The organism is Ruminococcus sp. AM26-12LB, assembly GCF_003480785.1.
GTDB classification, from domain to species: Bacteria; Bacillota; Clostridia; order Lachnospirales; family Lachnospiraceae; genus Blautia_A; species Blautia_A fusiformis.
In genome coordinates, this window is the sequence record NZ_QUJX01000014.1 from 1 (window position 1) to 115,343 (window position 115,343).

Annotated in this window: 101 protein-coding genes and 1 tRNA gene (1 of these 102 running past the window's edge); 89 read left to right on the top strand and 13 right to left on the bottom strand. The window is 44.0% G+C overall.

Annotation, left to right across the window (positions count from 1 at the left end; genetic code table 11):
• Nucleotides 1-150: 150 nt before the first annotated feature.
• The gene (locus DW694_RS11375; protein ID WP_022426165.1) at nt 151-1,173 is read left to right on the top strand and encodes an aminotransferase class I/II-fold pyridoxal phosphate-dependent enzyme; all 1,023 of its coding nucleotides are present in this window, start codon (nt 151-153) and stop codon (nt 1,171-1,173) included.
• A 90-nt stretch (nt 1,174-1,263) separates the two neighbouring features.
• Here the strand turns inward: DW694_RS11375 and proC are convergent, their stop codons facing one another.
• From proC to DW694_RS11390, 3 genes are all read right to left on the bottom strand, one after another.
• Nucleotides 1,264-2,058, bottom strand: a complete 795-nt coding sequence (proC, locus tag DW694_RS11380; protein WP_114002234.1) for a pyrroline-5-carboxylate reductase — start codon at nt 2,056-2,058, stop codon at nt 1,264-1,266.
• Nucleotides 2,059-2,126: 68 nt separating this feature from the next.
• Nucleotides 2,127-2,197 (bottom strand) — tRNA-Gly (locus DW694_RS11385).
• 58 nt (nt 2,198-2,255) lie between these two features.
• On the bottom strand, nt 2,256-2,720 hold the full coding sequence (locus tag DW694_RS11390) for a CYTH domain-containing protein (protein WP_118753033.1): 465 nt from the start codon (nt 2,718-2,720) through the stop codon (nt 2,256-2,258).
• Between the two features lie 185 nt (nt 2,721-2,905).
• Here DW694_RS11390 and DW694_RS11395 point away from each other — a divergent pair, with 185 nt between their 5' ends.
• From DW694_RS11395 to galE, 40 genes are all read left to right on the top strand, one after another.
• Nucleotides 2,906-3,460, top strand: a complete 555-nt coding sequence (locus tag DW694_RS11395; protein WP_330697409.1) for a DJ-1 family glyoxalase III — start codon at nt 2,906-2,908, stop codon at nt 3,458-3,460.
• A complete protein-coding gene (locus DW694_RS11400) occupies nt 3,457-4,737 on the top strand; it encodes an InlB B-repeat-containing protein (RefSeq protein WP_118753034.1) in 1,281 nt (426 codons plus the stop codon). Before DW694_RS11395 ends, DW694_RS11400 begins: the two co-directional genes overlap by 4 nt.
• Before the next feature lie 156 nt (nt 4,738-4,893).
• Complete coding sequence (gene tig / locus DW694_RS11405; RefSeq protein WP_021650587.1) at nt 4,894-6,180, top strand: trigger factor; 1,287 nt, start codon at nt 4,894-4,896, stop codon at nt 6,178-6,180.
• A 24-nt stretch (nt 6,181-6,204) separates the two neighbouring features.
• Nucleotides 6,205-6,786, top strand: a complete 582-nt coding sequence (clpP, locus tag DW694_RS11410) for an ATP-dependent Clp endopeptidase proteolytic subunit ClpP (protein ID WP_015527365.1) — start codon at nt 6,205-6,207, stop codon at nt 6,784-6,786.
• Between the two features lie 111 nt (nt 6,787-6,897).
• Nucleotides 6,898-8,211: an ATP-dependent Clp protease ATP-binding subunit ClpX gene (gene clpX, locus DW694_RS11415; RefSeq protein WP_022426169.1), complete on the top strand. Its 1,314-nt coding sequence runs from the start codon at nt 6,898-6,900 to the stop codon at nt 8,209-8,211.
• A gap of 17 nt (nt 8,212-8,228) precedes the next feature.
• A complete protein-coding gene (gene lon / locus DW694_RS11420) occupies nt 8,229-10,541 on the top strand; it encodes an endopeptidase La (RefSeq protein ID WP_092068692.1) in 2,313 nt (770 codons plus the stop codon).
• A gap of 69 nt (nt 10,542-10,610) precedes the next feature.
• Nucleotides 10,611-11,222, top strand: a complete 612-nt coding sequence (gene yihA / locus DW694_RS11425) for a ribosome biogenesis GTP-binding protein YihA/YsxC (RefSeq protein ID WP_015527362.1) — start codon at nt 10,611-10,613, stop codon at nt 11,220-11,222.
• Nucleotides 11,223-11,236: 14 nt separating this feature from the next.
• Nucleotides 11,237-12,088: an energy-coupling factor transporter ATPase gene (locus DW694_RS11430; RefSeq protein WP_015527361.1), complete on the top strand. Its 852-nt coding sequence runs from the start codon at nt 11,237-11,239 to the stop codon at nt 12,086-12,088.
• Nucleotides 12,073-12,960, top strand: coding sequence for an energy-coupling factor transporter ATPase (locus tag DW694_RS11435; protein ID WP_110104047.1), 888 nt, complete (start codon nt 12,073-12,075; stop codon nt 12,958-12,960). Before DW694_RS11430 ends, DW694_RS11435 begins: the two co-directional genes overlap by 16 nt.
• Complete coding sequence (locus tag DW694_RS11440; protein ID WP_015527359.1) at nt 12,957-13,760, top strand: energy-coupling factor transporter transmembrane component T; 804 nt, start codon at nt 12,957-12,959, stop codon at nt 13,758-13,760. Before DW694_RS11435 ends, DW694_RS11440 begins: the two co-directional genes overlap by 4 nt.
• Nucleotides 13,761-13,917: 157 nt before the next feature.
• Nucleotides 13,918-14,655, top strand: coding sequence for a tRNA pseudouridine(38-40) synthase TruA (gene truA, locus DW694_RS11445; protein WP_021650594.1), 738 nt, complete (start codon nt 13,918-13,920; stop codon nt 14,653-14,655).
• 243 nt (nt 14,656-14,898) lie between these two features.
• Nucleotides 14,899-15,327, top strand: a complete 429-nt coding sequence (gene rplM, locus DW694_RS11450) for a 50S ribosomal protein L13 (RefSeq protein WP_021650595.1) — start codon at nt 14,899-14,901, stop codon at nt 15,325-15,327.
• Nucleotides 15,328-15,343: 16 nt separating this feature from the next.
• On the top strand, nt 15,344-15,736 hold the full coding sequence (gene rpsI / locus DW694_RS11455) for a 30S ribosomal protein S9 (RefSeq protein WP_110104046.1): 393 nt from the start codon (nt 15,344-15,346) through the stop codon (nt 15,734-15,736).
• 615 nt (nt 15,737-16,351) lie between these two features.
• Nucleotides 16,352-17,368 carry an O-acetyl-ADP-ribose deacetylase gene (locus tag DW694_RS11460; RefSeq protein WP_110104171.1) on the top strand — a complete coding sequence of 339 codons (1,017 nt, stop codon included), beginning with the start codon at nt 16,352-16,354 and terminating at the stop codon, nt 17,366-17,368.
• A gap of 109 nt (nt 17,369-17,477) precedes the next feature.
• Nucleotides 17,478-18,137, top strand: a complete 660-nt coding sequence (locus DW694_RS11465) for a hypothetical protein (protein ID WP_110104170.1) — start codon at nt 17,478-17,480, stop codon at nt 18,135-18,137.
• Nucleotides 18,138-18,612: 475 nt separating this feature from the next.
• Nucleotides 18,613-18,984 carry a reverse transcriptase domain-containing protein gene (locus DW694_RS11470; protein ID WP_270406463.1) on the top strand — a complete coding sequence of 124 codons (372 nt, stop codon included), beginning with the start codon at nt 18,613-18,615 and terminating at the stop codon, nt 18,982-18,984.
• A complete protein-coding gene (locus tag DW694_RS11475; RefSeq protein ID WP_227574366.1) occupies nt 18,974-19,387 on the top strand; it encodes a Zn-binding domain-containing protein in 414 nt (137 codons plus the stop codon). The genes DW694_RS11470 and DW694_RS11475 overlap by 11 nt, the downstream gene beginning before the upstream one ends.
• The gene (locus DW694_RS11480) at nt 19,369-20,025 is read left to right on the top strand and encodes a phospholipase D-like domain-containing protein (protein WP_181968255.1); all 657 of its coding nucleotides are present in this window, start codon (nt 19,369-19,371) and stop codon (nt 20,023-20,025) included. Before DW694_RS11475 ends, DW694_RS11480 begins: the two co-directional genes overlap by 19 nt.
• Before the next feature lie 19 nt (nt 20,026-20,044).
• Nucleotides 20,045-20,644: a hypothetical protein gene (locus DW694_RS11485; RefSeq protein ID WP_110104169.1), complete on the top strand. Its 600-nt coding sequence runs from the start codon at nt 20,045-20,047 to the stop codon at nt 20,642-20,644.
• Complete coding sequence (locus DW694_RS11490; protein WP_110104168.1) at nt 20,641-21,588, top strand: DUF4868 domain-containing protein; 948 nt, start codon at nt 20,641-20,643, stop codon at nt 21,586-21,588. Before DW694_RS11485 ends, DW694_RS11490 begins: the two co-directional genes overlap by 4 nt.
• A 379-nt stretch (nt 21,589-21,967) precedes the next feature.
• The gene (locus DW694_RS11500; RefSeq protein WP_110104167.1) at nt 21,968-22,267 is read left to right on the top strand and encodes a hypothetical protein; all 300 of its coding nucleotides are present in this window, start codon (nt 21,968-21,970) and stop codon (nt 22,265-22,267) included.
• A gap of 576 nt (nt 22,268-22,843) precedes the next feature.
• Nucleotides 22,844-23,230, top strand: a complete 387-nt coding sequence (locus DW694_RS11505; protein WP_059085448.1) for a hypothetical protein — start codon at nt 22,844-22,846, stop codon at nt 23,228-23,230.
• Entirely contained in the window at nt 23,220-23,579 is a 360-nt protein-coding gene (tnpB, locus tag DW694_RS11510; protein WP_118368676.1) for an IS66 family insertion sequence element accessory protein TnpB, read from the top strand. Before DW694_RS11505 ends, tnpB begins: the two co-directional genes overlap by 11 nt.
• A 292-nt stretch (nt 23,580-23,871) precedes the next feature.
• Nucleotides 23,872-25,491 (top strand): IS66 family transposase, encoded by a 1,620-nt coding sequence (locus DW694_RS11515; protein ID WP_118753035.1) that lies wholly within the window; start codon nt 23,872-23,874, stop codon nt 25,489-25,491.
• Between the two features lie 437 nt (nt 25,492-25,928).
• Complete coding sequence (locus DW694_RS11520; RefSeq protein WP_015527351.1) at nt 25,929-26,306, top strand: helix-turn-helix transcriptional regulator; 378 nt, start codon at nt 25,929-25,931, stop codon at nt 26,304-26,306.
• Nucleotides 26,306-27,124 carry an ImmA/IrrE family metallo-endopeptidase gene (locus DW694_RS11525; RefSeq protein WP_021652250.1) on the top strand — a complete coding sequence of 273 codons (819 nt, stop codon included), beginning with the start codon at nt 26,306-26,308 and terminating at the stop codon, nt 27,122-27,124. Before DW694_RS11520 ends, DW694_RS11525 begins: the two co-directional genes overlap by 1 nt.
• Before the next feature lie 16 nt (nt 27,125-27,140).
• A complete protein-coding gene (locus DW694_RS11530; protein WP_021652251.1) occupies nt 27,141-27,944 on the top strand; it encodes a hypothetical protein in 804 nt (267 codons plus the stop codon).
• A 398-nt stretch (nt 27,945-28,342) separates the two neighbouring features.
• Complete coding sequence (cls, locus tag DW694_RS11540) at nt 28,343-29,899, top strand: cardiolipin synthase (RefSeq protein WP_118753036.1); 1,557 nt, start codon at nt 28,343-28,345, stop codon at nt 29,897-29,899.
• 17 nt (nt 29,900-29,916) lie between these two features.
• On the top strand, nt 29,917-30,906 hold the full coding sequence (bsh, locus tag DW694_RS11545) for a choloylglycine hydrolase (protein ID WP_118368677.1): 990 nt from the start codon (nt 29,917-29,919) through the stop codon (nt 30,904-30,906).
• A gap of 222 nt (nt 30,907-31,128) precedes the next feature.
• Nucleotides 31,129-32,685, top strand: a complete 1,557-nt coding sequence (locus DW694_RS11550; protein ID WP_021652255.1) for an ABC-F family ATP-binding cassette domain-containing protein — start codon at nt 31,129-31,131, stop codon at nt 32,683-32,685.
• A gap of 122 nt (nt 32,686-32,807) precedes the next feature.
• Nucleotides 32,808-33,677, top strand: a complete 870-nt coding sequence (locus DW694_RS11555; RefSeq protein ID WP_092068663.1) for a patatin family protein — start codon at nt 32,808-32,810, stop codon at nt 33,675-33,677.
• Nucleotides 33,678-33,761: 84 nt separating this feature from the next.
• Nucleotides 33,762-36,749: a TetM/TetW/TetO/TetS family tetracycline resistance ribosomal protection protein gene (locus DW694_RS11560; protein ID WP_118753037.1), complete on the top strand. Its 2,988-nt coding sequence runs from the start codon at nt 33,762-33,764 to the stop codon at nt 36,747-36,749.
• Nucleotides 36,750-36,965: 216 nt separating this feature from the next.
• Nucleotides 36,966-37,499: a CarD family transcriptional regulator gene (locus DW694_RS11565; RefSeq protein ID WP_022427065.1), complete on the top strand. Its 534-nt coding sequence runs from the start codon at nt 36,966-36,968 to the stop codon at nt 37,497-37,499.
• A complete protein-coding gene (locus DW694_RS16965; RefSeq protein ID WP_015527341.1) occupies nt 37,487-37,639 on the top strand; it encodes a hypothetical protein in 153 nt (50 codons plus the stop codon). Before DW694_RS11565 ends, DW694_RS16965 begins: the two co-directional genes overlap by 13 nt.
• Nucleotides 37,636-38,136 (top strand): transcription elongation factor GreA, encoded by a 501-nt coding sequence (gene greA, locus DW694_RS11570; protein ID WP_015527340.1) that lies wholly within the window; start codon nt 37,636-37,638, stop codon nt 38,134-38,136. The genes DW694_RS16965 and greA overlap by 4 nt, the downstream gene beginning before the upstream one ends.
• A gap of 286 nt (nt 38,137-38,422) precedes the next feature.
• Nucleotides 38,423-40,243 carry a Na/Pi cotransporter family protein gene (locus DW694_RS11575; RefSeq protein WP_118753038.1) on the top strand — a complete coding sequence of 607 codons (1,821 nt, stop codon included), beginning with the start codon at nt 38,423-38,425 and terminating at the stop codon, nt 40,241-40,243.
• Between the two features lie 158 nt (nt 40,244-40,401).
• Nucleotides 40,402-41,076, top strand: coding sequence for a response regulator transcription factor (locus DW694_RS11580; protein ID WP_118368681.1), 675 nt, complete (start codon nt 40,402-40,404; stop codon nt 41,074-41,076).
• Complete coding sequence (locus DW694_RS11585; protein WP_092068654.1) at nt 41,073-42,428, top strand: ATP-binding protein; 1,356 nt, start codon at nt 41,073-41,075, stop codon at nt 42,426-42,428. The genes DW694_RS11580 and DW694_RS11585 overlap by 4 nt, the downstream gene beginning before the upstream one ends.
• A 143-nt stretch (nt 42,429-42,571) precedes the next feature.
• Nucleotides 42,572-43,495: a sugar phosphate nucleotidyltransferase gene (locus DW694_RS11590; protein ID WP_118753039.1), complete on the top strand. Its 924-nt coding sequence runs from the start codon at nt 42,572-42,574 to the stop codon at nt 43,493-43,495.
• A 92-nt stretch (nt 43,496-43,587) separates the two neighbouring features.
• Entirely contained in the window at nt 43,588-44,604 is a 1,017-nt protein-coding gene (gene galE / locus DW694_RS11595) for a UDP-glucose 4-epimerase GalE (RefSeq protein ID WP_015527335.1), read from the top strand.
• A 188-nt stretch (nt 44,605-44,792) separates the two neighbouring features.
• Here the strand turns inward: galE and DW694_RS11600 are convergent, their stop codons facing one another.
• On the bottom strand, nt 44,793-45,815 hold the full coding sequence (locus DW694_RS11600) for a tyrosine-type recombinase/integrase (protein WP_353615815.1): 1,023 nt from the start codon (nt 45,813-45,815) through the stop codon (nt 44,793-44,795).
• Between the two features lie 398 nt (nt 45,816-46,213).
• Between DW694_RS11600 and DW694_RS11610 the strand changes: the two genes are divergently transcribed.
• The 15 genes from DW694_RS11610 to DW694_RS11675 all read left to right on the top strand — a co-directional run bounded on the left by DW694_RS11610 (nt 46,214) and on the right by DW694_RS11675 (nt 62,105).
• A complete protein-coding gene (locus DW694_RS11610) occupies nt 46,214-47,449 on the top strand; it encodes a zinc ribbon domain-containing protein (RefSeq protein WP_161206345.1) in 1,236 nt (411 codons plus the stop codon).
• Between the two features lie 334 nt (nt 47,450-47,783).
• Complete coding sequence (locus tag DW694_RS11615; protein ID WP_059086096.1) at nt 47,784-48,608, top strand: DUF4422 domain-containing protein; 825 nt, start codon at nt 47,784-47,786, stop codon at nt 48,606-48,608.
• Between the two features lie 11 nt (nt 48,609-48,619).
• Nucleotides 48,620-49,654, top strand: coding sequence for a glycosyltransferase family 2 protein (locus DW694_RS11620; RefSeq protein ID WP_118368685.1), 1,035 nt, complete (start codon nt 48,620-48,622; stop codon nt 49,652-49,654).
• 31 nt (nt 49,655-49,685) lie between these two features.
• Complete coding sequence (locus tag DW694_RS11625; RefSeq protein WP_118368686.1) at nt 49,686-50,810, top strand: glycosyltransferase family 1 protein; 1,125 nt, start codon at nt 49,686-49,688, stop codon at nt 50,808-50,810.
• Nucleotides 50,811-51,025: 215 nt separating this feature from the next.
• Nucleotides 51,026-51,826: a LicD family protein gene (locus DW694_RS11630; RefSeq protein ID WP_092068638.1), complete on the top strand. Its 801-nt coding sequence runs from the start codon at nt 51,026-51,028 to the stop codon at nt 51,824-51,826.
• Nucleotides 51,827-51,850: 24 nt separating this feature from the next.
• A complete protein-coding gene (locus DW694_RS11635; RefSeq protein WP_118368687.1) occupies nt 51,851-52,933 on the top strand; it encodes a galactofuranosyltransferase in 1,083 nt (360 codons plus the stop codon).
• A 48-nt stretch (nt 52,934-52,981) separates the two neighbouring features.
• Nucleotides 52,982-54,361: an O-antigen polymerase gene (locus tag DW694_RS11640; protein WP_118368688.1), complete on the top strand. Its 1,380-nt coding sequence runs from the start codon at nt 52,982-52,984 to the stop codon at nt 54,359-54,361.
• 74 nt (nt 54,362-54,435) lie between these two features.
• Nucleotides 54,436-55,164, top strand: coding sequence for an IspD/TarI family cytidylyltransferase (locus DW694_RS11645; RefSeq protein WP_092068630.1), 729 nt, complete (start codon nt 54,436-54,438; stop codon nt 55,162-55,164).
• Between the two features lie 50 nt (nt 55,165-55,214).
• Complete coding sequence (locus DW694_RS11650; RefSeq protein WP_118368689.1) at nt 55,215-56,252, top strand: NAD-dependent epimerase/dehydratase family protein; 1,038 nt, start codon at nt 55,215-55,217, stop codon at nt 56,250-56,252.
• 43 nt (nt 56,253-56,295) lie between these two features.
• Nucleotides 56,296-57,738 carry a flippase gene (locus DW694_RS11655; RefSeq protein WP_118368690.1) on the top strand — a complete coding sequence of 481 codons (1,443 nt, stop codon included), beginning with the start codon at nt 56,296-56,298 and terminating at the stop codon, nt 57,736-57,738.
• A gap of 45 nt (nt 57,739-57,783) precedes the next feature.
• Entirely contained in the window at nt 57,784-58,845 is a 1,062-nt protein-coding gene (locus DW694_RS11660; protein ID WP_118368691.1) for an acyltransferase, read from the top strand.
• Nucleotides 58,846-58,907: 62 nt separating this feature from the next.
• A complete protein-coding gene (gene glf, locus DW694_RS11665) occupies nt 58,908-60,023 on the top strand; it encodes a UDP-galactopyranose mutase (RefSeq protein ID WP_334297696.1) in 1,116 nt (371 codons plus the stop codon).
• A 24-nt stretch (nt 60,024-60,047) separates the two neighbouring features.
• Nucleotides 60,048-60,392, top strand: a complete 345-nt coding sequence (locus tag DW694_RS17470; RefSeq protein ID WP_330547770.1) for a hypothetical protein — start codon at nt 60,048-60,050, stop codon at nt 60,390-60,392.
• Nucleotides 60,389-60,949 (top strand): hypothetical protein, encoded by a 561-nt coding sequence (locus DW694_RS17475; protein ID WP_330547769.1) that lies wholly within the window; start codon nt 60,389-60,391, stop codon nt 60,947-60,949. The genes DW694_RS17470 and DW694_RS17475 overlap by 4 nt, the downstream gene beginning before the upstream one ends.
• 133 nt (nt 60,950-61,082) lie before the next feature.
• Nucleotides 61,083-62,105 carry an acyltransferase gene (locus tag DW694_RS11675; protein WP_118368694.1) on the top strand — a complete coding sequence of 341 codons (1,023 nt, stop codon included), beginning with the start codon at nt 61,083-61,085 and terminating at the stop codon, nt 62,103-62,105.
• 91 nt (nt 62,106-62,196) lie between these two features.
• Here the strand turns inward: DW694_RS11675 and DW694_RS17245 are convergent, their stop codons facing one another.
• Together DW694_RS17245 and DW694_RS17250 are read right to left on the bottom strand one after the other, a co-directional pair.
• On the bottom strand, nt 62,197-62,841 hold the full coding sequence (locus DW694_RS17245) for an Rpn family recombination-promoting nuclease/putative transposase (RefSeq protein ID WP_286187064.1): 645 nt from the start codon (nt 62,839-62,841) through the stop codon (nt 62,197-62,199).
• Nucleotides 62,831-63,199, bottom strand: coding sequence for a hypothetical protein (locus DW694_RS17250; protein WP_286187066.1), 369 nt, complete (start codon nt 63,197-63,199; stop codon nt 62,831-62,833). The genes DW694_RS17245 and DW694_RS17250 overlap by 11 nt, the downstream gene beginning before the upstream one ends.
• Nucleotides 63,200-63,395: 196 nt before the next feature.
• Here DW694_RS17250 and glf (DW694_RS11685) point away from each other — a divergent pair, with 196 nt between their 5' ends.
• The 3 genes from glf (DW694_RS11685) (at nt 63,396) to DW694_RS11695 (ending at nt 68,494) form a co-directional block, all read left to right on the top strand.
• Nucleotides 63,396-64,511, top strand: a complete 1,116-nt coding sequence (glf, locus tag DW694_RS11685; RefSeq protein WP_110102878.1) for a UDP-galactopyranose mutase — start codon at nt 63,396-63,398, stop codon at nt 64,509-64,511.
• A 122-nt stretch (nt 64,512-64,633) separates the two neighbouring features.
• Complete coding sequence (locus DW694_RS11690) at nt 64,634-65,506, top strand: hypothetical protein (protein WP_118753042.1); 873 nt, start codon at nt 64,634-64,636, stop codon at nt 65,504-65,506.
• A gap of 39 nt (nt 65,507-65,545) precedes the next feature.
• Complete coding sequence (locus DW694_RS11695) at nt 65,546-68,494, top strand: C1 family peptidase (protein WP_118753043.1); 2,949 nt, start codon at nt 65,546-65,548, stop codon at nt 68,492-68,494.
• Between the two features lie 117 nt (nt 68,495-68,611).
• On the opposite strand, the gene DW694_RS11700 is transcribed toward DW694_RS11695, so the two are convergent.
• On the bottom strand, nt 68,612-69,058 hold the full coding sequence (locus DW694_RS11700; protein WP_015527311.1) for an RbsD/FucU domain-containing protein: 447 nt from the start codon (nt 69,056-69,058) through the stop codon (nt 68,612-68,614).
• Between the two features lie 342 nt (nt 69,059-69,400).
• On the opposite strand from DW694_RS11700, the gene DW694_RS11705 reads away from it, so the two are divergent.
• From DW694_RS11705 to DW694_RS11775, 15 genes are all read left to right on the top strand, one after another.
• Nucleotides 69,401-70,252: a class II fructose-bisphosphate aldolase gene (locus DW694_RS11705; protein ID WP_118753044.1), complete on the top strand. Its 852-nt coding sequence runs from the start codon at nt 69,401-69,403 to the stop codon at nt 70,250-70,252.
• A 34-nt stretch (nt 70,253-70,286) separates the two neighbouring features.
• On the top strand, nt 70,287-71,312 hold the full coding sequence (locus DW694_RS11710) for a LacI family DNA-binding transcriptional regulator (RefSeq protein ID WP_092068598.1): 1,026 nt from the start codon (nt 70,287-70,289) through the stop codon (nt 71,310-71,312).
• On the top strand, nt 71,312-72,829 hold the full coding sequence (gene xylB, locus DW694_RS11715; protein ID WP_118753045.1) for a xylulokinase: 1,518 nt from the start codon (nt 71,312-71,314) through the stop codon (nt 72,827-72,829). The genes DW694_RS11710 and xylB overlap by 1 nt, the downstream gene beginning before the upstream one ends.
• A gap of 2 nt (nt 72,830-72,831) precedes the next feature.
• Complete coding sequence (locus DW694_RS11720; RefSeq protein WP_118753046.1) at nt 72,832-73,884, top strand: galactitol-1-phosphate 5-dehydrogenase; 1,053 nt, start codon at nt 72,832-72,834, stop codon at nt 73,882-73,884.
• Nucleotide 73,885: 1 nt separating this feature from the next.
• Entirely contained in the window at nt 73,886-74,815 is a 930-nt protein-coding gene (gene pfkB, locus DW694_RS11725; RefSeq protein WP_118753047.1) for a 1-phosphofructokinase, read from the top strand.
• Nucleotides 74,816-74,861: 46 nt separating this feature from the next.
• On the top strand, nt 74,862-75,863 hold the full coding sequence (locus DW694_RS11730; RefSeq protein WP_015527305.1) for an aldo/keto reductase: 1,002 nt from the start codon (nt 74,862-74,864) through the stop codon (nt 75,861-75,863).
• A 247-nt stretch (nt 75,864-76,110) separates the two neighbouring features.
• On the top strand, nt 76,111-77,727 hold the full coding sequence (locus DW694_RS11735) for a response regulator (RefSeq protein WP_118753048.1): 1,617 nt from the start codon (nt 76,111-76,113) through the stop codon (nt 77,725-77,727).
• The gene (locus DW694_RS11740; protein ID WP_118753049.1) at nt 77,724-79,511 is read left to right on the top strand and encodes a sensor histidine kinase; all 1,788 of its coding nucleotides are present in this window, start codon (nt 77,724-77,726) and stop codon (nt 79,509-79,511) included. Before DW694_RS11735 ends, DW694_RS11740 begins: the two co-directional genes overlap by 4 nt.
• A complete protein-coding gene (locus tag DW694_RS11745) occupies nt 79,508-80,515 on the top strand; it encodes a substrate-binding domain-containing protein (protein ID WP_118753050.1) in 1,008 nt (335 codons plus the stop codon). Before DW694_RS11740 ends, DW694_RS11745 begins: the two co-directional genes overlap by 4 nt.
• 157 nt (nt 80,516-80,672) lie before the next feature.
• On the top strand, nt 80,673-81,647 hold the full coding sequence (locus DW694_RS11750) for an ABC transporter permease (protein WP_118512853.1): 975 nt from the start codon (nt 80,673-80,675) through the stop codon (nt 81,645-81,647).
• A 21-nt stretch (nt 81,648-81,668) separates the two neighbouring features.
• A complete protein-coding gene (locus DW694_RS11755) occupies nt 81,669-83,180 on the top strand; it encodes a sugar ABC transporter ATP-binding protein (RefSeq protein ID WP_118512852.1) in 1,512 nt (503 codons plus the stop codon).
• Between the two features lie 11 nt (nt 83,181-83,191).
• Nucleotides 83,192-84,169 (top strand): ABC transporter permease, encoded by a 978-nt coding sequence (locus DW694_RS11760; RefSeq protein ID WP_118753051.1) that lies wholly within the window; start codon nt 83,192-83,194, stop codon nt 84,167-84,169.
• 149 nt (nt 84,170-84,318) lie between these two features.
• The gene (locus DW694_RS11765) at nt 84,319-85,488 is read left to right on the top strand and encodes a substrate-binding domain-containing protein (RefSeq protein WP_118753052.1); all 1,170 of its coding nucleotides are present in this window, start codon (nt 84,319-84,321) and stop codon (nt 85,486-85,488) included.
• Nucleotides 85,489-85,757: 269 nt separating this feature from the next.
• Complete coding sequence (gene rhaB, locus DW694_RS11770) at nt 85,758-87,161, top strand: rhamnulokinase (protein WP_021977852.1); 1,404 nt, start codon at nt 85,758-85,760, stop codon at nt 87,159-87,161.
• Between the two features lie 24 nt (nt 87,162-87,185).
• Nucleotides 87,186-88,604: an arabinose isomerase gene (locus DW694_RS11775; protein WP_118753053.1), complete on the top strand. Its 1,419-nt coding sequence runs from the start codon at nt 87,186-87,188 to the stop codon at nt 88,602-88,604.
• 141 nt (nt 88,605-88,745) lie between these two features.
• On the opposite strand, the gene DW694_RS11780 is transcribed toward DW694_RS11775, so the two are convergent.
• From DW694_RS11780 to DW694_RS11790, 3 genes are read right to left on the bottom strand one after another with little or no spacing between them, the layout of a single operon-like run.
• A complete protein-coding gene (locus DW694_RS11780) occupies nt 88,746-89,129 on the bottom strand; it encodes a DUF3783 domain-containing protein (RefSeq protein WP_118753054.1) in 384 nt (127 codons plus the stop codon).
• Nucleotides 89,130-89,176: 47 nt separating this feature from the next.
• A complete protein-coding gene (locus DW694_RS11785; RefSeq protein ID WP_118753055.1) occupies nt 89,177-91,000 on the bottom strand; it encodes a histidine kinase in 1,824 nt (607 codons plus the stop codon).
• The gene (locus tag DW694_RS11790) at nt 90,997-92,562 is read right to left on the bottom strand and encodes a response regulator (RefSeq protein ID WP_118753056.1); all 1,566 of its coding nucleotides are present in this window, start codon (nt 92,560-92,562) and stop codon (nt 90,997-90,999) included. Before DW694_RS11790 ends, DW694_RS11785 begins: the two co-directional genes overlap by 4 nt.
• 265 nt (nt 92,563-92,827) lie before the next feature.
• Between DW694_RS11790 and DW694_RS11795 the strand changes: the two genes are divergently transcribed.
• From DW694_RS11795 to DW694_RS11815, 5 genes are all read left to right on the top strand, one after another.
• Entirely contained in the window at nt 92,828-94,333 is a 1,506-nt protein-coding gene (locus DW694_RS11795; protein WP_118753075.1) for a sugar ABC transporter ATP-binding protein, read from the top strand.
• A complete protein-coding gene (locus tag DW694_RS11800) occupies nt 94,333-95,325 on the top strand; it encodes an ABC transporter permease (protein ID WP_110102893.1) in 993 nt (330 codons plus the stop codon). The genes DW694_RS11795 and DW694_RS11800 overlap by 1 nt, the downstream gene beginning before the upstream one ends.
• Nucleotides 95,326-95,328: 3 nt before the next feature.
• The gene (locus DW694_RS11805; protein WP_092068559.1) at nt 95,329-96,336 is read left to right on the top strand and encodes an ABC transporter permease; all 1,008 of its coding nucleotides are present in this window, start codon (nt 95,329-95,331) and stop codon (nt 96,334-96,336) included.
• A 99-nt stretch (nt 96,337-96,435) separates the two neighbouring features.
• Nucleotides 96,436-97,503: a substrate-binding domain-containing protein gene (locus DW694_RS11810; RefSeq protein ID WP_022427045.1), complete on the top strand. Its 1,068-nt coding sequence runs from the start codon at nt 96,436-96,438 to the stop codon at nt 97,501-97,503.
• Nucleotides 97,504-97,717: 214 nt separating this feature from the next.
• A complete protein-coding gene (locus DW694_RS11815) occupies nt 97,718-98,701 on the top strand; it encodes an AraC family transcriptional regulator (RefSeq protein ID WP_092068556.1) in 984 nt (327 codons plus the stop codon).
• A 17-nt stretch (nt 98,702-98,718) separates the two neighbouring features.
• Here the strand turns inward: DW694_RS11815 and DW694_RS11820 are convergent, their stop codons facing one another.
• Nucleotides 98,719-99,396 (bottom strand): GTP pyrophosphokinase family protein, encoded by a 678-nt coding sequence (locus DW694_RS11820; RefSeq protein WP_118753057.1) that lies wholly within the window; start codon nt 99,394-99,396, stop codon nt 98,719-98,721.
• A 522-nt stretch (nt 99,397-99,918) separates the two neighbouring features.
• Here DW694_RS11820 and trpE point away from each other — a divergent pair.
• The 8 genes from trpE (at nt 99,919) to DW694_RS11865 (ending at nt 108,964) form a co-directional block, all read left to right on the top strand.
• On the top strand, nt 99,919-101,406 hold the full coding sequence (gene trpE / locus DW694_RS11830; protein ID WP_118753058.1) for an anthranilate synthase component I: 1,488 nt from the start codon (nt 99,919-99,921) through the stop codon (nt 101,404-101,406).
• A complete protein-coding gene (locus tag DW694_RS11835; RefSeq protein ID WP_110102896.1) occupies nt 101,403-101,981 on the top strand; it encodes an aminodeoxychorismate/anthranilate synthase component II in 579 nt (192 codons plus the stop codon). The genes trpE and DW694_RS11835 overlap by 4 nt, the downstream gene beginning before the upstream one ends.
• Before the next feature lie 57 nt (nt 101,982-102,038).
• On the top strand, nt 102,039-103,052 hold the full coding sequence (trpD, locus tag DW694_RS11840; protein ID WP_118753059.1) for an anthranilate phosphoribosyltransferase: 1,014 nt from the start codon (nt 102,039-102,041) through the stop codon (nt 103,050-103,052).
• A 129-nt stretch (nt 103,053-103,181) separates the two neighbouring features.
• A complete protein-coding gene (gene trpC / locus DW694_RS11845) occupies nt 103,182-103,976 on the top strand; it encodes an indole-3-glycerol phosphate synthase TrpC (protein ID WP_118753060.1) in 795 nt (264 codons plus the stop codon).
• Between the two features lie 125 nt (nt 103,977-104,101).
• On the top strand, nt 104,102-104,734 hold the full coding sequence (locus DW694_RS11850; RefSeq protein ID WP_330627205.1) for a phosphoribosylanthranilate isomerase: 633 nt from the start codon (nt 104,102-104,104) through the stop codon (nt 104,732-104,734).
• A gap of 1 nt (nt 104,735) precedes the next feature.
• Entirely contained in the window at nt 104,736-105,920 is a 1,185-nt protein-coding gene (gene trpB / locus DW694_RS11855; RefSeq protein ID WP_118753062.1) for a tryptophan synthase subunit beta, read from the top strand.
• Complete coding sequence (gene trpA / locus DW694_RS11860) at nt 105,913-106,686, top strand: tryptophan synthase subunit alpha (RefSeq protein ID WP_118753063.1); 774 nt, start codon at nt 105,913-105,915, stop codon at nt 106,684-106,686. The genes trpB and trpA overlap by 8 nt, the downstream gene beginning before the upstream one ends.
• Nucleotides 106,687-106,870: 184 nt before the next feature.
• A complete protein-coding gene (locus DW694_RS11865) occupies nt 106,871-108,964 on the top strand; it encodes a glycoside hydrolase family 3 C-terminal domain-containing protein (protein WP_118753064.1) in 2,094 nt (697 codons plus the stop codon).
• Between the two features lie 57 nt (nt 108,965-109,021).
• Here DW694_RS11865 and DW694_RS11870 read toward each other — a convergent pair whose 3' ends face one another.
• Nucleotides 109,022-110,401 (bottom strand): aldehyde dehydrogenase, encoded by a 1,380-nt coding sequence (locus DW694_RS11870; RefSeq protein WP_118753065.1) that lies wholly within the window; start codon nt 110,399-110,401, stop codon nt 109,022-109,024.
• Between the two features lie 69 nt (nt 110,402-110,470).
• Nucleotides 110,471-111,685 carry an iron-containing alcohol dehydrogenase gene (locus DW694_RS11875; RefSeq protein WP_118753066.1) on the bottom strand — a complete coding sequence of 405 codons (1,215 nt, stop codon included), beginning with the start codon at nt 111,683-111,685 and terminating at the stop codon, nt 110,471-110,473.
• A gap of 284 nt (nt 111,686-111,969) precedes the next feature.
• Here DW694_RS11875 and DW694_RS11880 point away from each other — a divergent pair, with 284 nt between their 5' ends.
• Nucleotides 111,970-112,887 (top strand): AraC family transcriptional regulator, encoded by a 918-nt coding sequence (locus DW694_RS11880; RefSeq protein ID WP_015527280.1) that lies wholly within the window; start codon nt 111,970-111,972, stop codon nt 112,885-112,887.
• A 209-nt stretch (nt 112,888-113,096) separates the two neighbouring features.
• Nucleotides 113,097-115,343, top strand: the 5' portion of a protein-coding gene (gene glgP / locus DW694_RS11885; protein WP_353615816.1) for a glycogen/starch/alpha-glucan family phosphorylase. The gene runs 27 nt beyond the window's last position; 2,247 of the gene's 2,274 nt are visible here — the first part of the coding sequence; its start codon is at nt 113,097-113,099; its stop codon lies off the right edge, out of view.

A 115,343-nucleotide genomic window follows, 5' to 3' on the forward strand; every position in this document is an offset into this window, starting at 1 on the left:
ATCTCGACCGGGGATTTGTGAATTTCTTTCAGAAACGGGCTTCCTATTGAAGGGGGCGATTTCCTGTAAATTCAAATCGTTTTCCACCTGTAAGATCATTCCGGGGAAGACGGTCAAATAAAATGAAAATACAGATGAGGAGAAAATAAAATGTTATTTTTTGTAAACGATTACTGCGAGGGAGCGCATCCGGCGATCCTCCAGAAACTTCTGGAAACCAATATGGAGAAGCTTTCCGGCTATGGCACAGACAAATACTGTGATTCTGCAAAGGAGAAGATCCGTAAAGCCTGTGGTTGCCCGGATGCAGATGTGTTTTTCCTGGTGGGAGGAACTCAGACCAATGCCACGATCATAGGTTCTGTCCTGAACCGTTATGAAGGTGTTCTTGCGGCGCAGACCGGACACGTAAGTTGTCATGAGGCCGGAGCAATCGAGTATACAGGACATAAGGTACTGACACTTCCGGCAGAAAACGGAAAGATCAAAGCAGAAAGTATCACAGATTATGTGGAAACTTTTTATGGGGATGAAAGTCACGACCATATGGTATTTCCGGGAATGGTTTATATTTCCCATCCGACAGAGTACGGAACACTTTATACGAAGAAAGAGCTGGAGGAAATTTCCGAGGTATGCCATAAATACGAGCTTCCTCTGTTTTTGGACGGAGCAAGACTTGGCTACGGTCTGGTAAGTCCGGAAGCAGATGTGACACTTGAGGATATCGCCAGATGTACAGATGTGTTCTACATCGGCGGAACCAAGGTAGGAGCACTCTGCGGTGAGGCAGTGGTCTTTACGAAAAAAGCTCCGAAGCACTTTATGACTATGGTGAAGCAGCAGGGAGCCCTTCTGGCAAAAGGCCGTCTTCTGGGAATCCAGTTTGACACACTGTTTACCGATGATCTGTATACAAGAATCAGCAAAAATGCTATTGAAACAGCTATGAAGCTGAAAAGAGCCCTTCAGGAAAAAGGATATCAGCTTTTTCTGGATTCTCCCACGAACCAGCAGTTTGTAGTTTTGGAAAATAAAAAGAAAGAAGAACTGGGCAAAGAAGTTCAGTTTGATTTCTGGGAAAAATATGATGAAGATCATACAGTGATCCGTTTTGCCACAAGCTGGGGAACAAAAATGGAAGATATTGACGCGCTGATCGAGTTGCTGTAGGGCGGTCGGCAGACGATAAAAGAGATGAGATGGAAAAACTCCGTGAGGTCCGGGTGAATGCAGACCTCACGGAGTTTTTGTTTTCGAAAATTATAACTTCTTACCCTTCTCAGCAGCTGCGGTAAGCGCTTCGAATACGGCACTGCGGAAGCCGCTCTTTTCCAGGGTGCGGACACCTTCAATGGTAGTTCCTGCCGGTGAGCAGACCATGTCTTTCAGGTCTCCCGGGTGTCTGCCGGTTTCCAGAACCATTTTTGCGCTGCCGAGAACAGTCTGGGAAGCAAATTTATAAGCCTGCTTACGAGGCATTCCCTGGCTGACAGCGGCATCTGCCATGGCTTCGATAAACATAAACACATAAGCCGGTGAACAGCCGCCTACAGCGCCTGCGGCGTCCATCAGACGCTCCGGTATCACTTCGGTACAGCCAAAGCTGTCTGTGATCTTAAGGATTTCTGCCAGTTCGTCTTCCGAAACCCGGTCATTGGTACATACAGCAGTCATTCCGGCCCCAACCTGTGCAGGAGTATTAGGCATAAAACGGACAACTTTCAGAGGAAGACCGGCTTTTTCTTCCAGCCATGCAAGAGTCTTGCCGGGAGCGATTCCGATGATGGTGTGCTCTGTCGTGAGACTGTCGTGGACCTCTGTGAGAACTTCCTCATAAAACTGCGGCTTTACTGCAAGAACGACAGTTTTTGCAGATCGGACGATTTCATTGTTATCCAGAGTGGTGACAACACCAAGAGTTTTTTCACTGCGCGCTCTGCCTTCTTCTGTAAGGTTGGAAACAATGATCTCGTCCTTTGAAAAGATCCCCTGACGGAGAATACCGCCGATCATGGCAGAGGCCATATTTCCACATCCGATAAATCCAATCTTCATAAACAAAAATCCTCCTTGAAATTTATAAAAAAGGACACGCCTGACTGCGTGCCCTCTTTGGCAATGAAAGCAGATAACGGGAATCGAACCCGCCTCCTCAGCTTGGGAAGCTGATGTTCTACCGATGAACTATATCTGCCTGCATTACTAATTATAGCACCTGAAATAAGAAATACAAGTGCGATTTACGATACCAGTCAGTGATCGCTCTGCCAGCCCTGGCTCATGGTACTGTTATGATATCTGGTGGAATAAGTTACATCTTCTCCGAACCAGTCCGGCGCAGTGTAGGCATTGGCGGCTTCCTCTGTAGGAAATTCCACCTCAGCCAGAAGAACTCCCTCGTATTCTCCGTGGAACACATCCAGTTCAATAAAAAGTCCGTCTTTTTCCGGGATCACATAGCGGTCCTTGGTAATGAGGATACCGTCTGCTTTAGGCTTCAGATGCTCATAGGCTTCAGCGGTGAGCGGAAGATTATATTCTTCACGGCTCATGAGACCCTTGGATTTGTAAGTAAGAAAATAGTCATCATCCTGCCGGCGGATGCGGACGACAGGGGAAGTGCAAAGATACCCCTGCTCGATTCTGTGGCAAGGATAAGAAACCAGATCCTGCGGAAGGTCATCCTTCCGGATCAGAAATTTACGTTCGATCTCCATATAAAAAACCTCCGGGTTTGTGAAATGAAAAGATATTATGTTCAGTCTACAGGAAAAAAACAGGATTTGCAATGGCATATCTGTTGAAATTTCTTGACATTTTCAGATGGAAAAAGCATTATGGAAGGGAATGGGGAATACAGAAAATATTTATGGATTTTATAAAAGAAAGGATGAACAGGATCATGAGTAAAGTATATATTTTTTTCGCAGATGGTTTTGAAGATATTGAAGGACTGACCGTGGTAGATCTGATGAGAAGAGCCGGGATCGACATCCAGACAGTATCTATCAAAGAGACAAAAGAGATCAGAACCTCTCATGGAATCGATCTTCTTACAGACCGTACCTTTGGAGAATGTGATTTTTCCGATGCGGATATGCTTGTAATTCCGGGAGGAATGCCGGGAACAAAATATCTGGAGGAATATAAACCGCTGACTGAGCTTCTGACAGATTTCTATCAGAATGGCGGCAAGGTAGCAGCTATCTGTGCGGCACCAGGTGTATTCGAGAGACTTGGATTCCTGAAAGGCAGAAATGCTACATCGTACCCATCTGTTATGGAACAGCTTAAAAGTGCCAGAACATCTCTGGAGCCTGTAGTGGTAGATGGAAATGTAACTACCAGCAGAGGCCTTGGAACAGCCATCGATTTCAGCCTTTCCCTGATCGGACAGCTGGAGGGAAGCGCAAAGGCAGAAGAGATCGCTGAATCGGTGGTGTATGTAAGAGCATGAAAAAAGAGATGAAACAGGTCCTGTGGGTAGTGGCGCTTCTTGTTATACTGATGACAGCCACAGGAAATTTGGTGTCAGCTGCCGGCTTTGACTGGTCGGATGATACATTCGGGAATGCTTGCAAAAAAGTGTATTCCGTATCTTTCAGGTCAGGCGGAGGAGCCTCCTCTGCTATATATAAAAAATTGGAAAAGAAACAGAAATATGGTTCCATGATCACGATTCCCAAAGTGCCGCAGGTCCCAGCAGGATATCAGGCAGAAGGATGGTCTCTGAAAAAAGGAGGAGCGGAGGCAAGATATAAGCCGGGAAAAAAATATTTTGTAAAAAGAAATGTAACGTTTTATGCAGTGATAAAAAAGAAGAACAATCCCAAACTGATCCTGCACAGGAATGACGGAGATATCTACAAGATCATCCAGGCTCCAAGCGGAAAACTGAAACTACCGGTGATGGCCAATGAAGAGAATTATACATTCCTTGGATGGTCTACCAGGGCAGGTCAGAAGACCGCACCAAGGTATGAAGCCGGACAGGTGATCACAGTCAGTGGAACCATGCATCTCTATGCGGTGAGATTCTGGCGGTATCAGGAACCGAATTTGGTCAGGAACAGCTTTCATTATCCTGAGAATTACGAAAGGATCATCTTTGTGGGAGATTCCAGGACATATGGTCTTCAGAAGGTATTGTACGAACAGTTTGGAAAGGAGTATGTGGACAGCCATGTCAGCTTTGTATGCCGTTCTAATACGGAACTGGGCTGGCTGAAGTCAACGGGCGCACAGGCTCTTTTGAAAGAAATAGAAAAATATCGTAAAAATGAAAAATACGCAAAGATCGCAGTGGTGTTTAATCATGGTATCAATGATCTCAGAGATATTAACGGAAAACAGGATCTGAATGATAGACTCTCACAGTACGTGTCTTATATGAAAAAGCTGGGAACAAAGCTTTCCATGAAAAACTGCAGTCTGTATTATATGTCTGTGAATCCGATCAATGGAGGGGAAAAGGGAAGTACCAAGAATCGTAAATGTGAGGATGTCCGGACTTTTAACAGCGGTCTTGCCGGTGAGCTTGGAAGTCAGTACCACTATATTGATGTTTACAGTTATCTGATGCGGACCGGATATGGTACTGTATCCAATACGGGAGACGGTACAGACGATGGTGTTCATTATACGCCTAAAACTTATAAAAGGATTTTTACATTTTGTCTTAACAACATAAGAAAGACAGAAAATTACTTTAACATTGAGGACGTGGGCAGCTGAGAAATGCCCTGTGGGGGCATATGGAAAACTGAAAAAAATACTGGCGTTTTTACAGTGGTTATGCTATACTACAGAAATGACTGTAAATATATAATGCGAGTGTTAACTATTTTATATAAGGTATTTACTCGATATGATTAAGGAGGAACAAGAAACATGAGTTTACAGGTGGAGAAAATGGAGAAAAACATGGCGAAACTTACAATCGAGGTTTCCGCCGAGGATCTTGACAAAGCAATGCAGAATGCATATCAGAAAGCAAAAGGCAGAATTTCTATTCCGGGATTCCGTAAAGGAAAAGCTCCAAGAAAAATGATCGAGCAGATGTACGGAAAGGGAGTATTCCTTGAGGACGCTGCAAACGCTCTGATCCCTGAGCATTACAGCAAAGCACTTGCTGAGTGTGATCTTGAGATCGTTTCCCAGCCTAAGATCGATGTAACACAGGTTGAGCCTGGCAAACCATTTATCTTTACAGCAGAAGTAGCTACTAAACCAGAGGTAACTCTTGGTGACTATAAAGGACTTGAGGTTCCGAAGTCTGAGACAGAGGTAACAGACGAGGAAGTTGAGGCTGAGATTAAGAAAGAGCAGGAGAAAAACTCCAGAACCATCACAGTTGAGGATCGTGCAGCACAGAACGGCGATACAGCAACTATCGATTTCGAGGGATTCGTAGATGGTGAGGCATTCGAGGGCGGTAAAGGAACAGACTATCCGCTGACACTTGGTTCCAACACCTTCATCCCGGGATTCGAGGAGCAGCTTGTTGGTGCTAACACAGGTGATCACGTAGAAGTTAAGGTTACATTCCCGGAGGAGTATCAGGCAAAAGAGCTGGCTGGCAAAGAAGCTGTATTCCAGTGCGATGTTAAGAAGATCGAAGCAAAAGAGCTTCCGGAGCTTGACGATGACTTTGCTAAGGATGTATCTGAGTTTGATACACTTGCTGAGTACAAGGAAGACGTTAAGAAGAACCTGACAGAGAAGAAAGCAGAAGATGCACGTCGTGCAAAAGAAGATGCAGCAGTAGATAAAGTGATCGAGAATGCACAGATGGATATTCCGGAGGCAATGATCGAGACACAGACACGTCAGATGCTTGACGATTTCGCAAGAAGAATGCAGTCCCAGGGTCTTTCCATGGAGCAGTACTTCCAGTTCACAGGCCAGAGCGTTGACAAGATGATGGAAGACATGAAGCCACAGGCTCTTAAGAGAATCCAGACAAGACTTGTTCTTGAGAAGATCGCTGAGGTAGAGAACATCCAGCCAACAGAGGAAGAGGTTAACGAAGAGATCTCCAAGATGGCAGAGATGTACAAGATGGAAGCAGACAAATTAAAAGATCTCATCGGTGAGAACGAGATGGAGCAGATGAAGAAAGATATGGCTGTTCAGAAAGCTGTTACATTAGTTGCCGATGCAGCTGTAGAGGCGTAATAAACCTCGGAAATGGAGGGCAAAATGAGTTTAGTACCTTACGTCATTGAGCAGACCAGCAGAGGAGAAAGAAGTTATGATATCTATTCAAGACTTCTTAAGGACCGAATCATTTTCCTTGGAGAAGAGGTAAACGATGTCAGTGCGAACCTGATCGTTGCGCAGCTTCTCTTCCTGGAAGCAGAAGATCCTTCCAAGGATATCCAGCTTTATATTAACAGCCCGGGTGGTTCTGTAACTGCCGGAATGGCAATTTATGATACAATGCAGTATATCAAGTGCGATGTATCTACGATCTGCCTTGGAATGGCAGCCAGCATGGGAGCTTTCCTCCTGTCCTCCGGTGCCAAAGGCAAGAGATATGCACTGCCGAATTCGACGATCATGATCCATCAGCCATCAGGCGGTGCACAGGGGCAGGCTACAGAGATCCAGATCGTAGCTGACCAGATCGCAAAAACCAAAAAGAAGCTGAACGAGATTCTTTCTGCGAATACCGGACAGCCTCTTGAGATTGTGGAAAAAGATACTGACCGTGACAACTATATGACAGCGGAAGAAGCTAAGGCATACGGCCTGATCGACGGTGTTGTGATCCACAAATAATGCGTAAGAAAAGACTCCTGTAAAGACACAGGAGTCTTATCTTGCTTTAAAAAGGAATTTTAAATGTCTGCGAGAGACGGACATTTACGCTTAGAAAGGAAACAAAAAGATATGGCAGATAAAGTAAAAGAAGGAAAGGTAAGATGCTCCTTTTGCCATAAGACTGAAGATCAGGTACGCAAGCTGATCGCAGGTCCGGATGGAGCATATATTTGTGATGAATGTATCGGGATCTGCTCCGAGATCATGGAAGAAGAATTCAGTATGTATGATCATGAGGCAGATTATGAAACAGGGATCAACCTTCTGAAACCGGAAGAGATCCACAGTATCCTGGATGAGTATGTGATCGGACAGGATGATGCCAAGAAGGCACTTTCCGTAGCTGTTTACAATCATTACAAGAGGATTCTTGCTTCAAGAAACCTGGACGTGGAGCTGCAGAAGAGCAATATCCTGATGCTTGGTCCGACCGGTTCCGGTAAGACACTTCTTGCACAGACACTGGCAAGACTGCTGAATGTTCCTTTTGCCATCGCAGATGCCACTACTCTCACAGAGGCAGGCTATGTTGGCGAGGATGTTGAGAACATTCTTCTGAAGATCATTCAGGCAGCCGATTACGATATTGAGCGTGCCCAGTACGGAATCATCTATATCGATGAGATCGATAAGATCACAAGAAAATCCGAGAATACCTCCATCACCAGAGATGTGTCTGGTGAGGGCGTACAGCAGGCACTTCTGAAAATTCTGGAAGGAACCGTTGCAAGCGTACCTCCTCAGGGAGGAAGAAAGCATCCTCATCAGGAATTTATCCAGATCGATACTACAAACATCCTGTTCATTTGCGGTGGTGCCTTTGACGGACTGGAGAAGATCATCGAGGCAAGACAGGATACCAAATCCATTGGTTTCGGAGCAGAGGTTTCCGAGAAGGAAGACCGCAATGTGGGCGAAGTTCTGAAGGAGGTTATGCCGGAGGACTTTATTAAATTCGGTCTGATCCCGGAGTTTATCGGACGAGTTCCGGTCGTGGTAACCTTGGATTCTCTGGATGAAGAAGCACTGATCCGTATTCTGAAGGAGCCTAAGAATTCCCTCACAAAACAGTACGACAAGCTTTTTGAGCTGGATGGCGTGCAGCTTGAGTTCCAGGATGAAGCACTTGAGACAGTTGCCCGGAAATCTCTTGAGAGAAAAACAGGTGCCAGAGGACTTCGTGCCATCATGGAGCATACCCTGATGGATCTGATGTACAAGACACCATCGGACGACACCATCCGTAAGTGTATCGTCACAAAAGAGGCAGTGGAGGGAACCGGAGAGCCGGAGATCATCCACGGGGAGGCCAAGGCTCCTGCAAAAAAAGCAGGACGCAAAACATCCCGTTCGAGAAAGAAAGGCAAGCCGGAAACAGCTTGATGAAGGGAATGACATAAATGACAAATCAGGTCAATATATTGCCAATGATCGCTCTCCGTGGGACTACAGTCCTTCCGGATATGATCGTACACTTTGATGTGAGCAGGGAGAAATCTATCCGTGCCGTGGAAGCAGCCATGCTCCATGACCAGAAGATCTTTCTGCTGACACAGAAGGATCCTGAGGTGGAAATACCGGAACTTACGGATCTGTATCAGGTAGGAACCGTCGCTTATATCAAGCAGGTGGTGAAGCTTCCGCAGGATCTTTACCGGGTTCTGGTAGAGGGACTGGACAGGGCAGAGGTTCTGGGCCTGGAGCAGGAGGAACCATATCTGAAGGCGGAATGCGAGATCGTTACGGCACAGGAAGAGGATTACCCGGAACCGGTAAAGGACGCCATGCTTCGCAGCATCCGGGAGCTTTTTCAGAGATATTGCAGAGAAAGCGGAAAAGTAAGCAAGGATCTGGTAACCCAGATCATGAACATCGAAGATGTGCAGGAAACCATCGACCAGATCGCAGTAAATCTTCCGATGGCGTATCAGAACAAGCAGAAGCTTCTGGAAGCAGTGTCTTTGAATGACCGTTATGAGATCCTTGGAGCGCTTCTTGGCAGCGAGATCGAGGTGATCCATATCACTAAAGATCTTCAGCGCAAGGTGAAATCCCATATCGACAAGAATCAGAGAGAGTATATCCTCCGGGAACAGCTGAAAACCATCCGTGAGGAGCTGGGCGAGGAGAATACTGCTGATGATATCGATGAATTTAAAAAACAGCTGAAGGAGCTGGATGCATCTGATGAAGTAAAAGAGAAGATTTCCAAGGAGATCAGCCGTTTTAAAGGAATGGCAGCCAGTGCTGCAGAGGCAACGGTGCAGAGAGGCTATCTGGAAACCGTTCTTGCACTTCCGTGGAATAAGAAATCCGAGGATTCCGAGGATCTTGAGAACGCATGGAAGGTTTTGGAAGAGGGTCATTACGGACTGAAAGAGGTCAAAGAACGTATCATGGAATTCCTTGCTGTACGTAAGCTGACCCACAAGGGAAAGAGTCCGATCCTCTGTCTGGTGGGACCTCCGGGAACCGGAAAAACTTCCATTGCACGTTCTGTGGCAGAGGCCATGAACAAGAAATACGTCCGCATCTGTCTTGGAGGTGTCCGTGATGAGGCTGAGATCCGTGGCCACAGAAAGACTTACGTCGGTGCCATGCCAGGAAGGATCACAGTCGCACTGAAGGAAGCCGGAGTCAGCAACCCGCTGATGCTTCTTGATGAGATCGACAAGACCAGCAGCGATTATAAAGGAGATACCTCCGCAGCACTTCTGGAGGTTCTGGATCCGGAGCAGAACAGTAAGTTCAATGATCACTATGTGGAGATTCCCCAGGATCTTTCCGAGGTACTGTTTATTGCCACTGCAAATGATGTTCAGGGAATCCCGAGACCTCTTCTTGACCGTATGGAGCTGATGGAAATCCCGGGATATACGGAAAATGAGAAGGAACATATCGCAAGGGAACATCTGATCCCGAAGCAGATGGAGATCAACGGTATTCCGGAAGGCAAGCTGGTGATCCAGCCGGCAGCTCTTGGCAAGCTGATCAACAATTATACCAAGGAAGCAGGAGTCCGTTCTCTGGAGAGAAGCATCGGACGTATCTGCAGAAAAACTGCACGTGCTATCATGGAAGAGGGTAAGGATAAGGTAGTTGTCACATCCCGAAATATTTCCAGATTCCTTGGCAAAGAACGATATAACTATCTAATGGCCAATGAGAAGGATGAGATCGGGATCGCCCGCGGTCTTGCATGGACACAGGTAGGCGGTGATACCCTGCAGATCGAAGTCAATATCATGCCCGGAAAAGGCGAGCTGCTTCTCACCGGACAGCTTGGAGATGTGATGAAGGAATCTGCACAGGCAGGTATCAGCTATATCCGTTCGGTTTCTGACCAATATGAGATCGATCCGGAATTTTTCCAGAAGCATGATATGCATGTACATATTCCGGAGGGTGCCGTTCCGAAGGATGGCCCGTCTGCCGGTATTACCATGGCAACTGCCATGCTGTCTGCAATTATCGAAAAACCGGTGCGTGCGGATCTTGCCATGACCGGTGAGATCACCTTAAGAGGCCGTGTGCTTCCGATCGGCGGACTGAAAGAGAAGCTGCTTGCAGCTAAATATGCCAGGATCAAGGAAGTCCTTGTTCCGGAGAAAAATCGTCCGGATATCGAGGAGATGGACAGAGAGATCATCCAGGGACTGAATATCCGGTTTGTGGATAACATGAAAGAAGTTCTCGGTGAAGCTCTTGCATAAACAAAAAACAGAAAAACCCTGCCCTGACCTTCAGGACAGGGCTTTTAAAAGAAAAGGGAGGAATAACGAATGGTAATCAAAAACGTATCGCTGGATATCGTCTGCGGCATCACAAGCAAGATCCCGGACACAGGAAGGCCGGAGGTAGCTTTTGCGGGAAAATCAAATGTAGGGAAATCCTCCCTGATCAATGGTCTGATGAACCGCAAGGCCCTGGCAAGAACCAGCGCACAACCGGGAAAAACACAGACAATCAATTTTTATAATATTAATGAAGCAATGTATCTCGTAGACCTGCCGGGCTACGGCTACGCCAAGGTCTCTGCGGCAGAGAAGGAAAAATGGGGAAAAATGATCGAGGGCTATCTTCATAATTCCAAAGAGCTCCGTGCGGTTTTTCTCCTGGTGGATATCCGCCACAAGCCTTCCGCCAATGACAAGCAGATGTATGACTGGATCTGTCACAACGGATATGAGCCGGTGATCATCGCGACCAAGCTTGACAAGCTGAAACGCAGCCAGGTGGCAAAAAGCCTGAAGGAGATCCGCATCGGACTAGGCCTTCCGAAAGAGGGAAAGATCCTTCCGTTTTCTGCGGAGACGAAGCAGGGAAGAGACGAGATATGGGCACTGATCGATGAGTTGACCGGCCTTGGTGAACCGGCAGCTACAGAGGATTAAGGAGAGCAGAAAAGATGGGAATTATCAAGGCGCTTAAGCTGGGATTTGACTATCAGAGATACGATGATGACGGCAATGTGGTAGACATGCAGCGTGCAGTCAATGATGTGAACCTGGACATTAAAGCAGGAGAATTTGTGGCAGTTCTGGGACATAACGGATCCGGAAAATCCACACTGGCGAAGCATATGAATGCGCTTCTGATCCCAACAGAGGGAACGATGCTGGTGGACGGGATCGATACCGCCAGAGAGACCAAACTCTGGAAGGTACGCCAGAAGGCAGGAATGGTATTTCAGAATCCGGATAACCAGATCATAGGAACCGTTGTGGAAGAGGATGTAGGCTTTGGTCCGGAAAATATGGGAGTTCCTACAGATGATATCTGGAAACGGGTGAATGACAGCCTGGAAAAAGTCGGTATGACAGCCTATCGTTATCAGTCCCCAAACAAGCTTTCCGGAGGGCAGAAGCAGAGAGTGGCTATTGCAGGCGTGATGGCCATGCGCCCGCGGTGCATCATTCTGGATGAGCCTACCGCCATGCTGGATCCTAACGGAAGAAAGGAAGTCCTGGAGGCAGTGCGGGAGCTGAACCGTAAGGAAAAGGTAACAGTCATTCTGATCACCCATTACATGGAGGAAGTGATCCATGCTGACCGTGTTTATGTCATGGACAGCGGAAATGTTGTGATGCAGGGAAATCCCAAAGAGATTTTTTCCCAGGTGGATACCCTTAAGGCGTATGGACTGGATGTACCACAGGTAACACTTCTTGCATATGAACTGAAGAAATCCGGCGTGGATGTTCCGGATGGAATACTGACTACAGAGGAGCTGGTGAGCGCATTATGTCAATCGAATTAAAAAATGTAACCTATACCTACAGCCCCGGGACAGCCTATGAGAGCCATGCGCTGAAGGATGTCAGCCTTGTGATCCCGGACGGCCAGTTTATCGGGATCATCGGACACACAGGAAGCGGAAAATCCACGCTGATCCAGCATCTGAATGCGCTGGTACAGCCAACATCCGGCCAGGTTCTGTATAACGGAGAAGATGTGTGGGCTGAGAAATATGACCGGAAACAGCTCCGCAGCGAGGTTGGTCTGGTGTTCCAGTACCCGGAGCATCAGCTGTTTGAAAATGATGTGATCTCGGATGTATGTTTCGGACCTATGAATCAGGGACTTTCCAGGGAAGAAGCAGAGAAAGAAGCGAAGCAGGCGCTGACTCAGGTTGGAGTAAAAGAGTCCAATTTCAAGAAATCACCCTTTGAGCTTTCCGGAGGCCAGAAAAAAAGAGTAGCTATTGCAGGGGTTCTTGCCATGAACCCGAAGATTCTGATCCTGGACGAGCCCACAGCAGGGCTTGACCCGAAGGGCAGGGATGATATCCTGGATCAGATCGCAGAGCTTCATAAGGTGCGAGGGATAACCATTGTTCTGGTTTCCCACAGCATGGAGGATATTGCGAAATACGTGGAGCGCCTCATTGTTATGAATCACGGAGAAGCTGTATTTGATGATGAGCCGAAGAAGGTTTTTTCCCATTATAAGGAACTGGAAACCATGGGACTTGCCGCACCGCAGATCACTTATATCATGCATGCGCTGAAGGAACATGGGCTGCATGTGGATGCAGATGCCACAACGGTGGAGGAAGCCAGAGACAGTATCCTTGCCGTACTTGCGCAGGCGAACTCTCCATTACTGAACAAAGGAGGGGCGGAAAAATGATCAGAGATATTACCATTGGCCAGTATTATCCGGCCAAATCCGTTCTTCACAGACTGGACCCACGGACCAAATTTCTGGGAACTCTGGGATTTCTGATCTCTGTGTTCCTGTTCCATACATTTCTCGGATATGCGGTGGCAACAGCATTTCTGGTAGCTATGATCGCAATATCCAAGGTTCCGGTGAAATTCATGTTCAAGGGTCTGAAGGCTATCGTTATGATCCTTCTGATCACGGTTGTGTTCAATATCATCCTGACGCCTGGCGAAGTGCTGTGGCGTTTCGGGATCATCAAGGTCACAAGGGAAGGCCTTGTTCTTGCAGGAAGAATGGCGATCCGTCTTGTTTACCTTGTGATCGGATCTTCCATCATGACATTGACTACCACGCCGAATCAGCTGACAGATGGTCTGGAGAGACTGCTCCGTCCGCTGAACAAGATCCGGGTGCCGGTACATGAGATCGCCATGATGATGTCCATTGCCCTTCGCTTTATCCCGATCCTTCTGGAGGAGACGGATAAGATCATGAAGGCACAGATCGCCAGAGGTGCAGATTTCGAAAACGGAAACCTGATCCAGAAGGCGAAAAATATGGTACCCCTTCTTGTGCCGCTGTTTATTTCGGCGTTCCGTCGCGCCAATGATCTGGCAATGGCCATGGAAGCAAGGTGTTACCATGGTGGAGAGCACAGAACTCAAATGAAGCCGCTGCATTATGAAAAAAGAGATTATGCGGCCTATGGGATCCTTGTGGCATATCTTGCGGTGGGTGTTGCATTCCGTGTGGCGGGACTGTAGCCAAATCCTGCCGGTACTCAGACATGGAACGGTCCGAAGCGTTGCATTTTGCACAGCGGAACTGTAATCGGATCAGGCAGGCATTTTGCAGGACGGTATGTCTGTTTTGGGATAGAAAGTACTGCAGGGATGTCTGTATCAGGAGGGAATATATTTTATGAAACGAGTAGGACTTGTTGTAGCTTATGATGGAACCAAGTACTCAGGCTGGCAGACACAGCCAAATGGAATCACCATTCAGGGCGTTTTAAACGATACCTTAAGTGAGCTGCTTGGGGAAAAAATCGAGACCATCGGTGCCAGCCGTACAGATGCAGGAGTGCACGCTCTTGGAAATGTGGCGGTGTTTGATACCGAATCCAGGATCCCCGGGGAAAAATTTTCCTATGCACTGAACCAGAGACTTCCGGAGGATATCCGTATCCAGCTTTCTGAGGAGGTGGAGCCGGATTTTCATCCCCGTTACTGTGACAGTGAAAAAACATATGAATATCGTATCCTGAACCGGCGGTTTCCGGTGCCAACGGAGCGTTTGTACTCTTATTTTTACCATTATAAACTGGATGTGGATAAGATGAAGGAAGCAACATCTTATCTGATCGGACGCCATGATTTTGCCAGCTTCTGCGGCTCCGGCGCACAGGTGAAGACCACCATCCGTACCGTGACCTCCATGGACGTGTGGAGAGATGGTGACATGGTGACCATCCGCATTTCAGGAACAGGTTTCCTTTACAATATGGTGCGTATCATTTCCGGAACCCTGATCGAGATCGGAAACGGGCAGTATCCGCCGGAACGCATGGATAAGATCCTGAAAGCCTGTGACCGCGGGGCAGCAGGCCCCACAGCTCCGGCTCAGGGGTTGACGCTGATGGGAATCGAGTTTTTCTGAAAACAGGAATTTTGTTGAAAATTACAAGAAAAAACAGTTGACAGGCAAGGTGCCTTATAATATAATAACTCAATGTGACGTAGTGCGAAGATGCTTGAGCCAATAGCCCCGGCGACGGCATTTTATCAGCGGTTTCGGACATTTCCGCGATTTATTTTGCACCCGCGTTTCCATTTACTTTTTTTCGCGGAAGTACCGCGGTTTGAGAAACATTATCGTTGATAAATAACAGGAGGTAGGACCATGCAGACTTATATGGCTAATCCGGATAAAATCGAAAGAAAATGGTATGTAGTTGACGCAGAGGGTTGCACTCTGGGACGTCTGGCATCCGGTGTTGCAAGTGTTTTAAGAGGAAAGAACAAACCTCAGTTTACACCGCACGTTGACACAGGAGATTATGTAATCGTTGTAAACGCTGATAAGATCAAAGTTACAGGCAAGAAGCTTGAGCAGAAGATTTATTATAACCACTCCGACTATGTTGGTGGAATGAAAGAAACCACATTAAAAGAAATGTTAGCAAAGAAACCTGAGAAGGTTATCGAGCTCGCAGTTAAGGGAATGCTTCCGAAAGGACCTCTTGGAAGAGCTATGAACAAGAAACTTTTCGTATACGCAGGACCAGAGCACAAACATGAGGCTCAGAAGCCTGAAGTTTTAACATTTTAATAGGAGGTAGAAAACATTGGCTAGCGCAAAATTCTACGGAACAGGAAGAAGAAAGAAATCAATCGCAAGAGTTTACCTGGTACCTGGAACAGGTAAAGTCACTATCAATAAAAGAGACATCGATGAGTACTTCGGACTTGAGACTCTGAAGGTTATCGTTCGTCAGCCACTGGCTTTAACAGAGACAGAGGGTAAATTCGACGTGATCGTTAATGTTCACGGCGGTGGATACACAGGACAGGCTGGAGCAATCCGTCATGGTCTTTCCAGAGCACTCCTTGAGGCAGACAAAGACTACAGACCAGCTCTTAAAGCTGCTGGATTCCTTACACGTGATCCACGTATGAAAGAGCGTAAGAAATACGGTCTCAAAGCAGCTCGTCGCGCTCCGCAGTTCAGCAAGCGATAATTCCAATCGAATACGGAAATTTATCAAAACCTCGGAAATCTTTGATTTTCCGGGGTTTTTTTATGCCTGAAAGTTCTTGAATTTTCTAAAAAAGTGGGCGATTTTGAAGTGTAGAACACACGTAGCGCACAAAACACCTTAAAAAATATATTGAGTATATTGCAAAGAAAAATTGCGTATGATATAATGCCAGTAGGCAAAAGAAATAATAAGTCCATGAGGACAAAAAGAATGAAGCCCCCAGTACCGCGAATACTGAGGGCTTCTTCTTATTTTTTATAGTGGACAAGAAACCACTAGGTCAGTGCTGTCCTTACTTGTCGCCGTCTAACCATTTGATGATGTAGTGGCAGGCTACACCAGCCATGCAGGAGACAAAGAAAGAAATAATAAATTCCATGAGGTTCACCTCCTCCCGTTGCCGGGTTTCGGTTGGACAACAATAGTATTATAGCATAGAACAATATGGACGGGAAGCAAATATATTTGCCCTTTATGGCAGTGTATTTGCAGGAACGGTGTAGCGCCGAAAAAAATTGAAAGCAATGTATGAGACACTTTAATAGATATTTGATCAGACAAGGACTCTGATCGGACGACTGGGAGGTATGCTTCATGCCGTTACAGATTATCAGAAACGATATTACAAAAATGCGCGTTGACGCAATCGTCAATGCTGCCAACACTTCTCTTTTGGGCGGCGGTGGTGTGGACGGCTGCATTCATCGTGCCGCCGGACCGGAACTGCTTGCAGAATGCAGTACGCTGCATGGCTGCGAGACTGGCAGCGCAAAAATCACAAAGGGATATCGCCTGCCCTGCAAATATGTGATTCATGCAGTCGGCCCGCGCTGGCGAGATGGCAAGCATCAGGAACAACAGCTTCTGGAATCCTGTTATCGGACATCTTTGAACCTGGCAAAAGAAAATGGCTGTCAGGCGGTGGCTTTTCCGCTGATTTCCTCCGGCATCTATGGCTATCCAAAAGACCAGGCTCTGAAGGTTGCAGTCGATACCATCAGTGCATTCTTGCTGGAAAATGAGATGATGGTCTACATCGTTATCTTTGATAAGAAGGCATATCAGATTAGCGGAAAACTGTTTGCTGATATCGCGGCGTACATAGATGACTGGTATGTGGATGAACATACCGACAGTCGAGTAGAACAGAGACGGCGGCTTGAAGCGTTGTCAGAGGAATCCTGCTTTGAAGCTGCATCTGCCCCGCTGCCGTCCGAAGCAATCTGTAAATCTTGCAGCAGTCAATCTCTGGAGGAGGCACTGGGGCAGATTGATGAGAGCTTTTCGGAAATGCTGCTGCGGAAGATTGACGAAAGCGGCATGACGGATGTTCAGTGCTACAAGAAGGCAAACATTGACCGGAAGCTCTTTTCCAAAATTCGCTCTGATAAATTCTATAAGCCATCCAAACCAACAGTGCTGGCATTTGCTCTCGCTTTGGAGTTGCCGCTTGCCCAGATGCAGGAGATGCTCGGCAAGGCAGGATTTACCCTTTCCCATTCGAGCAAATTCGATATCATTGTAGAATATTTTGTCGAACGGGGAAACTACAATGTGTATGAAATCAACGAGGCATTGTTTGCTTTTGACCAGAGCCTGATCGGGGCATAAGGACAAAGAAATGTCGTTTTCTATGCGACCACTTCACAAAAGAAAATCGCTATATTATGGCTGTAAGGTACGAAACCGAGCAGCCATAATCTTTTGGGAGGACAAGCATATGAGAAAAAATTTAACAGAGATCGTTTTTATCTTAGACCGCAGCGGTTCCATGAGCGGATTGGAACGGGATACCATCGGCGGATTCAATTCCATGATTGAGCAGCAGAAAAAAGCAGAGGGCGAAGCACTGATCTCAACGGTGCTGTTTGACAATGTGAGCGAAGTCCTGCACGACCGTGTAAATGTAAAGGATATCCGACCGATGACTGACCGTGACTACACGGTTCGCGGATGCACAGCACTCTTAGATGCCATCGGCGGTGCGATTCATCACATTGGAAATGTTCATAAGTACGCAAGGCCGGAGGACGTGCCGGAACATACCATGTTCGTAATCACTACGGACGGAATGGAAAATGCCAGCCGCCGGTACAACAGCGAAAAAGTGAAGCAGATGATCGAGCGGCAGAAAGCGAAATACGGTTGGGAGTTTTTGTTCCTTGGTGCCAATATTGACGCAGTAGAGACTGCAAGCCAGTTCGGAATCGGTGCAGATCGTGCAGTCAACTATCAGTGCGACAGTGAAGGAACCGCGTTGAATTATGAAGTGGTCAGCGAAGCAATCAGCTCTGTCCGGTGCAGTGCTCCGCTGAGTGCAGATTGGAAAAAGCGTATAGACGAGGACTACAAAAAGCGTGGAGGTTGCAAGCACAAGTAAATATTTTTTGAAGCCGGGGTGATGATTCACTCCGGTTTTTTCTTGTGCGCCGAGCATGGTACTAATCATATTGGTGCAAGTCCAGTCACGGGTATTTACCGCCAAGTGTAGCGAACCACAAGTCGGTATCAGTAATGGTATGGATGGAGGAAGTGGTATAGCAAAATCCTTGAGCCTACGTACAGAAACTTGATAAGGCGATTAGGTGGGTAAGGTTGCAAGGCAAACCGAAGCCCTAATGGTAAACGTATACCGAAGTTGTAAATCAAGAGGTTGTGGGATGAAAGATTAGTGTCTTACCTCGGGAGACCCTACTCACATACTGAAAGGTATGGTCGGAAAAGGTTTGGAGAGGGAGTCAGATGATGTCATAGTAGGCAAAAGCCGAAGGACTGAAACGATTTATAGTACAACTTATATGCCGAAGCCAGTACGGAGAGTATACATTCCGAAAGACAATGGAAAACAACGTCCGTTGGGAATCCCTACAGCATGGGATAGAACTATCCAACAGGCAATTGCTCAGCCAATATCTGATATTTATGAAGAAATATTTAGTGAAGACAGCTATGGATTCAGACCAGGAAGAAGCTGTCATGATGCAATCAGACAGGCCCTCTGCTATCTGAACAGTGGCTATGAATGGGTAGTAGATATTGATATTGAACAGTTTTTCGACAGGGTAAATCACGATAAGTTAATTCAGATACTAAGAGAGCAAGTAAACGATAGTACCACATTAAATCTGATTCGGAAATATCTGAAAGCAGGAGTAATGGAAAAAGGACTGGAAAAAGCGACTATCACGGGTGCACCTCAGGGTGGCCCACTTTCGGTTGTTGATTAAGCAGATGTCAATGTCCTCGGGGTACTCTTCATCCGCTATTCGTGAGCGTATTTATTTTGGGGATGATATGTCTGGCGTGTTGCTCTATACCGGAAGTGCCGATAAAGAAGGCTCACTTGGTGGACTTGTAGAATTAGGAAATATTGATCAGCTTATTGTTTTGATGAAAGACGCTTTCCAGGAAGCACTGGTTTGCACAAATGATCCGGAATGCCTTAACAATGTGCCTGCTGGTAATAATTCAAATGGCGCGGCGTGCCATTCCTGCTGTATGATCTCAGAAACAGCTTGCGAGAATGGAAATCGCATGTTGGATCGCGGACTAATTGTGCCTATTGACGGAAGAGAAAATCAGTCTTATTTTAAAACTTTGGTGGAAGAACTATGTCAACTGGAAGTATAAGCTTAGATATTTTGTTAAACAAAATTCTCACAGATGCTATATCTGGTGGAAATGAGTCTATTAGAGCCATTCAAAAGAGATATCCATCTCTTTCTGAAAAAGAAGCTCATGAAATTCTTGCTATGGTTTCAGCGACTGCCCAAAGTAACGATGATAGCGCTGAATTAGTTGTTACAGCGCCACCTTCTTTTGCGTTGAAAACAAAACCGACAAAGGTTACCGTAAGAGAAATGCTTATGGGAGCTAGGAAGAGCATTCTAATTACTGGGTACTCCCTCTCGGATTATTTTGCCGAGTTAGTCGATTGTGTAATTCAAAAGAGCCAAGAAGGCGTTCTCGTGAAATTTTTTGTGAATGACATTGAGAGTCAGAAGGCCTTTGACCGTTTATGCTGCTATAAGGGAAAATTTCTGCGAATTTATAACTATCCAAAACAGGAAGATAAAATGTCTGCTCTTCATGCAAAGGTAATTTCTGTTGATCAAACGGATACGCTGATTACATCTGCAAACCTTTCATATCATGGACAGGAAGGAAATATCGAGCTGGGGGCACGGATTCATTCGAAAGAATTGGCTAAACAAGTAGAGGATATATTTACTTCACTGGTATTCAAAAGGATATTTGTTGAACTGTAAGCTTTATGGAGGTGTGCCAATGAATTTAAGCTTGAAACATAAGTTAATGCTGCAATCATTGAGTCCATTGGCTTTTTTGACTATTGTACGCAATTTCAAATTTACCCCCGTCAGCGAACTTGCTGAAAATCAGTCATATTGGGGAGAATTTGTTCGCCTTAATAATGTGCTGATTGTTGTGTTTTTGTTATGTGCTACATGGATTTTAGCAGCAATCATATCTTTTATTTCTTTTACAGCCTTTAGATGGACTGATAAGAAACAAGGGTATCAGCTTTCTTCCTTCGTAGAAAAAGAGGACGCAAGTTTGAATTTCTTTATGACAATGATTATCCCGCTTTTGATTGATGATGTAGGAACGATTCAAGGAGCGGTAACATTCCTTATCATTGTGGTTATGATGTGTGCGCTGCTAAGCAAAACACATTTGTACTATGCGAATCCTGTATTGGCAATTTTAGGATACCGAGTCTATGAGATTACTTTTAAGAGCAATCCTGACTTTAATAATGAAATTTGTTTGGCTGTAGTTAAAGGCAGGTTTTTAAAAAATCCTAGTACAGTAGAATATAAAGTGATTAATGATACAGTCCTCTACATGAAGGAGATGAACAAATGACCAAGGAAGAAATTCAGGCATCGATTAAGTCGATAATGTTTTCTGGTTCAGTTTGCGGTATTGAGATATATGCCTGCCTACGCGATGAAAGTGGATACCAAACCAAAAAAATCAGAGCAACAGATAAGTTGCTTTCTAGCACAAAAGATAAGGTGGCAGGTTTTATCAATTGTACCTATCTTGCAGATGATGCCGAATTTGATACATCAGAAAATATTGCAGACAATAAGAAAGAATTTTATGAGATTAGTCTGATAGAGAACTATAGACCCTTTATTTTTCTTGATGATGCTGAAAAGCGTACGGAGTACTACTCGGAAAGCGATAGAAATAAACTGTCTGGATTTCTTTTTAGAATCAATTTGAATGACAAGTACTTTTGGGTTTATCAACATATATACTCTGTATCAAGAATTGATCGAAGTAAAAATGTTATAGCCCTATTTGTTGGTGATACATACGATGAAATTGATAGCGATATTGTGCAGATAGATTCACGAGCAGATGTAATTATCTTTTCTTCAAGTGTTGTTACGGCAAAAATGGATCTTATGCAGAGATTTTTTGGATTTGAGCAATACATACGAGCGGGGGCACAGAAGACGATTGAGATTATTCGCGATCTGGATATTGTAGATAGCCTTGAAAAGTTTGTTGCGTTTGAAAATAAAAGTAAGTTGACAAATGCAAAGAAGTTATTAAAGGCAAAAAATTCGCCTGTTTTGCAGATGAAAAAGAACGATTTGTTAGAGAATCTGAAAAAGCATTCTCGCTACAAAACTATGTTCAAGTTTGAAGAAGATCATATTGTGATTTCTTCACAAAAAGAGGCAGCGGCATTTATTAAAATGTTGAATGATGATATTGTTCGGTCTGAACTCACTGGAAAAGAATATGACAGCTCCAGCAAAATGCTTTTGGGCCCAGTGGGAGCAAGTCACTGACTGACCAATGATAGGAAAATATAGATGAGTGATAGAAGAAAAAAAGGATTCTATGTCACAGGTACTGTCAGATATAAAGCCCCATATGACGAAAAAGTTCATGACGGCTCATTGTATTAATGAGCAAGATATTCAGTCTATCAGTCCAATCTTCCTGCCCAGATATAAGAATGTGTAGCTCATGCAGGGATTGACCAACAACAAGCTGGATTTCAGAATTCAGGTAAAAGGTGTGTTCGGGACAGAAAGAAACTAACGAAGGCTAAGTGGAAAGAAACACAGCTCTGGATTTTTTCTTCACCGTCATGAGGCTCTTTTTCGGAGCTGTCTACGATTGCGAAGAAAATCTAAAAGGCATTCGCTTTTGGACGAGTTGGAAATGAGATGGGAAGATGAACAAAAGCTAAACGGCCTGAGTTCTGTGCATAGCATGGGATTCAGACAGTTTATTTTTTACCTAGCTCATAAAGTTGATTTCATTGCCGAGATATTCCTTTGTACAATGATTTTATTTGGAAATGTAGGTGCTCAACCTGCCGCTTCCTTTTTGCTCAAGTTTGCCAGCTTTGCAAAGTTCCTTAAGCAACCGGAAAGCCTTTGTTGTTTCTGCACCAATCAAATCTTCAACTTCTTTTCTTGTAACACTGCCGTTTTCCAGTGTATATTGAAGAATGAGTAATTTCTGTTCATTCAGTGAAATATCTTTGTCCGCTTTATCAGATATCCGGACATTCGTTTCCGGCTGCTCATTCCTGTTGGGAAGTGTTACGCGGAAAACACCTTTTGCCGTTTCAAACTCTGGCGGGGATGGTCAATTCTTATATGCACATTCAATTTTTTCGATTTCTGTGCCATAACTTTCAATCAATCTCATCCTGGAGAAGACAGCCGCAAGGTTCGGATTTCTCGATTATGAAACACCCAGGAAAATGGATTCCAGTTCCAGACCGGATACAAGACCTCCAAGAGAGACAAATTCGATTCTATCCTCATAGACATTAACCAGATTGCTTCCGCTGAAAGAGTAATCACGGTGAACAATGCTGTTCAGTAAAGATTCTCTGATTGCATCCTCTGGATAATCTCTTCTGTCAGTTCGATCCAGATTTGAAAAGGTTGCCTTTCCTTTCTTTTTCTTTCTTTCTCATTATAAACAAGAAAGAAAGTATACGGTAAATAGTTAGTACCGTGCTTTTCACCTAAAACCATGAGATAATCCCTTTGTAAAACTAAAAGTTTTTTAAAGGAGGATCTTATGGATAAGATCACACGTCAGGTCCGCATTGAACATTGGACCCAGATCATGAATGAATGTTTGAACAGCGGTATGAATAAAACTGAATGGTGCCGGGCTAATGGGATCTCAGACAAACAATTCTTTTACTGGCAAAGGATTCTCAGAAAAGAAGCTTTTGCTGCTTCGACATCAAAGGACCTTTCGGTTATCACAGACCCGGCAGATGAAACCAGCCCACAAAAGATTTCGTTCGCAGAGATCAGCATTCCAATAAAACAGGAGTCTGTCAGAAATGGATTCCATCCGGATATCATCCTCCGAAAAGGACCGGTCTCTGTAGAGATATCCAATTCCGTTTCAGCAGAACTCCTGTCACGTATCGGAGATATCTTTCATGCTGAATGATGCTTCCGGGTTCCGCAGGATCTATCTCGCTACCGGCTACACAGATCTGAGACGTGGTATGGAGGGGCTTGCATCCATTATCAAGTTCAATTTTCAGCTGGATCCGTATCAAAAAGATATTCTGTTCCTGTTCTGCGGAAGACGTACTGACCGCATCAAAGGGCTGGTCTGGGAAGGCGACGGCTTCCTGCTTCTATACAAAAAACTGGAGTTGGGTGCATTCAACTGGCCCCGCACAAAAGAAGAAGCATTGGAGATCACCCCAGAGCAGTACCAATATCTCATGCAGGGACTGGAAATTGTTGCACGCCATCCGATCCAGGAAGTCAGACCGGATAAGATCTTATAAGATCCTGTGCAAAACAGAGAAAATAAAAAAACATCTTCCAATCATCATAAGTCCCGAAAAAGAGTTATCCACTTTTCATAATTCCGCTGCCTTCATTTATTCAGGAGTACTTTCAGGCCCCTTTGCAGGGCTTGTGGATAAGTACTCTGAAAAGCCCGAAAAACTAATAGTTTTTTGAGTTTTTCATAGTATTCATCTATTAGTAAAAATGACGAATACCCTGTCTGCCTGATTCGCTTTTTCTTTATCTTTGCGTTACAATAGGAACATCAGGTAAAGGAGAACGGCATCCATGGCAAAAGTATATACAGAAGAAGAACTGAATAATTTCAGCAGGGAAACACTTATGGCAGTCATCCTGTCCATGCAGGATCAGATTCACCAGCTGAATACAAACATGGAGCGCCTGATCGAGCAGATCGCTGACGCAAACAATAAGCGTTACGGCCGTTCTTCCGAAAAACTGGAAACGATCTCCGGACAGCTGGAACTGGAGCTTATATTTAATGAGGCTGAAGCACTTACGGAAACACTGTATGTAGTTGAGCCTGTTGAGGAAGATGTGATACAGCCGCGTCGTAAAAATAAAGGAAAACGGGAGGCAGCTCTAAAAGATCTTCCGATTGAAGTGATCGTCCATACCCTGTCAGAAGAAAAACTCCAGGATGTCTTTGGCACAGATGGATGGAAACAGCTTCCAGACGAGATATATAAAAGGGTACGTGTGCAGCCGGCAGTCTATACTGTTGAAGAACATCATGTGGCAGTCTACGCTGGTAAGGACAACCAGACAATCATAAAAGCGGACCGTCCGAAGAATCTGCTCCGTAACAGCCTGCTCACTCCGTCACTTGCGGCAAGCATCATGAATGCCAAGTACGTAAACGGGCTTCCTCTTTACAGGATCAGCCAGGAATTCCTGCGGAATGACATCCATATCTCCAGACAGGTCATGGTAAACTGGATGATCCAGTGTGCGGACAGGTATCTGGGAATCCTTTATGACCGGCTCCATAAGGAGATGTATCAGTTTCATGTACTTCAGGCTGATGAGACTCCAGTCATGGTCACTAAGGATGGACGGCCGGTAAACAGTAAAAGTTACATGTGGATCTATCGGACCGGAAAGAGTTATGCGGATACTCCGATCATCCTGTATGAATACCAGCGAACCCGAAAAGCGGACCATCCGGAAGAATTCCTGAAGGATTTTAAAGGGATCGTAGTATGCGACGGTTACTCTGCATACAGGAAGCTGGACAGGGAAAATCCAGACATCGTCTTTGCCGGCTGCTGGTCACATGCAAGGCGCAGGTTTGCGGAGGCATTGAAAGCCCTGCCGAAAGCAGCACAGAAAAATGCGAAAGAGACTGTAGCTTACGAAGCAGTCAGCTGGATCGCAGCAATCTATCATCTGGACAACCAGATGGAGGGACAGCCTGCAAAAGTCAGAAAGATGTACCGTCAGGCCAATATCAGACCTCTTGTAGAGGCCTTCTTTGCATGGGCAAAAGAGATCCAGATTAAAAATCAGCTTTCCAGAGGAAAGACTCTGGATGGGATCAACTACTGTATCAATCAGGAAGTTTCTCTGAAAGCCTTTCTGGAAGACGGTGATATTCCTATGGATAACAATGCGACAGAAAGTGCTCTGCGTAGCTTTTGTCTCCATAAGCATACATGGAAGCTGATCGACAGTCTGGATGGCGCAAATGCCAGTGCTATTATCTACAGCATCACAGAAACGGCAAAAGCTAACAATCTGAATCCTTTTCGGTATCTTGAACATGTCCTGACTGTATTGAAGGACCACCAGGATGACAGGGAATATAGTTTTATAAATGATATCCTGCCATGGTCTGAAAAACTTCCAGCAATATGCCGGAGCAAAACAAAAGCAACTAATATTTAAAACCTTGCCGCCGGAAACGGCGGCTTAAAGTTAGAGCAGTACGGATAGTTTACCGTATACGAAAGAAAGGTCAAGGGGTGTAGAAACAAGCATTTTGTCGACCTGCAACAATTACAAGCCTCGTTGGAAAAGCAATGGGGTGTTTTTTAACCGGTTTTTTGGTGGATTCGTTTTGAGAGCAACTTTGAAATCAAATTTTGTTGCTTCGGCAATGAGCTGTTCTATCATAGAAATCTCTCTGTTGAGGTTGTAGAAGGTCTTTTGAATGAGGAAAATACAGGTTTATAGCGTTAGTGTAAACCACTCTTCTGAAGGTTAGCGATGACTTGTAACTAAAATAGCGACAAAATAAATTAAAAACTAAGATCAGTCTCTAAATAATTGATATTCTATGTGAAAGAGCGTATAATATAAGTACAAGAACAGGAGGCGATTATATGCTGGATGTAAATATGATAATTGCAAACAACATTCAGGCTGAACTGAAAAAAGAAAACAAAAAGCAGGTTGATCTGGCAGAAGGAATTGGAGTCTCCAAACAGACAATGAGCAAAATTATGAATGGTGCAAGAGCAATCAATGCGATTGAACTTCATAAGATTTCTGAATATCTGCATGTGTCGATGGATTCTCTGATGAAGATGCCAGAAAAGCCGATGGATACGAATGTGATTCATGCGTTTATGGGGCGTGTTAAAACAGAAGAAGCAAGAAAGGGAATCCGGCTTGCGGATGAACTGTCCGACATGATTCTGTTCCACACTAGGGCATGCGAGAATGGCAAAAAGATGGAGCAGCTCTGGGAGGATAAGTGATGAACAATGTTCTGAAAGATAGCCTTTTTGTAAGCCAAAACAGGAAATTTGATGAAATTCAATCTGTTGTCAGGCAGTTTTCGGCAGAGTATGTCGGTAATTCTATTATCAAAGATAATATTTTTGCTGTTATACAGAACTATGCAAGAAAGAAAGAAATTGCACTGGAACTGCTTCGTTTTCCAATTCATGATGATGAATTATGGGCATTGACTTTTTTGAAGCAGGATACGATTTTTGTGTGCGTAAATACGGCACTTCCACTATGTAAGCAGTTTTTCGCTGCGTCGCATGAATTGTACCATATCTACTGTTATGTAGAAAATGCAGACCAGAGCTATATAAAAAATGGTTCTATGCTGGATTCGGCAACAGGTGATGAAACAGGAAGAACACAGGAGGACTTGGAAGCTAATGCCTTCGCAGGTCTGCTTTTGATGCCGGATCAACTTCTCCATGAGCAAATTCTACTGTATGGAATTGATAAAGATTTGGTTTCGGTAGATTCCGTTTTGATACTTATGGATATGTTTGCTATGCCCTACAAGGCAGTTGTACTGCGCTTGTTTGAAAGTGGAAACATATCCCACCAGCAGGCTGAAAAGCTGCTGGAGATAAGTTCTGCGAATGTAATGAAAAGGGCATCACTGATAGGTAAGGCAAAGCGCTGGCAGCTTGATGGCAGGGGAACAGAATCTTTTGGCACACTCCTTGAGAAAGTTGAGTATAACAGACAGCATGAGTATCTGACAGAATCCAGAGAAAATGACGATGTGGCTTACATTACTCAACTGAAAAAAGAGTACGGTTTGGATTGAGGGGTGTCAAAGCGAAGTGAAAAAATATGCACTGCTAGATACCGATTTCATTTCCAAAACGCACTCTGTTCAAGATGGCGGCGATAATCATTTGATTGACCGGGTCATGGAATTGCCGGAATATGTGTTCTTTTGTCATGCGCAAATCGTAACAGAACTTAATCGGTATAATGCTGATGCGCCAATCTGGTTGAGCGAAAAGATTGGCGCGCAAAAGATAAAAAGCTACACGGATCAAGAAATTCTTGAAAGCCTGTCACATGTACGAGGGCCGCTGGCGTGTGCGACTTATACACAGATGTTAAAATTGGCCTGTGATGTTTTTTCTAAAGATTACTTTTCGGAACATTATCGAGCATTGGAAGATGCTGATTACACGGCGATATCGAGAGAGGATTATTTGAAAGAGCTTGAACGACTCGATATCGAAGTGGGCAAGAAAAATAATCTTGGAGAAATCAAGTCTTTTGTGCTGTTGCAGGTCTTGTCGGTGATGCTTGGGGAGCAGATTTATGTGTTCTGCTCCGATGACCGAAATGCTCGGAATGGCGCTACAAATTTTGAAGATGTTCGATGTATTAGTCTGGTATCGGTATTCTCGCGTTTGAAGGAGGAAGCAAACTGGACGTTTGAAGATGCTGAGCCGTATATTGAATCGCTCATTGCATTTTATCAAGATCATCACCAAACTACTTTCCGAGTAATGGAAGCGTCTGAGGTTAGAAGATTGCAACGGATACCATGCAGACAGGTGTTGCAGGAAATCTTTAACGGAAAATTTATTGAATTGAAAAATGGTATGTTGCGGTACAAGCGGTAAGTGAAAACAGGTTAAAGAATACCAACAATCACATGTCTAGTTGGGAAACCAGCGGAGAAAGTTATTGCAATGATAGAAGCAAAGAGTTCAGTAAAAACAGAAACATCTTAAAAAGTATACAGAGTATATTGCGAAGAAAAATCGCATATGATATAATGCTCGCAGGCAAAAAAAGAATTAAAGTATTTATAACGAAAAAAGCAAAAGCCCTCGAAGTTGCAGCTTCCAGGGCTTTCTTCTTATTTCATTTTTTATTACAGTGGACAAGGAATCATCAGGTCAGCGCTGCGCTGTTTGCAGTATAGAAGATAATTGTTGATTTTATTACGCAACAGGAATATTCAGTTAGGCTTACGCACAACAGAAAATTCTCATTCAATGCAGAAAGGGGCGGTTTTATGAAGCAGGATACACTGGAGGGTAGAGCAAAAACGAAAAACGGTGTCATTCGATTATGCTTTTCGGTGCTTTGTATTTTGTTGGAAGCAGCTTTTATCATTATCGTGATCACAAGGCTGAATGAATATGCGGAGATCGTTAATCTGCTGACTAGAGTCTTTGCAGGAATTCTGGTTCTGGCACTATATGCATCCGATCAGACCTCTTCCATGAAAATGCCGTGGATCATTCTGATACTTGTGTTTCCGATCATGGGTGTAGCACTGTATCTTCTGATTGGATTAAATGGCGGAACCCGTAAAATGCGAGAACGATATGCGGATATCGACAGAAAGCTTCTGCCGCTTCTGCCGGACAATCGGGAAAAACTGGAAAATATCAAAAACAAAATCCCCAAAGCAGGAAATATCAGTGAGTATATTTGGAAAAATGCAGGTTATCCCGTATACCAGAACACGGATATTGTTTATTATGATGAGGCGGTAAAGGGATTAGAAGCACAGTTATCAGCACTGTCAAAGGCTGAAAAGTTTATTTTTATGGAATACCATGCGATAGAGGATGCAGAGGCCTGGAAAAAGATCCAGAAAGTGCTGGAGGAGCGTGTACAGGCAGGCGTGGAAGTGCGAGTATTTTATGATGATATGGGCTCTATTGGCTTTATTAATACGGATTTTGTAAAAAAGATGGAGCGGGTCGGAATCCACTGCCGGGTATTTAATCCGTTTATGCCGGGTCTGAATGTATTTCTGAACAACCGTGATCATCGAAAAATAACCGTGATCGATGGAAAAGCAGCTTTCACAGGCGGCTATAATCTGGCAAATGAATATTTTAATTACACCAATCCCTACGGACAATGGAAGGATACCGGGATCCGTCTTGAAGGCGATGCAGTTCAGTCGCTTACAGCAACATTCCTTGAAATGTGGAATGCAGCCAATGACAGGAATAATAATGAGGATTTCAGCAAATATTTTATAAGATCAGAATATAAGGCAGCTCAGAACGGATTTGTACAGCCTTATGCAGATAGTCCAATGGATGGTGAACAGGTAGGAGAGGAAGTTTATATCAGCATGGTCAACAAAGCTGAAAAATACTGCTGGTTTATAACGCCATATCTGATCATTACGGATGAAATGACACATGCGCTGTGTCTTGCTGCAAAGAGGGGAGTTGATGTCAGGATCATTACACCGGGAATCCCGGATAAAAAAATGATTTACAGTGTTACACGTTCCTTTTATCATGGACTGGTTAAAAATGGAGTGCGGATCTATGAGTGGACACCTGGCTTCTGTCACGCCAAGATGAGCGTGGCAGATGACTGTATGGCAACCTGCGGAACCATAAATCTGGATTACAGAAGCCTTTATCATCATTTTGAAAACGGATGCTTTATGGCAGACAGTCCGGCTGTGTTATCCATAAGAAATGACCTGGAAAAAACAATGAAGGAATGTCGGGAAGTAACAGAACAATACCGGACAGGACGCAGTGCATATCTTCGTCTGGGACAGCTTTTCATGAGATTGTTTGCAGGATTATTGTAAGGAAGAGGTGTAAATCTATGTGTACAGCAGCAACGTATCAGACAAAGGATTTTTATATGGGAAGAACTCTTGACTATGAGTTTTCCTATGGGGAAGAGGTGACCATAACCCCAAGAAATTATGAGTTCGATTTCCGATATGCAGGAAAAGTAAAAACACATTATGCTCTCATAGGAATGGCGTTTGTAGCAGGAGATTATCCGCTTTATTATGATGCGGCTAATGAAAAGGGACTGGGTATGGCAGGACTTAACTTTGTGGGGAATGCGGCATATGCAGAGGAAGTGGCAGAGACAGATAAGGATCTTGTCCAGGTGGCGCAATATGAATTTATTCCATGGATCCTTACCCAGTGTGCTTCGGTGGCTGAAGCAAGGAGGATGCTTTCCAATATGGAGCTTATGGGAACACCCTTCAGTGAACAGCTTCCAACGGCACAGCTTCACTGGATGATCGCAGACAAGGAGGAATGCATCGTTGTAGAATCCATGAAAGACGGAATGCACATCTATGACGATCCTGTTGGCGTACTTACAAATAATCCTCCATTCCCCGGTCAGATGTTTGCACTTAACAATTATGCGGGTGTATCCAGAAAGCAGCCGGAAAGTACATTTGCAGGAGTGCTGGAGCTGGATCCATACAGCAGAGGAATGGGCGGAATGGGAATTCCGGGAGATCTTTCAAGCCAGTCAAGATTTGTAAAGGTTGCATTTACAAAATTAAACGCAATATCCGGAGATGGGGAAAACGAAAGTGTCAGCCAGTTTTTCCATATTTTAGGCTCTGTTGATCAGCAGCGGGGATGCTGTGAGGTATCAGAGGACGCATATGAGATCACGATCTATACTTCATGCTGCAACACGACAAAGGGAATCTATTATTATACCACATATGATAATCACCAGATAACCGCAGTAGATATGTATGCGGAAAACCTTGATTCAGACAAGCTGATCCGTTATCCGATCATATTAAACGGTGAGATCCGATGGCATAATAAATAAGAACAAGATTTTTACAGAAGATAATGGGTAGGAAGATGGAAAATTATTCAATAGTATTCAGCAGCTTAACCGGTAATACAAAAAAGCTGCCAGTCAGCCGATCGTAGTGTATACAGAGATTTGACTTTACAGCAGAGAAAAATATCAAGTATAATATTATAGCATTATTAAAAATCCCTTCCGGGAAAACAGAAAAACCACAATGATAAAGGAATATAACAAATGAGTATTTTAAATGTAGAACACCTGACCCACGGGTTTGGAGACAGAGCGATTTTCGAAGATGTATCTTTCCGGCTTCTTAAGGGAGAACACATCGGACTTGTAGGCGCTAATGGCGAAGGAAAGTCCACATTTATGAGTATCGTGACCGGAAAACTGATGCCGGATGAGGGCAAGGTAGAGTGGGCAAAAAATGTCCACGCAGGCTATCTGGATCAGCATGCAGTTCTGGAAAAGGGGATGACCATCGGCCAGGTGCTGAAATCCGCTTTTGATCCTCTTCTCAAAAAAGAAGAACGGATGAACGAGATCTGCGACAAGCTGGGAACTGCAGATCCTGACGAGATGGATGGTCTGATGGAAGAGCTTGGAACGATCCAGGACGAACTGACACTTCACGATTTTTATGCGATCGATGCCAAAGTGGAGGAGGTTGCCAGAGCTCTGGGCCTTCTGGATCTTGGGCTTGACCGTGATGTTACGGATCTAAGCGGCGGACAGCGAACCAAGGTACTTCTTGCGAAGCTTCTTCTTGAGAAGCCTGACATCCTGCTTCTGGATGAGCCTACCAACTATCTGGATGAGGAGCATATTGCATGGCTGAAAAGATATCTTCTGGATTATGAGAATGCCTTTATCCTTATCTCCCACGATATTCCCTTCCTGAATTCTGTAGTTAACATTATCTATCATATGGAAAATCAGGAACTGAACCGTTATGTAGGAGATTACGATCATTTCCAGGAGGTCTATGCGGTCAAGAAGGCACAACTGGAGGCTGCTTACCGCAAACAGCAGCAGGAGATCAGTGAGCTGAAGGATTTCGTAGCAAGGAATAAGGCCCGTGTTTCCACAAGAAACATGGCTATGTCCCGCCAGAAAAAGCTGGACAAGATGGATGTGATCGAGCTGGCAGCAGAGAAGCCGAAGCCGGAGTTCAAATTCCGTTATGGCCGAACACCAGGAAAGATGCTTTTTGAGACACATGACCTTGTGATCGGTTATGATGAGCCGCTTTCCAAGCCACTGAATTTTACTATGGAGCGAGGACAGAAGATCGCACTGGTGGGAACCAATGGAATAGGAAAAACAACACTTCTTCGAAGTCTTCTCGGACTGATCAAGCCTCTTTCCGGAAGTGTGGAGCAGGGCGAGAACCTTGAGATTGGATATTTTGAGCAGGAAGTTAAAGGTGAGAATCGAACTACCTGTATCGAAGAGCTCTGGCAGGAATTTCCGTCATTTTCCCAGTATGAAGTGCGTTCCGCGCTGGCGAAATGCGGGTTGACGACCAAGCATATTGAGAGCCAGGTACGAGTTTTAAGCGGTGGTGAGCAGGCAAAAGTGCGTCTTTGCAAGCTGGTGAACCGTGACACCAATATTCTTCTTCTGGACGAGCCTACCAATCATCTGGATGTAGATGCAAAAGACGAGCTGAAAAAAGCTCTCCGGGAATACCGCGGAAGTATCCTTCTCATCTGCCATGAACCGGAATTTTACCAGGATGTGGTAAATGAAGTCTGGGATATGAGCAAGTGGACAACCAAGATATTCTGATAATGGATATAGATATATGGCAGAAAAGACCGATATAATTCGAAAAGTACAATAAATGGGACATAAAAGATGACAGCATAAGGGCAGCAGAGTCTGCCAGACAGAATACAGAGGACAAATAAATGAAAGAAACACAATTGAAAAAATTCAGTATTGTTATGGAGGGCGGCGGTATGCGAGGCTTGTATACAGCCGGTGTGATCGATGTTCTGATGGAAAATGAGATTTACGCAGACAGTGCGGTGGGCGTATCGGCTGGAGCTGTTTTTGGATGCAATTATAAGTCCAGGCAGATCGGAAGAGTTCTTCGCTATAACAAAAAGTACTGCAAGGATAAAAGACTTGCAAGCATCCGGAACTGGATCACCACAGGAGATGTATACAGCCGGGAATTCGGATATTATGAACTGCCCTGGAAGCTGGATATTTTTGACCGTCAGACCTACGCAGAAAATCCCATGAAATTTACAGTGGTGTGTACGGACCTGGATACAGGAAAACCGGTGTATCATGAATGTCCCAACGGAGATGTGGAGGATATTGAATGGATGCGTGCGTCTGCATCGATCCCGATAGCCTCCCGACCGGTGAAGCTTGGGGGAAAGAGACTTCTGGACGGTGGTGTGTCTGATCCGATCCCGGTTAAGTGGATGCTTTCCCGGGGATACGAAAAAAACGTAGTGGTGCTTACCAGAGATGTGAAGTACCGAAAAAAAGCAAACCCGAAGATGCAGCTTTTTCTGAAAGCAGTATTACATAAATATCCGGCTTTTCTGAAGGATCTGGAGGAACGGCATATCCATTATAATGAAACACTGGAGGAACTGTCTGCTCTGGAAAAAGAGGGTCGCGTTCATATCATCCGTCCGAGCAGTCCCATCCAGGCGGCGATGATCGAGCGTGATGAGAGCAATCTGGAGCGGATCTACCAGACAGGAAGAGCAGATATGAAAAAGGATCTGGAGAAGCTGAAAGCCTACCTGGATTCCTGAATCACAGACCGAAACAAAATTCGACTTATACCCCTTTCTATGTTATGATAGTGGATATCATTACAACAGAAAGGGGTATTTTCAATGGGAGAAAAACCTCAGAATATAAAACACAGACATATAAGCCTGGGCGTGCTTGCCCATGTGGATGCAGGAAAGACGACATTATCGGAAGGCCTGCTTTTTAAATGCGGAAGGATCCGGAAAATCGGAAGAGTCGATCACAAGGATGCGTATCTGGATACTTATGAGCTTGAGAGGGAGAGAGGAATCACCATTTTTTCAAAGCAGGCAGTTTTTTCCATGGGGGATATGGAGGTGACACTTCTGGATACGCCGGGGCATGTGGATTTTTCTGCTGAGATGGAGCGTACCCTGCAGGTGCTGGATTATGCGATCCTGGTGATCAACGGAGCAGATGGTGTGCAAGGGCATACACAGACATTGTGGAGACTGCTGACACAGTATAAGATCCCAACATTTCTTTTCGTAAATAAAATGGACCAGGAAGGAACAGACAGGGAAAGACTTCTTGAGGAGCTGAAGAAGAAATTAAGCGGATGCTGTGTGGATTTTAGTGGAGAACTGGAATGCTCCGGTGCAGAAGCAGCAGGGAAAAAGGAGAATCCTGTGGATAACTCCGGGAAATCTCCGTCAGCTGAAGGAATGCAGCTGAAAGACAACGCCAGTGAAGCAGAAAAAGAGAATATATCCGGAACGCAGGGCGCTTCTGATAAAATAAATGGAACTGATGATTTTCTGGAAAATATTGCCATGTGTGAGGAGAACCTTCTGGAAAGCTTCCTGGAAACAGGAACGATCGCAAAAAAGGACGTGGCAGAGCTGATCCTGGAGCGAAAGCTTTTTCCCTGCTTCTTTGGATCTGCCCTGAAGATGGAAGGCGTAGATGCTTTTATCCATGGAATGGAGACCTACATGGCAGTACCGTCCTATCCCGCAGAATTCGGAGCCAGGATCTTTAAGATCGCCAGAGATGAGCAGGGAAACCGTCTCACTTATATGAAGATCACCGGCGGCAGCCTGAAGGTTAAGGAGACGCTGACCAATGCAGGAAGAAATGGTATTCCGGCAGAGGAGATCTGGGAGGAAAAGGCAGATCAGATCCGTATCTATTCCGGTGCAAAATTTGAAATGCTCAAAGAGGCAGAGGCAGGAACCGTCTGTGCAGTTACAGGTCTTACCGAAACATATCCGGGAGAGGGACTTGGCATTGAGGCGGATTCTGCCATGCCGGTGCTGGAACCGGTACTGAATTATCAGATCATCCTTCCGGAGGGCTGTGACGCTCACAGGATGCTGAAAAGCCTGAAGGAGCTGGAGGAGGAAGAACCGCAGCTTCATATCATGTGGGATGAGCAGCTGGGAGAGATCCACGCCATGCTGATGGGCGAGGTACAGATCGAGATCCTGAAGCATCTGATCTGGGAGCGCTTTCATGTGGCAGTAGAATTTGGGACCGGTAATATCGTATACAAAGAAACCATTGCCGCACCGGTGGAAGGCGTGGGACATTTTGAACCGCTTCGTCATTATGCGGAGGTGCATCTTCTTCTGGAACCGGGAGAGAGAGGAAGCGGACTGCAGTTTTTTACTGCGGCAAATGAAGATCAGCTGGATCGGAACTGGCAGCGGCTGATCCTGACACATCTGGAAGAAAAAGAGCATCTGGGAGTCCTTACCGGATCACCCATCACCGATATGCAGATCACACTTCTCACCGGGCGGGCACATCAGAAGCATACGGAAGGTGGAGATTTCCGGCAGGCGACCTACCGTGCTGTGCGCCAGGGCCTCAAGAAAGCGGAGACAGTTCTTCTGGAACCCTATTACAGCTTCCGACTTGAGGTTCCGGCAGAAAATGTAGGACGTGCCATGACGGATATCCAGAGGATGCAGGGAACCTTTCAGGGGCCGGAAACCCAGGGAGAGCTGTCGGTGATCACAGGAAGTGCGCCGGTGGCAAAAATGAGGGATTATCAGAGCCAGGTAGTTTCCTACACAAGAGGCAGAGGTCATCTGACCTGTACTCTGAATGGCTATGAACCCTGTCAGGATCAGGAGCAGATCGCAGAGGAGATCGGCTATGATTCCGAGAGAGATCTTGAGAATCCTACAGGCTCTGTATTCTGTGCCCATGGAGCAGGCTTCGTGGTTCCCTGGTATGAGGTAGAAGAATATATGCATCTGGAAGGAGCTCAGCTTCCGGACAGTAAGGATGCCTATGAGGATTCCGGCAACAGCTCTGCAGGAGTGCGTTCAGTTCAGGGAACAGCCAATGTCGGCCGTGGAAAATATACCTCCATGTATGGAAACTATGAAGAGGAAAAAGAACTGAAGGCAATCTTTGAGAAAACCTTTGGTCCGGTGAGCTCAAAGAAATACAGCAGTAACAGCCGAAGCTTCGGAAATCCGGAAAGCGGAAGCAGCTTTTCCGGGAAGGGAGGCAAAGATGCAGCAGATTCCGGCCTTCCGGCAAAAACCGGTCACGGCGCCTGGAGAAACAGCAGTCCGGCCATCCACAGAGAGGACTATCTGCTGGTGGACGGCTGCAATATCATATTTGCCTGGGAGGATTTAAGAGATCTGGCACAGGCAGACTTTCATGCGGCACAGTCCAGGTTAATGGATATATTAAGTGATTATCAGGGGATCAAGGGCTGCATCCTGATCCTGGTATTTGATGCCTACCGTGTGGAGGGCCATCCGGAGGAAACATTCCAGTATCATAACATTCATGTTGTCTATACAAAAGAAGCGGAAACTGCAGACCAGTATATTGAACGCACTGTCCATAAAATCGGACGGAAGCATAACGTGACAGTTGCCACATCAGACGGACTGGAGCAGATCATCATTATGGGACAGGGAGCCGCCAGGATCTCAGCGCGCGGATTCAAAGATGAGATCGTTTCCGCAAAACAGCAGATGAGAGAAGAATGGCAGGAGCACAGGGACAACAGCAAAACCTATCTCTTTGACAGTATGACACCGGAACTGAAATCTCATATGGAAGACATCCGTCTGGGAAGAAAGAAAAAAGAAGAATTATAACAAAAAATATATGCCCTCATTGTGGGCATATTTCACAAAAATAAAAAAACTTTTTGAATTCTTTTGCAAATAAATGGGAAAAGTAGTAAAATAAGGATAGAATCCTCAGTGAGAAGCTCCTTGTCTGGATATATAACCTGGCAGGGAGCTTTCATTAGAGCACAATAAGCGCCAGGATAACAAAAGAAAAGTAAAAAAATGAAAGGAAGTGGAAAAATGTTTGAAACAGGCGAATATGTTGTGTATGGTCGTACCGGCATCTGCCAGGTAACAGGAGTTACCACAATGAGGGTGGATGGTTCCTCCGGCGAGAAGCTTTATTATGTACTGAGGCCCGGAGGAGAAACAGATGGGAAGATATTTACACCGGTGGAAGGTGGAAAGCAGGTGCTTCGCGGAATCATTACGAGGGAAGAAGCGGAGAGGCTTATCGATGAGATCCCATCCATTGAGACACTGAGTATTGAGAATGAGAAATTCCGGGAGGATAGCTACAAGAAATGCATCCGTACCTGTGAATGCAGAGATCTTCTTCGGATCATCAAGACGATCTACGTCAGAAAACAGGCCAGATTATCTCATGGCAAAAAAACAACCGCTACAGACGAGCGGTATCTGAAGCTTGCAGAGGATCATCTCTATTCTGAATTTTCCATGTTACTGGATATCCCCAAAGAACATATGGCAGATTATATTGAACAGCGAGTACACCAGCAGAAGGAAGCCGAAGAACAGGTATGCGCTGTTTGACAAAGCAGAGCGTATCTGCTATGGTATTTCCGGTAACCTTCCAGAAATCCTGTATCTGTGACAGAAGCTTCACAGGAAGTGGAGAACAGATCCAGGATCAGTCTGAATGTTATAAAGAAAAGGAGATGCCAGAGAAATGAGAGAACAGCTTACCCGCAAGGATGTTGAAAAAATAGAGCAGGAGATCGAACACCGTAAACTGGTAGTACGTAAGGAAGCCATTGAGGCGGTCAAGGAGGCACGTGCCCAGGGAGACTTAAGTGAGAACTTTGAGTATTATGCAGCCAAGAAGCATAAGAATCAGAACGAGAGCCGCATCCGTTATCTGGAGAGGATGCTGAAGACGGCATCCATTGTATCCGATGCTTCCAGATCTGACGAAGTGGGAATGGACGATATCGTGGAAGTTCTTTTTGAAGAAGATAATGAGGTGGAGAAGTACAAGCTGGTTACTTCCATCCGCGGAAATTCCATGGAAAACCGTATCAGTATTGAATCGCCTATCGGCAAGGCACTGCGCGGTCATCGTGTAGGAGACCGGGTGGAAGTAAAGGTCAATGATGATTACAGCTATTACCTTGTAATAAAATCCATCGACAAGACCGGATCTGAGGATGAGGAGATCCGCGGATTCTGATCACAGATCGCAGGGCAGCTCTGCTCATGAGCATGCAGCTCAGCGGAATGAGAATGTCCGCAGCACAAAACACATCATAAGGATAAAAACCACTGTACAATATATAGGACAGAGAGATCCTGACGGGAAATCGGTTTCCCGTAACAGGATCCTCTGTTTTATTTTTTTTACACAGATTTTACATTCCAGTGGGGAAAATTTTACAATAGGCCGCTATTATGAAAATCGTTGAAATGAGAAAAAAGGAAATCAAACATATCAAAAAGAGAAAGTGAAGGAGAGTATTATGGACTTTTTCAGCGTACTGGCATTGCTTGGCGGACTTGCTATTTTCCTTTATGGAATGAACTTAATGGGAGACGGGCTTGCGAAGGTTGCAGGCGGAAAGCTTGAGCGGATCCTGGAGACACTTACCTCCAATCCCATCAGAGCCGTTCTTCTTGGACTGGGTGTGACTGCAGTGATCCAGTCATCCTCGGCAACTACCGTTATGGTCGTTGGTTTTGTAAACTCGGGAATCATGAAGCTGTCCCAGGTTGTGGGAATCATCATGGGTGCCAATATCGGTACTACCGTAACCTCATGGATCTTAAGTCTTACAGGTATCCAGAGTGATAACTTTATTATCCAGCTTTTTAAGCCGACGTCATTTTCACCGATCCTGGCACTGATCGGCGTGGTTCTGATCATGTTTACAAAAAGCCAGAAGAAAAAGGACGTGGGAGCGATCTTTGTAGGCTTTGCGATCCTGATGTATGGAATGAATGCCATGAGCGGAGCTGTGGAACCTCTTGCAGAGGTACCGGAGTTTACCGGAATGCTGGTGAAATTCTCCAATCCGATCCTTGGAGTTGTGGCCGGAGCAGTGCTGACAGCGATCATTCAGTCGTCCTCCGCATCGGTTGGTATCCTCCAGGCACTGTGCCTTACCGGAATGGTACCGTTCAGTGCAGCACTTCCTATTATCATGGGACAGAATATCGGTACCTGTATCACCGCGATCCTTTCAGCCATCGGAGCCAGCAAAAACGCAAAACGTGCGGCTATGGTCCATCTGTATTTCAATCTGATCGGAACCATGCTGTTCATGGCAGTATTTTATGCGATAAATGCAGCAGTACATTTTTCATTTATGGCACAGGCAGCGACTCCGGCCGGGATCGCGATCCTGCACAGTGCCTTCAATATCACGGCAACTCTTGTTCTTCTTCCGTTTGGAAAGGCTCTGGAGAAGCTTGCCTGTCTTACTATCCGCGACAGGAAGGAAGAGGAGGAGAAGGTGGCAGCAGATCCGGATTTCATGATCCTGGAAAGCCGTTTTCTGGAGAAACCTGCATTTGCAGTTGAGCAGAGCAGGAATGCAGCGAAAAAAATGGCAGAGGATTCTCACAGAACTCTGTTTACCGCCCTGGATCTTCTGAAGAATTTCAGCACAGAAGGAAAGGCTCTGGTGGAAGAAGCAGAGAAAAAGGTAGACCGTTATGAGGATGAACTTGGAACCTATCTTGTAAAACTGAACCAGAAGGATCTTTCCGTTCATGACAGTCACAGCGTTTCCATCATGCTCCACTGTATCGGTGATTTCGAGAGGATTTCCGATCACGGTGTGAACATCATGGAATCCGCACAGGAGCTTTATGAAAAAGGCCTGAAGTTTTCGGATAAGGCGCTGGAAGAGTTACGTGTCATGGAGCATGCGGTGGAAGACATTGTAGATATTGCTTACAAGGTTTACGAAAATCAGGATGTGCAGCTTGCGAGAGAGATCGAGCCACTGGAGGAAGTGATCGATGAACTCAGCAAGGAACTGAAGTACCGGCATATCCAGAGACTTCGCGCCGGAGAATGTACCATTGAAATGGGATTCATCCTGTCCGATGTGACTACCAGCCTGGAGCGTGTGGCAGATCACTGTTCCAATATCGGTGTTTGTGTGACACAGGTTCATGAAGATGCTTTTGATACACATCAGCACCTGAAGCAGATCAAACATGGGCCGGACGAAACCTTCTACCGTGCGCTGGAGGTGATCCGGAGTCAGTATCAGCTTCCGGAAATAAAGGATGAGCCGGCGGCAGCCCAGATGGCAGCGGTACGCAGCCAATAAAAAGATATCGAAATAATGCTATGCCCTGGTTATCTGTATCAGCAGACGGCCAGGGCTTGTGCAGTAAAAAGAAAGCAGTTATACTGAAGGCATGGAACAGAAAAGACCAGACGATTATGAAGTGCCAACGGCAAAAAAACGAACAGAGAGGATATAGAATGATCTACTGTGTGGAAGATGAGAGAAATATCAGAGAGCTTCTTGTCTATACCCTGGAGACAACAGGCTTTGAGGCAGAAGGTTTTGAAACCGGGGCAGAACTTGACACAGCCATGAAAAAAAATCTGCCGGAACTGATCCTGCTGGATATCATGCTCCCGGGTGAAGATGGGTATAATATTTTGAAACGACTGAAAAGTGACACCAGGACCCGGGATATCCCGGTGATCATGGTCACAGCCAAAGAAGCGGAGTTTGACAAGGTAAAAGGTCTGGAGGGCGGCGCAGATGATTACATCACCAAGCCCTTCGGGATGATGGAATTTGTAGCCAGGGTCAAAGCGGTCCTTCGGCGCTGCGCAAGGCAGAGCGAAGAGAGGGAACTGCACTGTAAGGGTCTTCGTGTCAATGTGTCCCGTCACGAAGTCAGCTATCAGGGTGAGGTGAAGGAGCTGACAAGAAAGGAATTCGAGCTTCTGGAATATCTTATGGAGAACAAAGGACTGGTCATGTCCAGAAACCAGATCCTGTGCCATGTGTGGGGCTATGATTTTGACGGAGAAACAAGGACTGTAGATGTTCATGTACGGACTCTCCGACAAAAGTTGGGAGAAGCCGGAAATTTGATCGAGACAGTGCGTGGCGTGGGATACCGGATCGGAGATCATGTATGAAAAAGAAAATTCTGCATCATACAAGCATTATGATCATTTTTGCTGTTCTTGTCACGTTTCTGGCAGCAAGTGTGATCACCTACAATAAATTAAACACATACATGCAGCGGGGAGTCCGTGAGGAAGCGCAGTATATCTGCCTTGCCATGGATGAGTATGGAGACTCCTTTCTCACAAAAAAGCTTCGGACAGTATCATCAAGTCGTGTGACTCTCATCCGTAAAGACGGAACCGTTCTCTACGATTCTGAGAACTCTCCGAAAAAACTGGCAAATCACAGTGATCGTCCGGAATTTATACAGGCAGAAAAAAATGGAAAAAGCGAAAGTATCCGTTATTCAGAAACCTTTGCAAAAAAGACCTTTTATTATGCGGTGAAGCTGGATGACGGAAACGTGCTCCGTGTAGGAAAAACCGTAGACTCCATATATTCCACATGGATCTCAAGTCTTGCTGTGCTGGGACTTCTGATGCTCCTGGTACTGATCCTGGAGTTTGTTTTTGCACAGAGACAGACCAGAGAGCTGATCCGTCCGGTCAACGATCTGGATCTGGAGCATCCGCTGAACAATGTGTGCTATGAGGAGCTGCGTCCCCTTCTTGTGCGGGTGGATGAACAGAACCGGCAGATCCGGCAGCAGGTAAAAGAACTGAAGGAGGCAGAGGAGATCCGGAAGGAATTTTCTGCAAATGTTTCCCATGAGCTGAAGACCCCGCTGATGTCCATTTCCGGTTATGCGGAGCTTATGATGAACGGCATGGTTCCGGCAGATCATATACAGGAATTTTCCGGAAGGATCTACCATGAATCAATAAGACTTTCCAATCTGGTAGCGGATATCATCCAGCTTTCCAGACTGGATGAAAGCAACAGTGAGGTTCCTTTTGAAGAGGTGGATCTTTATGAGCTTGCGGAAGACGTAAGAAATAATCTCAGACATCCTGCCGGAAAGAAAAATATTTTCCTTGAGCTTGCCGGAAGTGCAGAGAAGATCAAGGGTGTCCGCCATGTACTCTATGAGATGCTTTTTAATATTGCAGACAATGCAGTTCGCTATACAGAACAGAATGGTCATGTGCGGATCATGGTAGGCAACCGGAAAGGGCATCCGTTCTACTGTGTGGCAGATGACGGGATCGGAATCCCGAAAAGTGAACAGGGAAGGATCTTTGAGCGCTTTTACCGGGTAGACAAAAGCCATTCCAGACAGACCGGCGGAACAGGTCTGGGGCTTTCCATTGTGAAGCATGGAGCAACGCTTCATCATGCACAGATCAACGTGGAAAGTGAACAGGGAGTTGGAACCAGGATGGAGATCGTTTTCCCGGAGAATACTTCTGACCGAAAATAAACTGAAAATAATCAGTAGGATTTCACGGTGAAGTGTAGTATAATAAAAAAAGGTTCAAAGGCCGGTCGGATGAGAATCTGACCGGCTTAAAATATGTATGGGAAAAAATCCCTGTATTTCTAAAAATCAGGAGGAACAAAATTATGAAAGAGCCGGTTCTGGTAGTAATGGCAGCAGGAATGGGAAGCCGCTACGGCGGACTGAAACAGATCGATCCTGTAGATCAGGAAGGTCATATCATCATGGATTTTTCCATTTATGATGCCGTACGTGCAGGCTTTAAGAAAGTGATATTCATCATAAAAAAAGAGAATGAACAGGATTTCCGCGATGCCATTGGCGACCGCTTAAGTGACAAGGTGGAGATCGTTTATGTGTATCAGGATCTCAACAACATCCCGGAAGGCTTCCAGGTTCCGGAAGGCCGTGTGAAGCCATGGGGAACCGGACATGCGGTATTAAGCTGTGCCGGAGAGATCGACGGACCGTTTGTGGTGATCAATGCAGATGATTATTATGGAACCCATGCCTTTAAGATGGCGTATGATTTCCTGATCCAGGCCCAGGAGGACACCGTACCTGCCCAGTATATGATGGTAGGCTACCGTCTTGAGAATACCCTGACAGACAATGGCTACGTTTCCAGAGGTGTCTGTGAGACAGATGAAAATGGATATCTTGCAGATATCAATGAGCGAACACACATTGAGAAACGTGACGGCGGAGCAGCCTACACAGAGGACGATGGAAAAACCTGGACAAGTCTCCCGGGAGAGACTCCGGTATCCATGAACATGTGGGGATTCACCGGCGGATTTATGAAAGAGCTGGTAAAACGCTTCCCGGTATTCCTTGAAAAGAGCATCCCGGAAAATCCTCTGAAATGCGAATATTTCCTTCCGTTTGTAGTTGACGAGCTCCTCCAGGAAAAAAAGGCAGCAGTCAGGGTCCTTACCACACAGGATAAATGGTACGGAGTGACCTATAAAGAGGACAAACCGGTAGTGGTAGCCGCGATCCAGAATCTGAAGGATCAGGGACTTTATCCGCAGGGACTCTGGGATTAAGTAGTAAACCTGGTTTTCTGCTATTGTGGAAACAAAGGAACAGTGCTAAAATAAACAGGAACAGTTAGATCCAATAGAGGAGGAGAAAAACTATGGCAATTTTAGTAACAGGTGGAGCAGGATACATTGGAAGTCATACCGTTGTCGAGCTGCAGAGCGCAGGATATGATGTTGTAGTAGTTGACAATTTATGCAATTCCAGTGAGAAGGCTCTGGACAGAGTATCCAAGATCACAGGCAAACCGGTGAAATTCTATAAAGCAGATATCCTGGACCGCGAAGCATTAAATGAAGTTTTTGACAAAGAAGAGATCGACTCCTGTATTCATTTTGCAGGACTGAAAGCAGTTGGTGAATCTGTTGCCAAGCCGTGGGAGTATTATGAGAACAATATCGCAGGAACCCTTACTCTTGTAGACGTGATGAGAAAACATAATGTTAAAAATATTATTTTCTCTTCCTCAGCAACCGTATACGGAGATCCGGCAATGATCCCGATCACCGAGGAGTGCCCGAAGGGACAGTGTACCAACCCATATGGCTGGACCAAATCCATGCTGGAGCAGATCCTTACAGACATCCAGAAGGCAGACCCGGAGTGGAACGTAGTTCTTCTTCGTTACTTCAACCCGATCGGTGCTCATAAGAGCGGAACCATCGGTGAGAATCCAAATGGTATCCCGAACAACCTGATGCCATATATCACACAGGTAGCAGTAGGCAAGCTGAAAGAGCTTGGCGTATTCGGAAACGATTACGATACACCGGATGGAACAGGTGTCCGTGACTACATCCACGTAGTAGACCTTGCCAAGGGCCATGTAAAAGCTCTTAAGAAGCTGGAAGACAATTCCGGATTAAGCATCTACAACCTTGGAACCGGAAAAGGCTACAGTGTTCTTGATATCGTTAAGAACTTTGAGGCAGCTACCGGCGTCAAGATCCCATATGTGATCAAACCACGCCGCCCAGGCGACATCGCAACCTGCTACTCCGATGCAACCAAAGCAGAGAAAGAGCTTGGCTGGAAGGCAGAGAACGGAATCCGCGAGATGTGTGCAGACTCCTGGAGATGGCAGAGCCAGAACCCTAATGGATATGAGGCTTAAGGAACAGAAAGCTTAATTACATAAAAACATAAAAGCGATATAAAACACGGCAGACAGCCCCGGAGGGATGTCTGCCGTGTTGTTTTTTTGAGGGTAAAAAAGTCGCTTATCATTTCCATAAGCGACAAACAGACCGGAAACCCGTATAAATGCGGACTTCCGGCCTGCTTTGACCATAATTCTGACTGCTAATAGTTCAGCTTTTCCATGCACTTCTGCTTTTGTTTTATGCTGCTGTGCACATAAATATCCATGGTGATCTTGACGGACGAATGTCCCAGAATTTCAGAAAGTGTCTTGCTGTCAAATCCCATTTCCGTACAACGGGTGGCAAAAGCATGCCGGAGAGAATGAATGTTGATACTGGGAATTTCACATTGCTGAAGGAGCTTCTGGAATTTACGCTGTATATTTCTGGGCTCCATACATTTACGATTCGTACCCGTCAGCAGGTATGAATCAGGTTCAGCAGCAATCCGCTTCATTTTTTTCAATAAAAAATCAGGGATTGGAATATCCCTGATGGATGAGACTGATTTAGGAGGACCTATCATTAAAACGGTTTTGGGTTCGTCATCAGATTCACCAGAATAATCAAGATTTTTTATCCGTGAGATCGTTCGCCTTATATGTAGCAGCTTTTTATCAAAATCAACATCTTCCCAACGGATGCCGCTAAGCTCGCCAACGCGGATCCCTGTATAAATACATAGCAGGATGCCGATGGGAAATTCTGAGTCCTCAGCAGAGAGAACTGTGATCAGCTTTGTGAGATGTTCATGAGAAATAAGCTGAAAAGGACTGGTATTTATTTTGGGATACCGAAATTCCAGCTGTGAAAGATTCAGATACCCCTGTTTTTCACCATAGCGTAAAATACTGTGGAACAAAATCAGAAGATTTTTGATGGTACGTGGCGAAAGCCCCTGCTGTTTCAGCTTTTCAGAGAAGGCATATACGGAAGCAGAAGAGATGTATTTCAACGGCATATCACCAAATTCCGGAAGGATATGTGTATCAAGAAGTGTTTCGTAGCAGGCATAGGTGCTGAGCTTTACAGCATAACGCATGGATAACATCCATTCTTCACTGAGGTTTCGAAATACATAACACTTTCCCGGAGAGTTTTGAAGATTATTCTGACATAAAACAGCCAGCTTTTTCTTTTTTACAGCCTCGTATGTACGACCATACAGATATCCGTACTGGATACGTCCATTATGGTCACGACATTTTTCATAGCGAGCCTCTCATCTTCCGTCTTTCCTTTTTCTGATATTTTCCCCTTTTCTAGGCATAATCGTAGTCTCCTTTTCGCACTATTATAGCAAAAGTCTGACCATTTTTGTGACCACTGATAAGCGAAAAAAAGAAAAATTTGTCGTATATAAAAAAATTTAACCGAAAAAAACTGCATTTTTGGTCGAAAGTGGTGCATTTTTCGTATCTTGACAGTGACAGGGTGCAATGCTATTATTGATTAAGATTCAAAAACTATGCAATTTGAGAGAAAATCACCTGTCGCTTATGGAAATGATAAGTGACAAAAATAATAATTTAGATAAGTTATATTATAATGATTTTTCTTTGCGAAAAACGGAGAACCAAAATGAAAGAACCGGAAACCGGCAAAAAAGAAAACACCGGAAAAAGCGGCTACAGCATCACAACCTGGCGACTGCATCTCTGGTGCAGACATCCGGAATGGCTGCGTACCACACAGGAATTTTATAACCGGATCGCTGAATTTTATTACAACCTGCTTCTGGATCATACGGATCTCTGGGAAATGGGAAGCCAGCAGACTTTACGCGAGCTGGAAATCATGAGCATTCCGGGGCGAGGCGGACGCATACCATCAGATCCTCTCCCCTGGAAAAAGGTTCCGCTGTATTTTCGAAGAGCAGCAGCCAATGAGGGAATTGCTTCAGCCAAAAGCTATCTCAGCCGTTTTGCCCAGGATGAGAAGATCGGCAGAGCAGAGAAACTAAATGCAGCAGTTACTTATTACAAAGGAATGTATCAGGATTTTTCCGCTAAAGAGATCACGTTGCGTGTCTGGACAGGAGACACATGGACCTGGATGCATTGCCGGCTGTCAGGCAGAGACTTTCCGGAAAACGCCAGACTCATGTCACCATCCGTAGTTTTTGAATACAAATATGACATGCTGCATGTTCCAGTACGTCAGAACAATGAAAATACAGCAACCGTACGTCAGAGGATGCAGGCAGGATGCAGGATACTCTGTATTCAGTTTACAAACAGTGATGCCTTTGCGGTAGGCGTTGTTCTGGACGGAACCGGTCAGGAGATCGCAGTGAAGTTCTGGAAAGGCGGAAATGAATACAGCCACCATTGCAGAAAGCTTCTGGAAAAGATCCAGAAGTCCCAGGAAGCAACCGGAGGCAGACAGACAGGCAGAGTTGATCAGAAATACTGGATGCATCTGAAACATCTTTCTGAACACTATGGACACCAGGTCACAAGCCAGATCTTACGTTTTGCCGTAGAGCAGGACGTTTCTGTGATCGTACTTCCACGTTATAACCAGGAATATTCCAGAAACGTCATGAAAGGCTCAGGAAACTGGGGCCCGCTCCACTTAAGTACCAGGATCCGCCAGTATCTGGACTACAAAGCATGGAAAAACGGAATCATCGTTATCGAAGTCCACGCCACCGGCATCAGCACAAACTGTGCCAGATGCGGCGCAGAAATCATTCGGACTGACATCAGAACAGAACTATGCTGCTGCGCCAATGGACATCAGACGAACCGATATCTGAATGCTGTGAGAAATCTCGGGAAAAAGTGCCTGACACAGTTTGGACGCGGAGCATGAAGGGAAGAACAAAAGAAACAGAACAGAATATCAGTATGAAAAGCGAGCAGGTGGATTGACCTTATGGCATGTCAGAAAACAGATGTCATAAGGTCAGTGCATCGGCTTTGCCGTGCTGACAAAAAGAAAGCGAAAGCAAAACACGGTGTATATCAGTGATAAACACCGTCGGGTTGAATACCGCCTGTCGTGTGTGCGCCTGAAGAAGGGATGGGCACGGCGAAGAATGTGCCGGCTTTTGAGTTGGGGAGTGTATTCGAAGTTATGAAAAATAAAAACTTGCATATGGAGGATGAATAGAAAAAAGAGAGAAAGCATGTAAGGAAATATTGAAATGACGAAGAATACGCCTACAGTAAAAATTATAGTAGCAACACATAAAAAATATGAAATGCCTCAAGATGCAATGTATCTTCCACTGCATGTTGGTGCAGAGGGAAAAACAGATCAGAATGGAAATCCGCTGGATTTAGGGTATCAAAAAGATAATACAGGAGAAAACATTTCAAACAAAAACGCTGCGTATTGTGAGCTTACAGGCTTATATTGGGCGTGGAAAAATCTTGACACGGATTATACAGGATTGGCACATTACAGACGCCATTTTGGAAAGAAAACCAAGGCACCATTTGAAGGTGTTCTTACGTATAATGAGTTGCGCCCAATGTTGGAAAAATATAAAATTTTTGTACCTAAAAAAAGAAAGTATTATATAGAAACCTTATATTCCCATTATGAACATACACATTATGCATCTCAATTAGATATCACCAGAGAGATAATCGCTGAAAAATATCCCGACTATCTGAAAAGTTATGATGAAGTTGTAAAACACACTTACGGATATATGTTCAATATGATGATCATGCAAAAAAGATATCTGAATGATTATTGTGAATGGTTATTTGATATTCTCTTCGAGTTAGAAAAACGCATCGATCCACAGGAATTATCAGCATTTCAGGGGCGATTTTATGGAAGAGTAAGCGAGATAATATTTAATGTGTGGCTTGATGGTGAGATTAAACTAGGAAAAATTAAGAAAAATGAGATTAAAGAGTTGCCTTACCAGCATATGGAAAAGATTAATTGGTGGAAAAAGAGTACAGCGTTTTTAAAAGCTAAGTTTGTTGGAAAAAGATATGAAGGGAGCTTTTAAATAAGAGGATTATGAATGAAAAAATATTAATTTCATATATTATTCCAGCATATAATGCGGCTGATACATTAGAAAGAGCTGTGGAAAGTATTACACATACTTGTAACATGGAGAAATGTGAAATATTGATTGTTGAAAATGGATCAACTGATTACACCAATAGTGTTGCATTAAAATTAATTCAAAAATATGGAGAAAATGTTAAACTAATTCATTCGGAAAAAGGAGTGTCAAGAGCTAGAAATGAAGGATTGAAAAACGCCAGAGGAGAATGGATTGTCTTTGTCGATGCAGATGATTATATAGTATCTAAAAGCAAAAAATATATTTACGAAGATATATTAAATGCTAAAGCGGATTTGTATGTATATAGTTACGAGATTGGTAATAGAGCAAATTATATAAACAATAAAGAAGAGAAAACATATTATTTTAATGACTCTGCAGAAAAAATGAAGTTGGAAATGATCGCAAATCCAACAAAATTCATGCAGGTTTGGGGAAAGATTTTTAGGAAAAGCATTATTTATGAAAATAGAATTGGCTTTAATACAAAAATGCAGCTTTCAGAGGATAGTGATTTTACATTACATTATTTAATGCATTGTTCCAGAATTAGCATAAGTGATACGATATTTTACCATTATTCTATAGACAATGAGTCTACGATGAGGAGTAACGCAGATAAAAAAGTACTTCAATATATTGAAGCTATGAATATAACGAGTAAGTATATTAAAAAACAACATGAAAATGTACAATTGGCATTTAATGATTATATTTTAATGCATTTAAATATAGCCTGTGTTAGAGGTATATTTTGCGTTAATAATAAAGAAAATTATGTAAAAAAAATAGAGCATATAAAAAAAATTATAAATACACCTGTATTCAAAGATGCGATAAAAAAGTTCCATATAAAGAATAATTTTTCAGCGAGAACATTGCCTGTTTTTTTTATGAAATATAAATTGGTTCATATTGCAAGTATCATATATATTGTGCGGGCATATCAAAATTATATTTACGAAAAAAGTAGAAATTAAAATAGTCAAACATTAAATTGTGAGGAAACCTATGTATAAAATATTAGTTTTTGGTATGACAGAAAATCCAGGTGGGGTAGAGAGTGTTATTATGAATTACTATCATTACATGGATAAGAATACCTTTCATTTTGATTTTTTATGTAATTCATATAATAAAATCGCTTTCGAAGAAGAAATTATTTCCAATGGTTCACAAACCTTTCATTTTCCTGCGAGAAGTAAAAATTATAAAAAATACAAAAAAGAATTAAAAAATTTTTTTGAAAATAATGCCTCTAAGTATGATGCAATATGGGTGAATGTGTGTAGTCTTGCCAATATTGATTATCTGAAAATGGCAAAAAAATATGGGATAAAAAGAAGAATTATACATAGCCATAATTCTCAAAATATGGATAGCAGGTTAAGAGGAATTTTACATAAATATAATAAAAAAAGAATTGCTTATTATGTAACGGATTTTTGGAGCTGCTCAAAAGAAGCTTCGGAATGGTTTTATGATTCTTCAATAATAAAAAAATCTATTATTATCAGTAATGCGATAGACGTAGAAAAATATTGTTTTGATGATGTGAAGCGAAAAAAATTGCGGCGAGATTTGAAGTGGGAAGAAAATTATATCATAGGAAATATAGGAAGGTTGCATTTCCAAAAAAATCAAATGTTTATTTTAGACATATTTGAAAAACTTATAAAAAAAGAACCAAAAGTAAGATTGATTTTAATAGGTGATGGAGAAGACAGGACAAAGCTTGAAAAAGAGATTGATAAAAAGAAACTAAATAAGTATGTATATATGGCCGGAATTCAGAAAGACATATGTGGATGGTTGAGTACATTCGATCTGTTTTTGTTTCCATCTAAATTTGAAGGCCTCAGCATGGCTGCGATGGAAGCTCAGGCAAATGGAGTACCTATGTTAGCATCTGACAGTGTAATTCCTAAAGAAGTTAAAATTAATCCATCATTTATATTTTGGAATTTGGAAAATTCAGCGGAGTCTTGGGCAGAAGAAATTTTAAATATCAAAGAAAATATAAACCGAGTGTCCCAAAAGGAGATAGTGGATAATTTTACAATGCGAGGATACGAAATTCATACTGAAGCAAAAAAATTAGAAAAAATATTGTTGAATGGTGTGGTGAACAAATAAGTTTAAAAATAAAAGAAACAGTAGTGGAATAATGGACTGATAAAGAGAAAATATAAAAAAACAATCAGACAATAAGGCTATTTCTATGAGACGTTTAATAGGGAAGAAAGATAGGAGCGCGTTTTATGGATATATATCGCACAATAACTATTTAACCTTTATATATTAAAGAAAGGACAGTGAGATAAGAGATTTGTGTTTTATCTCTGTAAAGTATGAGAAAGTTAGATAATACGGAAGTTAAAAAGTATATTTTGAATATATTATGTGAGTTTGCGGCATTCTGTGATCAGAATGGGCTGAGATATTATTTATCGGGAGGAACTTTGTTAGGAGCAGTACGCCATAAAGGGTTTATTCCATGGGATGATGATGTTGATTTATTAATGCCACGTCCAGATTTTGATAAATTACATGATTTATTAAGAAAAGGAAATATTCGACCATATTATAAATTAATCAGTCTACAGATGGGAAATAGTTTTTGGCCATTTGCCAAAATTATTGATACAAGAACCTATGTAAAAAATGAATATTCAAATGTTGATCAACATTTGTGGATTGATATTTTTCCGATGGATGGTCTTCCGGATGATAAGGAAGAAAGTGATATATTGTTGAGTAAAGCGGAACCATTAAAAAAATGGATTAATCGATGCAGTGCAACTATAGGAAAAGGAAAAGGTTTTGTACGAAGTATAGTTAAAATACCGATGATTCTTTTTTTGCGAATGTATACACCAGAAAGATTTGGGAGAAAATTAGATAAGCTGGCTCATCAGTATGATTTTGACAAACAGGAGTATATTGGTGGAGTTGCTTGGAGTTTGGGTCCTAATGAAAGAATGAAAAAGAAAGAATACTTACCATATAATGATGTGGAATTTTGTGGGAAAAAATTTCATGCGCCAGCATGTTGGAAGTTTTATTTGACACAAATATATGGAGACTATATGCAACTTCCGCCAGAAAGTAAGCGGATAAATCATGAGTTTGATGCTTATATTGAGGGATGATTGAGGGAAAGGCGGATATAATAAATGAATTATTATGTTGTGGAAACCGATAAACATAAGTTGATACAAAAAACAGCTGGAGTTAAAGCCAGACAAGATGTAGAAACTATTTTTAAGTGGAATAATTTTAAAAAAATTGAGATTCCATGCCTGATAGAAGGACGTGAAAACAAAACAAGATTAGGAAAAATAAAAGCACATTATGATGTTTATATGTTATGGAAGAATGCATTAAAAAAAATAAAAAAAAATGATTGGATATATATTCAGTTTCCATTGTTAGAACATACAATGCTGTTTTCATTACTTATAAAAAATTTGGAAAAGAGAGGAATACATACTTCAATAATCATACATGACGTTGAGGCAATTCGTTTTACATTAAGAAATGATGTTCCATTATCTCGAAAAATTAGAATGAGATTTGAAGAAATTAGTTCATTTAAGAATTGCAGTAAAATCATTGTGCATAATGAAAAAATGAAGTCATTTATGCATGAAAAATGGAAAATACATAAAGATAAAATGGATATATTAGGAATATTTGATTATTTAGTTGAGAATTATAATGAAGAATTATTAGAAAAGAGAAACTTAAGCAGAAAAGGTCCAGTTATCATAGCGGGAGCATTGAGTAAACACAAGGCTGGATATATATATAATTTACCGGAAAATTGTAACTTTAATTTATATGGGATTAATTTTGAACGAGAAAAAGCTTCTTCAAATACAAATTATGTTGGGGCATTTAATCCAGAAGAATTAATTTATAATCTACAAGGTAGTTTTGGCTTGGTCTGGGATGGGGACAGCAGTGCTACTTGTACTGGAGTTTATGGAGATTATCTTAAAATTAATAATCCGCATAAGACATCAATGTATTTGGCAGCTGGAATTCCTGTAATTATATGGGAAGAAGCTGCATTAGCAAATTTTATTAAGAAAAATCATTGTGGAATAACAATAAAGTCAACAGATGAAATTAGAAACATAATAGACAATATGCTCGATGAAGAATATGAAACATTAAAAGCTAATGCGTGCAAAATTGGTGGGAAATTAAGAAGAGGATATTTCTTAAAAAGTGCAATGAAACAAAGTATATAATATTTGTGAAGTTATATTGAACTTCTAATATATGAGGAACAGGTGAAAATGTTTAATCTTATAGTACTTATTTTAGTAACAATTGTATTTTTAATGTTTGGGTATTTAATTACTCATGTAGATATTTTTTCTCCATTTTGCGTTTTTTGTGAAATGTTTTTAATTGCAGAATTTTTGTGCCTTTTTTTTTCAAGGATGTACAAGGTAGAAATTCATTTGAATACTATTTTAGTAATTGCTTTAGGAATGATTTCATTTGGAATTGTTAGTGCTTTTTTTTACATGAAAAGAGTTGATGTTCGAAATTATGGAGAACAACATTCCAGAAATTATATTTCTATAAATTATTTGATTCAACTAGTATTTCTTATTTTGGAAGTTCTAGTAGTGTTTTATCATGCTAAATATATAAAAGATGTTGTAGCTGCGTTTGGGTATAGTACTTCATCAATTTTTGATATAGCCGGCAAGTACCATGTCATTGCACTGTTCAATTATAATAATTTTATTGAAAAGGCAGTCTCTGCATCTTTTATATATAGACATGGTATTGTTTGGATAACTGCATATGCATATGTATTGCTTTATATTTTAATTAATAATTTAGCCGTAAAGAAAAAAATAGAAATTATACAGATAATATATTTGGGAATTTATGCATTTGATCAGATGTTATCAGGTGGTAGAACTGCATTATTTAGGATGATAACTGCAATTTTGATAATAACGGTAATATGTTTTGGACTTAATAAACGTCGAAATTTTACAAAGTTATTATTTAAAATTGTAGGTATTATTTTTGGAATAATTTTATTACTTATCGGAATCAATATGCTTTTAAATCGTACGGGTGAGAATAGCACTTTAAATCTAATTCTGGAATCAATCTATGTATATATTGGAGCTCCAATACAAAATTTGGATACGTATTTACAAGGAACTCGTCATACACCTGAATTGTGGGGCAGTCAGGTGTTTCGTAATATCTATACATACTTGGGAGGAAAATATGGAATAAGTCAATATTTATATCAATTAGATCTTCCATTTTTAAAACATAATGGATTAAATACTGGTAATGTATATACAACCTTTTATCAGTTTTATTATGATTTTGGTTATGATGGTATTGTACCGCTTATGGCAATAATTGCTTTATATTTTAGTTGTGCTTATAGAAAAATATATAACAATAAACCTTTTACAATAATAATATATGCATATTTATTTAATGATTTAATTATGTTGATTTTTTCAGACAGATTTTACGAAACGGTAGCATCAATAGGTTTTGTGAAGCACTTGTTAGTCACATTTATATTATATAAGGTGTTGATTGATAAAGGAGTTGCATTGGAGTATAGACATGGGATTAAACTTAAATTCAAAAGGCAAAAGAAAACAGTAATACCAATGGGAACAAATTAGAACAAAAAATGGACAAATAATCAAGAGATAATTGAATTTGATTAACACGAGCTAGAGACTAGGAGGTTCAAGGGATGAATATTGCAGTGATTTTTGCTGGAGGTGTTGGAAGCCGTATGCATAGTAAAGATCGACCGAAACAGTTTCTTGAAATGTATAATAAACCAATAATAATACATACATTGGAATATTTTGAAAACCATTCTATGATAGATGCGATTGTGGTTGTGTGTATAAAAGATTGGATTCCATATTTAAATAAACTTCTTTATAAATTTCGTATTGAAAAAGTAAAATCTGTAGTTCCTGGAGGGGAAACAGGTCAATTATCCATATACAATGGTCTTAAATCTGCAAAACAGATTGCAAAAGATGAAAAAAGCATTGTTTTAATTCATGATGGCGTTAGACCATTGATTAATGAGAAAGTAATTAGTGATAATATTCAATCGGTGATTAAATATGGTTCTGCAATCACAACAGCTAAAGTAAAAGAGACAATACTTGTTGTTAATGAGGGAACAGCAACAATTGATTATGTCCCAAGTCGGAACAATTCAAGAGTTGCCAAAGCTCCACAAAGTTTTTGGCTAGATGATATTTTGAAAGCTCATGAAAAAGCACTTTCAGAAGGTGAAAAGAATTGTATTGATTCTTGCACAATGATGCAAAGATATGGATATGATCTTTATCTGATTGATGGACCAGGAGAAAATATTAAAATTACAACACCAGAAGATTTTTATACTATGCGAGCTATTCTTGAAGCAAAAGAAAATGAGCAAATATATGGGCTTGAATAAGGATAATAAAAAGCTTATAAAGAAAAATAAATTAAAGGAGGAGATGCTGGATGAGAAAAGGACCGCTAGAGGATGATTTGCAATATATCGCAAAATATCCGTTACAGTATGAGCAGCTGAAGGAAACCACTGTTCTGGTAACTGGGGCAACTGGGCTTATCGGAGCTTCAATAGTAAGAGCACTTATAGCAGTAGAAGGTATTCATATTATTGCATTAGTGAGAAATATTGAAAAAGCAAATAAATTATATAGTAGACATGAGTTGGACAATATTGAGCTTATTGTTGGTGATATCACATTTCCTATTAATGTTAATAAAAAAGTTGACTGGATCTTTCATTGTGCTGCTGTAACAACATCTAAATTAATGATTGAAAAACCAGTAGAGACATTATCTACAGCAATAGAAGGTACAAAAAATATTTTAGAACTTGCTTGTAAAAATGAATGTAAATCAATGGTATATATTTCATCAATGGAAATGTATGGAACATTTAATAATTCTGATACAGAGATAACAGAAGATAAGATTGGTTACATTAATCCATTGAAAGTACGTAGTAATTATCCTGAAAGTAAGCGGTTATGCGAAAATATGTGTGTTGCATATATGAGAGAATACGGAGTTAAAGTCAAGATTGCTAGGTTAGCACAAACGTTTGGCGCAGGAATTTTGCCAGGGGAGAATCGTGTATTTGCTCAATTTGCTAAAAGCGTAATTTCAGGAAGAGATATAGTATTGCATACGAGAGGATTATCGGAAGGAAATTATTGTTATACTCGAGATTGTGTTTTAGGATTATTTATAATTTTACTTTACGGAGAAAATGGTGAAGCATATAATGTGGCAAATCCAAAATCACATACTACAATTGCAGAAATGGCGCATATGGTTGCGGATAAAATTTCAAATGGGAAAATTAAAGTAATATACGATATTCCTAAAGATAATGTATTTGGTTATGCAGAAGATACGAAAATGAAGTTAAATTCTGATAAATTACAAGCTTTAGGGTGGACACCAGAAATAGGCTTAGAGGATGCATATAAGAGAATGATTGAACAGATGAAGATTGAGGAAATATAGAGTAAGTACGAAAATCTTATAAGTAAGAGAGTAGAAAAAATAAATGAAAAAGAAATCAATAAAACTAAATTTTGTTATGAATATAATTCTGACAATGTCTTCTTTCATTTTTCCATTGATAACTTTTCCGTATGTATCAAGAGTTTTATTGCCAGTTGGAACAGGAAAAGTGTCGATGGCAACATCTGTTATTACATATTTTTCTATGTTTGCTCAATTAGGTATTCCTACATATGGAATTCGGGCGTGTGCAAAAGTTAGGGATAATCGTGAGAAACTTTCCAAGGTGGCACAGGAACTTTTGATCATTAATATAATCATGAGTATGATTTCTTATATGGTATTGATTATATTGTTGTTTTATGTACCTAAATTTAGATGTGAAAAAGAATTGTATGTAATATTGAGTTTTAACATTATTTTGACATCTATCGGCATGGAATGGTTATATAAAGCCTTGGAACAGTATACTTATATCACAGTACGATCAGTTATTTTCAAATTTATCGCACTGATTTTTATGTTCTTTCTCGTACATAAACAGACGGATTATGTTATTTATGGTGGAATAACAATTTTTGCAGCTTCTGCATCGAATATTTTAAATTTGATTAATGCACATAAATTTATAAATCCGAAGCCTGTTGGAAATTACAATTTTGGACGACATCTAAAACCAGTATTGATATTCTTTGCTATGTCATGTGCAACAACAATATATACAAATCTTGATACGGTAATGTTGGGATTTATGACAACAGATACAGATGTGGGATATTATAATGCAGCAGTAAAAATTAAAGTAATCCTTGTGAGTGTTGTAACATCATTAGGGACAGTATTGTTGCCTAGAGCATCTTATTATATACAAAGAGGAGAATTGAAAGAGTTTCATAGAATTACAAGAAAGGCATTGAATTTTGTCTTTTTAATGGCAACACCTTTGTTTGTATATTTTATTTATTTTGCAAAAGAAGGGATTTTCTTTTTGTCAGGTAATAATTATGTTGGCTCTATTATACCCATGCAGGTGATTATGCCAACTCTTTTATTAATTGGTATTACAAATATACTTGGAATTCAGATACTTGTACCAACAGGACGAGAGAAAATTGTATTATATTCTGAGATTGTTGGTGCTGTCGTGGATGTCATTATCAATGCACTATTGATCCCGGTTTATGCGTCAACGGGAGCTGCAATAGGTACATTGGTTGCTGAGTTTGCAGTTTTTGTTGTCCAGTTTTATGCGTTAAAAGATGAAATTTTGAATACTTTTCGACAGATACATTATATAAAAATATTAATTGCATTGTCTGTCGGTAGTATTGTATCTTTGTGGGTGAAAATATTAAATTTAGAATGTTTTTTTTCATTAGTAATATCATCACTTCTTTTTTTTGGTGCATATGGATTTGTATTACTGATTTTGAAAGAAGAACTGTTTCTTGAAATTTTTAATACAATAAAAAATAAAATAATATAATATCTGTTGCATTAAATGATGAAAGGGAGAGATTAAATAAAAAGAATGGAAAATGTAAACAAAAACAACATATATCGGCAAGAAGATAAGGATATATTAAGAATTATATTGGTAGCTTTGGTAGTTATAGGTCACGGGACATATTATAATATAACTACAAAATTTGGAGGCATTAATTACGGAACTATGATGTCAGATGCGTCTATATCTGATACAATGTTTCATAAAATTACAAGCATTTTAACAAATTTTATTTATACATTTCATATGCCAGCATTTATAGCGCTATCTGGAAGTCTTTTTTCATTGAAAAAGAATATTAATACCAGGGGAACTATTATAAAAAAGACAAAAAGGTTACTGGTTCCATTTATTGCTGTATGGATTTTCTGGAATTTACCTGTTAAATATTTTTCGGGTTATTACCATGGTGTTAGTATAAAGGGAATGCTATTGCAGTTGATTTTTCCTTCATGTGTATATTTATGGTATTTAGAATGTTTGTTTTTTGTGTTTGTCATTGCAAGTTTTGTTTGTAAATTAGAAACAAAAAAGCAAATAGTTATAGTTAGCTTTTGTTGGTGCATAGGAGTAATCTTATATAAAGGATTGGATCAATATCACGTTTTGGGAGATCCTTTATATTATCTTTTATGGTTTTATCTGGGATATAGATTGGAAAATATGATTGAGTGGTTGAAAAAACATAATATTTGGAAAGATTCATCGATATTATGTTTGTTTGGGCTGGTATGTTTATCTTTTATTGTCGATAAAATAGTAAAGATTCATTTTTTCCATTTTTTGAGTTCGTATATTGTATGTCCATTTTTTATGTTGATAGTTTTAAACTATATAGTAAGGCATATAAAAATAAATGGTAGAGCAATAAAGTCATTGAGTGACTATGGAATGGGAATATATTTGTATGCAGAACCATTAAATTATTTATTTTTATTTTGGTTTTATCGTTTTTGTGGAATTGAATTTTTTGGTTCAGAGTTCGGGGCAGCAATAATATATTTTTCAAGAATTGTTATAACACCAATAATAGCAATAGGTATTACATGGATATTAAAAAAATTTAATTTGAAATATTTATATTAATAAGGCAGATAGAAAGTTAAAGATGTAACTAAAGAAATTGATAACAGGGAGAAATTAAAATGATGTACAATTATTTAGTAGTAGGTTCCGGCTTATACGGAGCAATCTTCGCGCACGAAGCAAAAAAATCAGGAAAGACAGTTCTTGTAGTAGACAAGCGACCGAATATTGCTGGAAATGTTTACACAGAGAAAACAGAAGGTATTAACGTACATAAATATGGAGCACATATTTTCCATACTAACAACAAGAAAGTATGGAATTATATCACTCAGTTTGCAGAGTTCAACAGGTTTACAAACAGCCCGGTCGCTAATTATAAAGGGGAACTTTACAGTCTTCCTTTTAATATGTATACATTTAATAAAATGTGGGGTGTGGTAACACCGGAGGAAGCTGCAGCGAAGATTGAGGAGCAGAGAAAAGAAGCTGGAATTACAGAACCAAAGAATCTGGAAGAGCAGGCAATTTCACTGGTCGGACGTGACATTTATGAAAAGTTGATCAAGGGTTATACCGAGAAACAGTGGGGACGTGACTGTAAGGATCTTCCTTCGTTTATTATTAAACGTCTGCCGGTTCGTCTGACATTTGATAATAACTATTTTAATGCTTTGTATCAGGGTATCCCAGTTGGAGGTTACACGAAGATGGTAGCAAATCTTCTGGAAGGTATTGAGGTTCGTTTGAGTACAGATTATCTGGAAAACAAAGATGAATTAGATGCGATGGCTGAAAAAGTAGTTTACACAGGTCCGATCGATGCATATTTTGATTATAAGCTTGGTACACTGGAATATCGTTCCGTGCGTTTTGAAACAGAAACTCTGGATAAACCGAATTTCCAGGGAAATGCAGCTGTGAATTATACGGATCGGGAAACTCCATGGACGCGTATCATTGAGCATAAATGGTTTGAATTTGGTAAGGATGAGGAAGGTAACGATCTTCCTAAGACAGTGATCAGCCGAGAATTCAGTTCTGAGTGGAAGCCGGGGGATGAGCCGTATTATCCTGTTAACGATGAAAAGAATGGAGCTCTTTACGCAGAGTATAAAAAGCTGGCAGAAGCTGAGACAAATGTGATTTTTGGCGGACGTCTTGGTGAATATAAATATTATGACATGGATCAGGTTATTGCGGCTGCATTAGACCGCTGTGAAAAAGAATTGCATTAAGATCAGGAAATGAGGGGAAATTAAATGCAAACAACATTACTTATCATGGCTGCTGGTATCGGTTCCCGTTTTGGCGGTGGTATCAAACAGCTGGAGCCGGTTGATGAACAGGGCCATATCATCATGGATTATTCGATTCATGACGCAATCGAAGCAGGTTTTAACAAGGTGGTTTTTATTATCCGAAAGGATATTGAAAATGAATTTAAGGATGTGATCGGGAATCGGATCGAGGCGGTCTGCAAGGCGCATTCTGTTACTGTGGAGTATGTTTTCCAGGATATCAACGATATTCCGGGAGAACTTCCGGAAGGCCGTACGAAGCCTTGGGGTACCGGACAGGCGGTTCTGGCTGCAAAGGATGTTTGACAACGCCTTTTGTTGTGATCAATGCAGATGATTATTATGGAAAAGAAGGATTCCGTGAGATTCATGATTATCTTGTAAAAGGAGGCCAGTCCTGCATGGCTGGTTTTGTGTTGAAGAATACGTTGTCTGATAATGGTGGTGTGACACGTGGTATCTGCAAAATGGATGAGTATAATAATCTGACGGAGATTGTGGAGACTTCCAATATTGTAAAGAATGCAGAAGGTGCCGAGGCGGACGGCGTAAAGCTGGATACAGAATCACTTGTTTCTATGAATATGTGGGGATTGGCACCGGAGTTCCTGAAAACGCTGGAAAGTGGTTTTCAATATTTTTTTGAAAAAGTGGTCCCGGAGAATCTTATAAAGGAGGAATTTTTGATTCCAACATTTATTGGAGAACTTCTGGCAGAAGGAAGGATATCCGTAAAGGTTCTTCGTACCAATGATACTTGGTATGGTATGACTTATAAAGAGGATGTTGCTGCAGTGAAGGATAGTTTCAGAGAGATGTTGGAAAAAGGAATTTACAGAGAAGAGCTTTTTGCTGATTTATAAGAGTTTTTTTGTATAAAAGCGAGGCCGTCAGTAAATGGGGATAATGTTACTATTATTTTATATAGAAGGCATATAAGAATATAGAATCATTTGCAAATGGCCCCAATATATAAAGAAATAAAGGAACATTGTGATGAATATATCGGTGATGAATTCGAAGGATAATTGGAATATATTTAGCAAAAATCGTAATGCAATTTATGGTGTGGCGATAATTTCAATTATGATATTTCATTTTTTTGAAGATATAGCAAATTCAAATTTATCCGGAGGGGGATTGGGATTTTTAGGCAAGTTGTATAACACATTCATTGGTAGTGTTGGAGTTGAGTTCTTTGTTTTTCTGTCCGGCGTTGGATTATATTTTTCGATGTCAAAAGATTCCAATATTTTGCATTTTTTTCAGAAGAGAATAAAGAGAATTTTGCCAGTTTATCTTATGGTTGCTATTCCATATTGGATTGTGATTGATCTTATTATCATGCAAAAAGGTGTCAAGATGTTTGCATTTGATTTTGGCTTTGTTACATTTTTTACACAAGGGACAAGAACCTTTTGGTATGTGTTATTTATTGTTTTTGCATATTTAATTTATCCATTTGTTTATAAGATATTGCATGTAAAGTGGTCAGATTGGGGGCAACTGTTAATTCTTCTTATTATAGCTTTAGTTATTCAATTTTTACCGAGAATTGTAGATCCTGTATTGAATTTAAATATAGAAATTCTATTGGGAAGATTTCTTGTTTTTTTCATAGGGTGTTGGTGTGGAAAAAAAGTTTACCAGAATGCTTGTATTAATAATATAGATAAAATGGGAATTTTATTTGGAGTAATGATAATGCTGTGCGGCTTTTTACCGGTAACCAAAATAGTTGTGTCAAAACTAGGATTTAGGATTTTGATGTGTTTTTGGGGGATTTTTTTGCTGTATTGTATTGCTGTAAGTATGCGAAAGATGCCTAAAAGAATTGTAAAGATATTGGAGCAGTTTGGAAAAATGTCTTATGAATTATATTTGACTCATGTTGCAATTAGAGCACTTATGAATGTTATAGGGATAAAGACATTTTATTTTCAAAATTATGTTTTTTGTATTTTGATAAGTTTGTTTTTGACATACACAATTGTAAAATTACAAAAAAAGCTGATTTAGGGTAATAGATAACAATCGGCTTCTGCCTTGGTCAGAAGAATAGCAAAATGCTCAGATCCTCTGTAAAGGATCTGAGCATTTCCAATACGAACTATTTCTTCTGTAATTTCAGCACGTCCTCAAGAGAAAGGCCTGAAAATCTGGAGATGTCTTCAGGAGAGAATCTTGGATCCTGAAGCATACGCTGTGCTGTCAGCATAGCTTGTTCCTGATGGCCTTCGGCACGTGCATCATCGCACATTTCCTGAACAGCCTGACACATATTAACCCTCCCTTCTGTTTCTGTGAAACGTAAGTTAATACCTGTTATGGAGTCAATGACCCGGGCTGCTTTGAGCTCGAGTGAGCGGAAGCCGGGGGTCTGTGATGTAAGCTCCTGAAGCTTCCGTTTATCTTTGGAATATTTGATGAAGAGCATGACTTCTTTGAGATTGCTCTGGAGTTTGTCAAGTTCTTCATCCTTTATCTCGGCAGGTGAGAAGAGATTGATCCGGTAATCCGGGACCATGGAAAGAATTTCAGGGTCCTGGACAGAGAGCATTTCGTGGAGGCTCCTGGGAGCGTTCCAGGTGTCGGAACCGAAGTACACGACCGTGGTTATGACCGGGATGAGCCGGTCATCCTTGTAGAAGCCGGTGAGATATTCTCCGGATGTAGAAGGCCATTGCTTTGCTTCTCTGTGTGATCTGGCGGAATTTTCTACCTGCCCTGCGTATTCTAATGCATCATAGACCATGTTTTTGACCGGCAAAAAAGCGGACGTTCGCATTCCGCTTTGCTACATGCTCATGAACGCAATTGCTTTGCACTTGCGTTACATAGTGTGTTTCCGATTGATTTTCAATCCCCAGGAGAAGATAAATCCTTGAATCATCGTGCATAACATTAAGAGATTTGAATTCGTCCCGGAATTTCTGGACAGGAACTTCTGAAGTGCCGGATCCGTAGGGGACAGCGAGAGCTGTGGTATCCAGTGGATGAAGAGTGTCAGGGTCTATGATGTTTTTTCCTTTGTACAGCATATGGTTGAACACATCCGCAAAAACGCGGTTGTCAGCCATGTAATCTTTGGTGATGGTATCCTTTGTACCCATAGGTTTCACCACCTTCGATCTGTTTATGTGATCAGAGTAGTTTATTATCTGATCCAGTTACAGGGTATCATACATTTTGGTGTTTGAGAAGCGGATATCTGATATTTTATCGGGATTTTACAGTGGCTTCTTGCCAGCTGCCCTTTTCCGGTGTTAAAATAACAGCATCAATGAAAGAACAGGGAGAATGAAATCAATGTACGATTATCTTATCGTAGGTGCCGGTCTTTACGGTGCGGTTTTTGCACAGGAGGCGAAGCGTGCCGGAAAGTCAGTGCTTGTGATCGACAAGCGTCCGCATATTGCGGGAAATGTATATACAGAGAAGGTGGAAGGAATCAACGTGCATAAATACGGTGCACATATTTTCCATACCAATAATAAGAAGGTCTGGGATTATATCACCCGGTTTGCCACCTTCAATCGTTTTACCAACAGTCCGGTTGCCAATTATCACGGGGAGCTGTACAGTCTTCCGTTTAACATGTATACCTTTAACCGGATGTGGGGCGTGGTGACTCCGGAAGAGGCTGCGGCAAAGATCGAGGAGCAGCGGCAGGCTGCAGGGATCACGGAACCTTCGAATCTGGAGGAACAGGCTATCAGTCTTGTAGGTACGGATATTTATGAGAAGCTGATCAAGGGCTATACGGAGAAGCAGTGGGGACGGCCGTGTACGGAGCTTCCTGCGTTTATCATCAAGAGGCTTCCGGTGCGTCTGACTTTTGATAATAACTATTTCAATGCGCTGTACCAGGGAATCCCGGTGGGTGGTTATACGAAGATGGTTGCTAATCTGCTGGACGGTATCGAGGTACGGCTGAATGAGGATTATCTGGAGAAAAAAGAGCAGTACGATGCAATGGCGGAGAAGGTGATCTACACAGGTGCCATCGACGCGTATTTTGACTATAAGCTGGGAACTCTGGAGTATCGTTCTGTGCGTTTTGAGAATGAAACACTGGATAAACCTAATTTCCAGGGAAATGCAGCAGTGAATTATACGGATGTGGAGACTCCATGGACCCGTATCATCGAGCATAAATGGTTTGAGTTCGGAAAGGATGAGGAGGGTAATGATCTTCCGAAAACGGTGATCAGCCGGGAATACAGTTCCGAGTGGAAGCCTGGAGATGAGCCGTATTATCCGGTCAATGATGAGAAGAACGGAGCGCTTTACGGACAGTATAGGGAGCTTGCAGAGAAGGAACCGAAGGTGATTTTCGGCGGCCGTCTTGGCGAATATAAATATTATGACATGGATGCGGTGATCGCTTCTGCGCTGGATATGTGTGAGCGGGAGCTTGCATAAAAAAGATACTGGATATAACTAATGATAAGATCCTCTTATATTTCGGAGCCAAGGCAAAAGAGAAATATAAGGGGATTTTATGCATAGAATGGCAGTGAGATTTTTTTAGGGAGGAAAGAGCAATGAAAAGGTGCAAAGGTGTGCTTCTGGCAGGAATGCTGGTGCTGAGTATGAGTGTTCCGGTGTATGCGGACAAGTCGGTTGTGGTGAAGGTGGAAGCTCCGGCGGATACCACAGATTATTATATGACTGTGGATTCCGGTGGAGTTGGTGTGGATATCTATCCGTCCACCGACGGAAAAGGTGAAAAACTCAATGATAAGACGGTAAGGGATGGTACTGTCCTGCATATCGAAGGGGAGACAGAGAAGAATGGTGAGACCTGGGGATATACAGAGTATAATGGCAGATACGGTTATGTGCCGCTGGAGGAGCTACGGCCCTCAAAGGATGCGGAGCTGGCGAAGGCCGGAATCGCAGGGGGCACGGAGAAAGAGACTTCTGCAGTGAATCAGAGAGACGCATCCGATACGCAGAATTCCGCAGCCGGCGAGACTCAGGGGAAAGCAGCAGGAACGGACAATACAGGCAGCTCTCAGGTTCAGAATGGCGAAGGACAGGGAACGTCTGCAGGGACGGCCAGCACAGGCAGCTCTCAGGCTCAGAATGGCGAAGGACAGGGAGCGTCTGCAGGGATGGCCAGCACAGATGAAGCTCAGGCTCAGAGAGGTGAGGTTCAGGGGCCACCTGCAGGGACGGCCAGCACAGGTAGTTCTCAGGCTCAGAGCGGCGAGGTCCAGGGACCGCCTGCAGCGGATGGAACAACAGAAGGTGGGGAAGCTGCGGATGAAGCTGTCACCAAGCCGGTCAATGGCACAGCTGCGACATCCTTTAAAGAAGAAAATTCCTGGTATAAAAGTCCGTTTATCTGGATTGGAATCGCAACAGTACTTGCAGTAATCGGAATTCTGGGTTATCATTTGAAGAAACGTTAACAGATAAACCAGATCAATATAAGAAAAGTGGAGAATTTTGTGAAGAGATTACAGCTTGTCAGGAAGAAATTACTGCCGCTTCTTCTGTGTGTGGCAGTTGCGGGCAGCCAGGTTCCGGTTATGGCAGCCGATGTGGAAGGTTTCAGTGATTCTGCGGAAGGCTTCAATGAAGAATGGTCAGAAGATACACAGACGCAGTCAGCGGAAGCAGAGGATACGACGGAGACCGCAGAAGGGAACACCGCAGAGAATATCACAGGGAATACCACAGAGAACACCGGTATCCCGGATGAACAGACAGAGGATATTGCAGAGGCAGCCGACGGGGTTACCGAGGATATAGCCTTGCAGAGTTCCGAGGAGGATACAGAGACTCCCGAAACATCAGAAGGATTGTCTTCTGATTCCCAGGAGGATACCTTTGGCGACGGTGAGGAGAGCTTTTGGGATGCCTCAGACAGTGATGAGTCCGGCATCGAATATATCAAGGGCCGTCCGCTTACGGAGGAAGAGGAGCAGGAACAGCTGGCACCCTTTGATAATCTGACCTCTTATTCCACCGCCGTGGAGATCGGAAATGATGTGGATGAGGTACCGATGGGAAGAGCTGCGGCCTATCCGTCCTATTATAATGCAGCGGATCAGGGATATGTTACTTCCGTAAAGAATCAGGAGCCCTACGGTATGTGCTGGGCATTTGGAATGGCCTCTCTTCTGGAAACTTCGTTTCTGACCCAGGGCCTTGGAACTTATGATCTGTCGGAAGAGCATCTGGCGTATTTTTTTGCAAACAGAAAGAATGATCCGCTTGGAAATACCTACGGGGATGTCAATAAGCATATGGGGACAGATGATAAAGGAAACGCAGATTATCATGAGGGCGGAAATGATCTTCTGGCTTCCATGTTTCTGAGTACCTGGTCCGGAATGACAACAGAAGGGGATGTGCCGCTGGCAACAGATTCCACGCATACACAGAAAACCGGTGTGACTCCGGCGGCATCCAAGGCGTACAATGCAGCTGCTTATCTGAAAAATGCCTATTTTTCCGATTATTCCGTAAATGCCATGAAGAAGCTTCTGGTTGCAAATAATTCGGTCACTGTGATGTATAATGCACAGAATGCCTATTACAATGCAAGTACAGCGGCCTATTCCTATCCTACCAGCACCAAGAACGTGAATCATGTAGTTACAGTGGTGGGTTGGGATGACAATTATTCTGCGAAGAATTTCCGGGCATCTTCCAAGGTAAAGGGAGACGGAGCCTGGATCGTCAAGAACAGCTGGGGTACAGGCTGGGGAAAATCCGGATATTTTTATATGTCCTATGAGGATAAGTCTGTCAGTGAGCTGGTTGCGGCTACGGCTGTCAATACACCGAAATATAGCAACAATTATTTTTATGACGGAACGTCAGGGCTTGGCTCCATCCGCATGTATGCGGGAGAACAGCTGTCCACGGTTTTTCGTGCCAGTGCAGGAAACGGAAAAGCGGAATCGCTTGGTGAGGTGACTCTTAGCTCCATGTCTGCCAATAATTCCTATACTGTGCAGGTATACACAAATCTGAAGGATGCCAGTGATCCTACCAGTGGAACACCGGCATATTCCACACCGGTTTCCTGCAGTCAGCCGATGGCTGGGGTTATGACCTTTCAGATCCCAGAGGTTCTGCTCAGCCAGAACAGTCTGTATTCTATTGTGGTGACAAATGCAGGAAGCACATATATAAAATACTGTGTGGAGGCAGAGGTCAGTTATGGCTGGTGCAGCTTTTCTCCGTCTATCGTATCCGGTCAGAGCTTTCTGCGATATAACGCGGAGGATACCTGGATGGATGCGGTTGAATTTAATCCATCGGTAACGCCGAGGATCAAGGCGCATACCAGGACTCTGAGCAGTGCGGCCAGGATGCAGCTTTCTTCCTCTGAGATAAGTCTGTATTCCAGAGATCAGAAAACACTGAATGCTTCAGCTACCAGATCCGAGATGGATGCTTCCGGCATTGTCTGGGAAAGCTCAGATACCAGTGTGGCTGCTGTAAATGGAAGCGGCGTTGTTACTGCAAAAAATCCGGGAACAGCAACCATAACCTGCTACGGAAAAAATGCCAGGGGAATCCGGGCTACCTGTAAGGTTACGGTGAAGCTTCGTCAGACCACAGGTGTAAAACTGGTTTCCAAGGCATTTAACAGGATACGGATCTCCTGGAAAGCAGTTCCCGGCTGCAATCGTTATGCTATCTATCGCTGGGATGAAAGCGGAAATTCAAAAAAAATGGCAACCGTGACAGCAGATGTAGTGACCTGGCAGGATACTGCAGTGAAAACAGGAAGCACTTATACGTATCGGATCCGGGCTTCTTATGTACGTTCCGGAAAGAAGACTGTTTATGGAGCCGTATCTTCGCCGTTCTCAGCAAAAGCGGAGCTGGGGAAGGCCCGTGCAGTGGCTGAAGCTGTCAGCGGACCATGTAACAGGGTATCCTGGAAGAAGGTTTCCGGAGCCAGTGGATATTATATCTACCGGAAGCTCCAGGGAAAAAGCTGGGTTCGGATCGGAACCGTGAACAACAAAGTATTATCCTGGCAGGATACGGAGATTGAAGGAATCACCTCCTACGCTTATGCTGTAAGGCCATATAAGAATGTAGACGGGAAAAAAGTTTTCGGAGGATATCAGGCAAGCAGCTATATCCTGTCCTATCCGGAACTTCAGAAGATATCCAGTGTCAGGAAGACCTCCAGGGGGCTGAAGATCTGCTGGAAAGCGCAGAAGAAAGCAGATTGCTATCAGATCTACCGTAAGACCGGAAAGGGTTCATGGAAAAAGATCAGTACAGTTTCCGGAGGCAGCAGCTCCTCCTTTGAGGATAAGACCGCAAAGAAGGGAACAACGTATTACTATGCGGTGCGTGCAGGGATAAAAACCTCCGGTGGAAAAGTACTCTGCGGAGGATACGCCGCAAAAGCAGCAAAGAGATAAAAGTGTTAAAATATAAAACGCCCGGATCTGGCTTGAAACATTCCAGATCCGGGCGTTTTATGTTTTGGTTGAATATGTGTATTATATATGATTATATCAGGCAGTTCAAAAGAAAGATCAGTCGTTGTTGATCACAACGCCTTTCTGGAGCATGATGTTGGCATAAAGTGCTTTCTCACTTGTGGAGATGATGCAGTATGCAGTTTTTGCTTCGTCATAGAATGCGAAACGCTCGATGTTTCCGACGGCTTTTTCGCCACGCTCGTCATGCTTGGAAACGATTTCTTTATATGTATCCCAGATCGGTGTCTCCACATTATCGCCAGGCATTACTTCCATCAGGTTTACCGGATGCTCTACATAGGTATCCAGCGGGAAGAGCTTCAGGATGGCATCCAGGATCTCCGGAACGCCATGTCCGTCACAACGGATGGTGATGGCATTTTTTCCCATGGATTCTACAGGGAAGTTTCCGTCAGCGATAACAAGACGGTCACTGTGTCCCATCTCACATAAAACCTTCAGTAATTCTGGTGATAAGATTTCTGGAATTCCTTTTAACATAGTTCATATCCTCCTAAGATCATTGTGTACTTACAGTATTTTCGGAAATTACAGCATCAGGCTCAGGTGATCAGAACAGGATATATGGATTTCCGAAACTGTTATGACGCCGGGAGTATCAGACAGACCTGCCCGGCCACAGGCTTTAGAACTCTTATTAATTAATCTAACGGTATTTGTTCTCCTTTTCAAGGGAATATTTTCCTGTAAATGATGAAAATTTTATGGTTGACAGAAAACGTATGGAGCGCTATGATGAACTCAAACAGAAACGTTTCGGTTTCTGGACCAAATGAGGAAATAATACAAAACAAACACAATGATTCCAAGGAGGAGAAGATTATGCCACTGATTACATCGAAGGAAATGCTGTTAAAGGCACAGAAGGGCGGATATGCAGTAGGAGCATTCAACGCAGAGAATATGGAGATGGTGAAGGCAATCATCCAGGCAGCTGAGGAGCTGAAAGCACCGGTTATGATCCAGACAACACCTTCTACTGTTAAATATGGTACGGTTGAGACTTACGCTGCGATCGTAGCAGCAGAGGCAGCCAAGGCTTCCGTTCCGGTATGCCTTCATCTTGACCACGGCAGCAGCTTTGAGCTTGCGATGCAGGCAATGCATGCAGGCTATACTTCTGTGATGATCGATGGTTCCAAGCTGGATTTTGAGGATAATATCAGAGAGACCAGGAGAGTTGCGGATGTGGCAGCAGCCCTGGATATCCCATGTGAGGCTGAGCTCGGTAAGGTCGGTGGTAAAGAGGATGATCTTGAGGCTGAGGCAGACACTAACACCGACCCGCAGGAGGCGAAGGAATTCGTGGAGCGTACAGGTGTTACTTCCCTGGCAGTTGCCATCGGAACCGCACATGGTTTCTATGTGGGAACACCGGTTCTTGACAAGGAACGCTTAAGCGAGATCCGCGAAGTCGTAGATATCCCCCTTGTTCTTCACGGGGCATCCGGACTCAGTGATGAGGATGTCAGCGACTGTGTAAAACGTGGTATCTGCAAGGTTAACTTTGCAACAGAGCTTCGTGCCGCATATTCCAGGGCAGTGAAGGAGACCTTTGCAGAGAATGAGAACACCATCGATCCGAAGGCCTACGGAAAGAAAGCGATCCAGGCAGTGAAGGAGCTGGTTGAGGCGCGTATGAAGGTTTGCGGCTGTGATGGAAAGGCAGAATGATCTTCTGTAAAAAAACAGAAACGGAGTGATCTGTATGGCAGCAACCATGAAAGATATTGCCAGGCGGACCGGACTTGGGCTCGCAACGATTTCTTCTTATTTTAACGGCGGAAACGTAAGAGAAAAAAACAGAATAAAGATCGAGGAGGCCATTCAGGAGCTGCATTATGAGGTCAATGAGGTGGCAAGAGGGCTTAAGACTAATGCTACCAAGACCATCGGCGTGGTGATCCCGGAGCTTAACAATACCTTTTGCGCGGAGATCATCACAGGAATGGAGGATGTCTTAAGGAGTCACGGATATGCGACTATTGTCTGTGACTGCCGTACCGATAAGAGACTGGAGCGGGATGCAGTGGAGTTTTTAAGCCGGAAGCGTGTGGACGGGATCATCAGCATGCCGGTGGATGCGGAAGGCAATCATCTGAAAAAATTCCAGAAAACCGGAAAGCCCATCGTACTCATTGACCGCAGGATCAGGGAGCTTTCCTGTGACAGTGTTCTTGTAGACAACGAGAAGGCGGCTGAGGACGCAATGAGAGTTTTTTTTCAGGCAGGACACCGTAAGATCGGGATCATTGGCGGACCGGAGGAAATTTCCACAGCACAGGAACGTCTCCAGGGGTACCGCAATGCATACGAAAAAGAAAATATACCGGTACGGGAATCTCTGATCTATCACGGCGATTATACCATTCAGGGCGGTGTGCAGGGAATTGAGAAGCTTGTTGCGGACAATCCGGATATGACGGCTGTGTTTGTTACCAACTATGAGATGACCATGGGGGCGGTGATCGGGATGAATGAGCTGGGTCTTAAGATCCCGGAACAGCTGTCTATGATCGGTTTTGACAATCTGCAGTTTGCCAGAGCATGCAATCCCAAGCTTACCATTGTGGCACAGCCTACACAGGGGATTGCCGGAGAAGTGGCGGGAATCATGCTGAAACGGCTGGAAGGGGCTGCAAGTGAAGAAACAGAACCGATCACGGAGAAGCTTGGCGCAGAGATCATCATGGGAAAATCCGTCCGTGTGCTGGACGAGAAGGAGAATCTATAATGAAACCATATTTATTAGGTATTGATATCGGCACCAGTGCCTGTAAGGTTGCGGTTTTTGAAAAATCGGGAACGGTTGTGGCTGCGGCCAACGGTGATTATCCGGTTTACTATCCGAAGGAGGGCTGGGCAGAACAGGATCCGGAAGAATGGTGGAGTGCTGTCTGTCAGGCGGTAAAGAAGGCCATCCAAAAAGCGGGGATAGCACCTGAGGAGATCGCAGGCATCGGTATTGACGGCCAGAGCTGGTCAGCCATTGCCATGGATAAGGACGGAAATGTACTGACAAACACTCCGATCTGGATGGATACCAGAGCACAGTCTATCTGTGACAGATTGAATGAAGAGATCGGGGCAGAGCAGATTTTTGAAGTATCCGGTAATTCCCTTCAGCCGTCCTATACAACTGCAAAGATCCTCTGGTATAAAGAAAATCTCCCGGAGGTGTACCAAAGGATCCACAAGATCCTGCAGTCTAACAGCTACATTGCATATAAGCTGACGGGTGTGATGAGCCAGGATGTTTCCCAGGGCTATGGCCTGCATTGCTTTGACATGAGAAAGGCAGCCTGGGATGAGGATATGTGCAGAAAGCTTGGGATTCCCATGGAATTTCTTCCTGAGATCTGTTCCTGTGATCATGTTGTGGGAACAGTTACAGAGAAGGCGGCGGAGGAATCCGGCCTTGCTGTGGGAATACCGGTTGTTGCCGGTGGTCTGGATGCGGCATGCGGAACACTGGGGGCTGGAGTAATCCATCCGGGTGAGACACAGGAGCAGGGAGGACAGGCCGGCGGAATGAGCATCTGCATGGATGCGTACAAGGCAGATCCCAGACTGATCCTTGGCTATCACGTGGTTCCGGGACAGTGGCTCCTTCAGGGAGGAACCACCGGAGGAGGTGGTGTCATGCGCTGGTTTGAACGTGAGTTTGCAGATTATGAGCGCTCTGTAGCAGGGGAAAAAGGCTCTTCTCTGAACCAGCTCAATGAGATCGCGGAAAGGGTCGCACCAGGCAGTGACGGAGTGGTATTTCTTCCATATATGTCCGGTGAGCGTTCCCCGATCTGGAATCCCAATGCGAAGGGCGTATTCTACGGACTGGATTTTGCCAAGACCAAGGGACATATGGTACGTGCTTGTATGGAAGGTGTAGCACTTTCTCTGAAACACAACCTTGAGGTGGCAAAGGAAGCAGGAGCAGATGTGGAAGTTCTCCGTGCAATGGGAGGCTCTGCAAATTCTCTTCTCTGGACACAGATCAAATCCGATATCACAGGAAAACCCATCGTAGTGCCGTCCTCTGATACGGCAACAACACTTGGTGCAGCGATTCTGGCAGGTGTTGGTGTTGGAATGTATCAGGATTATGATGAGGCCATCCGTCTTACGGTAAAGGAAACAAGAAGACATGAACCGAACCCGGAAAACCGGGACGTTTATGAGAAAACCTATAAAACCTATTTAAATCTCTATAAATCTCTTGAACCTATGATGAGAAATGAGGAGGAAAAGTGATCATGAAAGCAGCAGTAGTAGTAGCAAATGAGGATGTTCAGTATCAGGAAGTGGAAGAACCTCAGGTAACACCGGGCCATGTGAAGATCAAGGTAAGATATTCCGGGATCTGCGGATCTGATATCCCGCGTGTATTAAATCACGGCGTACATTTTTATCCCATCGTGCTTGGACATGAATTTTCCGGCGATGTGGTGGAAGTGGGAGAAGGCGTTACCAAGGTGAAGGTCGGCGACCGTGTATCCGGTGCACCGCTTCTTCCCTGTATGAAATGTGACGACTGTCAGAAGGGTAATTTCTCTCTCTGCAAGCATTACAGCTTCATCGGTTCCAGAGAGCAGGGAGCAAACGCAGATTATGTAGTGGTTCCTGAGCAGAATGCAGTACCATTCGCAGATAATGTTCCATATGAGCAGGGAGCCATGTTTGAGCCTGCAACCGTAGCCATCCACGGTGTATTCCAGAACGATTACCACGGCGGTGAGTATGTGGCGATCCTTGGCGGCGGTACAGTTGGTATGTTCACCATGCAGTGGACAAAGATCTTCGGCTCCAAGAAGGTAGTGGTCTTTGATATCAGCGATGAGAGACTTGCTCTTGCAAAGCGTCTCGGCGCAGATGAAGTGATCAACACAAAGGAAGAGGGATATATGGAAAAAGCCATGGCCATTACAGGTGGAAAGGGCTACGGCTTCGTATTTGAGACAGCCGGACAGGTTCCCACCATGCATATGGCATTTGAGCTTGCAGCAAACAAGGCACATGTATGCTTCATCGGTACGCCGCACGAAAACCTTACCTTCACACCGAAGGAGTGGGAGAACATGAACCGTAAGGAGTTCAAGCTTACCGGTTCCTGGATGTCCTACAGTGCACCATATCCGGGACGTGAGTGGGATCTGACTGCTCATTATTTTGCAACCGGTCAGCTGAAGTTTGACCCGGGCTTCATTTATAAGAAAATCCCGATGAGCCAGGCACAGGAGGCCTTCCAGCTGTTCAAGACACCGGGCCTTGTAAAAGGAAAGATCCTTCTTTCCAATGAGGAAGACTGATATGATCCTGACAGTAACCTTAAACGCTGCCATTGACAAGCGTTATGTAGTGGATGATTTTAAAGTGGGCGAAGTGAACCGTGTGCGTGAATGTACCTACGTTCCCGGTGGAAAGGGACTGAATGTTTCCAAGCCGGCGTCCATTTACGGTGCCGAAGTGGTTGCCACCGGCTTTGTAGGCGGCCACGCAGGCAATTATATAGAAGCTGCCCTGAAGCCTTTTGGCATTAAGAGTGCTTTTTACCATGTAGAGGCGGAGAGCCGCTCCTGTATCAACATCTGGGATGAGGTGAATCATGTACAGACCGAATTCCTGGAGCCGGGATTTACACTGACAGAGGCAGATTTTGATGGCTTTGAGAAAAAATTCCGCCAGCTTGTAAAAGACGCTTCTGTTGTGGCAATGTCCGGCAGCGTGCCGAAGGGACTTGACGGGAGTGCCTACCAGCGCCTCGTGAAGATTGTGAAAGACGCTGGAAAACCGGTGATCCTGGATACCAGCGGCAAGCTTCTGGAAGAGGGGATCAAGGCAGCACCGACACTGATCAAGCCTAACATTGATGAGATCCGTATGCTGACAGGCAAGCATTGTGACGATATCAACGATATCATTGAAGCAGCGAAAGCCATCCATGCCGGTGGTGTGGAGATCGTGGCGGTCTCGCTTGGAGCAGATGGTTCCCTGGCAGTCGGAGAGGAAGGGATTTTCCGTGCGGTGGTTCCGAAGATCGATGCGGTAAATACCGTAGGCTGCGGAGATTCCATGATCGCAGGCTTTGCCCTTGGATTAAGTGAGGGACTTTCCTTGGAAGAGACTCTGCAAAGAGCCAGTGCGATCTCAGCGGCGGCAGCCATGCGCGAGGAAACGGGCTTCTTTGTGATGGAGGATATGGAGGCTCTTCTTCCGAAGATCGAGATCAGGCGTTTATAAGATAAGCTTATAATAAGAAAATTTTTATAAAAAAGGAGATGTAAAGATGGCAGAAGTTATCAATCCGGCAATTGTGCCGAAAGTGACACTTCCTTCCGGCGAGCAGGTTCCGTGTGTCGGAATGGGAACATTCGGTTCCGACCGTGTATCCGCAGAGGATGTATCTGCAGCTGTTGCAGGCGCGATCCGCAGTGGCTACCGTATGTTTGACTGTGCCGCATGTTACGGAAACGAGCATGAGATTGGCCAGGTATTTAAGGACGCTTTTGACGAAGGTGTTGTAGAGCGTAAGGATCTTTTTATCATGACAAAGGTATGGAACGACATGCACAGAAGAGTAGAGGAAGCCTGTGATAAGAGCATTAAGGATCTTCAGTGCGATTATGTGGATATGTATTTCATCCACTGGCCATTCCCGAACTATCATGCACCGGGATGTGATGTGGATTCCAGAAATCCGGATTCCAAACCCTTCAGTGTGGAGGAGTTTATGGATACATACCGCCAGTGTGAGGCGTTGGTAGAAAAAGGAAAGATCCGTTACATCGGTATTTCCAATATGACCATTCCGAAGCTTGAGGCAGTTCTTCCGCTTATGAAGATCAAACCTGCAACCTGTGAGCTTGAGCTTCATGTATGCTTCCAGCAGCAGGAGCTTTATGATTATCTGGTAGAGCATAACATCCAGCCGGTAGGCTATATGCCGATCGGTTCTCCACGCAGACCGGAGAGAGATATCTGCCCGGAGGATGTTGCGGATCTGGAGGTTCCGGAGATGCAGGCGATCGCAAAGGCACATGGTGTTCATCCGGCTCTGATCGCTCTGAAGTGGGCACATCAGAGAGGAGAGATCTCCATTCCGTTCTCTGTGCACAACTATGCAAGCAACCTGAAATGTGTCACAGAGGATCCCCTTACAGAGAAAGAAATGGCAACCATCGCAACTCTGGAAAAAGGCAACCGTCTTGTAAAAGGACAGGTATTTCTGTGGCATGGTGCCAGGGACTGGCATGACCTCTGGGATGAGGATGGCGTTATCGTAAAATAATAAAAATATGCAGGAAAATCCCGTATCCCATATGTTGGATGCGGGATTTCTTTGTATTTAATTTGGACTAAGAAACTCCGTTGTAAATTTTAACCAAACATGTTAACATATAAAAAGAATTAATAGTTATTGTTCACAGAAAGGACAGTAATCTTACCAATGAAAATGACAGAGACGGGGGAAGGATCTGTCAGGGGGATGTGCAATAAAAACAACAGAAACTGATCAGAGGGGGACAACAGAAATTATGTATCGTATTTTACTGGTAGATGATGAGATACTTGTTCGAGATGCGATCCGGGAGAATATTGACTGGAAAGCAATGGACTGTGAGCTGGTAGGAGACTGTGATAACGGGAAAGCAGCAGCGGAATTTGTACAGAACCATCCGGTGGATATCGTGCTTACAGATATCCTTATGCCATATATGGATGGTATGGAACTGAGCCGTTTTCTCCATGATAATTATCCGGACATCGTGATCGTGATCTTTAGCGGATTCGGAGAATTCGAGTATGCCAAGAAGGCGATCCAGTATGGTGTCAGTGAATATATGCTGAAGCCGGTGACCGCCATGGAACTCAGAAATGTTATCGGAAAAATGAAGGAGAAGGTGGACCAGCAAAGAAAAGAAAAAGAGAAGCTGGAACGTCTGACACAGACTTCCGAGAATTATCAGAAAAACGCCATTGTGATCCGTTCCAGAGCGCTGCAGGGCTTTGTGGATAATATCAAGACACGGCAGGAAAGTCTGGAAGAGCTTGCAGCATTGGGAATCGATCTTGAGGCAGCATGCTATCGTGTGGCTGTTTTTGATCTGGATCTGTATTCGGACAGCAGTCAGCTTACTGCGGAGAAACGCCAAGAGAGCGCACTGATGTCTTTTGTTCTTTTTAATATCAGTGATGAGATCATCAGCAAGGAAAAAGCAGGAGTGGCATATCAGGCCGGAAATAACAAGGTCGGTGCTCTTTTCATGGGAAACCGTACCAGAGAGTTTGAACAGAAGATCATGGAGATCTGTAGGACAATCCAGGATAAGCTGAAGGAACTGATGTCGCTGGATATTTCTATCGGTGTGGGAAGCTGGGCCAGAACTCAGCAGGAGCTTCGTGTATCCCATGAACTTGCTGAGAAAGCTATTGAATATCGTTATCTTCTTGGCGGAAGCCTTCTTATTGATATGGAAGAACAGCCGGAGGAAAAAAATCTTTCCATTAAAGATTATGTAGAGAAGCTGGTAGCTGCTCTGAAAGCGGATAAAAAGGAAAATGCAGAGCATATTCTGGAACAGATCTCTTCTGAGATCAAGGAAGCGCGGGTGGATAAGAGTCGTGCCTGTGTGTATCTTCAGCAGATCATCCGTGCAGCAGATGAGACCTGTGAGGATATGGTTCCGGACAGCAGGCTTTTTTCCAAAAGAGAAGCACTTCTGCAGCAGGTTACGGAGCAGAATTCTTTTGACAGTGCTGTTGAACTGGTCAGGAATCATATCGGAGAAATTTTCCAGACACTTTCCGATGCAAACAGCTCCAGCGGACAGCGTCAGGCTAGACTTGCCCTGGATTATATCCAGAAGAATTATATGGATCCGGATTTAAGCCTGAACAGTATCTGTTCTTATCTGAATATCAGCACAAGCTATTTCAGTACGATCTTTAAGGAGCTTACGGGAGAGACTTTTACAGAGGTTCTGATCCGTACCCGCATGGAGAAGGCGAAGGAACTTCTGGAGAATACAACTATGAAGAATTATGAAATTGCCGAGAAAGTCGGATTTGCAGATCCCCATTATTTTGGGATTTCCTTCAAAAAAATGACAGGCTGCACACCGACAGAATATGCAAGGGAGAAACGTAAATGAGAGATATCCGGTTTGCGGCAAAGATCATAGGAAAATTTAAGAGTATCCAGAGTGCGATCTTTGCGGTGGTGACGGTGCTGCTTTTAAGCGCGGTGCTGGTCATAACAGGTGTTTCCATGAGATATACCCGCAATTCTATTTTTGAAAATTCTGCTGTCTACACCCAGAATATCGTGCAGCAGATGAATCAGAATATTGATTCCTATATTGATTACATGGAAAATATAGCTTATATGATCTCCAGTAACGAGGATGTACAGCAATATCTTTTTGGCGACAATGTGGACGATGGAACAAGAGAGCGCCTGCTCAATCAGTTCAAGACTATTCTGGACGGACGAAGTGATATCCGAAATCTTGGGATCATTGGAAGTAATGGACGGAAGCTGATCAACGACGGCAAGCAGTCTGTGAATCCGGATCTGAAGCTTTCCACCCAGGAGTGGTATCTGGAAGCTTTACAGAAGCCGGAAGGCCCGCTTCTTACATCTTCTCATGTACAGCACATCATCAGCGGAGAGCGTCCGTGGGTGATCACTTTAAGCAGGGGAATCCGTAATTTTTCCAACAGTGGTGAGAAAGAGGGAGTCTTTTTTATTGATCTGAATTATAGTGCCATCAGTGAACTTTGTGATCAGAATACGATCGGGAAAAAGGGATACGCATTCATTCTGGATGAAAGCGGAAATATAGTATACCATCCCCAACAGCAGCAGCTTTACAATGAATTGCAGACTGAGAATATCGACCTGATCGTGAAATCAAAAGAAGATACGGTGCGTACCGAAAGGGGAAACAGAGGAAAGCTGTATTCTATTTCCAGATCAAATAAAACCGGATGGACCGTTGTGGGCTGTATGAGCGTCAGCGAACTTCTGCGCAAGAGCAATCAGGCACAGAGTATTTATGTGCTTATTTCCGCACTTCTGATGATCGTGGCACTGCTTTTTTCCAGATTTCTGGCAAAGAGTCTCACATATCCTCTTCAGCGTCTCAGAGATTCCATGTCCAGAGTACAGGAAGGGCATTTTGACGGAGCAGATGTGGAAATCGATTCAGAGAATGAGATCGGAAGCCTGACGAAATCTTTCAATGTGATGACACATAGGATACAGGATCTTATGGAGCAGAACGTGAAGGAACAGGAAGCAAAGAGAAAAAGTGAGCTTAAGGCCCTTCAGTCCCAGATCAATCCTCATTTTCTCTACAATACCCTGGATTCGATCATCTGGATGGCAGAGGGCAGAAAGTACGAAGAGGTTGTTCTGATGACAGCATCCCTGGCACGTCTTCTTCGTCAGAGCATCAGTAATGAAGATGAAGTGGTTCCTCTTGCAAGGGAAGTGGAGTATGCCAAGGGTTATCTTACGATCCAGAAGATGCGTTACAAGGACAAGTTGGAATTCGAGATCGATGTAGAACCTTCTATACTAAATATCCCTCTGATCAAGCTGGTTCTCCAGCCGATCATTGAAAATGCCATCTATCATGGACTGAAATATAAAGAGAGTAAGGGACTTTTGCAGGTAAAAGGCTTTATGAAGGACGGAAATGCAGTTCTTCAGGTGATCGACAACGGTGTAGGTATGGATGAGGAAACATTGTCACATATTTATGATAAGCATAAGGTGAATTATCATTCCAATGGTGTGGGTGTTTACAATGTACAGAAACGTCTGAAGCTTTATTATGGAGAAAATTACGGGATCGCCTATGAAAGTGAAAAAGGTGTCGGAACCACTGCCACGATCACCATTCCGGGAATACAGGAGGAATCAATATGAAAAAACATAGAAAACTCCTGACTTTTGGAGTGGTCATCTGCCTTGTGGTGGGGCTTGTAGCCGGAATATTCTATTATAAACAGGTAGAAGAAGAGAGAAAACTATCGCTGATCTATATTCCGAAGGTTGTGGACGGTACCAACGATTTCTGGACGTCACTGATCCAGGGGGCGGAGATGGCTGCAAAGGAATATAATGCAGATATCCGCGTATGGGCACCTGAGGAAGAGAATGATGTGGATGGACAGAACAAGTTGATTGAAAGGGCAACAGAAGAAAAACCGGACGCGATCCTGATCTCGCCGTCCAGCTTCACTGAATCTGACCAGCTTTTGAAGAAGGCAAAGGAACAGGGAATACATATTGCATTTATTGATTCCTATACACAGGAAGCGGTCCAGGATCTTACCGTTGCGACCGATAATCTGGAAGCAGGGCAGATCCTTGGCAGGTTTGCGAAGGATCTTGTGGGAGCGGATGATCAGATCGCGATCGTTTCACATGTAAAGGGTGTATCTACGGCAGTTGAAAGAGAAAAAGGTTTCCGGACAGGACTTGGCAGTCTGAAGGATAATATCGTGGATGTGGTATACTGTGATTCTCAGTATGACAAGTCCTATGAGCTTACAAAAGAGCTGATGAAAAAATATCCGGATCTCAAGATGATCGCGGGGATGAATGAATATTCCTCTGTAGGTGCTGCAAGAGCAGTAAAGGCAGCAAAAGCAGAGAACCGGATCAGGGTGGTGGGAGTAGACAGCTCACAGGAGGCCGTCCAGCTGATGGAACACGGAATCTTTCAGGGAATCGTTGTACAGAAGGCATTTAAAATGGGATATGTGGGTGTTCGGGAAACTGTTAAGATGCTGCGTGGAGAAGACTATAAGAAGAATATTAATTCCGGGTGCCAGCTGGTGACTCCTGACAATATGTATACCAGTGAGATCGAAAAACTGCTTTTCCCGTTTAATACGTTAAAAACATATGGTGATCTTACACCGTAAATAGTCATAAATGCACAAAGAAAAGGGTTAAATATTTACAGTACAGTAAATATTTAACCTTTTTTTGAAAGATATTCTATTACAATTATTGATTTTTGACGGTATTATAATAACCAAGAAAACACAAGATACGTGCAAAACGTGAGGAGGGTAAAAATTGGAAAAGTTAAAACAAAATCCAATCGTTAAGAAGCTCGGATTGAACAGAATACTTCTTGTCTGTGTTCTGATTCTTATGTTCCTGGTTTTTAAAGTAGTTCTTGGAAACAAGTTTCCGGCTGTTGACAGTATCAAGTCTACTTTGAACTATGTGTACTTCCTGGGCTTTTTGTCACTTGGCGTTACATTCGTAATCGCTACAGGAGGAATTGATTTCTCCATCGGACCTGTAATGTTCTGCTGTGCACTGGTATCCGGTTACTGCATGACATCCTACAAGGTTCCATGTGCAGTTGCCATGATCCTTTGCATTCTGATCGGTCTCTGCTTTGGTATTTTCAATGGCTGGATGGTTTCTTACATGTCAGTACCGCCATTCATTATTTCCATGGCATCCATGAATATTGCAAAAGGTATTGCTTCGGTATTCACAAAAACACAGTCCGTAAGCTGGCCGGCAGCCAGTGAGGCAAACGGCTGGTTCCGTAATATCGTTTCCGCAAACGGCTTCCCTGTAGGAATTGTTATTTTCCTGGTAATGGCAGTTATCTGCGGTATCGTTCTTTACAACACAAAACCAGGACGTTACATCCTCTGCCTTGGATCTAACAAAGAGGCTGTCCGTCTTTCCGGTGTCAACACAAAGAAATGGGAAATGCTTGCTTATATGATCTGCGGATTCCTGGTAGGTATTGCAGCACTCTTCTTTGTAGCTACATACACAACTGTTCAGCCAGGTTATGGCGATCAGTACAACAATGAGGCTATTGCAGGCTGCGTTATGGGTGGTACATCCATGGTTGGTGGACTTGCTTCCATCGGCGGTACTGTAATCGGCGTATTTATCATCTCTCTTCTTCAGCAGGGCATTATGGCATTTGGCCTTGGTAAAGGACAGCAGATGATCATCACAGGTATCATCGTTATCGTTGCAGTTTATATCGACGTTTCTGCAAGACGCAGAAAGAACTGATCTTAGAGGGAGGATGCGACAATGGGTGAAGTTATTTTAACTATGAAGGACATTGATAAGTCCTTTCCTGGAGTTCATGCTCTGGATCACGTTAATTTCGAAGTAAAACGCGGCGAAGTACATGCACTTATGGGAGAAAACGGTGCCGGTAAATCAACACTGATGAAGGTTCTTACCGGTATTTATCAGAAGGATTCAGGTTCCATTGTTTACAAAGGACAGGAAACAGAATTCCACAATACACGTGAGGCACAGGATGCCGGCGTTGTAATCGTACATCAGGAGCTGAACATGGTAGGTGATCTTACCGTTGCTCAGAACATCTTCATCGGACGTGAGCCGAAAAAAGGTTTTACCATCGATGATAAGAAAATGATCGAGGATTCCAAAAAGCTTTTCCAGGATCTGAACATTGAGATCAATCCGAAGGAAAAGATGAAAAACCTGACAGTCGGAAAACAGCAGATGTGTGAGATCGCAAAAGCAATCTCTCATAAAGCTGAGGTTATCATCTTCGATGAGCCTTCCGCAGCGCTTACCGAGAAGGAAATCGCAGATCTGTTTGAGATCATCCGTGACCTTCGTAAGAAAAATCTCGGTATCGTGTATATCTCACATCGTATGGATGAGATCAAAACGATCACAGACCGTGTAACAGTCATGCGAGATGGTGGTTATGTAGGAACCCTCATCACAAAAGACAGCACAAAAGAAGATATCATCAACATGATGGTTGGTCGTGTTATTTATGAGGATCCGAAGCAGGAGAGTGCAGTTCCGGCAGATGCACCGGTAGTTCTTAAGGTTGAGCACCTGAATGCAGGCAAGATGGTTCAGGATGTAAGCTTTGAGCTGAGAAAAGGTGAGATCCTTGGTTTCTCAGGACTGATGGGCGCCGGACGTACTGAGACAGCCAGAGCACTGTTCGGAGCAGACCCGAAACAGAGTGGTAAGATTTCTGTTATGGGTAAAGACGGACAGCTTCACGAGGTAACCATCAACAGCCCGCAGGATGCTGTTAAATACGGTATCGGTTATCTGTCAGAGGACAGAAGAAGATATGGCTGTGTTGTACAGAAATCTGTAACAGAAAATACTACACTGGCAACCATGGAAGAGTTTACCAATGGTATTTTTATCAACAAGGCAAAAGAGAAACAGGTTGCAGAGAAATATGTAAATGAGCTTGCAACAAAGACACCGACCACCGACCAGCTGGTAGTAAACCTTTCTGGTGGTAACCAGCAGAAGGTTGTTATTGCTAAATGGCTGACACGAGACAGCGATATCCTTATTTTCGATGAGCCGACAAGAGGTATCGATGTTGGTGCCAAGAACGAAATCTACAAATTAATGAACAGACTGGCAGCAGAAGGCAAATCCATTATCATGATTTCTTCTGAGATGACGGAAGTTCTCCGAATGAGTGACCGTATCATCATCATGTGTGAGGGTAAAGTTACCGGATGTATTGATATCTCCGAGGCAACCCAGGAAAACATCATGGACAAGGCCACACGGAATATCGATTAAGGAGGAAAGTCATGACTAAGAAGAAAAAAAGTATTTTAAGTGATCAGAGATTTATTGTTTTGCTCGTTATCATTGTCCTGTGTGCAATATTCTCAGGCTTGAGTAAAGAATTCAGACAGTACACCACGATCCTGAGTATGCTGGATTTCTCATATTACGATCTTCTTATGGCGATCGGAGTTACATTCCCGCTTATCACTGGTGGTGTTGACCTGTCAATCGGAACTGGTATGGTAGCATACGCACTGATCGCCGGAACACTGATCAGAAACAACAGCTGCCCTGTGGCACTTGCAATGCTCGTCTGTATCGTTCTCGGTATCGCAGTTGGTGCACTGAATGGTGTACTGATAGGTGTTATGAACCTGCCGCCATTCCTGGCAACACTTTGTACCTGTATGATTACCCGTGGTGCCGGCTCTCTTTGCAGCGCAACACCATGGCCGGGACTTACACAGCCGGGCGGATGGTTCCATACCATCTTCAAGGTAACAGTTGGTACAGGAAGAAGCGCTTCCCGTTATCCACTTGGTTTCCTCTGGATGATCATCCTGGTACTGGTTATGGAGTACATTCTGAACCACACAAAATTCGGTCGTTACACAATTGCAATCGGTTCCAACAAAGAGGCAGCAGCCCTTTCCGGAATCAATACAAAGTTCTATCACGTAATGGTATACGTTGTCTGCGGTCTGTTTACAGGTCTTGCAGCAATCGCATACGCAGCAGTAACACCTACTGTACAGCCTGGTACTGGTGCCGGACTTGAGATGGATGCTATCGGTGGTGTATTCGTTGGTGGTGTAGCAGCTACCGGTGGATATGGTTCCGTGATCGGTACATTCGTTGGTATCTTCGTCATCATGCTTCTGAAAACAGGTCTTCCATATATCGGCCTGCAGGCAAACTGGCAGCAGATCATCACCGGTATCGTTCTGATCGTAGCCGTTCTGATCGATATCCTGAAAGAGAAAAAAGCAGCACACTGATATTAAGAAGTGTGGTATAATAAGTAAGGGTGCTGTTCACAGAGAAATGTGAACAGTATCCGATAATCAAAGATGTGAAACGCCAAGGGGTAGCAATGGCGTATGAACATAAAAAAACTATATAATATATTTTAAGGAGGAAATATTATATGAAAGCAAAAAAGGTTATGGCATTAATGCTCTGTGCAGCAATGGTAACAAGCATGAGTGCAACAGCAGCTTTTGCAGCTGAGGAGAAAGAAGATGCAGCAACAGAGGAGTCCGCAGATTCCACAGCATCTGAGGATCCTACCGCACAGTTTGACGGACTGAAAGCAAACGAAGCTTATGTGTTCCCGATGATGGTTAAATCTTTCCAGTCCACATACTGGGATGCAGCTCAGGAAGGTATGAAAAAAGCATCTAAGGAGCTGGGCGTTGATTATAAACCACAGGGACCGAACAGTGAGTCCGATATCGCTGACCAGGTTAACATGATCAACACAGCTATCGCTTCCAATCCTGTTGGATTAGGACTTGCAGCTTGTGATACATCTTCTGTTACAGATGCACTTAAGACATGTGCAGAAAAAGGAATCCCGGTTGTAACATTCGATACAGGTATCGCTGATGCTCCGGAAGGATCTGTAGTATGCGAGGTTTGTACAGACAACGCACAGGCTGGTGCAGTAGCAGCTGAGAATATGTACAACTCCATTAAAGACGTTGTTAAAGATGCTGACGGACAGGTTATCATCGGTGAGGTTAACCAGGATGCAACAGCTCAGAACATTCAGCAGCGTGGTACTGGATTCATCAACAAGATGATCGAGCTTCTTCAGGCTGATGGCAAGACTGTAGCAGTAAGCGGTAACGAGTTCTATGTTAACGCAGCAGAGGGTGCTGATGCTGATGCTAAAGACGCAGACGTTGTTATCCAGGTAGCTGTTCCGGCACAGACAACTGTAGAGCTTTGCTCCACAGAGGCTCAGGCAATCCTTTCCCAGGAGAACTGTATCGCAGTATTCGGTTCCAACCAGGTTTCTGCAGAGGGTGTTCTTGCAGCAAATGCTAACCTTAACGTTCTTGGTTCTGACCCGGCAAACGGTGATGTAGTTGGTGTTGGTTTCGATGCTGGTTCTATCATCAAAGCAGCTGTTAAAGATGGCACATTCATTGGTGCTGTTACACAGTCTCCTCTTATGATGGGATACTATGCAATCTACGCTCTGACAGCAGCAGCAAACGGCCAGGAGCTTGAGGATGTTCCTACAGACGGTTACTGGTATGATGCAACAAATATGGAAGACGAGGATATCGCTCCTAACCTTTATGACTAATCAAATCATATAATTGATAAGATCGTGAAGTTATAATGAACGCGGATTGCGTTCGGACGTATGAAATAAGAGATCCGCTGGCTGATTCAGTCAGCGGATTTTTTAAACAAATAATGTAGTAGTTCATAAATAATCGCTGTATTATTGGCAAATAAAGACACTTTTTTTGACAAAAGAGGTTCTTATCACCGGAAGGATCCTGATGTATGATAAATACAACATCAGATATGAAAGTGATCAGAAGCTTACATATTGAGGAGGATTTAAAAATGGCAACATATTATTTAGCAGTAGATATCGGAGCATCCAGTGGACGTCACATTCTGGGACATATGGAAAACGGAAAAATGATCCTGGAAGAAATCTATCGTTTTGAGAACGGCATGGTTAAGAAGGATGGAGAGCTCTGCTGGGAGTTTGACCGCCTTTTCACCGAGATCGTAAATGGTCTCAAAAAATGTAAAGAGATCGGCAAGATTCCGGTAAGCATGGGCGTTGATACCTGGGGTGTTGATTTTGTACTTCTTGACAAAGATGATAAGGTTCTTGGAAATACTGTAGGTTATCGTGATCATCGTACAGAGGGAATGGATGAGGAAGTTTATAAGACAATTTCTCTGAAGGATCTGTATGCAAGAACCGGTATCCAGAAAGCAATCTACAACACTGTATATCAGCTGATGGCAGTGAAGAAGAAACATCCGGAGTATCTGGAGCAGGCAGAGACACTTCTTCATGTACCGGATTATTTCCATTTCCTTCTTACAGGAAAGAAAACCTGTGAATACACAGAGGCAACCACAGGACAGCTTGTCTGCCCGACAACTAAGGACTGGGATTATGAGCTGATCGATATGCTGGGATATCCGAGAAAGATTTTCCAGAAGCTGATCATGCCTAGCACAAGCATCGGACATTTAACAGACGCAGTGAAAGAAGCAGTTGGCTTTGACCTTGAGGTTGTAGCACCGGCTACACATGACACAGGATCTGCAGTTCTGGCTGTTCCGGCAAATGATGACGATTTCATTTATATCAGCTCCGGCACATGGTCTCTGATGGGAATTGAGAGAAAAGAAGCAGACTGCTCTGAGAAGAGTTGTGAGATGAACTTCACAAATGAGGGCGGATATGCGGGACGTTTCCGTTATCTGAAGAACATCATGGGTCTTTGGATGATCCAGTCTGTACGTCACGAGTTTGATGATGCATACAGCTTCGCACAGATCTGTGAAATGGCTGAGGAGGCTAAGGATTTCCCATCAAGAGTAAACGCAAACGACGAGTGCTTCCTTTCTCCTGAGAACATGACAAAAGAGGTTCAGGACTACTGCCGCAGAACAGGACAGCAGGTTCCGGAAACTCTTGGCGAGATTGCAACCGTTATCTATACAAGCCTTGCAGATTGCTACGCTAAGATCGCAAAAGAAATCGAGGAGATGACAGGAAGAACCTACAGCCGTATCCATATCGTAGGCGGTGGTTCCAATGCAGGATACTTAAATGAGCTGACTGCAAAAGCTACAAAGAAAGAAATCCATGCAGGCCCTGGTGAGGCTACTGCAATCGGTAATATCACAGCACAGATGCTGAAGGCCGAGGAGTTTAAAACGATCGAGGAGGCTCGTACAACCATCCATGAGTCCTTCGGTATCAAAGTATACAAAGCATAAATAAAAATAACTGGAGGTTTTATTATGTTAGTTAACACAAAGGCAAAAGTTGGTGTATTTTCAATTGCTTTAGGCGCATATCTTCCGCAGTTTCCGTCACTGGTGCCGGAATTTGAGGCACAGTACGACGCATTCAAGAAAACGATCCCGGATACAGTAGAGATCGTTGACGGCGGAATGGTGACAACAAAAGAGCAGGCAATGGTGGCAGGAGATAAGTTCCGTGCAGCAGATGTTGACCTTGTATTTCTTCAGATGCTGACATACGCAACATCCTACAACATGCTTCCGGCGATCCGTGATCTGGATGTTCCGGTTGTTCTTGTGAACGTTCAGAAGATCAAAGCGCTGGATTATGAGCACACTGACATTGCCTCCTGGCTGGGTGAAGGCTATGCATGCGGTGCTGTAGGCGAGGCAGTTGCTGACCTTGAGAGAGCAGGCAAGAGACATGCGGTTATCACAGGCGTTGTAGAAGGCGGAGATCCGTCAGTTCAGGCTGAGATCGAAGACTGGTGCAAGGCTGCTCAGGTAAGAAGAAGATTCCGTGAGACTAACATTGCACAGATCGGAAGACCATATCCGGGTATGATGGATCTGTATATTGATGAGACAAACCTCTATAACAGAATGTTCCTCTACACAAAACAGTTCGACTGGGAGAAGATGTGGGCGATCGCTGATGATATCACAGACGAGGAAGCAATCCGTGCAAAGGCACAGGATATCCTTGATACATTCGATATTGAGGGCGGCGGCACCATCGAGAAAGTATGGGATATGGCCAAATACGTTGTTGCTTTTGAGAAATGGGTAAAAGACGAGCATCTTGGAATGATCGCTTCCCATTACGACGGATTTGCACAGGGTAAAGCCGGTGTCCTTGACAGTATGCTGATCCCGGCATTCTCCATGCTGATCAAACAGGGTACTGCATGTGCGGTAGAGGGTGACATGAAGGTTGCCATGGCAATGAGTATCTTAAAGACAATTTCCGGTACAGGTCAGCTTTCTGAGATGTACTCCATCGACTTCAATGATGACATCTGCATCATCGGACATTCCGGAAGCGGTGACGCGGACATCTCTGACAAGAAGCCAACCATGAAGATCGTAAAAGTATTCCATGGCAAAACAGGCGGCGGATATCTGACACAGTTCTATCCGTACACAGGTCCGGTGACCTACCTTGCGATCACTCAGGATAAAGACGGAAACTTCAAATTCGTTGTAGCTGAGGGCGTAAACGAGGAGGGACCGATCCTTTCCTTCGGTGATACAAACATGAGAACACGCTTCACATGCGGAGCAAGAGAGTTCGTTAACCGCTGGAGCGAGGCTGGCCCGACACATCATATGGCAGCTGCTACAGGAAGACACATCGATACGATCCTGAAGGTTGCAAAAATCTTTAACGTACCGGTAGATATCGTGACAAGATAAATTCTTTCTTATGTATTCAACCTAAAACATATTCAAAAAAGGAGACTGCGCGGAGCGGTCTCCTTTTTCAGTGGGAAAAATAAGATAAAAAAGATCTGCCGGAAATGCAGCAGGCAGATTCGGCAGATTTTGGTTTTGCAGTTATTTTTTATGCATAAGTGTGTGCTCCCTGGAAAGCTCATCGTGCAGTTGGATGGAAGACCAGTGCTGAGTTACCGGTGTGAGCATGGCCTTCAGTGCAACAGGCGGGATCTGGTTTTCACGGAAAAAAGCAAGAAAACCATCCATCTGTGCACTGGAAAAATCCTTCAGCACGATCATCTCATCGCTGAAATTGCTTCCCAGATTAAACTGGGATGAGGGATGAAATCCCGGAATCTCAAAAAGATATCCCAGCGGATGAAGAAATTCCGGAGCAGTGACGATCCGTGTCTTAACCTTCTGACGGTTCAGATAGCGGCGGATCTGGCGAAGCCGTTCCGGGTCGTTAAAATTATATAAAAGAGCTTCTGGCTGTGTATTCATATAGTGTCATACCTCATTTCTGAATAAAGATTTTTTTGGAACGTAAGTTACTTTTCACGATGTGCAGGGAACCGGATCTCAACATCCGTCCCCTCTCCAGGCTTGCTGGAATAAGTGAGTCCGTAATTATTTCCATAGAGAATTTGGAGTCTCCGGTGGGTATTATAAACTGCGATATTGGTGCCGCCGGACTGGCTTTTTCCCTTTCCGGAAAGGATAGTTGACAGGATTTCTGGCGAAATCCCAACACCGTCATCGGAAATCAGAAGAACAATATCCTCATTTTCCATCCATCCGGTAATAACAATAGTTCCGGATTTTGATTCTTTTTCCAGGATCCCGTGAAGAATGGAATTTTCCACAACAGGCTGAAGAGTCAGCTTCGGGATCTGGTATTCTGAAAGCTCATCCGGGATATCCGTGATCAGCTCAATGCTGTCGTGGTAGCGCATATTCTGAAGCTGCACGTAGATGGTTACATGCTCCAGCTCCCTTGCAATGGTAGAGATTCCCTTTTTGCGGCTCAGGGTCAGCTTATAAAAACGGGAAAGGCTTTGTACTGCGTGACTGATCTCATCGGTCCGTCCCTGCAGTGCCATCCAGTTGATCATATCCATGGTGTTATAAAGAAAATGTGGATTGATCTGTGCCTGGAGGGAATTGAATTCTGCGATTCGGAGATCTTCGGCAGCCTTAGCCTGCTTCTCCATCAGTTCTTCCATTTTTCGAGTCATATAGTTGTAGGTATCGATAAGATTACCGATCTCATCATGTGCCTGTGGACTTTCCATAGGAGTAGGCGGGCCGTGGCGGACGGTCTGCATCTGCCGGATCACAGAAGAAAGTCTTCCGGTAATAGAATGAGCCAGTACATTGGCAAAAATAAGTGCCAGAACCAGAAAAACTGCATAGATCAGTACGATCTGGATCATCAGCCGGTTGCTCTCATGTATCAGCGGCGGGGAAGGCAGGACCGTCACCATAAACCAGTCTGTATTGGAAATGCTGTAAAAGCCGGCATAAACCTTTGTGTCCAGAATGTTCCGCTCAATGAAGTTATTGGAAGACATAAAGGAAGCCTTGATGGTGTCGTAATCCAGTTGGTAGATTCCGGATAATGACGGATCTGAGGTAGCAACAATGGCATCACGTTCGTTTACGATATATGAAACACTTCCCTCCAGAGATAGATTGTCGGAAAGAATGGAAGTAAGCTTGTCATCGGAATAATACACTGCCAGATAAGCCTTATAGGCAGTGGAGTGATAATAAAGGCTTAAAGGACAGATATATGCCATATCACCATAATTCTTTTTTTCTCTGGGACCAAGATAGAAGGAAGGACAGAACATTTCCTGGGTGTTACGGTTTCCCTGAAAGATACCGTACCAGTATGTACCTTTCGCCTGACTTAAGGGAGTAAGTATATTCTCAGTGTTGGGATAAGCATCCAGTGCCTTCAGATCATCAGGAAAATCCACATAGATCTGTACATCGGTAACAATGGAATCTGTGGTCAGACGCTGAACGGCATTTTTAAAATCAGTGGCATGGTTAGATGTTGCAAGCTGTTCTGCTGAATCGCTGACCGGCATATAAAAAAGTTCCTGAAAAAAATTCTGTCCTGTAATATTCCGGGTAGTAGCGAGGAGCGTATCCATAGTCCGTTCGATCAGAGGTGCAGTTTTTGCGGAGGCGTCCTGTTCCTGCCGGATGGTATTGGAAACCACCATGCTATAAAGTCGTCCATAAAAAAGAAAGGCGGTAAGACAGGCAGGAACTACCACAATGCTGATCAGGGCAATGGTGAATTTTGTCTGCAGGTTTAAATTCAGGTAGCCGTTTTTGAAACGGCGCCAGAGGGCCCTCATGACATTTTCTCCCGGTATTCAGACGGGGAAAAGCCGGAGTATTTTTTGAAGCTTTTTCCGAAGTAATTGCCATCCGTATAGCCTACCTTGGAAGAAATCTCGGAAATCTTGTATCTGGGATCGGAAAGCAGCTGCTTGGCCTTTTCCATTCGGTATTCTGTCAGATATTGATTGAGAGTCTGTCCGGTCTCACTTTTGAAAAAAGTGCATACATAAGATGCGGAAAGGTATACATGGCCGCTGATATCTTTTACGGAAAGTGTATCGTTCATATAGTTCCGGCTGATATAATCCTTGATCATAAAGATTGTGGAATTTTCCGGCTGGGAATTTTTCGCATCTTCAAAATACTGGGCGGTTTTTTCTTTCAGAGCTTTGTGAAGCTCTTCGTAGGTGAAGGCGTTGTTTAACGTATCTACGATCAGATCCTGCTTTTCATGAAGTTCGGTTTCCAGCTGATTTTTTTTACGGGAAGCCGAAAGTGTATTAAATAGCTGGTAATAAAGATCACGGATCTGGTTAGGCATAAATGTGTGATTGCAGCTATAATACCGGAAAAGCTCATCAAGAAACTGAAAACAGGGTTCTTCTTCTCCGGCCAGGAGATATTTGGAAAAAGTATTTTCCGGTGAATGCAGGGAATCCGGAACCGGTCCCTTCGGTGAAAGCAGGCGGATGGCATTTTCCGTCAGAAATGTTTTTTCCGGAAAGAAAAAACAGTTCTGCAGAAGGATCACGGCAGAAGCGTAGGACTGATAAACCCTGAAAATATCCGTTACGGTATTTCCGGCTGCGATCAGATGCTTTCCGCAGGTGTCATATTGTCTGGAAATATAGCTTCCCACTGCGGAAAGGGTAGTCGGGGAAAGGGCATTCCTTCCATATATATGGTGGACCAGATACTGAACCCTTTTTTCCACAAAAAGACATTTCAGATGGTAATGCTCCAGAAAACAGGAAATGTCGTTCTGGAGATCTTCCAGGAAAATACCGGAAGCCTCCACAGATTCATTAAGCTTTACGATCACAGAGGTAAAATTCATGCCGTTCTCAAGAAGCTCCGGCTGCCCCAGTTCCAGACAGAGATCTGCAATTTTGTTGTTATCGGAAGGTGGAAGAGTCAGCTGTTGTGCCAGCCGGGTAGCGATTTCCTGAGAATGGATCGCTTCGCCACGATGGGAGCGGAGCTTTTGTTTGTAAAGAGTCTGCGCTTCCAGAACTGCCGCCTGTACTTCCTCGGGATGCAGAGGCTTTTCGATGTAATTGATGGCTTTTAGTTTGATGGCAGCTTTCAGATACTCTTTGTCAGAATATCCGCTCATAAAGATAGGGATACTGTCCGGCAGGAATTTCTCCAGACGTTCCAGCATGGCAATGCCTGTCATCCGCGGCATCCGTACATCGCAGAGAATGATCTCAGGTTTATACAGTCTGGCCATTTCCAGTCCGTTCACACCATCATCTGCCTGAAGGATCTCGGTGATCCCCAGAGAATCCCAGTCGATAGATGAGATCAGTCCGGTACGCGTAAGTTCTTCGTCATCGACGATCAGTAATTTCATATACAATTCTCCAATCGAGCATAGCTTTATAGCTTCGTAAATCGGACGTTTACAGCTCTGTTTATATTCCCAGAAAACTGTAACGTCAGCGTTATCATTATAGCATAAAGTATATAGAAATACGAGAATGGGACAATGGTTTATGAGTAATATTTTACAGGGAAAAGAAGAATATTTTACCCTTATCCAAAAATATTCCCATTATCAACCTGTGGGCCGGATGATAGAATATAATCAGATTAAAGGAAAGGGAGGAGAAAGAGCCGTGTCAGAATATGTTCTTGAATTAAAAGGTATTACGAAGATATTCCCCGGTGTCAAAGCTCTGAATAATGTACAGTTCCAGCTCAAACCTGGCGAAGTTCACGCGCTGATGGGTGAGAATGGTGCTGGTAAATCTACGTTTATCAAGGTTATTACCGGAGTACATAAAGCAGAAGAAGGTGAGATGTTCTTAAACGGACAGAAGGTTGACTTCAAAGGTCCGAAGGATGCTCAGGAAGCAGGTATCGCAGCCGTATATCAGCATCCGACATCATACCCGCACCTTACAGTAGCTGAAAATATTTTTATGGGTCATGAGATCATCAAACATCATATGATCCAGTGGAAAGAAATGAACCAGGAGGCAAACAAGTATCTGAAAGAGCTGGATGCAGATTTCGATGCAACCGCTGAGATGGGTACCCTTTCTGTTGCGCAGCAGCAGATGGTTGAGATCGCCAAGGCACTTTCCACAAATGCGAAGATCATCATTCTGGATGAGCCTACAGCAGCACTTACCAGAAACGAATCCGAGAAGCTTTACACACTGGTTGACAAGCTGAAAGAGAATGGCGTTTCCATTATCTTTATTTCTCACCGTTTTGAGGATATGTACCGTCTGGCTTCCAGAGTTACCGTATTCCGTGATTCCCAGTATATCGGAACCTACGATGTAAACGGGATCACAAACGCAGATCTGATCAAGGCAATGGTTGGACGTGAGATCAATGATCTGTTCCCGAAGCCGGAAGTGAAGTTTGGAGATGAGATGCTCCGTATCGAACATCTTTCCAGAATAGGATTTTTCAAGGATGTTTCTTTCAATGTACATGCAGGCGAGATCGTAGGTCTTACCGGTCTGGTTGGTGCAGGACGTACAGAGGTTATGGAAGCTGTCTGTGGAATTACCCGTCCGGACGAAGGAAAAGTTTTCCTTGAGGGAAAAGAAATTTATATCAAGACTCCGTCTGATGCAATGGAAAAAGGTATCATCCTTCTTCCAGAGGACAGACAGAAACAGGGTCTGGTTATGAGCTGGGGACTTGGAAGAAACGTAACACTTCCGATCATCAGCAAATATGCAAAATCCGGATTTAACGATGAGAAGGCAGAAAGAGAACTTTCCAAGAAACTTCTTGAGGAAGTAGATACCAAGGCAGTCGATATCTTCCAGCCGGCAAGCTCTCTGTCTGGTGGTAACCAGCAGAAAGTTGTTGTTGCGAAAGCTCTTGCTCAGGAAATGAAAGTAGTTATCATGGATGAGCCGACAAAGGGTGTTGATGTCGGAGCCAAAGCTGAGATTTATGCGATCATGGGAGACCTTGCAAAGAAAGGATATGCAATCATCCTGATCTCTTCCGAGATGCCGGAGATCTTGGGTATGGCGGACCGTATCATTGTTATGTGTAATGGCCGCAAGACAGGAGAACTGAACAGAGGAGAGGCAACACAGGAGGGAATCCTTGAGCTGTCCATGGAAAAGAGCACTGGAAAGGGGACTAAATAATGGAAAAGAAATCTGTCATCAAGAAGATTACAGGCTCCCGAGAGGCTCTGCTGGCAATTATCGTAATCGTGCTGTTTGCAGTTGTCACAGCGATCAGCCCGTCATTCCTTACGCCAAAGTCACTCATGGAGATGCTGAAAAATAATGCAGTAACAATGGTAATGTCACTTGGTATGTTATGTGTCATGCTGGTAGGCGGAATTGATATTTCCATTATGTCAACTCTGGCACTTTCCGGTATGTCCATCGGTATGCTTCTGAAATACGGACATATCACAAGCACATTACTTGCTTTCATCATTGCAATGGCAATCGGTATTGCCTGCGGACTGGTTGTAGGTCTTGTAATTTCAAGAGCAAACGTTCCGCCGATCATTGCAACCATGGGCTTTATGTACATCTACAGAGCAATGGGATATCTTGTTTCTCACGGTGGTGAGTGGGCAAGTGCCGCAGCTCTCGGTGATTTTAAGAATTTTGCCACCACAAATTTCCTTGGAATCAACAAGGTAATCTGGGTGATCATCGTATGCTACGTAGTATTCTTCTTCTTTATGAAATGGACAAGAACCGGTCGTAGGATCTACGCAGTAGGAAGTAACGCAAGTGCAGCACAGGTTTCCGGTATCAATGCAAAGAATATCAACCTTCTTGTATATGTGATCATGGGATTCCTCGCAGGTCTTGGCGGAGCACTTCAGGTATCTGTTTATGCTTCTGCAATGCCTGATATGCAGTACGGTGGTGAGATGGATGTTATCGCAGCCTGCGTTATCGGTGGTGTAAGCATGAGCGGTGGACGTGGAACCGTAGTAGGTGCATTCCTCGGTTCCATTATCCTTGCAACGATCGCAAAAGCTCTTCCGCTTGTAGGTATCAGTTCACTGTGGCAGAACATGATCAAGGGTGTTATCATCCTGGTAGTAGTTGTGATCAACGTTGTTCTGCAGAGAATCGCAGATAAAAACGCATTAAAGGGAAGGGAGATGTAAATCATGGCTGGAAAATCTGGAAGAAGTATTAACAATGTGCCGGAAAATCCGATGAAACACATCATATTCAGTTGGGAAGGCATCCTGGTCATTCTCTTTATCCTGGTAAATATTTTCTGCGCATCATTTTCTGAGTTTTATAATATGAAGAGTGTTCTTCGTCAGATGCCGGTTTACCTTGCAGAGGTATTCATGATGTTTCCAATGGCGTACATCCTGGTATTAGGCGAGATTGATATTTCCGTAGGTGCGATCGTGTGTCTCTCCGCTACCTTAAGCTGTATGGTCTGCAACACAAACGCTCCGTTCATTGTAGTAGTACTTACAGCACTGGTTGTTGGTGCCCTCTGTGGTGCGGTTAACGGATTTATCCTTACCCGTTTCAAGGAGCTGCCTCCAATGATCGTAACACTGGCAACACAGATCATCTTCCGTGGTATCGCTGAGGTAACACTTGGAGCCGGCGGAAGTATTGCGATCACAAACACAGATGGCTTCCGTGCTATCGGTGGAAAGGTTGGAAATATTCCATATATTCTTTTCCTGGTGCTGATCCTTGGTGTACTTTTTGCGATCTTTCTTGGAAAGAGTACATTTGGACGCCGTACATATGCGATCGGAACAAACCGTGTGGCAGCTTATTACGCAGGTGTTCACGTAGAGAAGATCCGTTTCATCATCTACACAGTTATGGGACTTATGTCCGGACTTTGCGCAGTATTCCTGGTATCCTCTTCCTACGGTGCAAATACAACAACCGGTAACGGATTTGAGATGGATGCCATTGCAATGGCAGTATTCGGAGGTATCTCCTCCACAGGTGGTAAAGGTAACCTGGCCGGCGGTATCATTTCTGCATTCATCATCGTATGCTTACGAGTTGGCCTTGGACAGAAGAACGTAAATGCTCAGGTGATCCTTCTCATCATCGGTGTACTTCTGGTAGCAGCAGTAGCTCTTCCGAATATCATCGGCGATGTGAAAAAAGCAGTCGCAATGAAGAAAAACTAAATATCACTTTTGAAACTCATATGATTGTTAGCTGCCTCCATTGGTGTAGCGGAGGCAGTAGCATATAAAAAAATTATATTCTTATAGGGAGGAACAACAATGAAAAAAAAGGTAATTAGCGCAATCCTTTGTGGAGCAATGGTTCTTGGTACAGTTTGCCCGGTTCTTGCAGCAGATGACAAATCCGAAGATACTAAGACAGAAGCAGCAGCTGGCGATTCTGCAAAAGGCAAAAAGATCGCTCTGGTTGGTAAAGCAGCCGGTAATGCATTCTTCGAGATCGCAGCGAAATCTTTCCAGGAGACAGTAGAGGCTGAAGGCGGCGAGGTTCAGGTCGTTTATCCTGAGACAGCTACAGCTGATGCGCAGATCAAGGTTCTTGACAACCTGATTTCTCAGGACTTCGATGCAATCTGTATCTCCGCTAACGATGTTAACGCTCTTCAGGCTAAGCTTGAGGAAGCTATGGATGAGGGAATCAAGGTATCTTCCTTCGACTCCGCACCGAACAAAGACAGCCGTGAGATTTTCGTAAACCAGGCTGGTACAAAAGAAGTTGCTCAGGCACTTATGGATGCAGTTCTTGATATTTCCGGTGGTGAGGGACAGTTCGCTATCCTTTCCGCTACATCTCAGTCCGCTAACCAGAACGCATGGATCGACGCGATGAAGACCATCATGGAAGGCGATGACAAATACAGCAAGCTTGAGCTTGTAGACGTTGTATACGGTGATGATGAGCCGCAGAAATCCACAGACCAGACAGCAGCTCTTCTTCAGAACTACAAGGATCTGAAGGTTATCTGCGCACCTACAACAGTTGGTATCGCAGCAGCTGCTAAATATCTTCAGGATAACGGATCTTCCTGCAAGCTGACAGGTCTTGGACTTCCATCCGAGATGCAGGAGTACACAGGTGATGATGATTCTCATTCCTGCCCATACTTCTATCTGTGGGATATGCAGGGCCTTGGAAAACTCAGTGCTTACACAACAATCGCTCTGATCAACGAAGACATCACAGGTGCTAAAGATGACAAATTCACAGCTGGTGACCTTGGTGACTACACAGTAACAGAGGCAGATGACGGCGGTACAGAGGTTGTTCTTGGTGCACCTCTGAAATTCGATACAAGCAACATCGAGGAGATGGCTAAGCTGTACTAATCAATCCTCAGATTGACTGTATAATCATATGATAAATCCTTTTGGGACAAGGCGGAGTCTTCGGACTCCGCCTTGTTTCGTATATTTGAATTTGGTGTATAGAAGGTTTCCGAAAAAATTTCAGTCTTTTGATTCTGGTTGTACTCTTATGGCTGCGGTGTTAAAATGAGGACAGCAGAATAGAAAACCATGAACAGATGAAGGAGCAAAACACATGCAGCAGGCATTACTGGATCAGCTGAGAAAGATCACAGAGGAAGAGAGAAAAATCCTGGATGGAGAAGCAGAGGTGGATAGAGATCTCTACACATCCGGTCGGGACTTTACTGTGGACAGCCGTAAAATGCTGAAAGAAGGCAGGCTGATCGCTGTGCGTACACACACCCGTTTTGTGTATTTTCCGGCTCACAGGCATAATTTTGTGGAAGTGCTGTATGTGTGTGAGGGATCTCTGACTAATATCATTGACGGAAAAAAAGTCATAGTTAACAAAGGCGAGCTGCTTTTTCTCAATCAGTTTACGAAGCATGAGATTCTGAAAGCGGGGCAGAATGATATTGCGATCAATTTTATGGTGCTGCCGGAGTTTTTTGATGTGGCCTATTCCATGGCGGGCAATGACAATATGCTGGCAGATTTTCTGGTGAATGTCCTGCGACAGGATGAAGAGCGTGGGGAATATCTTCATTTTAAGGTTGCGGAAGTGCTGCAGATCCAGAATCTTCTGGAAAATATCATCTATTCTCTTGTAAACGGTGAGGAGAACAGAGAGCGGATCAATCAGACCACAATGGGCCTGATATTCATGTATCTGATAGAATCGGTGCAGTATGTGGAGATGCGTCTGCCCAATCAGTACGAAAATATGATCTCTATGACAACACTGGATTATATTGAACAGAAATACCGGACTGCTACGCTGACGGAGCTTTGTGGTCGTCTGCATCTTCCCATGCATGTCCTCAGTAAGATGATCAAGAAAAGCACAGGGTTTAATTTCAAGGAACTTCTTCAGAGAAAACGTCTGAACAAGGCTGTAGAGCTGATGTGTGAAACAGATCTGCCTGTCAGTGACATCATTGCGGCTGTAGGCTATGAAAATAACAGTTATTTTCATCGGGTATTCAAGGAACATTATCACATGACACCACGGGCGTTCCGGGTGAAAAACAGTGAGAAAGAACAGGTGAGGCTGTAACAGCCTCACCTGTTTTTTTAAATATCATGGAATTGTCCGATCTTGTTTTTGATCCGCTGCATTTCGTTATCCATATCGATCACAGTGCGGGCGCAGTTCAGCAGTTCATTGCTGACATCCTCATAACCGTCCATTTCTTCGATATTCTGCTTGTAACGCAGCTGATGCTCCAGAGTTGCCCAGAAATCCATACCGTTGGTACGGATCTGGATCTCTGCACGCATGGGAGTTTTTCCCTTGGAGAAGAATACGGGGATTTCCACGATCATGTGATAACTGCGGTAGCCGTTTGGCTTTGGATTTTTGATATAGTCCTTTACCTGGATGACGGTAATGTCATCCTGCCTGGTGATCAGGTCTGCAATAGTGTAGATATCATCGATAAAGGCACAGACAACACGGATGCCTGCCACGTCATTCAGTTGATTCTGAATATTCTCCGCAGTAAACTCATAGCCGAGCTTTTTGAGCTTTTTGTAAATGCTTTCCGGCTTCTTGATCCTTGTTTTGATGAAGGAGATCGGGTTACGTTTATATTCCAGTGAGAATTCGTCGTTGAGGACTTCCAGCTTGGTGCGTACCTCACGGACCGTACAGCGGTACATCATCATCAAATCATTGAATCTTGCGGAATTTTTGATAAAAACCTGTGGATCGGGGGTGTCCAGCCAGGTGTTTGTATTTCTTTCAGCCATAGTGTTTTTCTGGTGAAACTCCTTTCTTATGTGATATTTATAACAATTGCTTTTATACAATTATAGAACAAAATGACATTTTTTTCAACTTTTGTATTGACATATCAGAAAAGCTATGCTATTTTATAAAAAAAATTTAATTAAGTAAACCACTAAACCGTTGAAGCGGAGATAAAGATATTCATGCGCGCACAGAGAGTCCGGGAGGGTGAGAGCCGGGTCGAGAGGCAGTTTATCAAATGGACCGTAGAGGGCACAGGGAAAGATACTTTCGGGTATCAAGTATTCTGTGACGTGAGGGCATACGTCAGTTGCCGGGAATATGAAGGTATTCCGCCAAGTGCACGGGTCAGACCGTGAATCAGGGTGGCACCGCGGGTGATTTTGAATTTAGAGCTCGTCCCTGACAGAACCAGATTCTGTCGGAGACGGGCTTTTCTTGATTTTATGAGCAAGCAGCGAATGCAGATCACGAATGTCCCGTCCTCCGGTAAGGAATGAAAAACTCAGGAGGGCCTGTATATGTATCCAACATTAGAAAAAATCAAAGAACTCGCACAGTCAGGCGAATACCGGCGAATCCCTGTATGCAGAGAGCTGTATTCCGACCGCTATACACCCGTAGAAGTTATGAGGACCTTACGCACAGCCAGCAGACATTGCTATCTTCTGGAAAGTGCCAGCCAGACAGAGGTATGGGGACGCTATTCCTTCCTGGGATATGAGCCATCCATGGAGATCACCTGTACAGACGGAAAGCTTCAGATCCGTAGAATCCATGAGGACGGAACGGAAGAAAAAACCGTACAGCAGGTGAAGCATCCGGGAGATGCCATTCGGGAGATCCTGAAAGAATACAAAAGCCCGGTGCTGGAAAATATGCCGACCTTTACCGGAGGTCTGGTAGGATATTTTTCCTACGATTACATTAAGTATAGCGAGCCGAAGCTGGAGCTTACTGACGAAACAGTACAGGATTTCCGGGACATGGATCTGATGCTTTTTGACCAGGTGATCGCCTTTGACCATTACAGACAGAAGGTGCTTCTGATTACCGGTGTGATGACAGATGATCCGGAAAATTCCTATCAGAGGGCGGAAGCAAAATTAAAAGAGATGGCAGATCTGATCCGAAACGGAAAACAGAAGGAATTTCCGTCTTTGAAACTGAAATCTTCCATTGAGCCGCAGTTCCCGAAAGCAAAATACTGTGAGATGGTTGAGAAAGCGAAACATTACATCCATGAAGGAGATATTTTCCAGGTAGTCCTCTCCAATCCTATGAGAGCAAAAGCCGAGGGAAGCCTGTTTGATACTTACCGTGTCCTTCGGGCTACCAATCCTTCTCCATATATGTTTTATTTTTCCAGTGATGATATTGAGATTGCAGGAGCCTCCCCGGAAACACTTGCCAGGCTTGCAGGAACAGAATTAAGTACCTTCCCGCTTGCAGGAACAAGACCAAGAGGCAAGACAAAAGAAGAAGACGAAGCGCTGGAAAAAGGACTTCTGGCAGATGAAAAAGAACGTGCCGAGCATAACATGCTTGTGGATCTTGGTCGAAATGATATCGGAAAGATCAGTAAGATCGGTACTGTGAACGTAGAAAAATATATGTGCATCGAGCGTTTTTCTCATGTGATGCATATCGGTTCCACAGTTACCGGCCAGATCCGGGATGACAGGGATGCAGTGGATGCAGTGGATGCCATCCTTCCGGCAGGAACACTTTCCGGAGCACCGAAATTCCGTGCCTGCCAGATCATCCAGGAACTGGAACAGAGCAAGCGAGGCATTTACGGCGGTGCTATCGGATATCTGGATTTTGCCGGAAACCTGGATACATGTATTGCCATTCGCCTGGTTTATAAGAAAAACGGTGAGATCTGTATCCGGTCAGGAGCAGGGATCTTAGCAGACAGTATTCCGGAAAGTGAATTTCAGGAGTGCTGCAACAAGGCAAGAGCCGTTGTACAGGCAATCGAAACTGCACAGGAGGGACTGGAATGATAGTACTGATCGATAATTATGATAGCTTTTCCTACAATGTTTACCAGCTGATCGGTTCTGTGAAGCCGGATATCAAAGTGGTAAGAAATGATGAAGTGACCATCAAAGAGCTGGAGGCCATGAAGCCGGAGGCATTGATCCTTTCCCCTGGTCCGGGAAAACCGGAGGATGCGGGAATCTGTATTGAATCCATAAAATATTTCAAAGACAAGCTGCCGATCCTGGGTATCTGCCTTGGACATCAGTCCATCTGTGAAGCCTTCGGAGGGACAGTATCCTACGCAAAAGAGCTGATGCACGGAAAGCAGAAAGAGATACATAAAGTTGGAAAGAGCCGGATGTTTGAAGGACTTCCGGAAACTTTTCCGGCAGCCAGATATCACTCACTGGCAGCTATCCGGGATACCTTACCGGAGGAACTGGTTGTTACCGCTGAGTCTGAGGACGGAGAGGCGATGGCACTGGAGCATAAAGAATATCCGATATTCGGATTACAGTTCCATCCGGAATCTGTTATGACACCGGATGGAAAAACAATGATCGAGAACTTTATGAAGGTTATCAGAGACAGATAAGACAGAGAACAGCAATCCATAAAAGATAGAATCGTTACAGAACAGGAGGAAACAACAATGATCAAAGAAGCAATCATCAAGCTTTCAAAAAAAGAAGATCTTACATATGACGAAGCAGAAGCCGTAATGAATGAGATCATGGACGGAGCGGCAACACCGGTACAGATGGCATCCTACCTTACTGCACTTTCCCTGAAAGGAGAGACTATTGATGAGATCACTGCATCAGCAGCCGGAATGCGTGCACACTGCATCAAGCTTCTCCACGATATGAATGTTCTGGAGATCGTAGGAACCGGTGGTGACGGAGCAAACTCCTTTAACATTTCCACGACATCTTCTCTTGTAATCGCAGCAGGTGGCGTTCCGGTAGCAAAACACGGAAACCGTGCAGCATCTTCCAAGAGCGGTGCAGCAGATGTTCTGGAAGCACTTGGCGTAAAGATCACCATCCCGCCGGAAAAAAGTGCAGAGATCCTGAAAAAGATCAACATCTGTTTCCTGTTCGCCCAGAATTATCATATTGCCATGAAATATGTGGCACCGATCCGTAAAGAGCTGGGAATCCGCACGGTATTTAATATCCTCGGACCATTAAGCAACCCGGCAGGCGCAAACATGGAGCTGATGGGAGTCTTTGACCAGTCTCTGGTAGAGCCGCTGGCACAGGTTATGATGAAGCTTGGCGTGAACCGCGGAATGGTAGTTTTCGGACAGGATAAGCTGGATGAGATCTCCATGAGCGCACCGACTTCTGTGTGCGAGATCAAGGACGGATGGTTCCAGTCCTATGAGATCACACCGGAGCAGTTCGGCTATACACGCTGCAGCAAAGAAGATCTGGCAGGCGGCACACCGGCAGAGAACGCAGAGATCACAAAAGCCATTGTAAACGGAACCGAAAAAGGCCCGAAGCGTCAGGCGGTCTGCATGAACGCAGGTGCAGCACTTTATATCGCAGGAAAGGCAGAGAGCCTGGAAGCCGGCGTAAGAAAGGCTGAAGATCTGATCGACAGTGGTGCAGCTGCTGCCAAGCTTGCGGAATTTATCAAATTAAGTAACGAGATTTGAAAATAATAGCGGCAGAAGAGAAATCGGCAATCCCTATCGGAAGAGATATGAACGGAAACATTAATCGGTCAGACTTCTTGAAATTGCCGGATGAGAGTTGAACTGAAATATCAAGGAGACAAACAAAGAATGAGTGAAAAAAACATTCTGGAAGAAATCGCAGAAAAAACAAGAGAACGTATCCGGAAGGAAAAACTTCAGTTTCCCCTGGATCAGCTGAAAGCTCTGGCTGAAAAAGCACCACAGCAGCCGTCCTTTCTGGAAGCGTTGAAAAAGCCGGGCATGTCCTACATCTGTGAAGTAAAAAAAGCTTCCCCCTCCAAGGGGCTGATTGCACCGGAATTTCCGTATCTGGAAATTGCGAAAGAATACGAGGCAGCAGGTGCATCTGCGATCTCCTGCCTCACAGAGCCATTTTATTTCATGGGAAGTGATACTTATCTCCGTGAGATCACAGAAACAGTGGATATTCCGGTCCTTCGGAAGGACTTCACGGTGGATAAGTACATGATCTATCAGGCAAAAGCATTCGGCGCATCGGCTGTACTTCTGATCTGTGCTATCTTAAATGACCAGGAACTCCTGGAATACCGAGAGCTTGCTGAAACTCTGGGAATGGATGCACTGGTGGAAGCTCATGACGAGAATGAAGTGGCAAGAGCATTAAAGACAGGTGCAAAGATCGTCGGTGTAAACAACCGTGACCTGAAAACCTTTAAGGTTGATATGAATAACAGCATCCGTCTTCGAAACCTGGCACCGGACAATGTGGTATTTGTGTCTGAGAGCGGAATCAAAAACGCAGGTGATATCGCTATCCTGGAAAGAAACCGGGTAGGTGCAGTCCTGATCGGTGAGACCCTGATGCGAAGCCCGGATAAGAAAGCAGCATTGGAAAATCTGAATGGTGGAGCGCTTGTATAAAGGCCAAACGAAAGAATAGAGCAAATAAGTAACAGAGCTGACCAGCAGCAAATAGTAACGAAACAGGAAGGGGCAGGGTCGTCAGACAGAAAGGGCAGAATTGGCAGAATATGAGAGAACAACCGTTGAAACATGGGAGCAGAACCAGAATCAAGATCTGCGGCCTGACCCGCCCGGAAGATATCCAGGCAGTTAACCAGGCTAAACCGGACTTTGCAGGATTCATTGTAGAATTCCCAAAAAGCAGAAGAAACGTTACCGTGGAGCAATTGAAGGCTCTCCGGGAAGAAATGGATGATAGCATTTTGCCGGTAGGCGTATTCGTCAATGCACCGGTGGAGCTTCCCGCACAGCTTTTAAATGAAGGAACCATCGCACTGGCACAGCTTCACGGACAGGAAGACAAGAATTATATCAGACAGCTTAAGACCATGACAGACCAGCTTCTGATAAAGGCTTTTTCCATAAAAACAGAAGCAGATATAAAGAAAGCGATCCGTTCGGAAGCAGACTATATTCTGCTGGATCAGGGCGCAGGAGGAACAGGAGAAACTTTCGACTGGAGTCTGGTACCGGCGATCAAACGTCCCTGGTTTCTGGCAGGAGGTCTGGGCTGTGAAAATCTGGAATCGGCCATACATCTGCTTCACCCCTGGGCAGTAGATTTAAGCAGCAGTGTAGAAACCGACGGTCACAAAGACCCGGATAAAATATTAGAAGCAGTATACGCAGTAAGGAACATAAAGGAGGAAATATAACATGTCAAAAGGAAGATTCGGCATCCATGGCGGACAGTACATCCCGGAAACACTGATGAACGCCGTTCTGGAGCTTGAGGAAGCATACAACCATTACAAAAACGATCCGGAATTCAACCGTGAGCTCACAGAGCTTCTCAATGAATACGCAGGAAGACCATCCCGTCTTTACTATGCGGCACATATGACCGAGGACCTTGGCGGAGCCAGGATCTATCTGAAAAGAGAAGACTTAAACCACACAGGAGCCCACAAGATCAACAACGTACTTGGTCAGGTGCTCCTGGCAAAAAAAATGGGCAAGACCCGTGTCATCGCAGAGACAGGAGCCGGCCAGCACGGTGTTGCAACTGCAACCGCAGCAGCACTGATGGGAATGGAATGTGAGGTATTCATGGGAAAAGAAGACACGGAACGTCAGGCACTGAATGTTTACAAAATGCGTCTTCTCGGAGCAAAAGTCCATGCAGTCACAAGCGGAACCGCAACCTTAAAGGATGCCGTTTCCGAGACCATGCGTGAGTGGACAAACCGTATTGCAGATACCCATTATGTACTGGGATCTGTTATGGGCCCGCACCCGTTCCCGACCATCGTACGTGATTTCCAGGCCGTGATCTCCAAGGAGATCAAAGAACAGATGCTGGAAAAAGAGGGAAGACTTCCGGATGTTGTCCTGGCCTGCGTGGGCGGTGGCTCCAATGCTATCGGAACCTTCTACAATTTCATTGAGGACAAAGACGTTCGTCTCATTGGCTGTGAGGCAGCAGGACGTGGCGTAAATACTGCGGAGACTGCGGCAACCATCGCAACCGGTCGTCTCGGAATCTTCCATGGTATGAAATCTTACTTCTGCCAGGATGAATACGGACAGATCGCACCGGTATACTCCATCTCCGCAGGCCTTGATTATCCGGGCGTAGGTCCGGAGCATGCACACCTTTATGATATCGGAAGAGCAGAGTACGTTCCTGTTACAGATGACGAAGCAGTAGATGCTTTTGAATATCTTTCCAGAACAGAAGGAATTATTCCTGCGATCGAAAGTGCCCATGCAGTGGCCTATGCGAAAAAGATCGCACCGACACTTGGAAAGGACAAGATCATGGTAGTTACCATTTCAGGACGTGGAGATAAGGACTGTGCGGCAATTGCCCGCTACAGAGGGGAGGATATTCATGAATAAGAGAATTACAGAAGCATTTGCAAACGGAAAAGCATTTATTCCTTTTTTAACCTGCGGAGATCCGTCTCTGGAGGTAACAGAGCAGCTGGTTTATGCAATGGAAGAAGCAGGAGCAGATCTGATCGAGCTTGGGATCCCGTTCTCAGATCCTACCGCAGAGGGACCTGTGATCCAGGAAGCTAATGTCCGGGCACTTGCAGGTGGCGTGACTACAGATAAAGTTTTTGCAATGGTAGAAAAAATCCGTAAAAATACAAAAATCCCAATGGTATTCATGACCTACGCAAATGTAGTATTTTCTTACGGAACAGAGCGTTTTATCAAGAAAGCAGCGGAAGTTGGAATGGATGGACTGATCCTTCCGGATGTTCCGTTTGAGGAAAAAGAAGAGTTTGATGTTGTGTGTAAACAGTACGGCCTTGACCTGATCTCCCTGATCGCACCGACCTCCCATGAGCGGATCGCCATGATCGCAAAAGAGGCGGAAGGCTTTGTTTACTGCGTATCTTCCCTTGGTGTAACAGGAATGCGTACCAGCATTACCACAGATATCGGAGCTATGGTGAAATTAGTAAAAGCCCAGAAAGACATTCCATGTGCAGTAGGATTCGGAATCTCCACACCGGAGCAGGCAAAAAAAATGGCAGATCAGTCAGACGGTGCCATTGTAGGATCTGCGATCGTGAAGCTTTGTGGTGCCTACGGCAAAGACTGCGTGCCGAAGGTGAAGGCTTATGTGAAAAAGATGAAGGATGCGATCAGATAAGTTCCCGGCTGAAATTGAAACACAGATCACAAAGTGTAATAAAAATCTGCTTTATCCCAAAGAAAGGGTAAAGCAGATTTTTTCCTGCTCTGAACAGAGGCCGGAAAAATTGCAGGAAATATCTACTTGACAGTCAGAGACCAAATGATAGATGATATAAAAAAAGGTGAGGAGGAAATTGGGGATGAATCGGGAAGAAGCAAAGAAGAAAGCAGAAGCGCTGGTTGCCAGGATGACTCTGGAGGAAAAAGCCAGTCAGTTAAGGTACGATGCACCTGCAATAAAAAGATTGGGAATTCCGGCGTATAACTGGTGGAATGAGGGACTTCACGGTGTTGCCAGAGCAGGGCAGGCAACGGTTTTTCCACAGGCAATCGGAATGGCGGCAGCTTTTGACCGGAAAAGTGTGGCAGAGATGGCCGGTATCGTGGCAACAGAGGGCAGAGCAAAGTATAATGCATATTCCGTAAACGGTGACAGAGATATTTATAAGGGATTGACGTTCTGGTCTCCTAATGTCAATATTTTCCGTGATCCACGATGGGGTAGAGGCCATGAAACTTATGGGGAAGATCCGTATCTTACAAAAGAACTTGGAGTTTCCTTTGTAAAAGCACTTCAGGGAAATGGGGATACAATGAAGGCAGCAGCCTGTGCCAAACATTTTGCAGTACATTCCGGGCCGGAGGCACTCCGTCATGAATTTGATGCGGAAGCATCCGCAAAAGATATGGAAGAAACGTATCTGCCGGCATTCGAAGGTCTGGTAAAAGAAGCGAAAGTAGAAGCGGTTATGGGAGCTTATAACCGGACAAACGGGGAACCCTGCTGCGGAAGTCCCACATTACAGAAAAAACTCAGAGGCGAATGGAAATTTCAGGGGCATTTTGTATCAGACTGCTGGGCGATCCGTGATTTTCATGAACACCATATGGTAACGGATACAGCCGTTGAATCTGCAGCACTGGCGATTAATAATGGCTGTGACCTGAATTGTGGAAATACCTATCTTCACATTATGAAGGCATACGAAAAGGGGCTTGTCACAGAAGAAACCATAACTCGGGCAGCAGTGCGGCTTTTTACCACAAGGTATCTGCTGGGGTTGTTTGATGGAAGCGAATATGACAATATCTCCTATCTGGAGGTGGAATCTCCCAGGCATCTGGATGCAGCGGAGAAAGCAGCGGAAAAAAGCTTTGTTCTGCTGAAAAATAACGGGATTCTTCCGCTTGATAAAGAAAAACTGAAAACAATAGGGATCATCGGACCAAATGCGGACAGCAGACAGGCGCTGATCGGCAATTATCATGGGACAGCTTCCAGGTATATTACCATACAGGAAGGCATCCAGGATTATGTGGGAGACGATGTAAGGATTCTTACTTCCAGAGGCTGTGATCTGTTCCGAGACCGGACGGAGCACCTTGCGTTTACCAGAGATCGTATTGCGGAAGCCAAGGTGGTTGCGGAAAACAGCGATGTAGTGATCTTATGTATGGGACTGGATGAGACACTGGAAGGGGAAGAGGGAGACACCGGAAACAGCTATGTATCGGGAGATAAAGAAGATATTGAACTTCCCGGAGTACAGCGAGAACTGATGGAAGCGATCGCAGATACCGGAAAACCGGTAGTATTCTGTCTGCTGGCAGGAAGTGACCTTGATCTGAAATATGCGGCAGAGAAATTTGATGCAGTCATGATGCTGTGGTACCCTGGATGCCAGGGCGGGAAGGCAGCGGCAAAGGTACTGTTTGGAGAAATCTCGCCATCAGGAAAACTTCCGGTGACATTTTATGAAAGCCTGGAAGAACTTCCGGATTTTACCGATTATTCCATGAAGGGCAGAACATATCGCTATATGGAACGAAAAGCACAGTTTCCTTTTGGATATGGTCTGACGTACAGTAAGGTGGCAGTAGATAAAGCAGAGGTCAAAACATGTGGACAGAAGATAAACGTGGAAGTAGAAGTGCAGAATAACGGCGCATATGATACAGAGGATGTTGTTCAGATCTATGTAAAAAATATTGACAGCAAAAATGCCATTCCCAATCCGATGCTGGCCGGTTTTCAGCGGATATTCCTGAAGGCGGGAGAATGCCGAAAAATAGAAATCCCAATATGGGAAAAAGCATTCACCGTAGTAGATGAAACAGGAAAACGGATGGAAGAAGGAAAGAAATTTGAAATTTATGCAGGCTGCAGCCAGCCTGATGAAAAAAGCAAAGAACTGACCGGGATCATGCCGGTAAAGATCATCTGGGAAAAATAATAAGAAAATCTAAAGTAACAGGAGGGCGATGCATTAGGCAGCGCCCTCCCTTTATATCTACCGCATAAACAACCGTACCATTTTTTCATAAATCTTCCGATATTTCTGATATCTCATAGGAAGATCGATCCAGGTCTTTTTATCTACAATACTCTTATAATGAGAGAATGTCCGGAAGCCGTCGATGCCATGATAGGATCCCATGCCGCTTTCACCAAAGCCGCCGAAGCCCATATTGCTGGTTGCCAGATGTATGAGGACATCGTTGATACAGCCACCGCCGAAACCACATCGGGAAGTAACTTCCCGGGCATTTTTTTCATCTTCGGTGAAGATATAAAGAGCCAGCGGATGCGCCATGGAATTGATCTTTGTTACGGCACCTCCGAGAGAGTCATAGGTGAGGACCGGAAGTACCGGGCCGAAGATTTCCTGCTGCATGACCGGATCTTCGAAGGTTACGTTATCAAGAACCGTCGGCTCGATCTGAAGTGTTTCACGGTTGGAACCACCGCCGCAGACAGTTTTGGCAGGATCGATCAGACTGTTGATACGGTCGAAATGCTTTTCGTTGATGATCTTTCCATAATTCCGGTTCTTCAGTGGTTCTTTTCCATACTGGCGTGTGATCTGTCTGCGAAGCTCTGCGACCAGGGCTTCTTTGATCTCCGGATCACAGTAGATGTAGTCCGGAGCCACGCAGGTCTGGCCACAGTTCAGGAACTTGCCGAATACGATACGTTTTGCCGCAAGGCGGAGATTGGCTGTTTTGTCCACGATGCAGGGGCTTTTTCCACCCAGCTCCAGAGTGACTGGTGTGAGGTGTTCGGAAGCCTTTCTCATGACCTCTTTTCCTACAGACTGGCTTCCCGTGAAGAAGATGTAATCAAAGTGCAGACTGAGAAGATGTGTGTTTTCCGCACGTCCGCCTGTGACAGTTGCAACGTATTTTTCATCGAAACATTCATGGATGAGAAGACGGATCACTTCACTTGTTGCCGGTGAGTAGGCACTTGGTTTCAGGATGACTGTGTTTCCGGCTGCAATGGCGTCTACCAGTGGTTCCATGGTGAGGAGAAACGGATAGTTCCACGGACTCATAATGAGAACTACACCGTAGGGAGATGGTTTACGGAAACTGCGGGAATGGAACTGTGCCAGTGGAGTCGGAACAGTCTGTTCCTTTACATAAGAGCGGATATTTTTCAGCATATGCGTGATCTCGGAGAGCACCAGTCCGGTCTCACACATATAGCTTTCGAAATTACTTTTTCCCAGATCCTTTTTCAGCGCAGCGTGGATCTGATCCTCGTATTTCCGGATGGAAGCGCGGAGACGTTTCAGGGCGCTGATGCGAAAATCAAGGTCAAGAGTTGCGCCGGAGTAGAAGTACTGGCGCTGTTTATCTAAAAGCTGGTTGATCTGTTCTTTTTCCATGGAATTATAGTCCTTTCTGAAAAAATCCTGTATTCGAAATATCGAAATCTGTTTATGCCAATGTCTGTTTTAACAATTGCCTGCCGGAGGCATCAGTCTGTAATACAGTGTCTCAAGTTCGCCGGCATCCATCAGCACAGGAACCGGGTACAGAGGATTGGCTTCTTTATCTGCGTAATGGGCAAGCTCCGGGATGTCCGTTTCCTGGATTTCCGGGATATAGTCTCCGATGCCAAAGCGTTTTTTCATATCTTTTATTGCATCAATAAACATCCGGGCAGCAGTTTTATCGTCCTCATGTTTATCGCAGAGACCGGCAGTTACGGCAAGGTTGCGGAGTTTGTGAGTGATGGAATCTCCGTATGTTTCCAGTACCATAGGAAGGATCACTGCATTGGCAAGCCCATGTGGAACATTATATTTTCCGCCGAGGGAATGTGCAATTGCGTGGACATATCCAACGTAGGATTTGGTGAAGGCACAGCCTGCGAAATAGGAGGCGCGGAGCATATTTCGTCTTGCTTCAATATTATTGCCGTCTGTGTAGGCGGTATCCAGATTTTCAAAGATCAGTCTGACAGCATCCAGGGCATTTTTTCTTGTGCCAGGTGTAGTGGAATTTCCAATGTAGGCTTCCACTGCGTGAGTCAGGGCATCCATGCCGGTGGTAGCTGTGATAAACGGCGGAAGGCTTAAAGTCACTTTCGGGTCAAGGACTGCGTAGCGTGGGATCAGCGGAAAATCGTTGATGGCATATTTGTGCCGTGTTTCTGCATCGGTAATGACAGCAGCAAGTGTTGTTTCACTTCCTGTTCCTGCAGTCGTGGGGATGGCGATGAGAAGAGGAAGCTTTTTGTGGAGCTTCAGGATTCCCTTCATCTGAGCAAGAGACTGGTGTGGCTTGGCAATGCGGGCTGCTGTGGCTTTTGCACAGTCCATACTGGAACCACCGCCGAAGCCGATGATCGCCTGGCAGTCATTGTCCAGATACATGTGAAGGGCTTCGTCCACATTGACGGTTGTTGGATTGGCAACGGTTTTGTCGTAGATGTGGTAAGAGATGCAGCTTCGCTTCAGTGTCTGCTCCAGTCTTTCTGTAAGGCCAAGGCTTCGGATCCCTGCATCTGTGATGATGAGTACATTGTTATAGTTTCTTTTTTCCAGAACTTCCGGAATACCTTTGACGCTTCCGATGATCTTCGGATTGCGGTAAGGAAGCAGTGGAAGGGCGAATTTAAAGACATTCTGGAAAACCCGGCAGTAAGCTTTTTTTAATGGATTCATGGTAGTTTTCTTTCCTTTTAAAGTCAAATTATTTTATTCTAAATATTATATATAGCAGTTGGAAGGGGAAAAGTCAAGATTGCCGTTTATGGAAGTGCATCGCGAAGCGTGTTGCTGAGAACAGAGTAACCGTAACGTCATAAAAAAGAAAACAGGAAATATAATATTGTCATGGTTGTAAATATCCTTTACACTAAGGGAGTCAAACAGAATCATTATGCAAGGATTGGATATCCAGCGGAAGGCAAATGTCCGCAGGATAGATATTGATCACGGAGGAAATCATGCCAGAAACAGACACATCCGCAAAAAATCCTCTTCACGTATCCGAAGTGGATGATAATTTAAAAGAATTAAGCCCTCACGGTTCCTTTGAGCTGCCGGTGGAAACCTATATGGCGAACTGTGAGATCTTTCATGCACTGTATGACCACTGGCACAGTGAGATGGAGATCATGTATATTGAAAAAGGCAGTGGCTTTGCCAGACTGAACCGGGAGAGCATCCGCCTGAAAAAGGGGGATATCCTGATCGTGAACTGCGGAGTTCTCCATAGTATGCGCACGGATCTTAAGAAGCCTCTTTATTATAAGAGTGTGGTTTTCAGCCTGGGTTTCCTTGCAGGTCAGCCGGGAGATATCTGCCAGGAATGTGTGGTATCACCATTAATAGAAAACAAGGCAGAATTCTGCCATCATATAGAAGAAGGAGATTCCGGATATGAGAAGCTACGGGAAATTTTTCTGGAGATCCATGACTGTCATACGGAGAAGAAGCCATATTTTTATGTGAAGCTGAAAATGCTGTTTTTTGATTTTTTTTATGAGATGCTGACGAAGCATTATATTATCCCGGTAAGTACAGAGCAGAACAAGAGCCTTGCAGCAGTAAAGGAAGTGCTGGATCATATCAGCCTTCACTACCAGGAGAATCTTACCGTTTCAGAGCTTTCCGGACTTTCCAATTACAGTGAGTATTATTTTATGAAGCTTTTCCGCCAGTATACGGGAAAAACCCTGGTGGAATACATCAATGACTTCCGTATGGAGAAGGCGAAGTATCTTCTTACGCATTCCGATGCACCTGTGACGGAGATCGCCATGCAGGTGGGATTTAACAGTACAAGTTATTTTATAAAGAAATTTCAGCAGTCCAATAAGGTTTCACCGCATAAGTACAGGAAGAGTATGAGACAGATCTGAGACAGATCCCGAAACAACCGCATATGTACCGGTTATGTTTTTATGCAGAGCTACAGTAAAAAGTGAAAAACAGTCTGACAAATATCTTGCATATCATGACAGGATTGTTATATTTTTGAAAAGAAATGCGTGATATCCTAATATCATCAAAAACAAAGCAAACAACCTTGTAAAAACATATTTCATCCCATCAAGATCCATGAAAGGAGATCAAAATGGAAACATTAAGCAAAGTATTTGAAGACAAATATAACAAAAATGTAAAAGATTGTACAAACGAGGAAATCTATCACGGACTTCTCTCCTGGACAAAGGAGCAGCTGAAGGGCCGCGGCTACCAGGAAGGAAAAAAGAAAATTTATTATATTTCCGCAGAGTTCCTTATCGGTAAGCTTCTTTCCAACAACCTGATCAATCTGGGCGTTTATGATGAAGTTGCGAAATATCTTAAAGAAAACGGAAAAGAGCTTTCCATGATCGAGGAGATCGAGCCGGAGCCATCTCTCGGAAACGGCGGACTTGGCCGTCTGGCAGCATGTTTCCTGGATTCCATTGCAACTCTGGGACTTCCGGGAGAAGGAATCGGACTTAATTATCACCTCGGACTTTTCAAACAGGAGTTTAAGGATCATCTTCAGTTTGAGACACCGAATCCGTGGATCCAGCCGGAGAGCTGGCTTACAGATGCAGGCGTTTCCTATTACGTGCCGTTTAAGGGCTTTATGCTGAAATCCACACTGTATGATATTGATGTTGCAGGCTATGAGAACAAAGCGATCAAGCTTCGCCTTTTTGATATTGATATTGCAGATGAGAGCATTGTAGGCGAGGGAATCTCCTTTGATAAGAGGGATCTGCTCCACAACCTGACACTGTTCCTGTATCCGGATGACAGCGATGATGCAGGAAGAAAGCTTCGTATCTATCAGCAGTACTTCATGGTAAGCAATGCGGCACAGCTGATCCTGGATGAGGCAACAGCAAAAGGCTGCAATCTTCATGACCTTGCCGATTACGCAGTGATCCAGATCAACGATACACATCCGAGTATGGTAATTCCAGAGCTTATCCGTCTCCTTACAGAGCGTGGAATCGAGTTCGAGGAGGCATGCGAGATCGTATCTCATGTATGCGCTTATACCAACCATACCATTCTTGCAGAGGCACTTGAGAAATGGCCGATCTCCTATCTTGAGGAGGTTGTTCCGCATCTGATGCCGATCATCCGCAAGCTGGACGAGCGTATCAAAGCAAAATATCCGCAGGAAAATCTTGCCATCATCGACAAGAACGACCTGGTACACATGGCACATATGGACATCCACTACGGATTTTCCATCAACGGTGTTGCATCCCTTCATACCGATATCCTGAAGGAGACAGAGCTTCATCAGTTCTATGAGATCTATCCGGAGAAATTCAATAACAAGACAAACGGAATTACCTTCCGCAGATGGCTCCTTCACTGCAACCATCCGCTGACAGAGTACATCACATCCATGATCGGTGACGGCTTCCGCAAGGATTCCTTTGAGCTTGACAAGATGCTTGGCTTCAAGGGAAATCAGGACGTTCTTGCAAATATCCTTAAGATCAAGCAGGATGCAAAGAAGAGATGTGCGGAGTTTATCAAAGCCAACACAGGTGAAGAGATCAACACACACAGTGTTTATGATATCCAGATCAAACGTCTTCATGAGTACAAACGTCAGCAGCTGAACGCACTTTACATCATTGACCGTTACCTGAAGATCAAAGCAGGCGAGAAGCCGCAGCGCCCGGTAACCTTTATCTTCGGTGCAAAGGCAGCTCCTGCATATGTTATCGCAAAGGATATTATCCACCTGCTTCTCTGCTTACAGGAGCTTATCAACAATGATCCGGAGGTTTCCCCGTACATGAAAGTTGTTATGGTGGAAAACTACAACGTAAGTGCAGCAGAGAAGCTGATTCCTGCCTGCGATATCTCCGAGCAGATCTCTCTTGCTTCCAAGGAGGCCAGCGGAACAGGAAACATGAAGTTCATGCTCAACGGTGCTGTAACACTGGGAACCATGGATGGTGCAAATGTGGAGATCAGCCAGCTGGTAGGCAAGGATAATATCTATATCTTCGGAGAGTCCAGTGAGCAGGTTATCGAACACTATGAAAAGGCTGACTACTGCTCCAGAGATTTCTATGAAAAAGACGAGCGCATCCGTCGTGCAGTAGACTTTATCGTAGGAAACGAGCTTCTTTCTATTGGAAGTGAAGAGCATTTAAGAAGACTGCATCATGAGATCGTAAGCAAAGACTGGTTCATGACTCTTCTTGACTTCGAGGATTATGCGAAGGTAAAAGATCAGGCACTGTCCGATTATGAGGACAGAACCGCATGGGCAGAGAAAATGCTTGTAAACATCGGAAAAGCAGGATACTTCTCTTCAGACAGAACCATCGAAGAGTACAACAGAGAT

Coding starts and splice junctions, on each gene's coding strand:
- xylB (WP_118753045.1), top strand. CDS start 71,312: ATGAAACCATATTTATTAGGTATTGATATCGGCACCAGTGCCTGTAAG.
- glf (WP_110102878.1), top strand. CDS start 63,396: ATGTACGATTATCTTATCGTAGGTGCCGGTCTTTACGGTGCGGTTTTT.
- DW694_RS11480 (WP_181968255.1), top strand. CDS start 19,369: ATGTCAACTGGAAGTATAAGCTTAGATATTTTGTTAAACAAAATTCTC.
- DW694_RS11735 (WP_118753048.1), top strand. CDS start 76,111: ATGTATCGTATTTTACTGGTAGATGATGAGATACTTGTTCGAGATGCG.
- DW694_RS11815 (WP_092068556.1), top strand. CDS start 97,718: ATGCAGCAGGCATTACTGGATCAGCTGAGAAAGATCACAGAGGAAGAG.
- DW694_RS11865 (WP_118753064.1), top strand. CDS start 106,871: ATGAATCGGGAAGAAGCAAAGAAGAAAGCAGAAGCGCTGGTTGCCAGG.
- DW694_RS11805 (WP_092068559.1), top strand. CDS start 95,329: ATGGCTGGAAAATCTGGAAGAAGTATTAACAATGTGCCGGAAAATCCG.
- DW694_RS11635 (WP_118368687.1), top strand. CDS start 51,851: ATGAATTATTATGTTGTGGAAACCGATAAACATAAGTTGATACAAAAA.
- cls (WP_118753036.1), top strand. CDS start 28,343: ATGAAGCAGGATACACTGGAGGGTAGAGCAAAAACGAAAAACGGTGTC.
- DW694_RS11375 (WP_022426165.1), top strand. CDS start 151: ATGTTATTTTTTGTAAACGATTACTGCGAGGGAGCGCATCCGGCGATC.
- DW694_RS11640 (WP_118368688.1), top strand. CDS start 52,982: ATGTTTAATCTTATAGTACTTATTTTAGTAACAATTGTATTTTTAATG.
- DW694_RS11870 (WP_118753065.1), bottom strand. CDS start 110,401: ATGGAAAAAGAACAGATCAACCAGCTTTTAGATAAACAGCGCCAGTAC.
- DW694_RS11710 (WP_092068598.1), top strand. CDS start 70,287: ATGGCAGCAACCATGAAAGATATTGCCAGGCGGACCGGACTTGGGCTC.
- trpE (WP_118753058.1), top strand. CDS start 99,919: ATGTATCCAACATTAGAAAAAATCAAAGAACTCGCACAGTCAGGCGAA.
- DW694_RS11800 (WP_110102893.1), top strand. CDS start 94,333: ATGGAAAAGAAATCTGTCATCAAGAAGATTACAGGCTCCCGAGAGGCT.
- greA (WP_015527340.1), top strand. CDS start 37,636: ATGAGAGAACAGCTTACCCGCAAGGATGTTGAAAAAATAGAGCAGGAG.
- DW694_RS11520 (WP_015527351.1), top strand. CDS start 25,929: ATGCTGGATGTAAATATGATAATTGCAAACAACATTCAGGCTGAACTG.
- DW694_RS11705 (WP_118753044.1), top strand. CDS start 69,401: ATGCCACTGATTACATCGAAGGAAATGCTGTTAAAGGCACAGAAGGGC.
- DW694_RS11625 (WP_118368686.1), top strand. CDS start 49,686: ATGTATAAAATATTAGTTTTTGGTATGACAGAAAATCCAGGTGGGGTA.
- DW694_RS11630 (WP_092068638.1), top strand. CDS start 51,026: ATGAGAAAGTTAGATAATACGGAAGTTAAAAAGTATATTTTGAATATA.
- DW694_RS11655 (WP_118368690.1), top strand. CDS start 56,296: ATGAAAAAGAAATCAATAAAACTAAATTTTGTTATGAATATAATTCTG.
- DW694_RS11400 (WP_118753034.1), top strand. CDS start 3,457: ATGAAAAAAGAGATGAAACAGGTCCTGTGGGTAGTGGCGCTTCTTGTT.
- DW694_RS11590 (WP_118753039.1), top strand. CDS start 42,572: ATGAAAGAGCCGGTTCTGGTAGTAATGGCAGCAGGAATGGGAAGCCGC.
- DW694_RS11690 (WP_118753042.1), top strand. CDS start 64,634: ATGAAAAGGTGCAAAGGTGTGCTTCTGGCAGGAATGCTGGTGCTGAGT.
- DW694_RS17470 (WP_330547770.1), top strand. CDS start 60,048: ATGCAAACAACATTACTTATCATGGCTGCTGGTATCGGTTCCCGTTTT.
- DW694_RS11515 (WP_118753035.1), top strand. CDS start 23,872: ATGGCAAAAGTATATACAGAAGAAGAACTGAATAATTTCAGCAGGGAA.
- DW694_RS11435 (WP_110104047.1), top strand. CDS start 12,073: ATGTCAATCGAATTAAAAAATGTAACCTATACCTACAGCCCCGGGACA.
- galE (WP_015527335.1), top strand. CDS start 43,588: ATGGCAATTTTAGTAACAGGTGGAGCAGGATACATTGGAAGTCATACC.
- DW694_RS11660 (WP_118368691.1), top strand. CDS start 57,784: ATGGAAAATGTAAACAAAAACAACATATATCGGCAAGAAGATAAGGAT.
- glf (WP_334297696.1), top strand. CDS start 58,908: ATGTACAATTATTTAGTAGTAGGTTCCGGCTTATACGGAGCAATCTTC.
- DW694_RS11460 (WP_110104171.1), top strand. CDS start 16,352: ATGCCGTTACAGATTATCAGAAACGATATTACAAAAATGCGCGTTGAC.
- DW694_RS11430 (WP_015527361.1), top strand. CDS start 11,237: ATGGGAATTATCAAGGCGCTTAAGCTGGGATTTGACTATCAGAGATAC.
- trpA (WP_118753063.1), top strand. CDS start 105,913: ATGAATAAGAGAATTACAGAAGCATTTGCAAACGGAAAAGCATTTATT.
- DW694_RS11550 (WP_021652255.1), top strand. CDS start 31,129: ATGAGTATTTTAAATGTAGAACACCTGACCCACGGGTTTGGAGACAGA.
- DW694_RS11730 (WP_015527305.1), top strand. CDS start 74,862: ATGGCAGAAGTTATCAATCCGGCAATTGTGCCGAAAGTGACACTTCCT.
- DW694_RS11645 (WP_092068630.1), top strand. CDS start 54,436: ATGAATATTGCAGTGATTTTTGCTGGAGGTGTTGGAAGCCGTATGCAT.
- DW694_RS11505 (WP_059085448.1), top strand. CDS start 22,844: ATGGATAAGATCACACGTCAGGTCCGCATTGAACATTGGACCCAGATC.
- lon (WP_092068692.1), top strand. CDS start 8,229: ATGACAAATCAGGTCAATATATTGCCAATGATCGCTCTCCGTGGGACT.
- DW694_RS11675 (WP_118368694.1), top strand. CDS start 61,083: ATGAATATATCGGTGATGAATTCGAAGGATAATTGGAATATATTTAGC.
- DW694_RS11780 (WP_118753054.1), bottom strand. CDS start 89,129: ATGAATACACAGCCAGAAGCTCTTTTATATAATTTTAACGACCCGGAA.
- bsh (WP_118368677.1), top strand. CDS start 29,917: ATGTGTACAGCAGCAACGTATCAGACAAAGGATTTTTATATGGGAAGA.
- DW694_RS11485 (WP_110104169.1), top strand. CDS start 20,045: ATGAATTTAAGCTTGAAACATAAGTTAATGCTGCAATCATTGAGTCCA.
- DW694_RS11820 (WP_118753057.1), bottom strand. CDS start 99,396: ATGGCTGAAAGAAATACAAACACCTGGCTGGACACCCCCGATCCACAG.
- truA (WP_021650594.1), top strand. CDS start 13,918: ATGAAACGAGTAGGACTTGTTGTAGCTTATGATGGAACCAAGTACTCA.
- DW694_RS11790 (WP_118753056.1), bottom strand. CDS start 92,562: ATGAAATTACTGATCGTCGATGACGAAGAACTTACGCGTACCGGACTG.
- DW694_RS11525 (WP_021652250.1), top strand. CDS start 26,306: ATGAACAATGTTCTGAAAGATAGCCTTTTTGTAAGCCAAAACAGGAAA.
- DW694_RS11835 (WP_110102896.1), top strand. CDS start 101,403: ATGATAGTACTGATCGATAATTATGATAGCTTTTCCTACAATGTTTAC.
- DW694_RS17245 (WP_286187064.1), bottom strand. CDS start 62,841: ATGGTCTATGATGCATTAGAATACGCAGGGCAGGTAGAAAATTCCGCC.
- DW694_RS11620 (WP_118368685.1), top strand. CDS start 48,620: ATGAATGAAAAAATATTAATTTCATATATTATTCCAGCATATAATGCG.
- rhaB (WP_021977852.1), top strand. CDS start 85,758: ATGGCAACATATTATTTAGCAGTAGATATCGGAGCATCCAGTGGACGT.
- rplM (WP_021650595.1), top strand. CDS start 14,899: ATGCAGACTTATATGGCTAATCCGGATAAAATCGAAAGAAAATGGTAT.
- DW694_RS11810 (WP_022427045.1), top strand. CDS start 96,436: ATGAAAAAAAAGGTAATTAGCGCAATCCTTTGTGGAGCAATGGTTCTT.
- DW694_RS11745 (WP_118753050.1), top strand. CDS start 79,508: ATGAAAAAACATAGAAAACTCCTGACTTTTGGAGTGGTCATCTGCCTT.
- clpP (WP_015527365.1), top strand. CDS start 6,205: ATGAGTTTAGTACCTTACGTCATTGAGCAGACCAGCAGAGGAGAAAGA.
- proC (WP_114002234.1), bottom strand. CDS start 2,058: ATGAAGATTGGATTTATCGGATGTGGAAATATGGCCTCTGCCATGATC.
- DW694_RS11760 (WP_118753051.1), top strand. CDS start 83,192: ATGACTAAGAAGAAAAAAAGTATTTTAAGTGATCAGAGATTTATTGTT.
- DW694_RS11880 (WP_015527280.1), top strand. CDS start 111,970: ATGCCAGAAACAGACACATCCGCAAAAAATCCTCTTCACGTATCCGAA.
- DW694_RS11615 (WP_059086096.1), top strand. CDS start 47,784: ATGACGAAGAATACGCCTACAGTAAAAATTATAGTAGCAACACATAAA.
- DW694_RS11440 (WP_015527359.1), top strand. CDS start 12,957: ATGATCAGAGATATTACCATTGGCCAGTATTATCCGGCCAAATCCGTT.
- DW694_RS11720 (WP_118753046.1), top strand. CDS start 72,832: ATGAAAGCAGCAGTAGTAGTAGCAAATGAGGATGTTCAGTATCAGGAA.
- clpX (WP_022426169.1), top strand. CDS start 6,898: ATGGCAGATAAAGTAAAAGAAGGAAAGGTAAGATGCTCCTTTTGCCAT.
- DW694_RS11560 (WP_118753037.1), top strand. CDS start 33,762: ATGGGAGAAAAACCTCAGAATATAAAACACAGACATATAAGCCTGGGC.
- trpD (WP_118753059.1), top strand. CDS start 102,039: ATGATCAAAGAAGCAATCATCAAGCTTTCAAAAAAAGAAGATCTTACA.
- DW694_RS11395 (WP_330697409.1), top strand. CDS start 2,906: ATGAGTAAAGTATATATTTTTTTCGCAGATGGTTTTGAAGATATTGAA.
- DW694_RS11580 (WP_118368681.1), top strand. CDS start 40,402: ATGATCTACTGTGTGGAAGATGAGAGAAATATCAGAGAGCTTCTTGTC.
- DW694_RS11740 (WP_118753049.1), top strand. CDS start 77,724: ATGAGAGATATCCGGTTTGCGGCAAAGATCATAGGAAAATTTAAGAGT.
- trpC (WP_118753060.1), top strand. CDS start 103,182: ATGAGTGAAAAAAACATTCTGGAAGAAATCGCAGAAAAAACAAGAGAA.
- DW694_RS11390 (WP_118753033.1), bottom strand. CDS start 2,720: ATGGAGATCGAACGTAAATTTCTGATCCGGAAGGATGACCTTCCGCAG.
- DW694_RS11565 (WP_022427065.1), top strand. CDS start 36,966: ATGTTTGAAACAGGCGAATATGTTGTGTATGGTCGTACCGGCATCTGC.
- DW694_RS11610 (WP_161206345.1), top strand. CDS start 46,214: ATGAAAGAACCGGAAACCGGCAAAAAAGAAAACACCGGAAAAAGCGGC.
- DW694_RS11575 (WP_118753038.1), top strand. CDS start 38,423: ATGGACTTTTTCAGCGTACTGGCATTGCTTGGCGGACTTGCTATTTTC.
- DW694_RS16965 (WP_015527341.1), top strand. CDS start 37,487: ATGCGCTGTTTGACAAAGCAGAGCGTATCTGCTATGGTATTTCCGGTA.
- DW694_RS11650 (WP_118368689.1), top strand. CDS start 55,215: ATGAGAAAAGGACCGCTAGAGGATGATTTGCAATATATCGCAAAATAT.
- DW694_RS11755 (WP_118512852.1), top strand. CDS start 81,669: ATGGGTGAAGTTATTTTAACTATGAAGGACATTGATAAGTCCTTTCCT.
- DW694_RS11465 (WP_110104170.1), top strand. CDS start 17,478: ATGAGAAAAAATTTAACAGAGATCGTTTTTATCTTAGACCGCAGCGGT.
- DW694_RS17250 (WP_286187066.1), bottom strand. CDS start 63,199: ATGGGTACAAAGGATACCATCACCAAAGATTACATGGCTGACAACCGC.
- trpB (WP_118753062.1), top strand. CDS start 104,736: ATGTCAAAAGGAAGATTCGGCATCCATGGCGGACAGTACATCCCGGAA.
- pfkB (WP_118753047.1), top strand. CDS start 73,886: ATGATCCTGACAGTAACCTTAAACGCTGCCATTGACAAGCGTTATGTA.
- DW694_RS11555 (WP_092068663.1), top strand. CDS start 32,808: ATGAAAGAAACACAATTGAAAAAATTCAGTATTGTTATGGAGGGCGGC.
- tig (WP_021650587.1), top strand. CDS start 4,894: ATGAGTTTACAGGTGGAGAAAATGGAGAAAAACATGGCGAAACTTACA.
- DW694_RS11765 (WP_118753052.1), top strand. CDS start 84,319: ATGAAAGCAAAAAAGGTTATGGCATTAATGCTCTGTGCAGCAATGGTA.
- DW694_RS11500 (WP_110104167.1), top strand. CDS start 21,968: ATGAGATGGGAAGATGAACAAAAGCTAAACGGCCTGAGTTCTGTGCAT.
- DW694_RS11585 (WP_092068654.1), top strand. CDS start 41,073: ATGAAAAAGAAAATTCTGCATCATACAAGCATTATGATCATTTTTGCT.
- DW694_RS11775 (WP_118753053.1), top strand. CDS start 87,186: ATGTTAGTTAACACAAAGGCAAAAGTTGGTGTATTTTCAATTGCTTTA.
- tnpB (WP_118368676.1), top strand. CDS start 23,220: ATGCTGAATGATGCTTCCGGGTTCCGCAGGATCTATCTCGCTACCGGC.
- yihA (WP_015527362.1), top strand. CDS start 10,611: ATGGTAATCAAAAACGTATCGCTGGATATCGTCTGCGGCATCACAAGC.
- DW694_RS11785 (WP_118753055.1), bottom strand. CDS start 91,000: ATGAGGGCCCTCTGGCGCCGTTTCAAAAACGGCTACCTGAATTTAAAC.
- DW694_RS11875 (WP_118753066.1), bottom strand. CDS start 111,685: ATGAATCCATTAAAAAAAGCTTACTGCCGGGTTTTCCAGAATGTCTTT.
- DW694_RS11700 (WP_015527311.1), bottom strand. CDS start 69,058: ATGTTAAAAGGAATTCCAGAAATCTTATCACCAGAATTACTGAAGGTT.
- DW694_RS11490 (WP_110104168.1), top strand. CDS start 20,641: ATGACCAAGGAAGAAATTCAGGCATCGATTAAGTCGATAATGTTTTCT.